The 96,893-nt window shown below is 72.1% G+C and carries 95 protein-coding genes and 2 pseudogenes; 59 read left to right on the top strand and 38 right to left on the bottom strand.

The genetic code is table 11. From position 1 onward, the window contains the following. Window positions 1–147: 147 nt before the first annotated feature. The 6 genes from JJV70_RS11020 (at window position 148) to JJV70_RS11045 (ending at window position 5,352) form a co-directional block, all read left to right on the top strand. A complete protein-coding gene (locus JJV70_RS11020; RefSeq protein ID WP_219047661.1) occupies window positions 148–1,320 on the top strand; it encodes an acetoin utilization protein AcuC in 1,173 nt (390 codons plus the stop codon). A 105-nt stretch (window positions 1,321–1,425) separates the two neighbouring features. Continuing rightward, window positions 1,426–2,274: a phosphatase gene (locus JJV70_RS11025; protein WP_219047662.1), complete on the top strand. Its 849-nt coding sequence runs from the start codon at window positions 1,426–1,428 to the stop codon at window positions 2,272–2,274. A 127-nt stretch (window positions 2,275–2,401) separates the two neighbouring features. Next, window positions 2,402–2,611 carry a helix-turn-helix domain-containing protein gene (locus tag JJV70_RS11030; RefSeq protein ID WP_219047663.1) on the top strand — a complete coding sequence of 70 codons (210 nt, stop codon included), beginning with the start codon at window positions 2,402–2,404 and terminating at the stop codon, window positions 2,609–2,611. Between the two features lie 120 nt (window positions 2,612–2,731). After that, window positions 2,732–2,830 carry a 30S ribosomal protein bS22 gene (locus tag JJV70_RS11035; RefSeq protein WP_003948845.1) on the top strand — a complete coding sequence of 33 codons (99 nt, stop codon included), beginning with the start codon at window positions 2,732–2,734 and terminating at the stop codon, window positions 2,828–2,830. A 313-nt stretch (window positions 2,831–3,143) separates the two neighbouring features. Then, window positions 3,144–4,181 (top strand): NAD-dependent epimerase/dehydratase family protein, encoded by a 1,038-nt coding sequence (locus JJV70_RS11040; RefSeq protein ID WP_219047664.1) that lies wholly within the window; start codon window positions 3,144–3,146, stop codon window positions 4,179–4,181. Further along, window positions 4,174–5,352: a lysophospholipid acyltransferase family protein gene (locus tag JJV70_RS11045; RefSeq protein ID WP_219047665.1), complete on the top strand. Its 1,179-nt coding sequence runs from the start codon at window positions 4,174–4,176 to the stop codon at window positions 5,350–5,352. Before JJV70_RS11040 ends, JJV70_RS11045 begins: the two co-directional genes overlap by 8 nt. A 315-nt stretch (window positions 5,353–5,667) precedes the next feature. Here the strand turns inward: JJV70_RS11045 and JJV70_RS11050 are convergent, their stop codons facing one another. From JJV70_RS11050 to JJV70_RS11060, 3 genes are all read right to left on the bottom strand, one after another. Continuing rightward, window positions 5,668–6,948: a DUF5667 domain-containing protein gene (locus tag JJV70_RS11050; RefSeq protein WP_219047666.1), complete on the bottom strand. Its 1,281-nt coding sequence runs from the start codon at window positions 6,946–6,948 to the stop codon at window positions 5,668–5,670. 253 nt (window positions 6,949–7,201) lie between these two features. Further along, on the bottom strand, window positions 7,202–8,005 hold the full coding sequence (locus tag JJV70_RS11055) for an ECF subfamily RNA polymerase sigma factor, BldN family (protein ID WP_219047667.1): 804 nt from the start codon (window positions 8,003–8,005) through the stop codon (window positions 7,202–7,204). Between the two features lie 302 nt (window positions 8,006–8,307). Then, entirely contained in the window at window positions 8,308–9,204 is an 897-nt protein-coding gene (locus JJV70_RS11060) for an HAD family phosphatase (RefSeq protein ID WP_219047668.1), read from the bottom strand. A gap of 72 nt (window positions 9,205–9,276) precedes the next feature. Between JJV70_RS11060 and JJV70_RS11065 the strand changes: the two genes are divergently transcribed. The 6 genes from JJV70_RS11065 to hemB all read left to right on the top strand — a co-directional run bounded on the left by JJV70_RS11065 (window position 9,277) and on the right by hemB (window position 16,121). Beyond that, complete coding sequence (locus JJV70_RS11065) at window positions 9,277–9,624, top strand: glutaredoxin family protein (protein WP_374227278.1); 348 nt, start codon at window positions 9,277–9,279, stop codon at window positions 9,622–9,624. A gap of 274 nt (window positions 9,625–9,898) precedes the next feature. Continuing rightward, window positions 9,899–10,747, top strand: coding sequence for a redox-sensing transcriptional repressor Rex (locus tag JJV70_RS11070; protein ID WP_219047670.1), 849 nt, complete (start codon window positions 9,899–9,901; stop codon window positions 10,745–10,747). Then, entirely contained in the window at window positions 10,744–12,081 is a 1,338-nt protein-coding gene (locus JJV70_RS11075) for a glutamyl-tRNA reductase (RefSeq protein ID WP_219047671.1), read from the top strand. The genes JJV70_RS11070 and JJV70_RS11075 overlap by 4 nt, the downstream gene beginning before the upstream one ends. Then, window positions 12,062–13,117: a hydroxymethylbilane synthase gene (gene hemC / locus JJV70_RS11080; RefSeq protein WP_219047672.1), complete on the top strand. Its 1,056-nt coding sequence runs from the start codon at window positions 12,062–12,064 to the stop codon at window positions 13,115–13,117. The genes JJV70_RS11075 and hemC overlap by 20 nt, the downstream gene beginning before the upstream one ends. Window positions 13,118–13,425: 308 nt before the next feature. Further along, window positions 13,426–15,048, top strand: a complete 1,623-nt coding sequence (locus JJV70_RS11085) for a uroporphyrinogen-III synthase (RefSeq protein WP_219047744.1) — start codon at window positions 13,426–13,428, stop codon at window positions 15,046–15,048. Continuing rightward, a complete protein-coding gene (gene hemB, locus JJV70_RS11090; protein WP_219047673.1) occupies window positions 15,045–16,121 on the top strand; it encodes a porphobilinogen synthase in 1,077 nt (358 codons plus the stop codon). The genes JJV70_RS11085 and hemB overlap by 4 nt, the downstream gene beginning before the upstream one ends. A gap of 74 nt (window positions 16,122–16,195) precedes the next feature. Here hemB and argS read toward each other — a convergent pair whose 3' ends face one another. Further along, a complete protein-coding gene (argS, locus tag JJV70_RS11095) occupies window positions 16,196–17,986 on the bottom strand; it encodes an arginine--tRNA ligase (RefSeq protein WP_219047674.1) in 1,791 nt (596 codons plus the stop codon). Between the two features lie 376 nt (window positions 17,987–18,362). On the opposite strand from argS, the gene lysS reads away from it, so the two are divergent. Beyond that, window positions 18,363–20,087 (top strand): lysine--tRNA ligase, encoded by a 1,725-nt coding sequence (gene lysS, locus JJV70_RS11100; protein ID WP_219047675.1) that lies wholly within the window; start codon window positions 18,363–18,365, stop codon window positions 20,085–20,087. 85 nt (window positions 20,088–20,172) lie between these two features. Here the strand turns inward: lysS and rox are convergent, their stop codons facing one another. The 5 genes from rox to JJV70_RS11125 all read right to left on the bottom strand — a co-directional run bounded on the left by rox (window position 20,173) and on the right by JJV70_RS11125 (window position 26,790). Further along, a complete protein-coding gene (gene rox / locus JJV70_RS11105; protein WP_219047676.1) occupies window positions 20,173–21,615 on the bottom strand; it encodes a rifampin monooxygenase in 1,443 nt (480 codons plus the stop codon). A gap of 405 nt (window positions 21,616–22,020) precedes the next feature. Continuing rightward, window positions 22,021–23,688, bottom strand: coding sequence for a glycosyltransferase (locus JJV70_RS11110; RefSeq protein WP_219047677.1), 1,668 nt, complete (start codon window positions 23,686–23,688; stop codon window positions 22,021–22,023). A 285-nt stretch (window positions 23,689–23,973) separates the two neighbouring features. Further along, window positions 23,974–24,690: a DUF3558 domain-containing protein gene (locus JJV70_RS11115; protein ID WP_257573768.1), complete on the bottom strand. Its 717-nt coding sequence runs from the start codon at window positions 24,688–24,690 to the stop codon at window positions 23,974–23,976. Between the two features lie 77 nt (window positions 24,691–24,767). After that, window positions 24,768–25,859, bottom strand: coding sequence for a hypothetical protein (locus JJV70_RS11120; protein WP_219047678.1), 1,092 nt, complete (start codon window positions 25,857–25,859; stop codon window positions 24,768–24,770). A 172-nt stretch (window positions 25,860–26,031) separates the two neighbouring features. Continuing rightward, window positions 26,032–26,790: an SDR family NAD(P)-dependent oxidoreductase gene (locus tag JJV70_RS11125; protein ID WP_219047679.1), complete on the bottom strand. Its 759-nt coding sequence runs from the start codon at window positions 26,788–26,790 to the stop codon at window positions 26,032–26,034. A 145-nt stretch (window positions 26,791–26,935) separates the two neighbouring features. Between JJV70_RS11125 and JJV70_RS11130 the strand changes: the two genes are divergently transcribed. From JJV70_RS11130 to JJV70_RS11150, 5 genes are all read left to right on the top strand, one after another. Beyond that, a complete protein-coding gene (locus JJV70_RS11130; RefSeq protein ID WP_219047680.1) occupies window positions 26,936–27,634 on the top strand; it encodes an ABC transporter ATP-binding protein in 699 nt (232 codons plus the stop codon). A gap of 136 nt (window positions 27,635–27,770) precedes the next feature. Beyond that, window positions 27,771–29,480, top strand: a complete 1,710-nt coding sequence (locus JJV70_RS11135) for a DUF6297 family protein (RefSeq protein ID WP_219047681.1) — start codon at window positions 27,771–27,773, stop codon at window positions 29,478–29,480. A 254-nt stretch (window positions 29,481–29,734) separates the two neighbouring features. Then, window positions 29,735–30,376 carry an ABC transporter ATP-binding protein gene (locus tag JJV70_RS11140; RefSeq protein ID WP_219047682.1) on the top strand — a complete coding sequence of 214 codons (642 nt, stop codon included), beginning with the start codon at window positions 29,735–29,737 and terminating at the stop codon, window positions 30,374–30,376. Further along, a complete protein-coding gene (locus JJV70_RS11145) occupies window positions 30,373–31,242 on the top strand; it encodes a metal ABC transporter permease (protein ID WP_219047683.1) in 870 nt (289 codons plus the stop codon). Before JJV70_RS11140 ends, JJV70_RS11145 begins: the two co-directional genes overlap by 4 nt. Further along, window positions 31,200–32,039: a metal ABC transporter substrate-binding protein gene (locus tag JJV70_RS11150; protein WP_219047684.1), complete on the top strand. Its 840-nt coding sequence runs from the start codon at window positions 31,200–31,202 to the stop codon at window positions 32,037–32,039. The genes JJV70_RS11145 and JJV70_RS11150 overlap by 43 nt, the downstream gene beginning before the upstream one ends. A 161-nt stretch (window positions 32,040–32,200) precedes the next feature. Here the strand turns inward: JJV70_RS11150 and JJV70_RS11155 are convergent, their stop codons facing one another. Both JJV70_RS11155 and JJV70_RS11160 read right to left on the bottom strand, forming a co-directional pair. Further along, window positions 32,201–33,883: a class I adenylate-forming enzyme family protein gene (locus JJV70_RS11155; protein ID WP_219047685.1), complete on the bottom strand. Its 1,683-nt coding sequence runs from the start codon at window positions 33,881–33,883 to the stop codon at window positions 32,201–32,203. Next, window positions 33,880–35,622 carry a CoA transferase gene (locus JJV70_RS11160; protein WP_219047686.1) on the bottom strand — a complete coding sequence of 581 codons (1,743 nt, stop codon included), beginning with the start codon at window positions 35,620–35,622 and terminating at the stop codon, window positions 33,880–33,882. The genes JJV70_RS11155 and JJV70_RS11160 overlap by 4 nt, the downstream gene beginning before the upstream one ends. Before the next feature lie 109 nt (window positions 35,623–35,731). Here JJV70_RS11160 and JJV70_RS11165 point away from each other — a divergent pair, with 109 nt between their 5' ends. Beyond that, on the top strand, window positions 35,732–36,910 hold the full coding sequence (locus JJV70_RS11165; RefSeq protein ID WP_374227279.1) for an acyl-CoA dehydrogenase family protein: 1,179 nt from the start codon (window positions 35,732–35,734) through the stop codon (window positions 36,908–36,910). A 39-nt stretch (window positions 36,911–36,949) separates the two neighbouring features. Here the strand turns inward: JJV70_RS11165 and JJV70_RS11170 are convergent, their stop codons facing one another. Together JJV70_RS11170 and JJV70_RS11175 are read right to left on the bottom strand one after the other, a co-directional pair. Continuing rightward, window positions 36,950–38,008: a sugar ABC transporter permease gene (locus JJV70_RS11170; protein WP_219047687.1), complete on the bottom strand. Its 1,059-nt coding sequence runs from the start codon at window positions 38,006–38,008 to the stop codon at window positions 36,950–36,952. Continuing rightward, window positions 38,005–39,258, bottom strand: a complete 1,254-nt coding sequence (locus JJV70_RS11175; protein ID WP_308294775.1) for an MFS transporter — start codon at window positions 39,256–39,258, stop codon at window positions 38,005–38,007. The genes JJV70_RS11170 and JJV70_RS11175 overlap by 4 nt, the downstream gene beginning before the upstream one ends. 151 nt (window positions 39,259–39,409) lie before the next feature. On the opposite strand from JJV70_RS11175, the gene JJV70_RS11180 reads away from it, so the two are divergent. The 3 genes from JJV70_RS11180 to JJV70_RS11190 all read left to right on the top strand — a co-directional run bounded on the left by JJV70_RS11180 (window position 39,410) and on the right by JJV70_RS11190 (window position 41,516). Then, on the top strand, window positions 39,410–40,180 hold the full coding sequence (locus JJV70_RS11180) for a hypothetical protein (protein WP_219047688.1): 771 nt from the start codon (window positions 39,410–39,412) through the stop codon (window positions 40,178–40,180). 150 nt (window positions 40,181–40,330) lie between these two features. Beyond that, window positions 40,331–40,927 (top strand): sigma-70 family RNA polymerase sigma factor, encoded by a 597-nt coding sequence (locus JJV70_RS11185; RefSeq protein WP_219047689.1) that lies wholly within the window; start codon window positions 40,331–40,333, stop codon window positions 40,925–40,927. Between the two features lie 211 nt (window positions 40,928–41,138). After that, window positions 41,139–41,516 carry a hypothetical protein gene (locus tag JJV70_RS11190; protein WP_219047690.1) on the top strand — a complete coding sequence of 126 codons (378 nt, stop codon included), beginning with the start codon at window positions 41,139–41,141 and terminating at the stop codon, window positions 41,514–41,516. A gap of 9 nt (window positions 41,517–41,525) precedes the next feature. Here the strand turns inward: JJV70_RS11190 and JJV70_RS11195 are convergent, their stop codons facing one another. Together JJV70_RS11195 and JJV70_RS11200 are read right to left on the bottom strand one after the other, a co-directional pair. Next, window positions 41,526–41,867 (bottom strand): hypothetical protein, encoded by a 342-nt coding sequence (locus JJV70_RS11195; RefSeq protein ID WP_219047691.1) that lies wholly within the window; start codon window positions 41,865–41,867, stop codon window positions 41,526–41,528. Between the two features lie 31 nt (window positions 41,868–41,898). Next, window positions 41,899–42,447: a hypothetical protein gene (locus tag JJV70_RS11200; protein ID WP_257573771.1), complete on the bottom strand. Its 549-nt coding sequence runs from the start codon at window positions 42,445–42,447 to the stop codon at window positions 41,899–41,901. 118 nt (window positions 42,448–42,565) lie between these two features. Here JJV70_RS11200 and hemL point away from each other — a divergent pair, with 118 nt between their 5' ends. From hemL to ccsB, 6 genes are all read left to right on the top strand, one after another. Beyond that, complete coding sequence (gene hemL, locus JJV70_RS11205) at window positions 42,566–43,885, top strand: glutamate-1-semialdehyde 2,1-aminomutase (RefSeq protein WP_219047693.1); 1,320 nt, start codon at window positions 42,566–42,568, stop codon at window positions 43,883–43,885. Next, window positions 43,882–44,565 (top strand): histidine phosphatase family protein, encoded by a 684-nt coding sequence (locus JJV70_RS11210; RefSeq protein ID WP_219047694.1) that lies wholly within the window; start codon window positions 43,882–43,884, stop codon window positions 44,563–44,565. Before hemL ends, JJV70_RS11210 begins: the two co-directional genes overlap by 4 nt. Before the next feature lie 257 nt (window positions 44,566–44,822). Continuing rightward, complete coding sequence (locus tag JJV70_RS11215; protein WP_219047695.1) at window positions 44,823–45,437, top strand: TlpA disulfide reductase family protein; 615 nt, start codon at window positions 44,823–44,825, stop codon at window positions 45,435–45,437. Between the two features lie 13 nt (window positions 45,438–45,450). Then, a complete protein-coding gene (locus JJV70_RS11220; protein WP_219047696.1) occupies window positions 45,451–46,251 on the top strand; it encodes a cytochrome c biogenesis CcdA family protein in 801 nt (266 codons plus the stop codon). A gap of 3 nt (window positions 46,252–46,254) precedes the next feature. Continuing rightward, complete coding sequence (locus tag JJV70_RS11225; protein WP_219047697.1) at window positions 46,255–48,180, top strand: cytochrome c biogenesis protein ResB; 1,926 nt, start codon at window positions 46,255–46,257, stop codon at window positions 48,178–48,180. Continuing rightward, the gene (ccsB, locus tag JJV70_RS11230) at window positions 48,177–49,280 is read left to right on the top strand and encodes a c-type cytochrome biogenesis protein CcsB (protein WP_219047698.1); all 1,104 of its coding nucleotides are present in this window, start codon (window positions 48,177–48,179) and stop codon (window positions 49,278–49,280) included. The genes JJV70_RS11225 and ccsB overlap by 4 nt, the downstream gene beginning before the upstream one ends. Before the next feature lie 10 nt (window positions 49,281–49,290). Here the strand turns inward: ccsB and JJV70_RS11235 are convergent, their stop codons facing one another. The 5 genes from JJV70_RS11235 to JJV70_RS11255 form a co-directional block, all read right to left on the bottom strand. Continuing rightward, window positions 49,291–49,614 carry a helix-turn-helix domain-containing protein gene (locus JJV70_RS11235; protein ID WP_219047699.1) on the bottom strand — a complete coding sequence of 108 codons (324 nt, stop codon included), beginning with the start codon at window positions 49,612–49,614 and terminating at the stop codon, window positions 49,291–49,293. Continuing rightward, window positions 49,614–49,982, bottom strand: coding sequence for a type II toxin-antitoxin system RelE/ParE family toxin (locus tag JJV70_RS11240; RefSeq protein WP_219047700.1), 369 nt, complete (start codon window positions 49,980–49,982; stop codon window positions 49,614–49,616). The genes JJV70_RS11235 and JJV70_RS11240 overlap by 1 nt, the downstream gene beginning before the upstream one ends. Before the next feature lie 249 nt (window positions 49,983–50,231). Next, window positions 50,232–50,432, bottom strand: coding sequence for a hypothetical protein (locus JJV70_RS11245; RefSeq protein WP_219047701.1), 201 nt, complete (start codon window positions 50,430–50,432; stop codon window positions 50,232–50,234). Continuing rightward, window positions 50,429–51,655, bottom strand: coding sequence for a hypothetical protein (locus tag JJV70_RS11250; protein ID WP_219047702.1), 1,227 nt, complete (start codon window positions 51,653–51,655; stop codon window positions 50,429–50,431). The genes JJV70_RS11245 and JJV70_RS11250 overlap by 4 nt, the downstream gene beginning before the upstream one ends. A 161-nt stretch (window positions 51,656–51,816) precedes the next feature. Beyond that, the gene (locus tag JJV70_RS11255) at window positions 51,817–52,737 is read right to left on the bottom strand and encodes a LysR family transcriptional regulator (protein WP_219047748.1); all 921 of its coding nucleotides are present in this window, start codon (window positions 52,735–52,737) and stop codon (window positions 51,817–51,819) included. Between the two features lie 80 nt (window positions 52,738–52,817). Between JJV70_RS11255 and JJV70_RS11260 the strand changes: the two genes are divergently transcribed. Further along, window positions 52,818–54,203 carry an MFS transporter gene (locus tag JJV70_RS11260; RefSeq protein WP_257573772.1) on the top strand — a complete coding sequence of 462 codons (1,386 nt, stop codon included), beginning with the start codon at window positions 52,818–52,820 and terminating at the stop codon, window positions 54,201–54,203. On the opposite strand, the gene JJV70_RS11265 is transcribed toward JJV70_RS11260, so the two are convergent. Together JJV70_RS11265 and JJV70_RS11270 are read right to left on the bottom strand one after the other, a co-directional pair. Then, window positions 54,200–54,409 carry a DUF397 domain-containing protein gene (locus JJV70_RS11265; RefSeq protein WP_219047703.1) on the bottom strand — a complete coding sequence of 70 codons (210 nt, stop codon included), beginning with the start codon at window positions 54,407–54,409 and terminating at the stop codon, window positions 54,200–54,202. The two genes, JJV70_RS11260 and JJV70_RS11265, sit on opposite strands and share 4 nt — an antisense overlap. Next, complete coding sequence (locus tag JJV70_RS11270) at window positions 54,342–55,244, bottom strand: helix-turn-helix transcriptional regulator (RefSeq protein ID WP_219047704.1); 903 nt, start codon at window positions 55,242–55,244, stop codon at window positions 54,342–54,344. The genes JJV70_RS11265 and JJV70_RS11270 overlap by 68 nt, the downstream gene beginning before the upstream one ends. A gap of 125 nt (window positions 55,245–55,369) precedes the next feature. Between JJV70_RS11270 and JJV70_RS11275 the strand changes: the two genes are divergently transcribed. The 3 genes from JJV70_RS11275 to tgmC all read left to right on the top strand — a co-directional run bounded on the left by JJV70_RS11275 (window position 55,370) and on the right by tgmC (window position 57,452). Beyond that, window positions 55,370–55,594, top strand: a complete 225-nt coding sequence (locus tag JJV70_RS11275; protein ID WP_219047705.1) for a hypothetical protein — start codon at window positions 55,370–55,372, stop codon at window positions 55,592–55,594. Then, entirely contained in the window at window positions 55,591–56,199 is a 609-nt protein-coding gene (locus tag JJV70_RS11280; RefSeq protein WP_219047706.1) for a hypothetical protein, read from the top strand. Before JJV70_RS11275 ends, JJV70_RS11280 begins: the two co-directional genes overlap by 4 nt. A gap of 110 nt (window positions 56,200–56,309) precedes the next feature. Continuing rightward, a complete protein-coding gene (gene tgmC / locus JJV70_RS11285) occupies window positions 56,310–57,452 on the top strand; it encodes an ATP-grasp peptide maturase system methyltransferase (RefSeq protein ID WP_219047707.1) in 1,143 nt (380 codons plus the stop codon). A gap of 57 nt (window positions 57,453–57,509) precedes the next feature. On the opposite strand, the gene JJV70_RS11290 is transcribed toward tgmC, so the two are convergent. Further along, window positions 57,510–57,881 (bottom strand): PLD nuclease N-terminal domain-containing protein, encoded by a 372-nt coding sequence (locus JJV70_RS11290; protein WP_219047708.1) that lies wholly within the window; start codon window positions 57,879–57,881, stop codon window positions 57,510–57,512. Window positions 57,882–58,018: 137 nt separating this feature from the next. Between JJV70_RS11290 and JJV70_RS11295 the strand changes: the two genes are divergently transcribed. Further along, window positions 58,019–59,464 carry a menaquinone biosynthesis decarboxylase gene (locus JJV70_RS11295; protein WP_219047709.1) on the top strand — a complete coding sequence of 482 codons (1,446 nt, stop codon included), beginning with the start codon at window positions 58,019–58,021 and terminating at the stop codon, window positions 59,462–59,464. Then, complete coding sequence (mqnP, locus tag JJV70_RS11300; RefSeq protein WP_219047710.1) at window positions 59,461–60,381, top strand: menaquinone biosynthesis prenyltransferase MqnP; 921 nt, start codon at window positions 59,461–59,463, stop codon at window positions 60,379–60,381. The genes JJV70_RS11295 and mqnP overlap by 4 nt, the downstream gene beginning before the upstream one ends. Before the next feature lie 126 nt (window positions 60,382–60,507). Here the strand turns inward: mqnP and JJV70_RS11305 are convergent, their stop codons facing one another. Then, a complete protein-coding gene (locus tag JJV70_RS11305) occupies window positions 60,508–61,023 on the bottom strand; it encodes a MarR family transcriptional regulator (protein WP_308294776.1) in 516 nt (171 codons plus the stop codon). Window positions 61,024–61,126: 103 nt separating this feature from the next. Between JJV70_RS11305 and JJV70_RS11310 the strand changes: the two genes are divergently transcribed. From JJV70_RS11310 to JJV70_RS11355, 10 genes are all read left to right on the top strand, one after another. After that, on the top strand, window positions 61,127–61,753 hold the full coding sequence (locus JJV70_RS11310; RefSeq protein WP_308294777.1) for a nitroreductase family protein: 627 nt from the start codon (window positions 61,127–61,129) through the stop codon (window positions 61,751–61,753). Window positions 61,754–61,900: 147 nt separating this feature from the next. Further along, entirely contained in the window at window positions 61,901–62,584 is a 684-nt protein-coding gene (locus tag JJV70_RS11315) for a phosphoribosylanthranilate isomerase (RefSeq protein ID WP_219047713.1), read from the top strand. Between the two features lie 128 nt (window positions 62,585–62,712). Then, on the top strand, window positions 62,713–63,378 hold the full coding sequence (upp, locus tag JJV70_RS11320; protein ID WP_219047714.1) for a uracil phosphoribosyltransferase: 666 nt from the start codon (window positions 62,713–62,715) through the stop codon (window positions 63,376–63,378). Further along, window positions 63,375–64,277 carry an EamA family transporter gene (locus JJV70_RS11325; RefSeq protein WP_308294778.1) on the top strand — a complete coding sequence of 301 codons (903 nt, stop codon included), beginning with the start codon at window positions 63,375–63,377 and terminating at the stop codon, window positions 64,275–64,277. Before upp ends, JJV70_RS11325 begins: the two co-directional genes overlap by 4 nt. A 263-nt stretch (window positions 64,278–64,540) precedes the next feature. Further along, window positions 64,541–68,404: an amino acid adenylation domain-containing protein gene (locus JJV70_RS11330; RefSeq protein ID WP_219047715.1), complete on the top strand. Its 3,864-nt coding sequence runs from the start codon at window positions 64,541–64,543 to the stop codon at window positions 68,402–68,404. A 90-nt stretch (window positions 68,405–68,494) separates the two neighbouring features. Then, on the top strand, window positions 68,495–68,761 hold the full coding sequence (locus JJV70_RS23230; protein ID WP_219047716.1) for a tautomerase family protein: 267 nt from the start codon (window positions 68,495–68,497) through the stop codon (window positions 68,759–68,761). After that, window positions 68,758–69,690 carry a pseudouridine-5'-phosphate glycosidase gene (locus JJV70_RS11340; RefSeq protein ID WP_219047717.1) on the top strand — a complete coding sequence of 311 codons (933 nt, stop codon included), beginning with the start codon at window positions 68,758–68,760 and terminating at the stop codon, window positions 69,688–69,690. Before JJV70_RS23230 ends, JJV70_RS11340 begins: the two co-directional genes overlap by 4 nt. Before the next feature lie 49 nt (window positions 69,691–69,739). Next, a complete protein-coding gene (locus tag JJV70_RS11345) occupies window positions 69,740–70,810 on the top strand; it encodes an alkene reductase (RefSeq protein ID WP_219047718.1) in 1,071 nt (356 codons plus the stop codon). Continuing rightward, window positions 70,807–71,778, top strand: a complete 972-nt coding sequence (locus JJV70_RS11350) for a ribose-phosphate diphosphokinase (RefSeq protein ID WP_219047719.1) — start codon at window positions 70,807–70,809, stop codon at window positions 71,776–71,778. The genes JJV70_RS11345 and JJV70_RS11350 overlap by 4 nt, the downstream gene beginning before the upstream one ends. Before the next feature lie 298 nt (window positions 71,779–72,076). Further along, complete coding sequence (locus JJV70_RS11355; RefSeq protein WP_219047720.1) at window positions 72,077–72,646, top strand: Uma2 family endonuclease; 570 nt, start codon at window positions 72,077–72,079, stop codon at window positions 72,644–72,646. Here the strand turns inward: JJV70_RS11355 and JJV70_RS11360 are convergent. Together JJV70_RS11360 and JJV70_RS11365 are read right to left on the bottom strand one after the other, a co-directional pair. After that, window positions 72,643–73,278: a rhomboid family intramembrane serine protease gene (locus JJV70_RS11360; RefSeq protein WP_219047721.1), complete on the bottom strand. Its 636-nt coding sequence runs from the start codon at window positions 73,276–73,278 to the stop codon at window positions 72,643–72,645. The genes JJV70_RS11355 and JJV70_RS11360 overlap by 4 nt on opposite strands. A gap of 30 nt (window positions 73,279–73,308) precedes the next feature. Next, window positions 73,309–74,427 carry a hypothetical protein gene (locus tag JJV70_RS11365; protein WP_219047722.1) on the bottom strand — a complete coding sequence of 373 codons (1,119 nt, stop codon included), beginning with the start codon at window positions 74,425–74,427 and terminating at the stop codon, window positions 73,309–73,311. A 257-nt stretch (window positions 74,428–74,684) separates the two neighbouring features. Between JJV70_RS11365 and JJV70_RS11370 the strand changes: the two genes are divergently transcribed. From JJV70_RS11370 to JJV70_RS11400, 8 genes are all read left to right on the top strand, one after another. After that, entirely contained in the window at window positions 74,685–75,362 is a 678-nt protein-coding gene (locus JJV70_RS11370; protein ID WP_219047723.1) for a UbiX family flavin prenyltransferase, read from the top strand. A 208-nt stretch (window positions 75,363–75,570) separates the two neighbouring features. Further along, window positions 75,571–76,035 (top strand): Lrp/AsnC family transcriptional regulator, encoded by a 465-nt coding sequence (locus JJV70_RS11375; protein WP_219047751.1) that lies wholly within the window; start codon window positions 75,571–75,573, stop codon window positions 76,033–76,035. 188 nt (window positions 76,036–76,223) lie between these two features. Continuing rightward, complete coding sequence (gene mqnE, locus JJV70_RS11380) at window positions 76,224–77,390, top strand: aminofutalosine synthase MqnE (protein ID WP_219047724.1); 1,167 nt, start codon at window positions 76,224–76,226, stop codon at window positions 77,388–77,390. 119 nt (window positions 77,391–77,509) lie between these two features. Beyond that, on the top strand, window positions 77,510–78,061 hold the full coding sequence (locus JJV70_RS23400; protein WP_308294779.1) for a DUF4229 domain-containing protein: 552 nt from the start codon (window positions 77,510–77,512) through the stop codon (window positions 78,059–78,061). A 198-nt stretch (window positions 78,062–78,259) separates the two neighbouring features. Beyond that, window positions 78,260–78,388 carry a hypothetical protein gene (locus tag JJV70_RS22675; protein ID WP_257573773.1) on the top strand — a complete coding sequence of 43 codons (129 nt, stop codon included), beginning with the start codon at window positions 78,260–78,262 and terminating at the stop codon, window positions 78,386–78,388. Between the two features lie 131 nt (window positions 78,389–78,519). Then, window positions 78,520–79,896, top strand: a complete 1,377-nt coding sequence (locus tag JJV70_RS11390) for a dicarboxylate/amino acid:cation symporter (RefSeq protein WP_374227280.1) — start codon at window positions 78,520–78,522, stop codon at window positions 79,894–79,896. A 319-nt stretch (window positions 79,897–80,215) separates the two neighbouring features. Beyond that, window positions 80,216–82,198: an AMP-dependent synthetase/ligase gene (locus JJV70_RS11395; protein ID WP_219047726.1), complete on the top strand. Its 1,983-nt coding sequence runs from the start codon at window positions 80,216–80,218 to the stop codon at window positions 82,196–82,198. Between the two features lie 177 nt (window positions 82,199–82,375). Next, window positions 82,376–82,675: a hypothetical protein gene (locus JJV70_RS11400; RefSeq protein ID WP_219047727.1), complete on the top strand. Its 300-nt coding sequence runs from the start codon at window positions 82,376–82,378 to the stop codon at window positions 82,673–82,675. Between the two features lie 116 nt (window positions 82,676–82,791). On the opposite strand, the gene JJV70_RS11405 is transcribed toward JJV70_RS11400, so the two are convergent. Further along, on the bottom strand, window positions 82,792–84,003 hold the full coding sequence (locus JJV70_RS11405) for a lipase family protein (RefSeq protein ID WP_219047728.1): 1,212 nt from the start codon (window positions 84,001–84,003) through the stop codon (window positions 82,792–82,794). 323 nt (window positions 84,004–84,326) lie between these two features. Between JJV70_RS11405 and JJV70_RS11410 the strand changes: the two genes are divergently transcribed. Further along, window positions 84,327–85,409 (top strand): glutamate--cysteine ligase, encoded by a 1,083-nt coding sequence (locus tag JJV70_RS11410; protein ID WP_219047729.1) that lies wholly within the window; start codon window positions 84,327–84,329, stop codon window positions 85,407–85,409. Between the two features lie 60 nt (window positions 85,410–85,469). On the opposite strand, the gene JJV70_RS11415 is transcribed toward JJV70_RS11410, so the two are convergent. Further along, complete coding sequence (locus tag JJV70_RS11415) at window positions 85,470–85,796, bottom strand: VOC family protein (protein WP_219047730.1); 327 nt, start codon at window positions 85,794–85,796, stop codon at window positions 85,470–85,472. Between the two features lie 358 nt (window positions 85,797–86,154). On the opposite strand from JJV70_RS11415, the gene JJV70_RS11420 reads away from it, so the two are divergent. Beyond that, on the top strand, window positions 86,155–86,877 hold the full coding sequence (locus JJV70_RS11420; RefSeq protein ID WP_219047731.1) for an N-acetylmuramoyl-L-alanine amidase: 723 nt from the start codon (window positions 86,155–86,157) through the stop codon (window positions 86,875–86,877). A gap of 42 nt (window positions 86,878–86,919) precedes the next feature. Here the strand turns inward: JJV70_RS11420 and JJV70_RS11425 are convergent, their stop codons facing one another. Then, window positions 86,920–87,414 carry a hypothetical protein gene (locus tag JJV70_RS11425; protein ID WP_219047732.1) on the bottom strand — a complete coding sequence of 165 codons (495 nt, stop codon included), beginning with the start codon at window positions 87,412–87,414 and terminating at the stop codon, window positions 86,920–86,922. Between the two features lie 57 nt (window positions 87,415–87,471). After that, window positions 87,472–88,464 carry a mechanosensitive ion channel family protein gene (locus tag JJV70_RS11430; protein ID WP_308294780.1) on the bottom strand — a complete coding sequence of 331 codons (993 nt, stop codon included), beginning with the start codon at window positions 88,462–88,464 and terminating at the stop codon, window positions 87,472–87,474. Window positions 88,465–88,669: 205 nt separating this feature from the next. On the opposite strand from JJV70_RS11430, the gene JJV70_RS11435 reads away from it, so the two are divergent. Next, on the top strand, window positions 88,670–89,278 hold the full coding sequence (locus tag JJV70_RS11435) for a Uma2 family endonuclease (RefSeq protein ID WP_308294781.1): 609 nt from the start codon (window positions 88,670–88,672) through the stop codon (window positions 89,276–89,278). A 90-nt stretch (window positions 89,279–89,368) separates the two neighbouring features. Here JJV70_RS11435 and JJV70_RS11440 read toward each other — a convergent pair whose 3' ends face one another. Continuing rightward, complete coding sequence (locus JJV70_RS11440; protein WP_219047735.1) at window positions 89,369–89,902, bottom strand: ArsI/CadI family heavy metal resistance metalloenzyme; 534 nt, start codon at window positions 89,900–89,902, stop codon at window positions 89,369–89,371. A gap of 77 nt (window positions 89,903–89,979) precedes the next feature. Between JJV70_RS11440 and JJV70_RS11445 the strand changes: the two genes are divergently transcribed. The 3 genes and pseudogenes from JJV70_RS11445 (at window position 89,980) to JJV70_RS11455 (ending at window position 91,970) form a co-directional block, all read left to right on the top strand. Next, window positions 89,980–90,384, top strand: a complete 405-nt coding sequence (locus JJV70_RS11445; RefSeq protein WP_219047736.1) for a helix-turn-helix transcriptional regulator — start codon at window positions 89,980–89,982, stop codon at window positions 90,382–90,384. Next, window positions 90,381–91,555 (top strand): annotated as a pseudogene (gene arsB, locus JJV70_RS11450) (ACR3 family arsenite efflux transporter). Before JJV70_RS11445 ends, arsB begins: the two are co-directional and overlap by 4 nt. Next, on the top strand, window positions 91,548–91,970 hold the full coding sequence (locus JJV70_RS11455; protein ID WP_219047737.1) for an arsenate reductase ArsC: 423 nt from the start codon (window positions 91,548–91,550) through the stop codon (window positions 91,968–91,970). Before arsB ends, JJV70_RS11455 begins: the two are co-directional and overlap by 8 nt. Window positions 91,971–92,024: 54 nt before the next feature. Here JJV70_RS11455 and JJV70_RS11460 read toward each other — a convergent pair whose 3' ends face one another. From JJV70_RS11460 to JJV70_RS11470, 3 genes are read right to left on the bottom strand one after another with little or no spacing between them, the layout of a single operon-like run. Further along, complete coding sequence (locus JJV70_RS11460) at window positions 92,025–92,264, bottom strand: DUF397 domain-containing protein (protein WP_374227281.1); 240 nt, start codon at window positions 92,262–92,264, stop codon at window positions 92,025–92,027. Beyond that, on the bottom strand, window positions 92,219–92,431 hold the full coding sequence (locus tag JJV70_RS11465; RefSeq protein WP_219047739.1) for a DUF397 domain-containing protein: 213 nt from the start codon (window positions 92,429–92,431) through the stop codon (window positions 92,219–92,221). Before JJV70_RS11465 ends, JJV70_RS11460 begins: the two co-directional genes overlap by 46 nt. Further along, window positions 92,415–93,242 carry a helix-turn-helix transcriptional regulator gene (locus JJV70_RS11470; protein WP_219047740.1) on the bottom strand — a complete coding sequence of 276 codons (828 nt, stop codon included), beginning with the start codon at window positions 93,240–93,242 and terminating at the stop codon, window positions 92,415–92,417. Before JJV70_RS11470 ends, JJV70_RS11465 begins: the two co-directional genes overlap by 17 nt. A gap of 276 nt (window positions 93,243–93,518) precedes the next feature. Between JJV70_RS11470 and JJV70_RS22680 the strand changes: the two genes are divergently transcribed. Continuing rightward, complete coding sequence (locus JJV70_RS22680) at window positions 93,519–93,920, top strand: hypothetical protein (protein WP_257573774.1); 402 nt, start codon at window positions 93,519–93,521, stop codon at window positions 93,918–93,920. A 75-nt stretch (window positions 93,921–93,995) separates the two neighbouring features. On the opposite strand, the gene JJV70_RS11480 is transcribed toward JJV70_RS22680, so the two are convergent. The 4 genes and pseudogenes from JJV70_RS11480 to JJV70_RS11495 form a co-directional block, all read right to left on the bottom strand. Further along, window positions 93,996–94,430: a hypothetical protein gene (locus tag JJV70_RS11480; protein ID WP_219047741.1), complete on the bottom strand. Its 435-nt coding sequence runs from the start codon at window positions 94,428–94,430 to the stop codon at window positions 93,996–93,998. A gap of 83 nt (window positions 94,431–94,513) precedes the next feature. Next, window positions 94,514–94,780, bottom strand: coding sequence for a helix-turn-helix transcriptional regulator (locus tag JJV70_RS11485; protein WP_219047742.1), 267 nt, complete (start codon window positions 94,778–94,780; stop codon window positions 94,514–94,516). Further along, window positions 94,764–95,294, bottom strand: coding sequence for a DUF6879 family protein (locus JJV70_RS11490; protein ID WP_219047743.1), 531 nt, complete (start codon window positions 95,292–95,294; stop codon window positions 94,764–94,766). Before JJV70_RS11490 ends, JJV70_RS11485 begins: the two co-directional genes overlap by 17 nt. Before the next feature lie 385 nt (window positions 95,295–95,679). Then, window positions 95,680–96,524, bottom strand: a pseudogene (locus tag JJV70_RS11495) (aminoacyl--tRNA ligase-related protein). Window positions 96,525–96,893 lie beyond the last annotated feature (369 nt).

Genomic DNA, 96,893 nt, shown 5'->3' on the forward strand with positions numbered 1-96,893 from the left:
TAAGCCTTTCAGCGCCGATGGTACTGCATGCGGGAGCGTGTGGGAGAGTAGGACACCGCCGAACAAATAGTAAGAGCTGTGTCCCATGCCTCTGTGGTATGGGACACAGCTCTTTTTTGTTGTTCCCGTGGTCGATACGGTGGCCGCATGAGCGGCGCAGCACGTGTGATGTGGGACAACGCGGTGACCGGATACAACTTCGGCGCCCACCACCCGATGGACCCGGTACGGCTGGACCTGACCATGCGGCTGGTGCGGGCCTTCGGCCTGGACCGCCGGGCCGAGGTGGTGGCGGCCCACGCGGCGGGCCTGTCCACGCTGGGGCTCGTCCACCGTGCCGACTACCTCGACGCCGTGCGCAAGGTCTCCGCCGATCCAGCGCTCGCCGACGGCTCCTACGGCCTCGGAACCGAGGACGACCCCGCCTTCGCCGGGATGCACGAGGTCTCCGCCCTCATCGCCGGGCAGTCGCTCGGGGCGGCCGAGGCGATCTGGCGTGGCGAGGCGCTGCACGCGGTCAACTTCGCGGGCGGCCTGCACCATGCGAAGCCCGGTTCGGCCGCGGGTTTCTGCATCTACAACGACGCCGCGCTCGCCATCGCGCGGCTGTTGGAGCTGGGCGCCGAACGCGTCGCGTACGTGGACATCGACGTGCACCACGGGGATGGGGTGGAGGCGGCGTTCTGGGACGACCCGAGGGTGCTCACGATCTCGCTGCACGAGCACCCCCGGGTGCTGTTCCCCGGAACCGGGTGGCCGGAGGAGACCGGGGGGGCGAACGCGGAGGGGCGCGCGGTGAACGTCGCACTCCCGCCGGGGACCACCGACGGCGGCTGGCTACGAGCACTGCACGCGGTCGTGCCACAGTTGCTGGAGGCGTTCCGTCCCACCGTGCTCGTCACCCAGCACGGCGCTGACACGCATCTGGAGGACCCGCTCGCGCACTTGGCGGTCACCGTGGACGCGCAGCGGGCGGCGGCCATCGCGCTGCACGAGTGGGCGCACGCCTACGCCGGTGGACGCTGGCTGGCGCTGGGCGGTGGCGGGTACGCGATCGTCGATGTCGTACCGCGAACGTGGACGCACCTGGTGGCCATCGCCGCCGGTGCGCCGATCGCGCCGGAGACGGAACTGCCCGAGCAGTGGCGGCAGGCGGTGTACGCGGCGACGCGGCAGGAGGCGCCACGCCGGATGACCGACGGCCGCGAACCGTCGTGGCGCGACTGGGACGCCACCGGCTACGACCCGGCCGACGCGCTCGACCAGTCCGTGCTCGCCGCTCGCCGGGCCGTCTTCCCCGCGCACGGCCTGCTGCCCTGACGCGCGGCGTCGGCACCCGGGCTCGCACGTCCACCCCACCCCCGTATCGGGTGACGCTGGCGCATTCCCGCTTTTGACGCCGAGTCAACCGGCACCATACGCAGAGTGTTGAGCAGTGACGCTTTGCGGGCGTATCTCGCCTCGGCTGACGACGCCAGCGCGCGCCCCGAGCACGACGCGGCGCGGACCGAGCGGGCCGGTGGCCTCGACCGCTACCGGTTGTTCGCCGCCCGCGACCCGCGCGCCCTGCTGGGGCTCGAACCGCGCCGCCGGTGGAGCGTCGAGCAGCTGACCGCCCTCGTGGCCGACCGGTGCGGCGCGACACCGACACCGCTACCGCCGCCACCGGGTCTGGGCGAGGCGGGGTGGCGGATCGACCCGGGCCGGACCGTCGCCGCGCTCGCCGCGTTCGCCGACGTGCTGGCCTCAGCCGTGCGGCGGCGCGCGCCCGTGCTCCTCGGCACCGGGCGGCCGCACGCGCTGCTCGGGTTCTACGGCATGCTCGCGTCGGCGCTCGCGGGGGCCGGGTGCCGGGTGCTGACGCCCCGTGAGGGACGCGGGGTGGAGGTGCCGGGCGCCGGGGGCAAGCGCCCGTTCGCCCTGTCCTCGGTGCGAGGTGTCGCACTGGTGCACGAGATCGGGCTTCCGTGCGCCCCCGGTGCGCCGGGCGCCCCCTGCCGGTCGCCGCTGCCGCTGCGGGTCACCCTCGCCGACCTCGCGGCCCGGGGCGAGGGCCTGCCGGAACTGGTGATCGGCGACCACGGCTGGCTCTGCGGCGCAGGTCAGCTGGGTCTGGACGCCGTCGGCCCGGCCGGTGTGAGCGATCCGGCGCCGTTCGTCGCGGAGGCCGAGGGCACGGTCGGCGTCGTCATTCCGCTCCATGACACTGTGGCGCGATCCCACTACCTGCCGCTCACGCGCTATGTACTCAATCAAGCCCGTCTGTCACAGTAGGAGACCGATCGCTACTCCTCTTCCCCACTTGCATCACCCGCCCCTAATCTGGGGAGGAACGCGCATGCGATGAGGTGCGTCGGAGGGGAAGCCGGTGCCCGACATGTGCGAAAGGTTCAGGTGTGCCATGGCTGCTGGCGAGAAGCCTCTCAGCGAGGTCAACTTTCTGACCGTGGCGGAAGTCGCCGCGGTGATGCGGGTATCGAAGATGACCGTGTACCGCTTGGTGCACAGCGGTCATCTGCCGGCCGTGCGCGTGGGCCGGTCCTTCCGCGTTCCCGAGAACGCTGTCCACGATTACCTCCAACAGTCGTATGTGGGGTGGGAAAGCGCCTGAGCGCCGCTGCCCCTTTCCCCTCGGTTCACGACCAGTCCGCCGCTCCGGGTAGGCTGGGCCAATGTAGGTCGTGTGGGCTCGGACGCCCCGCACCGAGTGATCAAGTGAGCGAGGGTAGTCGTGGGCTCTGTTATCAAGAAGCGGCGTAAGCGGATGGCCAAGAAGAAGCACCGCAAGCTGCTCAAGCGCACGCGTGTGCAGCGCCGCAACAAGAAGTGAGCGGACGCCGCGTACGCCGGTCGTAAGGCCGAACCCTCCGTGGCCCTCCCCGTCGCGCTCGTCGCGACCCGGGAGGGCCGCGGCGTTTGGGTACGACGCCGGTGACGGATGGGCCGGGGCGGTTGACGGGTTCCGTGCCCCGCGCGCTGCCTGCCCGGCTCCCGCGCGCGGCTGCCCCGGCTCGTCGCGCACGGGCTCCGGGCCTGCCCGGGTGCGGCGCGCCCGCGTTCGGCTCAGTGGGCCGCGACAAGCCGAACGTTCAGCCGATACGGTGGCCGGGGCGTCGCGCCGTCCCCGGGACGCGGGAGGGAAAGTGGGCAGGGTCGTTCTCGTCACCGGAGCCGCACGGCAGCTGGCGGGGAGGTTCGTGCGCCGCGTGCAGCGGGAGCCGGACGTCGATCTGGTGCTCGCCGTCGATGCCGTGCCACCCGCCCATCCGCTCGGGACCGCCGAGTTCGTGCGGGCCGACCTCCAGCACCCCGCAGTGGGCAAACTGCTGGTCGAGCGCTCCGTGGACACGGTCGTCCATCTCGATGTGCACGCTGCCCCGGCCGGGCGGCGCGGCGGTCGTGCGGCCGTCAAGGAAGCCAACGTCATCGGCACCATGCAGCTGCTCGGCGCGTGCCAGAAGGCGCCCGCGGTGCGGCGGTTGGTGGTGAAGTCCAGCACCCACGTCTACGGCGGCGCGCCGCGCGACCCGGCGGTGTGCCGGGAGACGACCGTGCCCAAGGGGCCGCCCGGCGGCGGTTTCGCCAAGGACCTGGTGGAGGTCGAGGGCTACGCGCGCGGGTTCGCCCGGCGGCGTCCCGACATCGCTGTCACCGTGCTGCGCTTCGCTGACGTCCTGGGCCCGCGCCCCGTCGGCTCGCCGCTCGCGGACTACCTCACCCTGCCGGTGCTGCCCACCGTCTTCGGCTACGATCCCCGGCTGCAGTTCGTGCACGAGGACGACGCCCTCGCGGTGCTGTCGCTGGCCGCCGGGGAGCCCAGGCGCGGCAGCTACAGCGCGGGCACGTTCAACATCGCTGGGGACGGCGTGGTGTTGCTCTCCCAGTGTGCGCGACGCCTGGGCCGTCCCACGCTGCCGCTGCTGCTGCCCGCTCTCACCTGGGCGGGCACGGCCCTGCGCGCCGTGGGGGTGCGGGACATCTCGCCCGAGCAGGTGCGGCTGCTGACCCACGGGCGGGTCGTGGACACCGCGATGATGCGCCACTCCCTGGGCTTCGAGCCCGCGTACACCACCGCCGACACGCTCGCCGACTTCGTCAGCGCCCACGGCCCCGGGCCGCTGCCGCCGGACCGGGTGGGCCGCGCCGTTGACCGACTCCAGGAGGCCGTCCGTCATGCCTGACGCCAAGGTCATTCCCTTCGACGACGACCGGGCGCGCGGTGCCCGGCGGGTGCGGCGCGGGGCGCTGGCGTCGGTGCCGGGGCAGGCACCGCCGGACACGGGCGCGAGGGGCGCGGCGAGCGGGGGTACCCCGGCGGTCGCGGAGGCCGAGACGACGGGCGCTGCGTCCGCCAGCGCGGTGTCCGGCCCCGCCCCGTCCGACGACTTGGCGGGGGAGGCTGGCGCGGCCTCGGCGGGAAGCGCGGCGTCGCCCGGAAGTACGGCCTCGGCCGGAAGTGCGGCGTCGGCGGGCGGGCTGGCTGAACCGGGGCTGCTGGAGCGGCTGCTCGGGCGTGAGGGGGACCGGCGTGCCGCGCGCGGCCTGGCCTTCCTGCGCCGCCGCCTCACCGGCGACTACCCGGTGGACGACTTCGGCTACGACGCCGAGCTGACCGACCAGGTGCTCATGTCGCTCCTGCGGCCCGTCTACGACCGGTATTTCCGCGTCGAGGTACGCGGCATCGAGAACGTGCCCGCGGACGGCGGTGCCCTCATCGTCGCCAACCACTCGGGCACGCTGCCCTGGGACGGGCTGATGCTCCAGGTCGCCGTGCACGACCACCACCCGGCCGGGCGCAGGCTGCGTCTGCTCGCCGCCGACCTGGTGTTCCTGCTGCCGGTGGTGGGGGAGTTGGCGCGCAAGGCCGGTCACACGCTCGCCTGCGTGGAGGACGCCGGGCGGCTGCTGGAGCGCGGCGAGATCGTCGGCGTCATGCCGGAGGGCTTCAAGGGCGTCGGCAAGCCGTTCGCGGACCGGTACAAGCTCCAGCGCTTCGGGCGCGGGGGATTCGTGTCCACCGCGCTGCGGGCCGGGACGCCGATCGTGCCGTGCTCCATCGTGGGCGCGGAGGAGATCTACCCCATGCTGGGCAACGCCCGCACTCTGGCGCGCCTGCTCGGCCTCCCCTACTTCCCGCTCACGCCGACGTTCCCGTGGCTCGGGCCGCTGGGCGCGGTGCCGCTGCCGACCAAGTGGACGATCCAGTTCGGCGAGCCGATCCCGACGGACGGGTACGCGGCGGAGGCGGCGGATGATCCGCTGCTGATGTTCCACCTCACCGACCAGGTGCGCGAGAAGATCCAGCACACCCTGTACCAGCTGCTCGTCCAGCGCCGCTCGGTGTTCTTCTAGGGCGTGTTTCGAAAGTAGCGTCGTTCGCCCGGAGGGCGGGGCTGGGGGCGGCTGGTGCGTGCNCTGGTGCGTGCGATCGCAAGGCGGAGGGAGGAAAGCGCAGCGGGCTGCGCTGACGACCGACAACGCGGCGAGCGTGCGTGCCAGGCGTCCCCAGCCAGACGGGACTTTCGAAACACGCCCTAGCGCGGGTTCCCGCCGCGTGCGGGGTTCGCTGCCGCGCCAGCTGGGCCGACGCCAACGGGCCGCCGTGGCACCTCGCGGCGGGGCGGGGGTGCCACAGCGGCCCGGGGAGACGGTCAGCGTGCCGTGGGGTCAGTCGTCGCCGACGTCGAGGCCGAGGCCGGGGAGGCCGCCGGGGAGCAGGGGCGGAATGGTGATGTCGGGTGCCGGGAGGCCGGGCTCCTCGGAGCGGGGCCCCTCGCCCTCGGTGTCCTTGCGCGGGGGGTCGAGGAGACCGGGGTTGCCGAGGAGGCCGCCACCGCCGTCGTCCGGCTGGCGCCCGTCCTGGCCGGTCTCCGAGGGGGACGGCGCCTCGCGGCCGTCGGGCGTGCCGTCTGCCGGGGGCCGCTCGGCCGTGCCCGGCTCGGTACCGGGGGCGGTGGCCTCCTCGCGCGGGCCCTCGCCGGTGCCGCCGCCCGCACCGTCCGGGTTCTGGGAGTGCGGTGGCGTGGTGCGCGGTTCGGTGGACGGCAGCAGGCCCTCGATCGGTTCGACGTCATCGCTTATGGCGTCGAACACCGACGTGACCTCTTTGCCGACGTCGTGCAGCTGGGCCGGGAGCCGGTCGCGCAGGTGCGCCCACGTCGCGCGGTGGGACTCGGCGAAGGCGGACAGCGAGCGCATCGGCCCGAGGCTGCCCTCCCGCTCGTAGACGCCGCTGAGCAGGCGGTGGCCCTCGGCGGCGTTGACGCCCATCGCGGTGAGCGCGCCGCGCACCTCGGTGAGTGACTCGTGGTCGAGGTCCCCGGCCCGACCGCGTTCCATCAGGCGGCGGGCCTCGTTCAGCCGGGTGGAGGCGTGGTCGAGGTGGAGGACGCCGCGCTCGGCGTCGTCCCCCGCCATGTCGAGCTTCAGGTCCTCCATGCCGCGCTTGAGGCCGTACAGGGTGTCGCCGGGCAGCGCGTCCGTGCTGGCCGCCGCGACGCCGCTGAAGGCCCCGGCGGCGACACCGACCGTCAGCCCGCCGGCCGCGAGCCCCTTGCTGAGGCGGCTGCGCGGCCGGATGCGGCCGAGTGGCGCGGTGGCGCGGTGGGCGCCCTTGCGGGACCGGGCGCGCTGTTCGGGGACGGGTGCGCCGTGCTCCGCGAACTGGTTCTCCATCGCGGCGATGAGCTGGGCCCGCTGGACCGCCTTCACCTCCGGGTCCAGCTCCGGGGCGGGCAGGGCGCCCAGGCCCTCGGTGAGGCTGAGCAGGACCCCCTGTTCAGCCTCCTCCGCCGCCTCGCCTGGGCCGGGCGCGCGGTGCGCACCGTGCGCCGGGGCGGAGTGAGGCGTGGCCTCGTCGGCGGTGTCGCCCGCCGCCGCCCTCGCGCGCTCGTCGAGGGCCTGGGCGAAGGCGTGGGCCCGCCGGTTCGTCGATACGGAGCCGATCACGGGCGGCACCTCCTTACGTCAGCACGGTTGACTCCGGGCACCGTACGGCAGGTTGCACGGCCCGTGCCGAACCACTCGAACGAGTGACGCGGGGTGGACTGCGCAGGACCGCGGGGAGTCTGCACAGCCCTCAACGAGCGGCGGCACACCCGGGTTACGGAGGCGTGGCGATGTGGCGGGAAACATGACGGAGGGGTCATTAGTCGCGGCCCTGAGTGGGTGGGTCGGGGGCGGGGGCGGCCCGGGGGCTGGTTCAGCGGACGTCGTCCGGCAGGAGGCGGGCCAGGGTGCGCACGGCGCGATACTGGAGCGTCTTGATCGCACCCTCGTTCTTGTCCATGATCCGTGCCGTCTCGGCGACGGACAGGCCCTGCAGGAAGCGCAGCGTCACACACTCCTGCTGCTGCGGGTTCAGCCGCCGGACGGCGGCGAGCAGGGCGTCCTTGGACAGCGTCTCCAGTACCGAGTCCTCGGGGCTGCGCTCCACCTCGTTGGCGTCCAGCATCTCACCGGTGGTGACCTCCAGGCGGAACCGGCTGGACTTGAAGTGGTCGGCTACCAGGTTCCGGGCGATCGTCACCAGCCAGGCGCCGAAGTCGCGGCCCTGCCAGGTGAAGGTGCCGATGCGGCGCAGGGCGCGCAGGAAGGTCTCGCTGGTCAGGTCCTCCGCTGTGGCCCGGCCGCCGACACGGTAGTAGATGTACCGGTAGACGGTGTCGGAGTACTGGTCGTAGAGCTGGCCGAACGCGTCGGTGTCGCCCCCCTGGGCGCGTTCCACCAGGTCCATCATGCGGCGGCTGTCGCCCTCCGCGGGCCGCCGCGCGGTGGAGGTGCCCGCGGCCCCGGTGCGGCTTCGTCTGCCCAGCGAGGTGGCGGGCACCGCGCTGACGATGCCGTCGGCGAGGGCGAAGGCGGGTCGTGCGGGGGTGGGGACGGTTCCGGCGAAGGCCGGGACGGCGCTGGCGGCGGGGACGGGGACGAGTGCGCGCAGCTGGTGGGCGACCGCCGCGCGCAGCCTGGCCAGGCCCGAGGCGTCAACCCCGACGTGTGGGTACACGGGACTCCCAGAGGCAGAGCTTCCATCACGTGCAGTGCGGGACCGACCGTCCGATGGAGGGACGTCTGGCACCGGATTGCGTCTGAGGAGAATAACCCTTCGTACTGGCCGTGCTACCCCTAGTTGTCTAAATCATCGATTCGGTTTGGTCTGTCGCGGTTTGCCGTTCGCTTGTTTATCGAACGTGGGGCACAAATTGATTGTTTGCGGATAAGGTGCGGTCGATTTCCGTCCGGTTCCGGCGACGCGGCGACCTTGTGGCGTACCCTCCGCGCGCGGACAGCCCGGCGCGCCCGGCCGGTTCAGCGGCGGCGGCGGATCGCGACGGCCGCGGCCGCGCCGCCCGCGACGGCGCCGACGCCCGCCGCGGCGGGCAGGCCGACGCGGGCGGCCTTGCGTCCCGTGCGGTAGTCGCGCAGCCGCCACCCGTGGTCGCGGGCGTGGCCACGGAGCCGGCTGTCGGGGTTGATGGCGTAGGGGTAGCCGACGAGCGAGAGCATCGGGATGTCGTTGGCCGAGTCGCTGTACGCGGCGCAGCGCGCGAGGTCGAGGTGTTCGGCCGCCGCGAGCGCCCGGACCGCCTCCGCCTTGGCGGGGCCGTGCAGGGGTTCGCCGACCAGCCGGCCGGTGTAGACGCCGTCGATGGACTCGGCGACGGTGCCGAGCGCGCCGGTGAGGCCGAGCCGGGCGGCGATGATCGTCGCCGTCTCCACCGGTGCGGCGGTCACCAGCCACACCTTCTGGCCCGCGTCCAGGTGGGCCTGGGCGAGGGAGCGGGTGCCGGGCCAGATGCGGCCGGCCATGTACTCGTCGTAGATCTCCTCGCCGATGGCCATCAGCTCGTCCACGCGGTGGCCCTGGACGATGGACAGCGCGCTGGTGCGCACGTCCGCCATGTGCCCGGCGTGCTCGGCACCGGCGACGCGGAAGTAGGTCTGCTGCCAGGCGAAGCGGGCCAGCTCGCGGGTGTCGAAGAACTTGCGCTTGTACAGGCCGCGGCCGAAGTGGAACAGGGCCGCGCCCTGCATGACGGTGTTGTCGAGGTCGAAGAAGGCCGCCGCCCGGGTGTCACCGACGACCGGGAACTCGGGCTCGGTCAGCTCTGTCTTGCGGGCGGCTTCGGCCGAAGCCTCGCCCGCCAGGACGCTCGCCTCGGTCGCCGCACGCCTGCGGGAGGTGAGCCATGCCAGTGCGCCCATGCCGACGAGGATAGCCAGTGCGCCGGGTCGTTCCGGTTACGGCGGGGTGGACCGCCCCGGACGCGCGGGACAATGGTCGGCATGCATACCCCCGACGCCCCCGGCCGCCGCCCCGGCGCGGCCCCCGCCGGTCCTTCCCCCAGCACCCCCGCCGGTACTCCCGCCAGCACCCCCGGCGCGACGGCCAGGACCGTGACGCTGATCGGCAAGCCCGGCTGCCACCTGTGCGACGACGCCCGCGCCGTGATCGAGCGCGTGTGCGCGCAGACGGGCGCGGCCTGGGAGGAGAAAGACATCAGCCAGGACGCGGAACTGCACCGCCGGTACTGGGAGCAGATCCCGGTGGTGCTGATCGACGGCGCGCAGCACGACTTCTGGCGGGTGGACCCGGTGCGGCTGCGCACCGCGCTGGGCGGCTGAGGCGGGCGTCGCGGGCGGCCCCGCCGCCGAGAGCGGACGGTTTCGGCCAGCGTCGTCTACCATCGAACGTCGTTTTGCCGCCGGGGGGCGTATACGTGAGGAGAGTGCCCGGGTGTCCTCATTGACGCGTGTGGCGCCTGTCACTTCCCAGGGACAAAACGGACATCATCTTTGTGCACGCTTTCACAAAGGCATAGCCTGTCAGGGACGGGGCGGTACCGGCGTGCCCAGAGCACCTGGCCGCTCACCGCTTCGCGCAATGAGCAGGAGCACCGTGGCAACTGGCCGAAACCACCGACCGGCGACCCGCAGCCGAGGGATTCCCGAGGCTACCGTCGCCCGGCTTCCGCTGTACCTGCGGGCGCTCACCGCGCTGTCGGAGCGCTCGGTGCCCACGGTCTCCTCGGAAGAGCTGGCCACCGCGGCTGGCGTCAACTCGGCCAAGCTGCGCAAGGACTTCTCCTACCTCGGCTCCTACGGCACGCGTGGCGTGGGCTACGACGTCGAGTACCTCGTCTACCAGATCTCCCGCGAGCTGGGGCTGACCCAGGACTGGCCGGTCGTCATCGTCGGTATCGGTAACCTCGGCGCCGCCCTGGCCAACTACGGCGGGTTCGCCTCCCGTGGCTTCCGCGTCGCGTCCCTGATCGACGCCGACCCCGCGATGACGGGCAAGCCCGTCGCGGGCATCGAGGTGGAGCACGCCGACGAGCTGGAGCGCATCGTCGATGACAACGGGGTGTCCATCGGCGTCATCGCCACCCCGGCCGGTGCCGCCCAGCAGGTGTGCGACCGGCTCGTGGCCGCTGGCGTCACCTCGATCCTGAACTTCGCGCCCACCGTGCTGTCCGTGCCCGAGGGCGTGGACGTGCGCAAGGTGGACCTGTCCATTGAGCTGCAGATCCTCGCCTTCCACGAGCAGCGCAAGGCCGGGGAGCTGGAGGGCGTGGACACCGAGCCGCCGGGCGCCGACACCGGCACGCCGGTCGCCCCGCCCGCCGCGTCCGTGACGCGGCGCGCACCGGGAGGCGAGCCCGGAGCCGGTACCCCGGGGGGTGCCGGGAAGAACGGCGGCACCGAGGCAGGGCCTGACGGGGACGTCCCCGCCGTGATGCCGGCATGAGTCTGCTCGTCGTCGGCCTGAGCCACCGCAGCGCCCCGGTCAGCGTGCTGGAGCGGGCCGCGCTCGCCCCGCAGGCGCGCGGCCCGCTGCTCGCGGACGTCGTCGCGGCGGAGCCCGCTACCGAGGCCGCGGTGCTCTCCACCTGCAACCGCATCGAGCTGTACGCGGACGTGGACAAGTTCCACGCCGGGGTCGCCGAGCTGTCCACGCTGCTCGCGCACCACAGCGGCGTCGTCCTGGAGGAGCTGACGCCCTACCTGTACGTGCACTACGAGGACCGGGCCGTGCACCACCTGTTCTCGGTGGCCTGCGGCCTGGACTCGATGGTCGTCGGCGAGGGCCAGATCCTCGGCCAGATCAAGGACGCGCTCGCGGTCGGCCAGGAGCAGCACAGCACCGGGCGGCTGCTGAACGACCTGTTCCAGCAGGCGCTGCGGGTCGGCAAGCGCGCACACAGCGAGACGGGGATCGACCAGGCCGGTCAGTCGCTGGTCACCTTCGGTCTTCAGCAGCTCACCGCCGCGCACCCCGGCGAGGCGCTGGACGTCGAACGCTGGGCGAAGAACAAGCGCGCGCTGGTCATCGGCGCCGGTTCCATGTCCGCGCTGGCCGCCACGACGCTCGCGCGGGCCGGTGTGACCGAACTGGTGATCGCCAACAGGACGCAGGAGCGTGCCCAGCGCCTGGCCGCCTCGCTCGGCGGCCGCACGGTGCCGATGACGGAGGTGCCCGCCGAGCTGGCCGTGGCCGACGTCGTCGTCTCCTGCACCGGCGCCACCGGCCTGGTCCTCTCCCGCGCGATCGTGGAGGCCGCCGCGGAGGAACGGCACGCCCCGCTGGCCCTGCTCGACCTGGCCATGCCGCGCGACATCGACGCCGCCGTGCACCGCGTCGAGGGCACCACCCTGGTGGACATCGAGTCCCTGGCCGAGGCCGCCGCCGACGCGCCGATGGCCGCCGACGTGGACGCCGTGCGCGGCCTCGTCGCCGAGGAGGTGGCCGCCTTCGGCGCCGCCCAGCGGGCCGCGACGATCACCCCGACCGTCGTCGCGCTGCGCACCATGGCCTCCGACGTCGTCGCCACCGAGATGGCCCGGCTGGACGGACGCCTGCCCGGCCTGGACGAACGTGAGCGCGCGGAGATCACGCAGACCGTGCGCCGCGTCGTGGACAAGCTGCTGCACGCGCCGACCGTGCGCGTCAAACAGCTCGCCGGAGAACCCGGCGGCGCGGGCTACGCGGACGCCCTGCGCGAACTCTTCGACCTCGACCCCCAGACGGTCGCCGCTGTCAGCAAGCCGAACAGGAGCGGCCATGAGCCCCACCCCCACTGACCCCCCTCCGGGCACCCCGCCCGGCCAGGGGCCACCAGCTGACCCCGCTGGCCCCGCGCCGCTGCGCCTGGGCACCCGGCGCAGCCAGCTCGCCATGGCGCAGTCCGGGCAGGTCGCCGAACAGGTCACCCGGCTCACCGGGCGGCCCGTGGAACTGGTGGAGATCACCACCTACGGCGACGTCTCACGCGAGCAGCTGGCGCAGATCGGCGGCACCGGCGTGTTCGTCTCCGCGCTGCGCGAGGCGCTGCTCGCCGGGGAGATCGACCTGGCCGTGCACTCGCTGAAGGACCTGCCCACCGCGCAGCCCGCCGAGCTGACCATCGCCGCCGTCCCGCCCCGCGAAGACGTGCGCGACGCGCTGGTGGCCCGGGACGGACTGGGCTTCGAGCAGCTGGCCGCGCGGGGGACGCCCCGTGCGCCCGTCCGCGTCGGCACCGGCTCGCCGCGCCGCATGGCGCAGCTGCACGCCTGGGCCCGGGCCCTGGGCGCGCACGTGGAGGCCGTGCCCATACGCGGTAACGTCGGCACCCGGATCGGCTTCGTCCGCTCCGGCGAACTCGACGCCGTCGTCCTCGCCGCCGCCGGACTGTCCCGCCTCGGGCAGCTGGGAGAGGCGAGTGAACTGCTGAACCCCGACGCCGTACTGCCCGCACCCGGGCAGGGGGCACTGGCGGTGGAGTGCGCGACGTCCAGCGCGCACCTCGCCACCGCGCTCGGCGGCCTCGACGACCCGCGCACGCGGGCCGCCGTGACCGCCGAGCGCACCCTGCTCGCCGCCCTGGAGGCCGGTTGCAGCGCACCCGTAGGGGCGCTGGCCGACGTCACGGGCGACGGGCGGGACCTCACCGAAATGCGCCTGCGCGGCGTCGTCGGCACGCTCGACGGCACGACGCTGGTGCAGCTGTCCGCCACCGGTCCCGTACCGGCATCCGCCGCCGAGCAGCTGACCTGGGCCGAGCGCCTGGGCCGTGAGCTCGCCGACGCGATGCTCGCCAAGGGTGCGGCCGGTCTGATGGGGGAGCGAGCACATTGAGCCCCACCACCGTCCACACCGCCACCGCGACCGACGCGCAGGCTGCTGAGTCCGGGCAGCCGACGTCCCCGGCCCGGTCTGCGGCCAGGAGCGCCAAGAACGCCGGGAGCGCCGGGAGCGCCAAGAACGCCAAGAACGACGCCGCCGCCCAGGGTGCGCCCGCCGGTCCGGACGCCGTCGCCACCCAGGAGCCGCCCCCCGCCGGGGCGGTGCCCGAGGCGCCGCCCCGCCAGGCCGCCGCCCACCGTGCGGCGTCCCCGCCCGGCGCGCGCGGCGGCACCGCGCCCGCCACCGCGCCGACGCGGCACCTGTACGGCGCTGCGGGACACGTCACCTTCCTCGGCGCCGGGCCCGGCGATCCGGGCTTGCTGACGCTCCGCGCCGTCGAAGCCCTCGCCCAGGCCGACGTCCTCGTCGCCGACCCCCAGGTCCACGACGTGGTCCGGCCCCACGCGCGGGCAGGCGTGGACACACCCTTGCGGGCAGCGGCGGACGACCCGGCCGAGACTTCCGCCACATCTGCCGTTGCGGCAGATCTTGTCATGGCGGCCGCGCGCTCCGGCAGGCGGGTGGTGCGCGCGGTGCTCGGCGACCCCGGCCTGGACGCCGACGCCGCCGCCGAGATGCTCGGCTGCGCCGCCGCGGGCATCACCTTCGAGGTGGTCCCCGGCATCGCCACCGCCGTCGGCGTCCCCGCCTACGCCGGGGTGCCGCTGCGGGACGCGCACGGCATCGACGTGCGCTTCGTGGACGCCCGTACCGCCGACGCGCGCTGCTGGACGGAGGTGGGCGCCTCCGACGCGACGGTGGTGCTGTCCACCACGCTGGACGCGGTGACGGCCGCCGCCGCCGAACTCGTGTCGGCCGGACGCAAGCCCGACACCCCGCTCACCGTCACCCTCGCGGGCACCACCACCCGGCAGCGCACCTGGAGCGCCACGCTCGGCTCGCTCGCGCAGACGCTCAAGCAGGCCAAGGTGCTGCCCGCGCCGGACGGCGGCCAGAGCGTGATAGCGGTCGTCGGCGAACGCAGCGCCCCCGCCCAGCGCGACCAGCTGGCCTGGTTCGAGTCCAAGCCGCTGTTCGGCTGGAACGTGCTGGTACCGCGCACCCGGGAGCAGGCGGCGTCCCTGTCGGACCAGCTGCGCTCCTACGGCGCCGTCCCGGCCGAGGTGCCGACGATCGCCGTCGAACCGCCGCGCACCCCGCAGCAGATGGAGCGGGCCGTCAAGGGCCTGGTCACCGGGCGCTACGAGTGGATCGCGTTCACCTCCGTCAACGCGGTGAAGGCGGTGCGCGAGAAGTTCGAGGAGTACGGACTGGACGCGCGCGCTTTCGCGGGCATCAAGGTCGCCGCCGTCGGCGACCAGACGGCCGCCGCGCTGGTGGACTTCGGCGTCAAGCCCGACCTCGTCCCCTCCGGCGAGCAGTCCGCGGCCGGGTTGCTGGAGGACTGGCCGCCCTACGACCCGGTGTTCGACCCGATCGACCGCGTCTTCCTGCCGCGCGCCGACATCGCCACCGAGACGCTGGTGGCCGGGCTCATCGAGCTGGGCTGGGAGGTGGACGACGTCACCGCCTACCGCACCGTGCGCGCCTCGCCGCCCCCGGCCGAGACCCGCGAGATGATCAAGGGCGGCGGGTTCGACGCCGTGCTGTTCACCTCCTCCAGCACCGTGCGCAACCTCGTCGGTATCGCCGGGAAGCCGCACAACGTCACGGTCATCGCCTGCATCGGCCCGGCCACGGCCAAGACCGCCGAGGAGCACGGCCTGCGGGTGGACGTGCTCGCGCCCGAGCCGTCGGTGCACAAGCTGGCCGAGGCGCTCTCGGAGTTCGGCGCGCGGCGCCGGGCGGCGGCCGTCGAGGCGGGCGAGCCCGTCAAGCGGCCGAGTGAGAAGCGGCCGGCGAGAAGGAGAGCACGCTCGTGACCGGCACCCACGCCACCCCCGCTTCCGGTAGCCCCGGCCACGGGGACCCCGCCTGGGGGCACGCGGCGCCGGGAGGCTCGCGCTACGGCGCCTTCCCGGCGGCGCGGCCCCGGCGGCTGCGCTCGACGGCGGCCCTGCGGCGCATGGTCACCGAACACCGCACCCACCCCTCGGACCTGATCCTCCCGGCGTTCGTCCGCGAGGGCATCACCGAGCCGGTGCCGGTGTCGTCCATGCCCGGCGTCCTCCAGCACACCCGCGACACCCTGCGCAAGGCCGCCGCCGACGCGGTGGCGGCGGGCGTGGGCGGGATCATGCTGTTCGGCGTGCCCGAGCACAAGGACGCCACCGGCTCCCAGGGCACCGACCCCGAGGGCATCCTCCAGCGCGCGCTGCGCGACGTGCGCGCCGAGGTCGGCGACGACCTGGTGGTCATGTCCGACCTGTGCCTGGACGAGTTCACCGACCACGGCCACTGCGGCGTCCTGGACGCGCACGGCCGGGTGGACAACGACGCCACGCTGGAGCGGTACGCCGAGATGGCCCTCCGCCAGGCCGAGGCCGGGGCGCACGTGCTCGGGCCCAGCGGCATGATGGACGGCCAGGTCGGGTACGTACGCCGGGCGCTGGACGCGGCCGGGCACACCGATGTGGCGATGTTCGCCTACACCGTGAAGTACGCCTCCGCGTTCTACGGCCCGTTCCGCGAGGCGGTCAACTCCTCGCTGACGGGCGACCGCAAGACCTACCAGCAGGACCCGGCGGGCGGCCGGGGCGAGGCGCTGCGCGAACTGGCCCTCGACCTCGCCGAGGGCGCCGACATGGTGATGGTCAAACCCGGCCTGCCCTACCTGGACGTGCTGCGCGACATCGCCCGCGCGGCGGACGTGCCCGTCGGCGTCTACCAGATCTCCGGCGAGTACGCCATGGTCGAGGCGGCGGCCCAGAAGGGCTGGATCGAGCGCGAGCGGGCCATCCTGGAAACGCTGACGAGCTTCACCCGCGCGGGCGCCTCGCTGATCCTCACCTACTGGGCGACCGAAGCGGCCCGCTGGCTCCACCCGTCCCGCTGACTCCGCACCGCCGCCGGGGGGTTACCGCAGCAGCACGCTGAAGCGGAAACCCCCCGGCGGCGGTGCGCGCGGCGCTACAGGCGGGAGGGGGTGCGGATGCCGAGGAGGGCCATGCCCTGGTGCAGCGTCCGCGCGGTGAGGTCGCACAGGAACAGGCGGTTCTCGGACGTCGCCGGTTCCACGCCCTCCTTCACCACCGGGCAGTGCTCGTAGAACGTCGTCAGGTGCGAGGCCAGCCCGTACAGGTAGGCGGCCAGCTTGTGCGGCTCGTAGCTCTCGGCCACGGCCGCCACCGTCGCGGCGAACTCGTCCAGGTGCAGGCCCAGTGCCCGCTCCGCGCCGGCGAGCGGCAGGTGCGGATGCGCGAGTGGCCGTACGTCACCGGCCGCCGCGCGGCGCAGGATCGACTGGATGCGCGCGTAGGCGTACTGGAGGTACACGCTGGTGTCGCCGGTGAGCGAGACCATGCGGTCCAGGTCGAAGACGTAGTCGCGGGACATGGAAGTGGACAGGTCGGCGTACTTCACCGCGCCGATGCCCACCTGCGCCGCGAGCGCGGCGATCTCGTCCTCGCTGAGGTCCTGCGCCTTCTCCCGGACGACGACGGCGGCGCGCTCCACGGCCGCGTCCAGCAGGTCCACCAGCCGCGCGCTCTCGCCCTCCCGGCTCTTGAACGGCCTGCCGTCCTTGCCCAGCACGGTGCCGAACGCCAGCTGCCGGGCCTGCGTGCCCTGGGGCAGCCAGCCCGCGCGGCGGGCGGTCTCGAAGACCATCCGGAAGTGCAGCGACTGCCGGGCGTCCACCACGTAGAGCAGCGTGTCCGCGCTCAGCTTGCCCACCCGGTCGCGGATGGCGGCCAGGTCGGTGGCGGCGTAGCCGAAGCCGCCGTTGGACTTCTGCACGATCAGCGGGGTGGGCGTGCCGTCGGGGCCCTTGACGTCGTCGAAGAAGACGCATAGCGCGCCGTCGGAGCGCACGGCCACGCCGGAGGACTCCAGGTCCTTCACCACGTCCTGGAGCGCGTCGTTGTAGGCGCTCTCGCCCACCACGTCCGCGTCGCGGATCTCGACGTCCAGCTGGTCGTAGGTGGCCTGGAAGTAGATCTTCGACTCGTCCACGATCTTGTGCCAGAGCGCCAGCGTCTCCTCATCGCCGCTCTGGAGCTTGACCACCCGGTCCCGGGCGCGGGTCTTGAACTCCTCGTCGGACTCGAAGCGGCTGCGCGAGACCCGGTAGAGCCGGTTCAGCCGCGCGATCGCCGCCTCGCCGCCCTCGGTGCCGCCCTCGGTGTCGGAGGCGTGGTCCAGCTCGTGCGGGTGCTCGATCAGGTACTGCGTGAGCATGCCGAACTGCGTGCCCCAGTCGCCGATGTGGTGGCGCCGGATCACGTGCTCGCCCTGGTGCTCCAGGATGCGCGTGATCGCGTCGCCGATGACCGTCGAACGCAGGTGGCCGACGTGCATCTCCTTGGCGACGTTGGGCTGTGAGTAGTCGATGACGGTGGTGCCCGGCCGCTCCGCTCGCGGGACGCCCAGGCGCTCGTCGGCGTAGCGGGCGGCGAGCGTGCGCACGATCGCCTCGTCGGTGACGGAGATGTTCAGGAAGCCGGGCCCGGAGACCTCGATGCCCGCGATCACCTCGTCATCCTGGTCATCCTGCGGCAGCCGCTCCACGACCTGCCCGGCCAGCTCGCGCGGGTTGCCCTTCACCCGCTTGGCCAGGGCCAGCATGCCGTTGGCCTGGAAGTCGGCCCGGTCGCTTCGGCGCAGCAGCGGGTCCGCTCCGGCGGCCTCCGGCAGGGCTGCCGAGAGGGCGTTCGCGACGCGCTGGTGGACCGTTGCGGCGAGTGAGGGGACCGAAGCCATGGATGCTGAACCGTTCCGATCGGCGGGTGTGTACAGGTACGCGCAGTATTCCACGCGGGCCGCCGCGCACCTACGGCGTTTCGCCCGCCGGACGGGGCGGGCGCGGCCGGTGGGAGGTCGGGGTACCGGGGCGGCGGCCACCGGGGGTGAGCCGGTCGGACGCCGGTCGCCGGGTCGCCCGGACGCCGGGTCGCCCGGACGCCCGGACGCCGGGAGGCCCGGATGCCCGGACGCTGGGCGGCAGCTGGCCGCCCGGACGGCAGTGGGGCCGCCGCTGGCCGGGGGAGGCCCGGTCGTCTGGGACAATGGCCGCACGGACGACAGGCCGTACCAGCAGCGCGAACGACAGCCGGAACCAGCAGAGCGAAAGAAGGACGTGCCGACCGTGGCTCCACGCACCGAGACCGACTGGGTCTCCCGATTCGCGGACGAGGTCATCGCCGAGGCGGAGCGCCACGCGCCCGGCAAACCCATCGTCTGCGCCTCGGGCCTCAGCCCCTCGGGGCCGATCCACCTGGGCAACCTGCGCGAGGTGATGACGCCGCACCTAGTGGCCGACGAGATCCGGCGCCGGGGCCACGAGTGCGTCCACCTCATCTCCTGGGACGACTACGACCGCTTCCGCAAGGTCCCCGCCGGCATCGACCCGTCCTGGTCCGAGCACATCGGCAAGCCGCTCACCTCCGTGCCCGCGCCGCCCGGCAGCGAGCACCCCAACTGGGCCGAGCACTTCAAGGCCGAGCTGATCACCGCGCTCGCCGAGCTGGGCGTGGAGTACCGGGGCGTCAGCCAGACCCAGCAGTACACCTCCGGCGCCTACCGGGAACAGATCCTGCTGGCCATGCGGGAGCGCAAGGCGATTGACGCCGTGCTCGACCGCTACCGCACCAAGCAGAAGCCCGCCGCCCCGAAGAAGCAGCAAAAGCCGGTGGACGCCGAGGAGCTGGCCGCCGCCGAGGGCTCCGGCGCGGCGGCCGAGGACGACGGCAGCGGCACCGGCGGCGCCTACTACCCGTACAAGCCGTACTGCGGGAGGTGCGAGAAGGACCTCACCACCGTCACCGCCTACGACGACGCCACCACGGAGCTGACCTACACCTGCGCCTGCGGGCACACCGAGACGGTGCTGCTGCGCGAGTACGACCGGGGCAAGCTGGTGTGGAAGGTTGACTGGCCGATGCGCTGGGCGTACGAGGGCGTCACCTTCGAGCCGTCCGGCGTGGACCACTCCTCGCCGGGCTCCTCCTTCGTCGTCGGCGGGCAGATCGTGCGCGAGGTGTTCGGCGGGCGGCAGCCGATCGGGCCGATGTACGCGTTCGTCGGCATCAGCGGCATGGCGAAGATGTCCAGCTCGCGCGGCGGTGTCCCCACCCCGGCCGACGCGCTGGAGATCATGGAGGCGCCGCTGCTGCGCTGGCTGTACACGCGCCGCAAGCCGAACCAGTCGTTCAAGGTCGCCTTCGACCAGGAGATCCAGCGCACCTACGACGAGTGGGACGCGCTGGAGCGCCGCATCGCCGACGGCACCGCCCAGCCCGCCGACGTCGCCGCCTACGACCGCTCGGTGCGCACCGCCGCCGGGGAGCTGCCGCGCACCCCGCGCCCGCTGCCCTACCGCACCCTGGCCTCCGTCGTGGACGTCACCCAGGGCTCGCCCGAGCAGACCCTGCGCATCCTCAGCGAGCTGGACCCCGAGCGCCCGGTCACCGCGCTCGACCAGACCCGCCCGCGCCTGAACCGCGCCGCCCACTGGGTCTCCACCCAGGTCCCGGCCGACCAGCGCACCCGGGTGCGCACCTCCCCGGACACCGAACTGCTCGCGTCCCTGGACGAGGGCGAGCGCGAGGCCCTGCGCCTGCTGCTGGACGGACTGGACACCCACTGGTCGCTGGACGGGCTGACGACGCTGGTCTACGGCGTCCCCAAGGTGCGGGCCGGGCTGGCGCCGGACGCCAAGCCCACCCCGGAGCTGAAGGCCGCCCAGCGCGCGTTCTTCGCCCTGCTGTACCGCCTCCTGGTCGGCCGCGACACCGGCCCCCGGCTGCCCACCCTGCTGCTGGCCGTCGGCGCCGACCGCGTCCGCAAGCTGCTGTCCGCGTAGGCGGCCAGCAGCCGGGGCGCTGCGCGGCGTGCGTTCACGCCCGCGCGCTGGTCACGCCCGCGCGCTGGTCACGCCCGCGTGGTGGTCACGCCAGTGGGGCGGTGGCGCCGGGGGCGCCGAACCACGTGGGGAGCTGGCCGGTCAGCTCCCGCTGGTCCGCACCGGCCCACGCGACGTGGCCGTCCGGCCGCAGCAGCACCCCGGGCACGTCCAGCTCCTCGCTGACGTCCACGACGTGGTCCACCCGGTCCTCCCAGCCCGCCACCGACAGCCGCCCGGTCTGGTCCAGCAGCAGGCCGCGCCCGGAGTGCGTCAACGCGTACAGCCGCCCCCGCGTCAACCGCACGTCCCGCATCCGCCGCCCGAGCAGCGGGTGCCCCGCGCCGAAGTCGTAGCGGACGCCGAGCGCGGTGACCTTCTCCACGAGGTACCGGTTCACCTCCTCGAAGTCCATCAGCTCCGACACCAGTTGGCGCACGGCGCGTGGACCCGGGTCGGTGGACAGCAGCTGCATCTGGGCGCGGGTGTTGCTCAGCACGTCGGCGGCCACCGGGTGGCGTTCGGCGTGGTAGCTGTCCAGCAGCCCCTCCGGCGCCCAGCCGCGTGTCTGTGCGGCCAGCTTCCAGCCCAGGTTGAACGCGTCCTGCAGGCCGAGGTTCAACCCCTGCCCGCCGACCGGTGGGTGGACGTGGGCCGCGTCCCCGGCCAGCAGCACCCGGCCGGTCCGGTAGCGCTCGGCCAGCCGGGTGGCGTCGCCGAAACGGGACAGCCAGCGCGGTGCGTGCACGCCGAAATCGGTACCGGCGACCGCCCGCAGCTGCCGCTGGAACTCCTCGATCGTCGGCGGGGCCGACCGGTCCCCGGCCACCCCTTCGGCGGGTACGACGACGCGGCACACCCCTTCCCCGACCGGGCCGATACCGAACCGCTTCTCCCTCGTGCGGACGTCAGCTGTCGCGGCCGCCAACTGCTCCGGCGACGCCGTCACCGCCATCTCGCCCAACAGGGTGTCCACCGTGCTGGGCTCGCCCGGGAAGCCGACGCCCAGCAGCTTGCGCACCGTGCTGCGGCCCCCGTCGCAGCCGACGAGATAGCGCGAGCGCAGCCGCGTGCCGTCGGCCAGCTCGACGCTCACCCCCTGGTCGTCCTGGCTCAGCCCGACCACCTCGGCGCCCCGCCGGATCTCGGCGCCCACCTCGGCGGCGTGCTCGGCCAGCAGGCGGTCGGTGGTGGGCTGCGGGATGCCCAGCACGTACCCGTGCGCGGTATCCAGCTGATCCGGCGCGGGCTTGTCGATCCCGGCGAAGAAGCCGCCCACCGGGTACCGCTGGCCGAGCGCGAGGAACCGCTCCAGCAGACCCCGCTGGTCCAGCACCTCGATGCTGCGCACGTGCAGCCCGAGCGCGCGGACCACCTTGGTCGGCTCCGCCTCCCGCTCCAGCACCACCACCCGCACGCCGTGCAGCCGCAGCTCACCGGCCAGCATCAGCCCCGTCGGCCCACCGCCGACCACGATCACGTCCACCATGAAAACCCCCAGTGTTGAGCCGGGGCGCGGTACTCACCTGTGCTGACACCAGCCCACACACCGCGCAAACCTCCGATTTCGGCAGGTTCTGCCCCGGGCCGACGATTCTGCACCCTCACCGGGCCCTTGCCGCAAGGCCCCCCATGCGCTATAGGTTGAGAGTGGCAAGGAGCGGGTTTCCCTCCTTGCCTTTCTTGTTGCCCAGCGGGGTCCGCGACGGGGGACGACGCCCGCGACGGGTCAGTTCACCCGCTGAGGCCCCTGGGTGGGGCGTTCCCGGTGTGGCGGTTGAGCCGCCGAGACGCGCGGACGCCTTTCCGGCAGCGCGCGGCGCCGTGTTCGGCACCTGGTCTGGAGCACACGGTCACGGGTGCGCCAGGCAGGCCCGGGAGCGCCCGAGCTGGGTCAGGGAGCGGGCTCGCCCGGGGAGGGAGGGCGGGGGCCGGGCAGGAGCGTGGTGACGGTGGCGGTGCCCAGGGGGCCGGTAGCGGGGAAGGAGCGGACGTCGGTGCGGTGGCCGCGGGTGAGGGCGGTCAGCCCGGCGGCGTCCGGCTGGAGCCTGCCGCGTGCGAAGGTGACCAGGTGGACCGTGGTCGCGGGCGGTGGCGGGTTCATGGCGCGGTACTGGCGGTAGGTGACGGCGTCGCAGCCCGAATACCAGCCCATCTCCGGTTCGTATCCGGTGACCAGCAGGCAGGGGCGGCCGTCGGCGGCCAGGGCGCGGGCCACCGGGACCGTGGAGGCGGCCTGCCGGGTGGGGCCGGGCATCGCGCCGTGGGCGACGGCTTGCGCGGTGGCCGGTACGGTGACGAGCGCGAGCCCGGCGAGCGCGCCGAGCAGAGCCGGGCGGTGGCGGCCAGCCCGCTCGGCGAGCGTCCGCACCCCGAGCACGGTGAGCAGGATGACGGGCAGGTAGACGAACCGGGGTTCCCCGTCGGTGGCGAGCCCCAGCACGACGAACGTGAGCAGCGCCGTGGCCGCCAGGAAGGCCGGGCGCCGGTCCCTCGCGGTGCCGCCGCGCCGGCGGACGGCCCGGGCGGCAGCCACCGCGCCGGCCAGCCCGGCTGTCATCACCACCGCGCCCAGGTCCCCGGCCAGCCGGTACGGGAAGATCAGCAGGTAGTAGAGCAGGCCGTCGCCGACGAAGATCCGGTTGGCCTGCTCGGTCGCCGAGAGGATCAGGCCCAGGGGTCGTCCGGTGAGCTGCACGGCGTAGACGAAGTGTGGCAGCAGGCCCGCGAGGAGCAGGCTCAGCGCCACCGCGAGCGTCCGGGCGTGGGCCAGCCAGACCCGCGGCCCGTAGACGAGGAGGGCGGCCAGCACGATCGCCAGCAGGTTCCCGGTGACGCCGTAGCGGAGGTAGAAGGCGGCCAGGATGACGCCGGGCAGGGTCAGCAGGGCGATCCGGGCCGCCCGGTCGTCGCCGTCCCGTTCCTGCACGCGGGTCAGCAGGAATACGACGATCAGGAGGAGTCCGGTGGCGGCGATGTCGTTGAGGAATTCCGGCATGCGGCGCAGGAACCCCAGGCCGCTCAGCAGCAGGAGCATGACCACGACAGCCTGCCGAGGGGTCGTCCAGCGGGCGGCGACCAGGTACGTGACGGTCAGGGTCAGCAGCGTCAGCAGCAGCGCGACGAGACGCAGCATCCCGGCACTGGGGTGCACGTGCAGCGCTATCCAGCCGAGCGCGGGCAGGCCGGGCGGCCGGTAGATACCCCAGCCCGCGTCGGGCGTGCCGTCCAGCCAGAAGCGGGCCTTGTTCGCGTAGACGGCCTCCTCGTGCCCGAGGTACGGCTCGTAGTCCTGAAGCGCCGCCCAGACGACGGCGGTCAGGGCGAGGACCCCGCACAGCAGCACCCACGGAGGAACGCGGAGCAGCCACCGGGGCGGTGCCCACGTGCGTGCGGGCAGCGGACGTCCGGCCAGCAGCCACAGCGGCACGGCCGCCAGCAGGTACGGCCACGGCTGCCAGCCCGGCAGCCAGCCTCCCCGGCCGACAGCGATCATCACCTGCTGGGCGACGGCGGCCACGGCCAGCAAGGCCGCGCAGCCGAGCGCGATGCGGCGTACCACGGCGACGCTCCCCGTTTCTCCCCGCGACCTGGTCGGCCCGGGAAGCGTCCCGGCGGTCGCCACGGGTCCCGTTCGGTGGCCCGCGCATCACCAGACCGCCGCACCGGGGAGCGCGGTTGCGCGCTGTGACCCACCCCACCTCTACCCGCGCCCCAGCGCCCGGCCGGCGGTGGCGCGGGAAGGTGCCCGGGCAGGTGTGCTGCGCACGTCTGTCCGGGGTCGGTGCGGAGGCGTGCTGGGGAGGGGCGAGGCGCTCGGGTGCTGCTGGCCCCGGTGGGTGGGGCGTTACTTCACGGTGGAGACGGCGGACTTGGCGGCTTTTTCGGCGCCTTCGCGGATGGTGTCGGCGCTCGGGGTCTTGGCGTCCTCGAAGCCGGTGCCGGAGTAGTCGACGGTGATGACGACGTTCGCGGTGCGGGTGACGATCACCTGGTTGCGGTACTCGCCTGCGGCGTCGCTGTCCTTGACCTCGGTGTCGAAGCCGATGCTGGTCGCGCTGTCGCCCACGTCCTTCAGTGCGGCCTCCTTCACCGACTTGTGGCTCTTGTCGCCGGTGGCCTTCGCCACCTGCTCCTCGGCGTACTTCGCGGCGCGCTCGTCGCCGGTGCCGAGGCTGAGGTCGGACTCGTAGCGGCGCAGGGAGACGGTCAGCGAGCGGTAGTCGTACTCGTCCAGCCCCGTCCACAGGCAGCTGGTGTAGCTGTCGGTGTCCTTGGAGCGCAGGGCCTTGCCCTTCTCGTCCTTCACCCCGGGCACGACGTCCTTGACCGTGTCCTTGGGCAGCGCCTTGCAGGCGTCCGGCAGTTCGGCGAACTTCACCGGTGCTGGCTTCGGCGGCGCGCTGGACGCGCTGGGGGACGGCTTGTCCGCCTCGCCCTTGGCGTCGTCCGAGCCGCCGGAGCAGCTGGCGACCAGCAGCACCGGCACGGCGGTCAGGGCGAGCGCGCGGCCCAGCCGGGTGGCGCCGGTCCGGCGGGTGGAGGTGGCGGTCTGTCGGAGCATGGTGTGTTCGCTTTCCCGGTGTCGGTGTCCAGTCTCGGTGGCCGGTGTGGGTGGCCTTCTCGGTGCCCGGTCTCCGGTCAGCCGTCCAGCCGCTCGGCGAGCTGCTGGGCCAGGCGCCGGGCCTGCTCCTGCAACTCCTCGCTGTCGGGCAGGCGGCGCTTGTCGGTGGACCACTGGTCGTACTCGACGGTGACGATGACGTTGCCGGTGCGGAAGACCAGCGTGATGTCGCGGTGGACCCCGGCGTCTGCGGTGGCCAGCTCGTCGTCGAGGTAGGCGGCTTCGGCGAGACCGTCCAGGGGGCGGGGGGCGAGCGCCGGATCGGGGGCGGTGGCGCCGGAGGCAGTGGCGGTGGCGCCGGGTGCGGTGCCGTCGGCGGGGGTGCGGGTGGCGCGGGGATCGGCGTCGGTGTCGGCGTCGGTCGCGTCAGGCGCTTCGGCTTCGGCTTCGGAGCCGGGTTCCGCCTCCGCTTCCGTGGTCGCGTCGGGTTCGGGTGCCGCGTCGGGGGACGCCGGGCCGGGGGACGCGTTGGAGCTCTGGGGGTCGGCGGTGGGCTGGCCCGTGGACTCGTCGGCGGACTGATCGGCGGAGGGCTCCGCGTCGGCCGGCGGTTCCGTGGGCGGGGCCGCGTCCGGGATGTCCGCCTTCTCGGCGCGCTCCTCGTACAGCTCCGCCGCGCGGTCGTTGTCGCTGACGGCGGGGTCGTAGGAGACGACGCGTTCGAGATCCACGGTGAGGTGGCGGCTGCCGCGCGCGGTGGTGCTCTGCCAGGAGCAGCCGACGCGCCGGTCGGTGTCGTAGGTGACGGCGGCCGTGCCCTCCAGCGCGGCCGTCACCGCCTCCGGGCCGGTGGCGTCGGCCTCCTGGCCGGGGTAGAGGGCCGCGCGCAGGGTGTCCTGATTCAGCGCGCCGCAGGGTTCGGGCAGGGTGCGGTAGCGGCCCGGTGGCACGGTCGGCCTGGCCTTGCCGGCCGCGTCGGAGGTGCCCTCGCGCGTTTGGCCGCCGTTCGCGGAGCCGCTGGTGCAGCCGGTCACGACCGCGGCCAGCGTCGCGAGCACCGCGACGCCGCCCAGGTACGTCCTGCGCTGCACGGTGGCCTCCCCGGTGCTCGTACGGTCGAACGTCACCCGCCTGCGGCGGTGCGCCGTGTGGGTGACGGCAGAACCCATGTCTACCGCAACCGCCCCACAGGCGTCCGGCGCGCCAGCGTATATGGGGCGCTATGTCTGGCTTGTGTGGGGGTTGAGAAACGTCACGGTGGGCGGGCGCCGGTTCCCGGGCGCCCGCCCGTACTCTGCCCCGCGACGTCGCGCCGCCGCCCGGGGCGCGGCGCCCGCCGCCTCACCCCTGTGCGCGGTGCACCTTGCGGTTGGACGCCTGGGCGCGGGGGCGGACGACCAGCAGGTCCACGTTGACGTGGGCGGGGCGGGTGACGGCCCAGGCGATCGTCTCGGCGACGTCGTCGGCGCTCAGCGGATTCGGCACGCCCGCGTAGACGGCGGCGGCCTGGTCCGCGTCGCCCCGGAAGCGGGTGAGGGCGAACTCCTCGGTGTGCACCATGCCCGGGGCGATCTCGATGACGCGCACCGGCTCGCCGCACAGCTCCAGCCGCAGCGTCTCCGTCAGCGCGTGGGCGCCGTACTTGGCGGCGGCGTACCCGCCTCCGCCCTCGTAGACGGCGAACCCGGCAGTGGAGGAGACGACGACCACCGTGCCGTCGCCGGAGGCGGTCAGCGCGGGCAGCAGCGCCTGCGTCATGTGCAGCACGCCGAGGACGTTGACCTCGTACATGCTGCGCCAGTCGGCCGGGTCGCCGGTGGCCACCGGCTCGGTGCCGAGGGCGCCGCCCGCGTTGTTGACGAGCACCTCGACCGAGCCGAGCCCGGCGGCGAAGGCGTCCACGGCCGCGCGGTCGGTCACGTCCAGCGGCCGGGCCTCGGCGGCGTGTCCGGCGGCCGTCAGCTCCTTGGCCAGCGCCTCGATGCGCTCCGCGCGGCGGGCGGTGAGCACGACGCGGTACCCGGCGGCGGCCAGCTGCCGCGCGGTCGCCGCGCCGATCCCGCTGCTGGCTCCGGTGACGACGGCGGTCCGGCTGCTCATGCGATGCCCTCCTGGTGGCGTACGGCGGTGTGCTGCCGACGACGTCGGCCCGCGCCCGCAGGCTACCGGTGCGGCACTATGGACGAGCAGACGTGATCACGGGGGAGACGTGTGATCACGGGGGGCTACGGGGGAGGGGACGACTATGGGCGAACCGGAGCGCTCCGCGCGGGCGCTGCTGCGGGTGGCGGATGTGACGCACGCGTACGGGGACCGGGCGGTGTTGCACGGCGTCTCGCTGGCCGTCGTGCCGGGGGAGTGCGTGGCGCTGGTCGGGCCCAACGGCTGCGGCAAGTCCACGCTGCTGCGCCTGGCCGCCGGGCGCGAGCAACCCACCACGGGTCGCGTGGAGTTCGGGGGAGCCGTGCTGGACGAGGACGATCCGGCCACCCGCGCCCGTATCGCCACCGTGCTGGACGCGGCGGTGTTTTACCCTGACCTCACCGTCCGCGAACACCTGCTGTTCGTCGCGCTCGCCCACGGCCTGGGCGCCGGTGCCGACGCCGCCGTGGACCACGTGCTGGACCAACACCACCTCACCGAACACGCCGACGCGCTGCCCGGCACCCTGTCCTCCGGCCAGACCCAGGCCCTGCTGCTGGCCAGCGCGTTCGTCCGGCCGCACGAGCTGCTTGTGCTCGACGAGCCGGAACAGCGCCTCGACTCCCGGGCCCGCGCCGAGCTAGCCGACCGCCTCCGCGCCCACACCGCACGCGGCGTCGCCGTCCTCCTGGCCACCCACGACCCCCACCTCGCCCACCACGCCGCTGACCGCACCCTCGCCCTGGAATCGGGCCACCTGGCCCCCACGCCCCCGGAGCGTCTGGCCCAGCCCCGTGCCTGACCCGAACCCACCGGAGCCACGCGTGCCGCAGCGGGACGAACGGGGTTGGCATGGAGCGGAGTTGGGTGGGTCGGAGCGGGGCGTACCGGAGCCCCGCGTGCCGCAGCCGGGCGAACCGGAGCGGCGAGGGCCGGAGTTGAGCGAACCGGAGCCGCCCGCGCCGGAGCCGCCCGCGCCGGAGTCGGAGGCGTGCTCACCGCTGGCGGGGTCGTGCCCCGGGGTGGGAAGCGCGCGCGGGCGGGACGCCGCTGGACGGGAGGCGCTTGCCTACCTGCGCGCGGCGGGGCAGGAGGGGCGGCGCGCGCGTCGGCGCGGGGCCGCGACCACGCTGTACGGGCTGCTCGTCGTCACGGTGATGCTGGGCGGCCCCTATCTGCTGACCGCCGCCGACGGGTCCTGGTGGGCCGGTGTCGGCGGTCTCACCCGGGTGCGGGACGGGCTCGCCGGCACGCTCCCGGCGCTGTGGGCGGTCGCCGTGCTGCTCGCCGCGCGGCACGCGGCCTGGCACGGCCCGGTCGGCGTCAGCCTGCCCGGTGCCGGGTGGGCGCTGCCGCAACCCCTGTCGCGGCGCCGCCTGTTACTGCCCCGGCTGGCGGCGGTCACCGGAGGTGGCGTGGCCGTCGGTGCGGTGGCCGGTGCGGTGGCCGGGTTCGTTCTCGGCACGCTGCCCGGCGGCTCGGCCAGCGGTGGCGCGGGAGCGGGGGCGTGGGCGGGCGCGACGCTGGCGGGAGCGTGCGTGGCCGTCGGCGTGCTGGTCGAGCGGTACGACCGTGCCGTGCTCCGGCTCGGACCCCGCCTGTTCGCGCCCGGGTGGGCGGTCGTTGGCGTTCTGCTGACGCTGGCGGTGTGGGCGCAGGCCGGGGGCGTGCCGCACGGGGTGGGGCGGGTGCTGCTGTGGTCGGGCCCCTGGGGGTGGGCGGTGCAACCCCTGCTGGCGGCGGCGGGTGGGCAGGCGCCGGTGTGGCCGGTGGCGAGCGGCGCCCTCCTCGCTCTGCTTGCCGCCGTCGCGGTGTGGTGCTCGCACGCGGCCCCCCGGGTTCCGGGAGACGCCCTGCGCCGCCGCGCGCGCACCCTCGGTGAGGTGACGGCGTCGCTGTACTCGCTTCAGTTCCGCCAGGCCAGGCGCACCGTGCTGGCTCCGCACCGGCGCGCCGGACGCGCCCGGCTGCGGCTGCCCGTACCCCGGCACCCCTGGCTGCTCGTCCCCTGGCGCGATGCCACCGGGCTGCTGCGGGCCCCGGCCCGGCTGGCGTGGGCCGCCACCGCGCTGGCCGTCGCCCTCACCGCTTCGGCCGCCGCAGCGGGCGGGGCGCCGCCGCACCGGGTGCTGCTGTCCCTCCTGGCGCTCGCGGCCCTGTACGCCGCCGCCGCGCAGCTGGCCGAGCCCGCCCGGGTGGACGGCGACGACCCCCGGCGCGCCGGGACGCTCCCGTACGCCCGCGGCACCCTCGCCCTGTGGCACGCCGTCATACCGGCCGCCGCCCTGCTGTCGGCCCTCGCGCTCGCCCTGGGCGCCGCCGCCCTCACCGGCGCGGGGCACCCCGGCTGGCCGGTGCTGTTCCTGGCCGCGCCGACCATGGTGGGTGCGGCCCTGGTCAGCGCCTACCGGGGCAGCATGCCCGCGCACGTCGCCCTCGGCGTGGAGACCCCGTTCGGCAACACGGCCCCGTTCCAGATGGCCGTCTGGTACCTTCGCGGCCCCCTCGCCGCCCTGCTCCTCACCGCCCCACCCCTCCTCGTCGCCGCCCCCACCGGCCTCCTCGCCATGCCGTGGACCCCGGGGCTCCTGGGCGCCGCCGTCCTCCACCTCCTCTGGGCGCACCACACCGCGCGTCGCGGCGACTGAGGCCACGCATCCTCACCCCGCCACGCGCGTGACCCCTTCCGCGCCTCCCGAAACCGCGTCACCGCGCGCTCCCGGGAGGCGCGGCGTAGGGCCGGGACCCTGCCGGGTGGGCCGGAGGACGTGTGTTCCACGTCGGGCGTCCGCGTTGGTGACGGCAGCGGCAGGGCCGTTACCGGCCCGGTTCCGGATTCTTCGGCACCGCGGGAACTGACCGCCTCTCCTGCCCGACTGCTGTGAGGAGCCGGGGAGGTGGCATGGAAGGGTTGGAAGTCCGGATGTCCGGCGTCGTGTGCCGGCATGGCCGGGTCGAGGCCGTGCGCGAGGTGGAGCTCGACATCGGGCGCGGCCAGCGTGTTGCGCTGACCGGTACCAACGGGTCGGGCAAGACCACGCTGCTGCGCGCCGTGCTGGGGCTGCACCGGCAGGTCGCTGGCCGGATTCTGGTGGGCGGCCGGGACACCCGGGGCGCGGCCGAGTGGGCGTGGCGGAGACGCGCGTGCGCGTGGATTCCGCAGAAGCCGGCGGCTGGCCGGTTTCCGCTGCTGGGGGGCGAGTTGCTGGCGAGCGCGGGCGCGGGCGCGGCCACGGAGGCGGTGGCAGCGGCGGACAAGCTAGGGGTCGGGCAGCTGGCCGACCGCCCGTTGCACACGTTGTCCGGTGGACAGCTCCAGCGCATGTACCTGGCGCGGGCGGTCGGCTGTGTCGCGGCCGGGGCGGGCGTCCTCCTCGCCGACGAGCCCACGGCCGCTCTCGACTTCTCCGGTCAGGAGGAGGCGGCCGACGTGCTGCTCTCCCTGCCGGTGACCGTCGTGGTCGTCACCCATGACCGGGCGCTGGCCGAGCGCTGCGACCGGGTGCTGGAGATGGCCGCGGGGCGGCTGCGGGAGGTCCGGTGAGTGCTCTGGTCGCGGCTGACGTCGGTCAGCTCCTCCAGCTCGTGCCCGTCCAGCGGGCCGGTATCGCCCTGCTGGTGGCGGCGGTCGGACTGCCGGTGATCGGTGTCGTCATCGTGGGTCTCGACATCATGCCGGTGCGGTTCGCGATGATGCACGTCGCGCTCCTGGGCATCGCTGTCGGGCTGCTGACCGGGCTCGATCCCATGCTGTGCGCGCTGGTGGCCTGTGCCCTCGCCGGTGCCGGAGTCGCTCCGCTGGCCCGGACTCCGGACGGCCTGTCGGGCGCCATGGGCCTGCTGATGAGCCTGGCGATCGCCGCCGCCCTGCTCGTGCTGGCCGTCTCCGGCGTCAACGCGGCGGGTGCTTTCGCCCTGCTCTGGGGTTCCATACTCTCGGTCGGTACCGCCGACCTGTGGCTGCTCGTGGCGCTGGCCGTCGTCGTACCGGCCCTGTTCTGGTGGCGTCGCGCAGACATCGCGCTCCTGCTCCATGACCGCGAACTCGCCCTCTCCTCGGGCGTGCGGGTGGAGCGGCTCACCCTCGTGCTGCTGGTCCTGGTGGCGGTGTCCGTCGCCGGAGCCATCAAGCTCACCGGCGCCCTTCTCGTTGACGCGTTGACGCTCCTTCCGGCTCTCGCCGCCCGGCGGCTGGGGAGTTCCCTGCTGTCCGTCACCGCCTGGGCCGTGGGCATCGGCGTCGTCGTCAACCTGACCGGGTTTCTGGTCGCGCTCCGTTTCGACTGGCCGCCCGGCCCCGTCCTGGTCCTCACCGCTGGCGTGGTTGTCCTCGCCGTCCACCTCCTACCCGAACGGAGAATCAGCTCATGGCGCGCACCCGCCTCCGCATCACTCCCCTCCTCGCACTGAGCTTCAGCGCGGTCTTCCTGACGGCGGCCACCGGCTGTGGTGGGGGAGGCGACACCTCTTCGCCCGCGTCCGGCGCGTCCGGCGCGTCCAGTGCGGACGCTGCGGGGAAGGACACCGGCCCGGTCGTGGTCGCCACGACCAGTTGGGAAGGAGCGTTCGCCAAAGCCGCGGGCGCCGAGGACCTCACGGTCATCGTGCCGGAGGCGGTGCAGCACGCTCCCGACTACGATCCGAAGCCCTCCGACCTCGCGGCCGTGGCGGACGCTGACTTCGTGCTGTACGCGCCCTTCGAGCCGTACGCCGAGAAGTTCAAGGAGGCCGCCGGAGGCGAGGCCGAACTGGTCGAGGTCAACCTCGACAACGACGCGGACCAGGCCAAGGCCGAGGTGACGCGGCTGGGCAAGATGTTCGGCACCGAGGCGGCCGCCGCCACGTGGATCACCTCGTTCGACACCGAGTACGCCACGCTGCGGGAGGACCTCAAGCGTGCCTGGCCGGACGGCGAGGCCCCCACCGCCGTCGCCCAGGTGTTCTCCGCCTGGTCGGCGAAGCTGGCCGGAGCCGAGGTGGTCGGTACGTACGGCCCGGAGGCGGTGACGGCCCAGCAGCTGTCCGACCTGTCCGGGAAGAAGCCGCAACTGGTGCTCGACAACGCGCACATGTCCACCGGCACCGTGCTGCCCGATTCGGGTGCGCGCCAGGTAGCGATCGTCAACTACCCGGGCAAGGACCTGGACCTGTTGACCGTCTACCAGAACGCGGCGACGACGCTGGAGAAGGCGTTGAACGCCTCCTGAGGTACGCCGCCGTGCGGGCTGCGGGCCGCACGGCGGCGTACCGGCGGGTCCGCGCGTCGATCGGGAAGTCGGGCACCGAGGTCGGGCACCGAGGTCGGGCACGGAAGTCGAGCACGGAAGGGGCCGCTCGGAAGACCGGGCGGCCCTCGTCGTCCGGCGGATCACCCGGCCGAGGCCAGGGGCCGCTGCCGCTCCGCCTCGGGCGCACACCGCTCCCGCAGGTCCGCCCGGTCCGGCTTGCCGGCCGGAGTCAGGGGCAGTTCACGCAACACCAACAGGCGCTCGGGATGCTTGCGCCGCTCCAGACCTCGCGTGTCCAGATGGGCGCACAGCTCTTCCAGCGTGGGCGCCGCCGCCTCCCTGGGCACGACGCAGGCCGCGAGCCGCTCGCCCATCAGCGGGTCGGGCACGCCGACGCAGACCACGTCCCGGACCGAGGGGTGCCCGGCCAGTTCGACCTCGACCTCGGCCGGGCTGATGTTCGCCCCGCCACGGATCACGACGTCCTTCAGCCGTCCGACGACCCGGAGTGTGCCGTCTTCGTCAATGAGGCCGAGGTCTCCGGTGCGCACCCAGCCGTCCTCGGTGCGGTAGCGGGTGTTGAGGCCGGGAGCGGCGACGTAGCACAGGGGGGTCATCGGACCCCGGGCGACGATCTCCCCCACCGTGCCCGCGCTGACCTCCCGCACCTCACGGGTGCCGGGGACGGCGATCCGGATGTCGGCGACCCGGGGGTCTGGTTGTCCGGCGGCGATGCCGGGGCGCCCGTCGCGGCCGGGGGAGCCGTGCCCCAGCCCGGTGTGACAGTTGACGCCGTCGGCGGAGCCGTAGAGGTTGACGACCGGGCAGCCGAAGACCGAGCGGGCCTCGGCCGCGGTGGCCTCGTCCAGGGGCGAGCCGCCGACGACCACGGCCGTGGGCGGAGTGAACGTCCGGTGCGCACCCTCGGTGAGCCGGTCCAGCATCATGCGGAACATGGTCGGCACACCCAGCACATGGGTGGGTTCGTGTTCCGCCAGCGCCTGAAGCGCGGCGTCCGGGGTGAAGTGGTCGAGCAGGACCAGGGTTCCGCCGTGCCGGGCGAGGGTGACCGGGGTGCCGTTGCTGCCGAACGCGGACGCCAGCGGGACCAGGAAGAGGCAGCGCGGCGGGCGCCCGTCCGGGATGAGGGAGCCGAGGAAGTTGCCCCGGCCTCCGGCCAGGGCGTTGTGCGAGTAGGCCACCATCTTCGGCTCGGACTCCGACCCGGAGGACACGAGGATGCGGGCGGCGGAGTCGGGGTCGGGGCGGGCCGGCAGGAACGTCTTCGGGTCCGTGCGCATCAGGGTCGGCATCGGGATGGCTCCCTGCGGTGCGGTGCCCGCTGGCCCCACGGCGACGACCGTGCGCAGGGCGGGCAGCTCATCCGTCAGTTCCATCAGGTCGGCCGCGTGGCGGCTGCCCCGGTGCTCGGCCGCCGCGATCACCGCGACCGCCTCCGATCTGCGCAGCAGCGAGGCCGCCTCGCGTCCGCCCCGGCCGACCGGGAAGGGCAGGGCCACCGCGCCCAGAGCGGCGAGAGCGAGGTCCGCGATGACGGCGTCGCGGCCGTTGGGTAGCTGGACGCCGACGATGTCACCGGCTCGTATGCCAAGGCCGAAGAGCCCGGCGGCCAGGCAGCGGGCTTTACGGTCCAGCGCGGTGTAACAGAGTTTCCCCTTGGCGTCGAGGACGGCCGTCCGGTGCGGGTCGGCGCTCTGGCGGGCGCGGTAGAGGCTGTAGAGGTCCAGGTCGGGGCAGGTGCCTTCCACGGCCCAGGTACGGCGCAGCGTGGCGGGCAGCAGGTCGGGCAGGGCGACGGTCATGCGAACCTCCAGGGGGCGGGCACGGCGGGCGAGCCATGGGCGTCGCGGCTGATCGGGCCGCAGGAGAGCAGAGCGGCGAGGTCGGTGACGACCGGGACGGCGGCCGTGCCGCGCGCGTGCAGCCGCTCCAGCGCCTGGGCTGTGGGGAGGCGGCGCACGTCGTGGGGGACAGCGGCGTGGTCGGGAAGGGCGATCCAGCCGTCGGCCGTGGGCACGGGGCGGCGGAACCCGGCCGGGCGGCGCGGGTCGAGGCCCTGGACGGCGCGGCTTCGCGCCGGCGCGGTCAGCACGTCGGCCGCTCCGAGCAGGGACGAGTCCACCCGCACGCCCGCTCCCGTGCGCTGGCGCAGCAGCAGACCCGCGAGGACGGCCTCGGCCCCGAGGAGTCCTCCGAGCACGTCGAGCAGCGTCATCAGGGACGGCACGGGCTGCTCGTCCACGGGCCGCACCGCTTCCCCCACGGCGGTGCGGGCCTGCACCATGAAGTCGGTTCCCATCGGCGCCCCGGTCAGCCGGTCCGCCCAGCCGCTGGTGTACGCGTAGACGAGAGCGGGGTGGGCGGCAGCCAGGTCCTCGTGGTCCAGCCCGAGCGCGGCGGCCTTGCCGGGCGCCCAGTTGTGCAGGAACACGTCGGCGTCCGCCGCCATCGCGCGCAGCCGCTCGCGGTCGGCGGCGGACTTGATGTCCACCTCGACGGCCTTCTTTCCCCGGTTGAGCGCGAGCCAGCGGGCCGAGACGCCCGAGCAGGCCGGTGGCATGCCGCGCAGCGGATCACCGCCCGGCGGCTCGACGCGCACCACGTCGGCGCCGAGCAGGCCCAGCAGATGCGCGGTGAGCGGCGCCTGGATGCGGCGGCCCGCCTCCAGCACGGTCAGCCCGGCCAGCGGGGCGTCCACGGGCGGTGGTGGGCCGGACCCGTCGTACGACGCGGCGTGGGCCGTCAGTTTCCAGGGTGGGGCACCGTCGTACTCGCTGGCCCGCTCGGTGAGGGTGCGCAGGGCGCACACCTCGGTTCCGGAGGACCGGGCCGCTTCCCGTACGCGCTCCCAGCGGTGGTCGCGGGCCGAGTCGTGCAGCGCCTGCGGAAGGGGCGCGCAGGCGGTGGCGTACCGGAACTGGAAGGGGTGCCAGCCGCGTCGTACCGCGTCCGGCGGGGCGCCGAGGGTGCGCCAGAAGGCGGCCCACGCACCCGCGTCGAGTGTTTCCAGCTCGAACACGATCCCGTCAGAGGTGGTGAACGGCGGACCACCCGGTGCGATCTCGGCGGCCTCGGCCTCCTCGGCACCGGCGGCGGCGAGATACTGCGAGACGGCGAGCAGACCGGCCCGTTCGACGCTGACCTCGGCGCTCTCCACCCGGGTGCCGCGCGCCTGGGCGAGGAGCCCGGCCAGCAGCCCCTGCACGGCCAGCACGCCCGCGGCGGTGGCGGCGTAGTCGGCGGCGAGCCCCCGGGGTGATCCGTCCCGGCGGCCGTGCACGGCCATGATGCCGGTCGCCGCCTGCGCGGTCGCCTCGTCGAGGGCTTGCTCGCCCCAGGTCACGTGGGCGGTGAGCTGGCCGTGTCCGGGGCCGGTGAGGGAGATGTGCTCGCCGGACGGTCCGGTCCCCTCCGCGCCGAGCAGCCGCAGGTGTTCCGCGATGAGCGCGTGCGCCGGTCCCGGGTGGCCCGGGGCGTGCAGGCGCAGTCCGTCGAGGGGCCGGGACGTCTGCGCGATGGCGGGTGTGGCTGGTGGTGTCATGCCTCTCCTTCCTGCCGCGCGGGAACCCGGAGGCGATCACCCCCGACTGGTTCCACGGACAGACAGTCGGGCCGGTGGGAGCCCAAGTTCCCTGAAAGGTGGGGGAGACGTGCTGGACGAGATGCTCGGTGACCCGCAGTGTCCGCCTGAGGTGCGGGAGTTGAGGGATCGGGTGACGGACTTCGTCGGCTCCCGCGTCGTGCCCTGCGAACGCGTCCTGGACGGCGGTGGCCCCGAAGCGGCCCGGACGCTGCGCCGACTGCGCCAGGAGGCGGAAGAGCGGGGCCTGTGGGCGCTGCCCCTGCCCGCCGAACTGGGTGGCCAGGGGCTCGGGCTGCGGGCGTACGCCCATGTCGCGGAGGCGGAGGGCGCCAGCGATCACGGACCGGCGGCCCTGGGATCGGCATCCCTGCTGGACGCGCTCATGCTGGGGCGGCACGGCAGCCCACGGGTGCGCGAGCGCTACCTCGCACCGCTGGTCGCCGGGGAGCTGCGGGCCGCCTACGCGATGACCGAGCCGGACGTGCCCGGTACCGACCCGTTCCTCACCGCCACCCGCGCCGTGGACACCGGGGGCGGCTGGCGGCTGACGGGGGGCAAGTGGTTCGTCAGTGGGGGCGAGACCGCCGACGTCGTCACGGTGCTGGCGCGCACGGACAAGCGGCCCGCGGACCGGGACGGACTGTCCCTGGTGCTGGTGCCGACCGCCGCCCGAGGTTTCCGGGTGGTGCGCGAGCTGCCCGTGTTCGGTGCTTCGGGGCAGGCGGAGATCGCTCTCGACGGCGTCGCGGTGGACGCCGACCACCTGATCGGCGCACGCGGCCAGGCACTCGCCGTCGCCGCCGAACGGCTCCAGCTCGGCCGTACCCTGCGCTGCCTGCGCTGGCTCGGCCAGGCCCGCCGTGCCTTCGACCTCATGCGGGAGCGCGCCGTCACCCGCTCGCGTTCGCGTGGACCGCTCGGTGACCTGCAACTCGTCCAGCGCCACGTCTTCGAGTCACTGCTGTCCCTGCGCACGACCCGGCCCCTGATCCACGAGGCCGTCTCCCGCATCGACGCGGGCGTCGATGCCCACGTGGAGGTGGGACTGGCCAAGGTCGCGGCGGCCCGCACCCTCCACCTGGTGGCCGACGCCGCGATCCAGGTCCACGGCGCGGCGGGGCTCGGCCCGGACACCGCGCTCCCCGCCCTGTTCCGCACGGGCCGCGCGGCCCGCATCCTCGACGGCCCCGACGAACTGCACATCACCTCTGTGGCACGGCGCGTGCTGCGGGCGGAGCAGGGCTAAGGGCTGGCAGGGAAACGGCACGTGATTCCCCGCCAGCCCCTAACCGGTGCCCCCGGGTGCCCGGCCGGTGAGTTCGGCGAGGGCGTAGGCCAGGAAGAAGTCGCCCCAGATCAGCTCGTGACGGACGGCTGTGGTGGCCGTGCGGTCGTAACAGCCGTCCAGCAGACGGCCGTCGGTGGTCAGGTGCCGGTGGACCAGCACGTCAAGGATCTCGACGGCCCGGTCCCGGCGCCCCAGCCGCAGCAGTGCCAGCGCGGTGATGGCGGCGGCGGAGGTGTCGAGGGGGCCGTGGGGGTGAGCGGTGTCGGCGAGCGGGACGCCAGAGGCTGGCGTCACGGTGTCGGCGAGGGCGGCGAACGAGTCGCCGCCGGGCAGGCACGCGCCTTCGGCCAGGGCGAGCAGCAGCCACGCCGGACCACGGCTCCAGCCCGGTGGCGGGTCGGCACCGGCGGTCCAGCCGGCCTCTTCGGTGTGCAGCCAGGACCAGGAGAACGGCCGGGTCCTCGTGAACAGGTCCAGATGCCGGCGCAGATGCGAGGTGGCGGCCTCCGCGTCCACCGTGGCCAGCAGCGGCACCATGCCGGGTACGCCGTCCACCCGGGCCATGCGCCGTGGCCCTCCGAACGCCGACCCCCACGGCACCAGGCCCAGTTCCGTGTCGAAGGCGTCCCGGCAGGCCCGCGCGCCCTGGCTGCGGACGCGGTCCTCGGTATCGTCATCGTCATCGGCGAAGAGCGTGCCGTACCAGAAGATCAGGCCACGGGTGGAGGTGTCCGCCCCGGCCCAGTCGGCCAGGCGGGACGTACCCGCCCGTGCGGCCTCCCGGTCCGGGGGGAGGCCGGTGTGGCGGGCCAGCAGCCACAGCAGCCCGGCCCAGAAACCACCGGTCCAGGAGCCCCGGGCGGTGGTCTTCCACCTGCCGGAGTCCGGGTCCGCGTAGAGCGGGAACCGTGCGCCGACCTCGGCGCGGGTGACGGTGACGCGGGCGAGTACGGCGTCGAGCGCCGAGTCCGCCCAGCCGGGTGCGCCGGCTGGTTTCCCGCGCCCCGCTGGCCGATCCTGGTCGGGGGGAGCGGCCCGGCCCGCGCGGACGCTCATGACCGCACCGCCGACCGGCGTTCCCGCGTGGACCACAGCAGTGCCACCACCGCCGCCCCCGCGAACTCCCCGGCCACCAGGAGCCACCCGCCGTGGTACCGGCCCGCCTCGGCCAGCACCCCGAACAGCGGGGGTCCCACCGCGAACCCGGCGAAGAAGCCCGCCGAGACCAGCGCGGAGTCCTGTCCGGCCCGGCCCGCTGCCGCGCGCTGCATGACGAGGACCATCGACACCGCGTTGGCCGCCACGGCGAACACCCCGATGGCGAGGGCGCCCACCCACACCAGGGGCATGGCCGACGTCGAGCCCGCCAGCAGCAGGGCCGCCACCACCGCTCCCCCCGCCAGCGAACCCGGCAGCCAGACCGCCCGGTCAGGCCGCCCCGCCAGCTTCGACCAGCCCAGGCGGCCCACGATCCCGGAGACGCCGAGGACGGCCACCAGCGCACCCGCCGCAGTGGCACCGAGTCCCAGCCGCTCGGTGCCGTACAGCGCCACATAGGTGTTGACCGAAGCGATGCCGCAGCCGAGCAGCAGCGAGAAGACCATCAGCCACGCGACCATCCCGCGCGGTACCCAGACCGCCGGGGTGGACTTCGGCGGCGGGTCGGCGGGCAGGGCGCGGGCCGCCCAGACGGCGGCCACCACGGCGGCGCCCGCAGCGGTCCACACGGCGCCCCGCCACCCGGTGAGACCGGCCAGCGCCGCGAGCGGCAGCCCGGCCGCGAACGCCCCCAACTGCACCCCCGACTGCTTCATTCCGGTCACCGAGCCGCGCCGGGCGGGCGGTACGGCGGCGAGGATCGCCTTGTTCGTGGCCGGGTTGGCCAGCGCCTGGGGCAGTCCGCCGAGCGCGACGGCGGCCAGCAGGAAACCGGAGCCGGGAGCCAGGCCGATCAGCGCCAGCGCGACCGCCGCCACGGCGAGCAGCGCCACCAGGCAGCGCCGTGGCCCCACCCGGTCCACGACCCGCCCGCCGAGCGGGGAGAGTACGGCCGCCGTGGCGAACCCGACCGTGGTGGTCAGTCCGAGCACCGCCGGTGACACACCCAAGTCCGCCACGAGCCGTGGCCCGAGCGCCCCGAGCAGGAACAGCTGCATCATCGAGAAGGCCATGGCACAGGTCAGCAGCGTGGTCAGACTCCTCGCCGCGCCCCTCCCGGCCGCCGGGCTCACCCCGCCCGGCCCGGGCTGGTCCGTCTGCCCCGCCTGGTTTGTCTGCCCGGCCTGGTCTGCCTGTCCGGTCGTCACGACGCACCTCCTTGGGGGTAGTCGGTTGGGACGCTCCCGAAGTTCCGGCGCATGAGGTGACATGGATCACCTCATGCGGGTTGAGTCACTGGCCGGGGAACTCCGCGTACTCCCTCCTGACGGGGCGCCGAGACTGCGAGGATGAGTCGCCATGAGTGCTGGGAGGGGTATCCGCACGACCCGGGCCGTGGTGTTCGCGGCCGTCTGCGTGGTACTCGCCGCTCTCGGGCACGTGTTGATGTCGGGGGAGGAGCTGCCCTGGTGGGTGCTCCTCTCCGGCGTCTCGGCCGTCGGGGCCGTCGGCTGGGCCTTCGGGGCTCGCGAACGGTGCCGCCGGGCGGTGGCCGGTCTGACCGTCGCCGTGCAGACCTGCCTGCACCTCGCCTTCACGCTCGCGCAGTCCGGCGGCAGGGTGGCTGCGGCACCGGGCGGTACGGGGTCCCTGGGGCAGTGGGCCGACCGGTTTCTCTGCGGTCCGGCCCCGGCCCCCGCGCAGGCTGCCCGCGCCTATGACGTGGCGACGGCCGCGGGGTTGCACCATCGTGAGCACCCCAGCACCCACGAGGCCGACAGCATGGCGCCGATGGGTCACGGCATGGATTCCCTGGCCGGTACGGGCGGCCTGCATGACATGACGCATCTGGCCGGTATGTCTTCCTGGGGCATGCTGGCCGCCCACGTGCTGGCCGCCGCGCTGTGCGGGCTCTGGCTGGCCCAGGGCGAGAGGGCGCTCTTCGCGACGGTCCGCGCCAGCGCGGACCGCGCGTTCGTGCCGTTGCGGCTGGTTCTGGCCGTGCTCTGCCCGCCTCCCGCGCCGCCCTCTCTCCGGCCCGCTCCCCGTCCGGGCCGGCGGCTGCGGCGGCTCCTGCTCGTCCATGTCCGCGCCACCCGGGGTCCACCCGGGGAGACCGCTGTCGCCTGACAGCCGGATCACCGCCACCGCCCTCCGCGCGGCGGCGGTCTCCCGTCCGCGTCACCGCGTGACGGGATCTCCCTCACCCGTGCCTCCGCCAACGAGCACCGTGCCGTGCCCGGTCGGGGTGCGCGGGACTCCGGAAGGACCAACGGGACCATGACCCCTGCCCTGACCACCGTGACCGACGAGACGGTCACCGCCTGGGCGCTCGCCGCCGCCGCAGGCGACCCCGAGGCGGTCGAACGCTTCGTCCGGGCGCTGCAACGCGACGTGCGCCGCTACGTGGCGTACCTCGCCGACGACGTGCAGGCGGCGGACGACCTGACCCAGGAAACGTTTCTGCGCGCCCTCACGGCGCTGCCCCGGTTCGAGGGGCGTTCCTCGGCGCGCGTCTGGCTGCTGTCCATCGCCCGCCGAGCCGTCATCGACAGCCTGCGCCGCGCCGCGTGCCGACCCCGGACGGCCCGCACCGACGACTGGGAGGCCGCTGCCGAACGCGCCCAGCCGACGGGACTTCCCGGCTTCGACGAGGGCGTCGCCCTGTGGGAGCTGGTGGACTCCCTGCCCGAGGAGCGCCGGGAGGCATTCGTCCTGACCCAGCTCCTGGGGCTGCCGTACGCCGAGGCCGCCGAAATGAGCCGGTGTCCGGTGGGCACGGTGCGCTCCCGGGTGTCCCGTGCCCGGTCCGCCCTGGCCGAGTGGGCCGGGGGCGAGCCCGTCGCCCGGAATCCTCTGGAGCATGCCGTGGCCTGACGGTCCGCCCAGGCACACTCCGGCCGGTGCCCGCCGTGCGCGCGACGGGTACCGGCCGGAACTCCCGGCCGGTGACCGGCTGTGGCTCCGGGGCGCCGCCCCCACCTCCTCTGGCGCACCACACCGCGCGTCGCGGCCACTGAGCGCCCTCACCCACCCGCCGGGGACGCCTCGCCGCGCGGCTCCGGCGGGCGCGGCGTACGGTCGATCCATGACGGATGTGCCTGAGGACGTGTTCCACGTCGGCGTCCACGTCAGCGGCTGTAGCCGGGAGGCGGCGGGCACGGTGTTCGGTGCCCTGGAGAGCGCCTTCCCCACCGGGCTGCTGCCCGCGGGCCGACAGGTGATGACCGAGGGCGCGGACGGCGGCGGACACATGGTGTGGTCGGTGGAGGTCGATACCCGGCGCGGCGGCTCCGGCACGGTGAGCGCTCCGGCGGCGCTGCCCGAGCCCGTGGTGGTGGATCTCGACGGCCCCGCGCACCCGGTGGGGCTGGTCAAGAAGGTGCTGACGGCCGCGTTCGACACCGAGGACCACGGCACCGCGCCCGGCGAGCACGAGATCGAGGTCCGGCTCCGGCTGCTGTAGCCACCCGGGCTACGGGGTAACCGGGATCTCCGTGACGCGGACCCACTCGCCTTCCAGGCACGCGTACACCGAGCCGGAGGGCAGCCGCACGGAGTGGCCCTCGGGGGTCGGGCACGGGTCGTTCAGGTCGAGCCCGGTCGGGGCGGGCACGGGGTCGAAGCTGTGCGCGGTCAAGGTCACCGTCGGCGCACCTTCCCCGGCGGACTCCCCGTGCTCCGGCGCCTCGGGCGGGATCACCGGCTGACGTGTCGGCTCCGGTGCCGCCGTCTCCAGCGGGATCGTCGCGCAGCCCGTGGCTGTCAGCGCGGTCACCGTCAGCAGGGCGGCGGCGGCCCGCCGGTGGCCGGTCACGCGCACCGCGTCCACGGCTGCCCCGGACCGGTCAAGGCCACACCAGGCAGTACGCCTCGTGGCCTGCCTCGTGCAGGCGGTGGGAGAAGTCCTGCCACTCGTGCAGCAGGCGGTAGACGGCGAAGGCGTCGCGGGGGCCACTGCGGTCGGGGACGGTGGACCAGATGAAGGCGGCGGCGCCGACGGATTCCTCACCGACACCGCGCAGCGGGTCAACGACCGTCATCGGCAGCTTGACCACCGCGTAGTCCGGGTGCAGGACGACCAGTTCGAGCGGGGGGACGCGGTGCAGGGGTATGCCCTCGATGCCGGTGAGGACCATCGCGGCCATCGTCTCCGGCTTGATCCGCGTGAACATGCCGTGGCCCAGTTCGTCGCCGCCCAGCTCCTCGGGCCGCATCGACAGGGGTACCCGGGCCGCCGTGGCGCCGTCCGGCGCGCCGAAGTACTTGTACGTCACCTCCATGCGGCCGCCACCCCTGCTGCCCTCGCTCTCCGCCGCCTCGCCGCGGTGCCGGCCGCGGGGAACGCGTTCCGGTTCGAGGTCCCCAGCGTCGCCAGGTCCGCCTCCGCGCTGCATGTCACCACCCGACTGTGCGCGGCCCCTCGCCGCGCTGACCCGATCATCGTCTCAGAGACCTCCCCCACGTGCCGCCGGTGAAACGCCCGGCCGCACACGCGAGCGAAGCTCTGTCACCATGGCTTGCGTGAGCTATCCGTACGAAGCCCCAGTATCGCAGTCCCTCTTCGACCGTGCGGCGGTTGTGACACCGGGGGGAGTGAACTCCCCGGTGCGCGCCTTCGGCGCCGTGGGGGGGACGCCCCGGTTCATGGCCTCCGGTTCCGGTCCGTACCTGACGGACGTGGACGGCCGCGAGTACGTCGATCTCGTCTGCTCCTGGGGCCCGATGATCCTCGGGCACCGGCACCCGGCGGTCATGGACGCCGTGCGGGAGGCCGCCGAGCGCGGCACGTCGTTCGGCACGCCGGGCGAGGGCGAGGTGGAGCTGGCGGAGGAGATCGTCGCCCGCGTCGCGCCGGTGGAGCAGGTGCGACTGGTGTCCTCGGGCACCGAGGCCACGATGTCCGCGATCCGGCTCGCCCGTGGCTTCACCGGCCGGGCGAAGGTGATCAAGTTCGCTGGCTGTTACCACGGTCACGTGGACGCGCTGCTGGCCGCCGCGGGTTCCGGCGTCGCCACCTTCGCGCTGCCCGACACCCCGGGCGTCACCGGCGCGCAGACCGGGGACACGCTGGTGCTGCCGTACAACGACCTGGAGGCGGTGCGGGCCGCGTTCGCCGCGCACCCGGACCAGATCGCCTGCGTCATCACCGAGGCGTCCCCGGGCAACATGGGTGTCGTCCCGCCGGGTGAGGGCTTCAACGCGGGGCTGGCGCGGCTGTGCCGGGACCACGGCGCGCTCTACCTCTCCGACGAGGTGATGACCGGCTTCCGCGTCACCCGCTCCGGCTGGTTCGGCGTGGACGGCGTCACCCCGGACCTGATGACGTTCGGCAAGGTCATGGGCGGCGGCTTCCCGGCGGCGGCGTTCGGCGGCCGGGCGGACGTGATGGCCGCGCTCGCCCCGGCCGGGCCCGTCTACCAGGCGGGCACGCTGTCCGGAAACCCGGTGGCCACCGCAGCGGGCGTCGCGCAGCTGCGGCAGCTGGACGACGCCGCCTACGCGCGGCTGGACGAGACGGCCGCCACCCTGCGCGGGCTGGTCACCGAGGCGCTGGCCACGGAGGGTGTCGCCCACCAGGTGCAGCGCGCGGGGAACATGTTCTCGGTGTTCTTCACCGACGAGCTGGTCACCGACTACGACCGGGCCCGCACCCAGGACACCTTCCGCTACACCGCGTTCTTCCACGCGATGCTCGCCGCCGGGGTCTATCTGCCGCCGTCGGCGTTCGAGTCCTGGTTCGTCTCCACCGCGCACGACGAACAGGCCATCGCGCGCGTCGCCGACGCGCTGCCCGCCGCCGCCCGCGCCGCCGCCCAGGCGGTCGCGTCATGAGCCAGGCGAACCGGGACAAGACGGTCACCATCGTCCACCTGATGCGGCACGGCGAGGTGGAGAACCCCGAGGGCATCCTCTACGGCCGCCTGCCCGGCTACCACCTGTCCGAGCTGGGGCGGCAGATGGCCGACCGGGTCGCGGACACGCTCGCCGGGCACGACATCGCGCACGTCGCCGCCTCCCCGCTGGAGCGCGCGCAGGAGACGGCGCAGCCGGTCGCCAAGGGGCACAGCCTGGACGTCGTCACCGACGAGCGGCTGATCGAGGCGGGCAACTCCTTCCAGGGCAAGACGTTCGGCGTCGGCGACGGCGCCCTGCGCCGCCCGGGGAACTGGCGCCACCTGCGCAACCCGTTCAAGCCGTCGTGGGGCGAGCCGTACATCGAGCAGGTGGTGCGGATGTCCGCCGCGCTGGACGCCGCGAAGGACGCGGCGCGCGGCCGGGAGGCCGTCTGCGTCAGCCACCAGCTGCCGATCTGGTCGGTGCGCAGCTTCGTCGAGCGGCGCCGCCTGTGGCACGACCCGCGCCAGCGCGAGTGCACGCTCGCCTCGCTGACCAGCTTCACCTACGTCGGCGACAGCATCGTCTCCGTCTCCTACAGCGAGCCCGCGCTGGACCTGGTGCCGCCGCACCTGCGGGCCGGGGCCGCCCGGCGGCGCCCGCCGCGCAAGGGGTGAGGGAGAGCCGGTACGGGGGCGCCCTCGCGCGGGGTCCGGGTGCCCTCGGGGCGTCCGCGTGCGGGGTCCGGGTGTCCTCGGGGGCGTCCGCGTGCGGGGTGCCCGAGCCGGTACGGGTGCCCGGGCCGGTGCTGGCGCCCGTGCCCCGGCGGGGCGCAAGCTGTGGCGAACCGGGGGAAGACCGGCCTGAACAGGGCGGACGTTCGGGACAAGGGGGGCGCGAAAGATCCCTCGGACGCGCATGCGAAACTTTTCACATGAGCATCCGCCGCGCCCCCCGGCGTCGCCCCTCCCGCCGCTCTGCCGCCCTGGTGGCCGCTGCCGCGACCGGGGCGCTCATGCTGACCGCCTGCGGCTCCGGCACGGACGTCGCCTCCGGCAACAACACCCAGTTCGTCCAGGGCACCGGGCAGATCACCACCGTCCCGGAGAAGGAGCGGCCGCAGGCCCCCGACCTGGTGGGTGAGGACCTGGAGGGGGAGGAACTGCGGCTGTCGGACTTCCGTGGCGAGGCCGTCGTGCTGAACGTGTGGGGCTCGTGGTGCGCCCCCTGCCGCGCCGAGGCCCCGCACTTCGCCGAGGTGTCCGAGGAGACCGCCGGGAAGGGCGTGACGTTCCTCGGCATCAACACCCGCGACCTCGACGTGGCCAATGCCCAGTCGTTCGACCGCAACTTCGACATCACCTACCCGAGCTTCTACGACCCCAGCGGCAAGCTCATCGCCCAGTTCCCCAAGGGCCAGCTCAACCCCAAGGGCATCCCCTCCACCCTGGTGATCGACGCCGAGGGCCGGATCGCCGTCCGCGCGCTGAAACCGCTGTCGGAGGACGAGCTGCGGGAGATCGTCGAGCCCTTCCTCACGGAGAAGTGACGGCCGCCACGCCATGTCCCCCACCCCGTCCCAGCTCCTCGCCGCCCCGCAGGCCCAACTCCTCGCCGCGCCCGACGTGACCAGCACCGTCGTCTCCGGAGCGCTGCTGCTCGCGGTGCCGATCGCGCTCTTCGCCGGACTGGTCTCCTTCTTCTCCCCGTGCGTGCTGCCGCTCGTCCCCGGCTACCTGTCCTACGTCACCGGCATCGGCGGCTCGGACCTGGCCGAGGCGCGGCGCGGGCGCATGCTCGGCGGCGCGCTGCTGTTCGTGCTCGGCTTCACCGCCGTCTTCGTCTCCACCGGCGCGCTGTTCGGCTACTTCGGCGCCACCCTCACCGAGTACCAGGAACCGATCACCCGGGTGCTGGGTGCCCTCGTCATCGTGCTGGGGCTGTCCTTCATGGGCGCGCTGCCCTGGCTGCCGCAGCGCGAGTTCCGCATCCACCGCAAGCCGACCGTCGGCCTGGTGGGCGCACCGGTGCTCGGCGTGCTGTTCGGTCTCGGCTGGACGCCGTGCTTCGGGCCGACGCTCGGGGCCGTCAACTCCCTGGCGTACAACGAGGCCAGCGCGGGGCGCGGCGCGCTGCTCATGCTGGTGTTCTGCCTGGGCCTGGGCCTGCCGTTCATCGCCGCCGCGCTCGCCTTCCGCAAGGCGCTGGGCGCCTTCGACCGGGTCAAGCGGCACTACGTGTGGGTGATGCGGGTCGGCGGCGGCATGCTGGTGGCCGTCGGCGTGCTGCTGGTCACGGGGATCTGGAACGAGATCGTTTACGAGCTACAGGTGTGGTCGTCCGGCTTCACCGTGGGGATCTGAGGCATGGGTCACGTGGACAGCACCGGCGTTGACGCGACGGGCACGACGGACGCGGGCGCGGCGGACGCGGGCGCGGGTACGGCGGACGTGGTTTCGGCGGGTGCCGACGCGCGGGCCGACGCCGATGAGCGGGCGGCGGACGCCGACGAGCGGGCGGCCGGGGCGCAGCTGACGACCGCGCCCGCCGAGGAGCGCCCGGACGCCGGGAGCGGCGACGGCCCCGTGGGCATCGGCGTCCTCGGCTGGGCCCGCTGGTTCTGGCGCCAGCTGACCTCCATGCGCATCGCGCTGATCCTGCTCCTGCTGCTGTCCCTGGGCGCCGTGCCCGGATCGCTCATCCCGCAGAACAGCGTGGACGAGTTCAAGGTCGCCCGGTTCAAGGCCGACTACCCCACCCTCTCCGACGTCTACGACGCGCTCCAGCTGTTCGACGTCTACAGCTCGGTGTGGTTCTCGGCGATCTACCTGCTGCTGTTCGTCTCGCTCATCGGCTGCATCGTCCCGCGCAGCTGGCAGTTCGTGGGCCAGCTGCGCGCCCGCCCACCGCGTGCGCCGCGCCGTCTGGACCGGATGCCCGCCTACGCCACCTGGCACACTGACGCCGCGCCCGAGCAGGTGCTGGGTGCCGCGCGCACGCTGCTGCGCGGCAAGCGGTTCCGCGTCGCGGGCGCGGGTGTCGCGGGCGCGGGCGGCCCGGGCGGTCCCGGGGCCGAGGGGCGGGCCGCCGCCGGGGACTTTGTCGCGGCGGAGAAGGGGTACCTGCGCGAGGTGGGCAACCTCGCCTTCCACCTGGCGCTCATCGTCATGCTGGTGGCCTTCGCCGTCGGCCAGCTGCGGTACGTCGAGGGCGGCAAGCTGGTCGTCAAGGGCGACTCGTTCGCCAACACGCTCACCCAGTACGACGACATCCGCTCCGGCGCCTTCTACGACTACGCCGACCTCGGCGACTTCGGCTTCACCCTGGAGGAGTTCCACGCCTCCTGGGAGCCGTCCGGGCCGCAGAAGGGCACCCCGCGCGAGTTCCGGGCCGACGTGAGCTACTGGGAGCAGCCCGGCGGCCCCGAGCGACAGGCGTCGATCGAGGTCAACGAGCCGCTGGAGCTGGACGGCTCCAAGGTCTACCTGCTCAACTACGGCTACGCCCCCTCCGTCACCGTGCGCGACGGCCAGGGGAACATCGCCTACCGGGGCCCCGTGCCGTTCCTGCCGCAGGACGACAACCGCACCTCGCAGGGCGTCGTGAAGGTCACCGACTACCGCGACGCCGGGGGCGAGCGGGACCAGCTCGGCTTCGTCGGCCTGTTCACGCCCACGTTCGCCATCGACGACCAGCGCGGACCGCACTCCACGTTCCCCGCCCTGCTGGACCCCATGCTCTCGCTGTCCGCCTACCACGGCGACCTCGGCGTGGACTCCGGCATCCCGCAGAGCGTCTACCAGCTCGACGACACCAACATGGAGCCGTTCACCGGGGAGAACGGCGACATCTTCCGCAAGGCGCTCAAGCCCGGCGAGTCGCTGGAGCTGCCGGACGACGCGGGCACGCTGACCTTCGACAGCGTCGAGGTGTGGGCGTCCTTCCAGGTCTCCCAGAAACCCGCGAGCGGCTGGGCGCTGGCCGGGGCCCTCATGGCCATCGCCGGACTGGCCGGGTCGCTGTTCATCCAGCGCCGCCGCGTGTGGGTCCGCGCCCGCGCCGGGGCCGACGGCCGTACCGTGGTGGAGCTGGCGGGGCTCGGCCGCAGCGAGTCCGCCCGCGTCCCGGAGGAACTGGCCACCCTCGCCGACCACCTGGCCACCCACGCGGCCCCGCTGACCCCCGCCACGGACGGCGGCCCGGACGCCGCCGCCCCGCCCCGGGACGGCACCGGCACCCCGGCCGACGACCCCGCCCAGCCCGCCGAAGAGCGCCCTAGGAGCGAACCGTGAACCTCGCCGCGGCGAACAACCAGGCCCTGGCCGACTTCAGCACCGTGCTGATCTACTCGGCCATGGCGGTCTACGTCCTCGCCTTCCTCGCTCACATCGCCGAGTGGGTCTTCGGCTCCCGCAGCAAGGTGGCCCAGACGGCGTCCGCGCTCAGCCCCGGCCGCCGCAGCGTCGTCGCGCCCGAGGTGCAGGCGGCCCGCGCGGCTGCGGCGGCCAAGGAGGAGGGGGGCGGCACCGCCGTGCTGGAGCGGCCCCGGGTCATCACCCGCTCCGGCAGCGCCCGTACCGCCCTCCCCGACGGCCCCGGCGCGGCGGCCGGGGACGCCCAGGGCGACCTCTACGGCACCGTCGCCTTCGCCCTCACCGTGCTGGCGTTCGTCATCCACGCCGCCGGTGTCGTCACCCGTGGCCTGTCGGTGCAGCGCGTGCCGTGGGCGAACATGTACGAGTTCTCCACCACGTTCTCCATGGCTGCCGTCGGTGCCTACCTGGGCTTCGTCGTGGCGAAGAAGAACGTGCGCTGGATCGGCCTGCCGCTGGTCACCACCGTCCTGCTGGACCTGGGCCTGGCGACGACCGTCCTGTACACCGAGAGCGACCAGCTGCCGCCCGCGCTGGACTCCGCCTGGCTCGTCATCCACGTCGCCCTGGCCATCACCTGCGGCGCGCTGTTCTACCTCGGCGCCGTCGCCACCGTGCTCTACCTCTTCCGCGACCACTACGAGGTGAAGCTGGAGCGCGGCGGCCAGCCGGGCACGTTCGCCACCTCGGTGCTCGAACGCCTGCCGTCGGCGGCCTCGCTGGACAAGTTCGCCTACCGCGTCAACGCCGCCGTCTTCCCGTTCTGGACGTTCACCATCGTCGCCGGCGCGATCTGGGCCGAGGCGGCGTGGGGCCGGTACTGGGGCTGGGACCCCAAGGAGGTGTGGTCCTTCATCACCTGGGCCGCCTACGCCTGCTACCTCCACGCCCGCGCCACCGTCGGCTGGAAGGGCCGCAAGGCCGCCTACCTCGCCCTCGCCGCCTTCGCCTGCTGGCTGTTCAACTACTACGGCGTCAACCTCTTCGTCACCGGCCTCCACAGCTACTCGGGCGTTTGACGGTTCGGCCTCAGGCAGCGTGCGGGGTGAAGGTGACGCGCGAGTCGCCCTCGTCGATCGCCAGGTTCAGGGTGCCGTCCAGGGCTTTGGCCAGCCGTCGCAGCAGCGGAAGGGTCGGCACGGTGTCACCCCCCTCCATCCGGGACACCTGAGGCTGCGTCATCCCGGCCCGTTCGGCCAGTTCAGCCTGGGACAGGCCGAGCTCGACGCGCCGGTCGTAGACCGCCTGCCCGAGGTCACCGGCCAGCCGCGCGTCCACGTATTCCTGGTCGTACTCCACCGTCTCACCCGCCAGCTGCCGGGCCCGGCGCGTCCTCCACGTGCTGTGGTTCATCAGCTCTCCTTGCGCCGCTCGTAGGTGTGCCGGGCGTGACCGTGCTCCGCCTCGCAGACCTTCTGGGCCTGGTGCGCACGCTCGACTTCGGCTGTTTCACGCATCCTTGTCTTGCGGAAGACCGTCAGCAGAACGATTCGCTGCCCGGGAGCGAGCCAGTACGAGATGCGCACGGCTTCGCCGTCCAGCACGAAGCGCAGCTCACGAAGCTTGCCGCCCAAGTGCCGCGAGTACGGCTCACCGAGCGACGTCGGCTCCTCCAGCAGACGGTCCGTCTTGTCCTCGACCCGGCGGTAGAGGCGGAACGGAAGCAGCTCCAGCCAATCCCGTACCTCGGGTTCGATCTCGATCTCCCACCACACCGCCATGCAATCAACGGTATATGCATCTGATGGTATAACGCAAGCTTGGCGGACTATGCCTCCCCTTGGCCACAGTCTGGAACCGCGACACGAAGTGCGGACCGTAGCGGTTGGGCTGCTGGCCGGAGCGGAGTCGGGTCAGCACGGGCTCGGGCTGGGCGCCCAGCCCGTATCAACGGGTACCGGCCCCCCGCGTGAAGGTGCGGGGCCGGTACGGTGGCGGTGAGGTCCGGGGCACCTGTTTTGCCCCGGACCTCACCGCTCGCGGTGTTGCAGGAGAGCCTTGATCTCCGCGATCCCGGACTCCAGCCCGGCAACAGTGGTCTTCAGCTCCCTGACGTCGCTCTTCAGCCCGCCAACGTCCTCGGAGAGCTTTTCCAGGATGCGAGTATGGCTGGCCAGAACCGCGCCGTGCGCGTGCTGCACCGCGACGATCTCATCCAGTTTCGTGTTCATGCTAGGTAATTCTTCCACCCACCCGTGGGCTGCTGGCCTACGCCGAGGGCGCGGAGTTTGGTCAGCACGGGCTCGGGCTGGGCGTCCAGCCAGTCGCACAGCTGGCGGAAGGAGACCATGCGCACGTCGCGGTGTCCCGCCTCGGCGATGTGCTGGATGGTCTGCTCGACGGCGTCCATGTAGATGCCGCCGTTCCACTCCTCGAAGTGGTTGCCGATGAACAGCGGGGCCCGGTTCGTCTCGTACGCCCGCTGGAAGCCCTGGGTGAACGCCCCCACCGCTTCCTCCCGCCACCCGGGGCGGTCCGCGACGGGGCCCCGGGTGGTGTTCCCGGACTGGTTGGCGAGGAGGTTGTAGTCCATCGACAACACCTCGAACGAGCGGCCGGGGAACGGTATGGACTGCAACGGCAGATCCCACACCCCCTGTTTCTTCGCGGGCCACACCTGAAGGCCCCCCGGCGAGCTGGCGTCGTACCGCCAGCCCAGCTCGGCGGCGGCTGGCAGCAGGTTTTCCTGTCCCAGCAGGCAGGGCGTGCGGGCGCCTATGAGCTCCGTGCCGTAGTCGAACGGCAGCGGCTCGACGTCGGTGAAGCCGGTGTTCGTCCGCCACCGCGTCACGAACGCCGACGCCTGCTCGATCTCCGAGCGCCACTGCCGGGGCGTCCAGTGCGCCACGGAGCCGCTGCCACCGCAGAAGTGGCCGTTGAAGTGCGTGCCGATCTCGTGGCCCTCCAGCCACGCCGCGCGCAGGTTCTCCAGCGTCAGCCGTATGTTGGCGTCCTTGAGGTACCCGATGTCCGACGCCCCGCGCGGGTTGCCCGGCGGCCGGTACAGGTTCCGCTTGCTCTCCGGCAGCAGATACAGCCCGGACAGGAAGAACGTCATCGCCGCCCCGTGCTCGCGCGCGACCTTCCGGAACCGTGGGAACAGGCCGTTGCCGACTTCCCCGGCGCCGTCCCACGAGAACACGACGAACTGCGGTGGCCGCTCCCCGGGCTCCAGCGGGCGCGGGGCGGGCGGCTGGTTCGGCTGCGGCCCGGTGTCGGCGGTGGACCCGTCCCCGAGCGGCGTCACGGCCGGGCTGGGACTCGGCTCCGGGGGCGTCGCCCCGTTCTTGCCGGGCGGCCCTTCGCCGTCTGCCTGCCGTGTGCAGCCGGTGGCCCCGAGTGCCGTCGCGGCGGCACCCCATGCGAGCAGCTTCCGGCGGCTGACCCCGTCCATGCGTTCCCCTTCGGCCGCGTGTCCGTGCACTGCGGAAGAGGTCTATCCCGGGGGACCCGGTTCCGGAAGCCCTTCGGGGAAAAGTGTCCCTTCGTGCTGACGGCCGGGGTATGACGCGTTCCCGGCAGGCTGCGCGGAGCAACGGGGCGCGGGCCGCCGCGTCAGCCGGGTTCGGACGGGGTGGCGTCCGGGGGCGGTGCGATGGTGTCGGGCACCAGCGTCCGCAGGAAGGCGGCAGCCGCCGGGGAGAGCCGATCAGGGCTCCACACCAGGCGTTCTTCGCGGACCGGGGCGTCCCGCAGCGCCAGAACCCGGACGCCGGCCAGCCGGGGGACGAACGCGGCGGGCAGGGTGGCGACGCCCAGGCCGTTGCGGACGAGCGCGGCCAGCGTGTCCACCGAGGTCACCTCGCAGGCCACCTCCCGGCGCAGCCCCGCCCGGGTGAACGCCCCGTCGCTCTGGTCGCGGGCGGCGGTGCCGGTGGGAAAGTCAACGAACACCTCCTGCGCCAGCCGCCGCAGCCCCACGGGCGTGCCCGCCTCGACCCCGGCCAGTGGATGGTCCGGCGCGACGACGGCGACGTGCTCATCTCGCAGCAGCGTGCGACTGGCCACGCCCCTGGCCACGAACTCCGGTGGCACCCCGAGGAACGCCAGGTCCAGCGCGCCTTCGCGTACCTCTGTGGCCAGCACCTCGCTGCCCCAGGTCACCAGGCTCACCCGCACCTGCGGGTGCTCGGTGCGGTACACGCCCAGCAGGCTCGGAAGGTCCACGACGGTGACCGTGCTGATGGTGCCGATCGACAGGCGGCCCCGGATCTGCCCGAGGGCCGCCGCGACCTCGGCGCGCGCCCGCTCCGCGGCCTCCAGCGCCTGCCGGGCGGCGGGCAACACCGCCTCCCCGGCCGCCGTCAGCCGCACGCGCCGACTGGTGCGCTCGAACAGTCGCGCTCCCAACTCCCGTTCCAGCTTGGCGATCTGGTGGCTCAGCGCGGACTGGACCACGTGACAGCGCTCGGCCGCCCGGGTGAACCCACCCGTCTCCGCGACCGCGACCACGTAGCGCAGCTGTTGCAACTCCATCCAGCGATCGTGAATCACGATCATTGCGATGACAAGCATGTGTTGGACTCATGGATACGGGCGGCCTCAGCCTGGGAGGCATGACCGACCCCGCGCTGCGCGACGAACCCCCGGCCCCTGCCCTCGCCCCTGCCCCCGCGGCCCTCGCCCCTGCCCCGCTGCCCGAGGACACGCCTGCCGGGCACGCGCCTGCCGACGTCGCCCCTGCCAGGCACACGTCCGCCGACGTCGCCCCCGCTGGCGACCGGCCGAGCGACGTCCCGCCCGTCGGGCCGGACACCGCCCCGCTCGGGCGGGGACTGCTGCTGCTCATGGCCGTGGCCACCGGACTCTCCTGCGCGGGCAACTACTTCGCCCAACCCCTGCTCGACCTGATCCGCAGCGAACTGAACGTGAGCACGGCCGTCGCCGGACTCGTCGTGACCGCCGGACAGGCCGGGTACGCGCTCGGGCTGCTCGCCCTCATCCCGCTCGGCGACGTGCTGGACCGCCGCCGCCTGGCGGTGACCCTGTTCAGCGCCACCGCTGGTTTCCTCGCGCTGACGGCGCTGGCCACCTCCGGCGCCCTGCTGCTGGCGGGCACCGTGCTCACCGCCCTCACCTCCGTCGGCGCGCAAGTGGTCGTCGCGCACGCGGCCGCGCTCGCCACCCCCGCCGACCGGGGCCGGGTCGTCGCCACCGTCATGTCCGGCCTCCTCCTGGGCGGCCTCCTCGCGCGCACCGCCGCCGGGGGCCTGGCCGAACTCGGCGGCTGGCAGACGGTGTACTGGGTCAACGCCGTCCTCATGGCGGGCATGGCGGCCCTGCTGCACCGCCACCTGCCCCGGCTGCGCCCCACGGCCGCGCTCGGCTACCCCGCCCTGCTGCGCTCGACGTTCACCCTGCTGCGCCAAGAGCGGCTGCTGCGCTGGCGGACGGCGGTGGGCGCCTGCTCCATGGCCTCCTACAGCGTGCAGCTGACCGCCGTGACGTTCGTCCTCGCCGGCCCCGGCTACGCGTGGTCCGAGGCCACGATCGGACTGTTCGGCCTCGTCGGAGTGGTGGGCGTCCTCACCATGAAACTCGCGGGCCGCCTGGGGGACACCGGCTCCGTACACCAGGTCACGGGCGTGGCCCTCGTCCTTCTCGTCGCCGCCTGGCTCACGCTGCTGCCCGGCGCGGGCTCACTGGGGTGGCTGGTGGTGGGCATCGTCGCCCTGAACGTGGCGCAACAGGCGGTACTCAACAGCAGCCAGACCATCCTCTACGCGCTGCGCCCCGAGGCCCGCAACCGCATCAACTCGGCCTTCATGACGGGCTACTTCGTCGGAGGCGCGGCGGGCTCGGCCCTCGCGTCGGTGGTGTGGGTCCACGCCGGATGGCGCGGCGCGTGCACCCTGGGCGCGACGCTGGCCGCCGCGTCCACCCTGCTATGGCTAGCCGAACGCCTCGGCCCCCGCGCCCCGAAGCTCCCCTCCGGTGCTTAGCCGTGGTGGGCCGTGGCGTAGCCGACGAACGCGTGCCAGGCGTCGTTCCCGACGACGAGCGTGGGACCGCCGGGGTTCTTGCTGTCCCGGACGGGCACGACGCCGATGTAGCCGTCGGCTACCTCGACGCAGGCGCTGTCATTGTTTGGGCTGTAGCTGGACTTGCGCCAAGGTGCCTGGCTCAGGTCGAAGTGCGATGTGTCCATAGCTCCTGTACTCCTTGGCCACTGTCTCCATCAGGTGCAGGGACCGTCCGAGCGACAGTGCGGCACCTCGCGTTTGATCGTACATAGCCCGGTGCTGCTCCACCATTTCGGAATCGCACATGAGGTGGCCGGTGTTGACGGCCTCCGCGTATGCAACGGGCGGTCCGTCGTCGAAGTACATGAGACTCACCAGACTGCCCATCACTCCGTGTGCACCTTCGGAGAACGGCACAACCTGCACCTTGACGCGCTCTTGCTTCACCAAACCGATCGCGTGGTCGATCTGATCGGCCATGACGGTGGGGCCGCCCACCCAGTAGCGCAGGACCGCCTCAGCCACGATGAACGACACGGTCACGCGGGATTCAGTGAGGATGCGTGCCCTGCGCAACCTGTTGACAACGCGGCGGTCAAGTTCCTCCGGCGTCTGGTATTCGTGGTTCGTCCGGAACAGCGCACGGGCGTACGCCTCGGTTTGCAGAAGGCCCGGCATGTACACCGGGGTGTACTCCTCGATGCGGATCGCCTTGCGTTCGGCGTGGGCGGCGCGGTCGAAGTGGCCTGCGTACGGGTCGCGTTCCAGGAAGCGTTCGAAAACACCGCCGGTGTTGAGCACTTGATCGAGTAGCCTCGCGTCCTCAAGGGTCGGCTTGCGGCGGCCTGACTCCCAGTGGCTGATCAGTGAAGGGCTGCGACACACCAGCTTCGCCAGTTCCTCTTGCGTCAGGTTGGCTCTCTCCCGCCGCAGCCGCAGCTCGACCTGATAGGGCTCGGGTGGGAATTCGTCCGCCGGATCGTCGTAACTGCCGTAGAAGCTAATCACTTTTGCCGCCACGTGGCGCTCCTCGTACAGATCGTTTGTAGAGCTGTGACGGCTACCACGTTACGCCTCACTCCCCCACGCTGTAACCAGTTCGCCACAGAGCGCGAGCCAGGGGAAAGCGAAGGGAAGCGCACGTCATGACCGAGCAGGCAGAAGTACCCGCCGTGGGGGACACGGTGTTCGACACGCGGCAGGAGCGGGTTGGGGTCTACCAGGCCAACGTGGACGGCGAGTTGTGGTTGCGGCCGATCGGCGGGGGACGCGAGTGGACGGCCGACCCCGGGCACGTCCGCAGGCCCACCGACCGTGAGCTGATCAGCGAGCGCGTGCGCATCGCCAACCGCGAGAGCCGCACGCGGTGACCGTCGGCAGCGTCGGCCCCGGCGGCGTCGGCCCGCCCAACGGCGTCGTGGTCAGCGGTTACCGGTGTGAGGCGACCGCCGTTGCCGCCGACCGGAGTGCCGCGTGGCCGCTCGGCGAGGTGCGCGAGCGTGACCCGCGCCTCGCGGTGCGGTGGATGCGCGGCCGGGCGCTGCTCATCGCGAACGCACTCGACCCGCTGCCCGGAGCCTGTGGCCCACTTCCCGCCGCATGCCTGCGCGAAGTCGTCGGCGACGGCCCGAACCCGGGCGCGCTGCTGCGCCGTTGGGCCGACGACGCGTCCGCCCAGGCCGCCGCCCTCACCCGGCTCCGCACGGGCACCCCCATATCCGTCCACGCGGCCGACGACGCGACCCAGTACGTCATCTCCGCCTACCCCCTCACCAAGGGGGTACCGGACGGCCCGTCCCGTCGGTTGGGCACTGCGACCCCAGGGAGACGGACAGCATCGCTACCCTCGCCACAGCGGCCGCATCCGCTGAGACCACCAGGAGCGCCCATGAACCGCGCAGCAGCACGTGATCGCGTGGGCGGCTCACCTCAAGGCCGCGTCCCATCACCTGACCGCGCAGGCCACCCCGAGTGAGGCCAGGGGTGCGCCGCGGTCGGCCCGCTGTACCAAAACCGTCTCGCTGAGCTACGCGCACAGGCGACCCCGGTGCGCCTGAAGACCGGGGCAACCTCGAAGGAAACAAGGTGAACAAGGCGACTCAGCTCCGCGCCGCACTCGCGGCCAGCCTCACGGAGGACGGCACCCTCACGAAACCCGAGTGGAGCAGCGCGGCCAGGGCGGTGCCCCGCGAGTTGTTCACGGGGTCCTACTTCCGGGCCGTGGCGGGCAGCGTTCCGACTACCTACCGCCCCGTCCGTGAGGGCGAGCCCGGATGGCTGGAGGGGGTCTACTCCGACGAAACGCTGATCACACAACTCGACGGCCGGACCAGGCCCGACGATGTGGCCGGGGGAGCCGTGCCCGGCTCCCCCTCGTCCTCGTCCACCCTGCCGTCGCTGGTGTTGCGTATGTGGCAGCAGCTCGGGGCCAAAACCGGACACCGGGTGCTGGAGATCGGCACGGGCACGGGCTACTCGACCGCCCTCGGCGCGCATCGTCTCGGGGACGCCAACCTCACCAGCATCGAGTACGACCCGGTGGTGGGCGGTGCTGCGGCCGCCGCGCTCAAGATGGCCGGTTTCGCGCCCCGGCTGATCATCGGTGACGGCCTGCGCGGCGACCCGGACGGTGGACCGTATGACCGACTCATCGCCACCTGTTCGGTCCGGTACCTCCCGCTCCCGTGGCTGCACCAGGTCAGGCCGGGCGGAAAGATTCTGGTCACCCTGTCCGGATGGGGCTACGCCAGCGCCCTCGCGCTGCTCGATGTCACCGGCCCCGGGCAGGCCATGGGCCGGTTCCTGCCCGGGTACACCAGCTTCATGATCGCCCGACCACACGACCGCCCGCCCCGCCCGTCCCTGGCCCTGCTGCCCGGCGAGGAGCGCCCGAGCCAGATCGATCCCGCCAAGCTCGACGACTGGACCGGTGGCTGGGTCGCACAGCTCGCGGCACCCTCGGCCGAGCGCATGGGGGCAGGAGCGGAGCAGATCCTCTGGGACGTGTCCACCGGTTCGCAGGCCCGGACGGCGCCAGACGCGGGCGGGGGGTGGAACGTCGTGCAGCGCGGGCCTGTGCGCCTATGGGATCGGGTCGAGCGGGCGGTGCGGCGTTGGCAGGCCGCTGGCGAACCCCACCAGGAGGAATTCGGCATCACGGTCTCGGCCGCCGGTCAGCGGGTGTGGCTCGGTACCGAGGACGGTCCCGGCTGGGACCTGCCGATCTGACCCCCAGCAGCCCCGGCCAAGGGGCGCGGGCGTGGGGCGGCCGACGGCCCGGGGCCGTCAGCGGCTCTTCGGCGGGTCGTCTGGACCCGTGTCGCGGGGGTCGCGGTCACCGGAGGCGGGCGGGGGCTCGTCGGCGTCGGCGGGGCGCTGGTCCTGGCCGCCGAGGGACTTCAGGAAGTTCGGGTTGTCGTCCGGGGCGACCCAGCGGCGCTCGTCGGCGCGGACGGCGCCGTAGGGCGCGTTGCGGCGCGGGCGTCCGGCGATGAACCAGGCGATCGGCCCCACCAGCACCTGGCCGAACAGCAGGACGATGAAGACCCACGCCAGTTTCGGCAGCTTGCGCACCTCGTCCTCGCGGGTGTTCAGCACGTCGATGAAGGCGTAGAGCCACACGGCCAGGATCAGCAGGAACGGCAGATACCTCAGCATGCGGTCAGCCCCCAGGTGCGTGCGAGAACGGGATGGCGGTACCGCCAGCGTAAACCCCGGCCGCAGCGGCGCCCCGGGCCGCGCCCGAAGCGGAGCCCCGCCGAAGCCGGAAGCGGGCGTACCGGATACTGGCACGTATGGCATACGACGATCTCCGCTCGCTGCTGCGGGCGCTGGAGCGCGACGGCGACCTGAAGCGGATCACGGCCGAGGTGGACCCCTACCTGGAGGTCGGTGAGATCACCGACCGGGTCAACAAGGCCGGGGGCCCGGCGCTGCTGTTCGAGAACGTCAAGGGGTCGGCGATGCCGCTGGCCATGAACGTCTACGGCACCGACCGGCGCTTGCTGAAGTCGCTGGGGCTGCGCGATTACGACGAGATCAGCCAGCGTATCGGCGGCCTGCTGAAGCCGGAGCTGCCGCAGGGGTTCGTCGGTTTCCGGGAGGCGTTCGGCAAGCTCGCGGGCATGACGCACGTCCCGCCGAAGAAGGTGAAGGACGCGCCCGTGCAGGACGTCGTGCTCACCGGCGACGAGGTGGACCTGGACGCGCTGCCTGCCCTGTTCACCTGGCCCCAGGACGGCGGCAGCTTCTTCAACCTGGGCCTCACCCACACGAAGGACCCGGAGACCGGCGTCCGCAACCTCGGCCTGTACCGGCTCCAGCGGCACGACCGGCGCACGATCGGCATGCACTGGCAGATCCACAAGGACAGCCGCAACCACTACCAGGTCGCCGCGCGGCGCGGGGAGCGGCTGCCGGTCGCGATCGCCTTCGGCTGTCCGCCCGCCGTCACCTACGCCTCCACCGCGCCGCTGCCCGGCGACATCGACGAGTACCTGTTCGCCGGGTTCCTCCAGGGCAAGCGGGTGGAGATGGTGGACTGCAAGACGGTGCCGCTCCAGGTGCCCGCGCAGGCCGAGGTCGTCATCGAGGGCTGGCTGGAGCCGGGGAAGATGCTGCCGGAGGGCCCCTTCGGCGACCACACCGGCTTCTACACGCCGCAGGAGGACTTCCCCGCGCTGACGATCGACTGCGTGACGATGCGCAGGCGTCCGCTGCTGCAGTCCATCGTCGTCGGACGGCCGCCGACCGAGGACGGGCCGCTGGGCCGCGCTACCGAGCGGTTCTTCCTGCCCCTGCTGAAGATCATCATCCCGGACATCGTGGACTACCACCTGCCCGAGGCGGGCGGCTTCCACAACTGCGCGATCCTGTCGATCGACAAGAAGTACCCCAAGCACGCGCAGAAGGTGATGCACGCGGTGTGGGGCGCGCACATGATGTCGCTGACGAAGCTGATCGTGGTGGTGGACTCCGACTGCGACGTGCACGACCTGCACGAGGTCGCCTGGCGCGCGCTGGGCAACACCGACTACGCCCGCGACCTGTCCGTCGTCGAAGGCCCCGTCGATCACCTCGACCACGCCTCCTACCAGCAGTTCTGGGGCGGCAAGGCGGGCATCGACGCGACCCGGAAGGGGCCGGAGGAGGGCTACACGCGCGGCTGGCCGGAGATGGTCGTCTCCGACCCGGACACCGCCGTCATGGTGGACCGGCGCTGGCGGGAGTACGGGCTGTGAGCACCGAGGCCGAGGTCACGCCGTCCCCGGGCAGCCCGCAGCCCCCCGGCAGGGTGCGGGCCTTTCTGCGCCTGGTGCTGATCGAGCACTCCGTCTTCGCGCTGCCCTTCGCCTACATCGCCACGCTGACGGCGATGTTCCTGCACGGCGGCTCGGTGCGGTGGTGGACGCTGGTGCTGGTCACCGTGGCGATGGTGTCGCTGCGCACGTTCGCGATGGCGGCCAACCGGATCATCGACCGCGAGATCGACGCCCGCAACCCGCGCACCGCCCAGCGCGAGCTGGTCACCGGCGCGGTGTCGGTGCGCACGGCGTGGACGGGCGCGGCCGTCGCCCTGGCCGTCTTCCTCGCCTCGGCCGCGCTGCTCAACCCGCTGTGCCTGGTGCTGGCGCCGCTGGCGGTCGTGCCGATGGTGGTCTACCCGTACGGCAAACGCTTCACGAACGTCCCGCACGCCATCCTCGGGCTGGCGCAGGCGATCGGGCCGGTGGGTGCCTGGCTGGCCGTCACCGGGGCCTGGTCCTGGGACGCGGTGATCCTGGGCCTGGCCGTCGGCGTCTGGATCGGCGGCTTCGACCTGATCTTCGCCTGCCAGGACGTGGCCGCCGACCGGGCGCACGGCGTGAAATCGGTGCCCGCCCGCTTCGGCGTCGCCGCCGCCCTGTACGCCGCGCGCGCCAGCCACGCCGTCACCCTCGGCCTGCTGGCCTGGTACGCGCTGGCCACGGACGCGGGCGGGTTCTTCTGGGCGGGCCTGGCGATCGTCGCCGCCGCCTTCGTCTACGAGCACAGCCTCGTTGGGCCGGACGACCTCTCCCGCCTGAACCGCGCGTTCTTCACCGTCAACGGCTTCATCGGCATCGCCCTGTTCACCTGCGCCCTGGCCGACCTGGCGGTACGCGGCCTGAGGGGGTGAGGCGGGTCCCGCCGCGACGTACGCCGGGCTGGTCCTCCGCCGCACCCGCCACGGAGCCCGTGGCCGAGCCGCACCCATCCGGCAGGCTCGCGGTAGGCACCGGTGGTGGGTGACGCCTCCCCCCGACTACGGCGTGTCACCCAGCGACAGCAGCAGCGTGCGCAGGAGGTGGTCGAGCTCGCGATGGCTCTCCTGGTCGAGCCCGGACAACAGCTTGCGCTGGTTCTGCACGTGGCCTTCGATCACCGCGTCAACCTGGTCGCGGCCGGCCTCGGTGAGGACGATGTGCAGGCTGCGACGGTTGCCGGGTACGGCCTCGCGTCTCACGAACTCGCGGGCGACGAGGCGGTCCACGCGGTTCGTCAGGGCCGCGGAGCCGATCATGACGCTGGCCGCCAGCTCCTTAGCAGTCAACGGTCGGTCGGTGCGCCGCAGGGTCGCGAGGACATCGAATTCCCAGGTCTCCATGCCGTGTTCGGCGAAGTAGTCCTTGAGGCCGGAGCCGACGAACCGGGAGAGACGCATGAGGCGCCCGACGGTGCCCATGGCGTCGAGGTCCAGATCAGTGCGCAGGGCGGCCCACTGACCGAGGAACTCGTCCACGGAGTCGCGCATGCCGTCACCTCGCTTTCGTTGTTCCACGGCAGAACGTTGACAGGCTTCCACGGTATCCCTTATCTTCTCGATGTCAGAAGGTTCGATGTCGAAAGGTTCGAGAGTGGCTCCGGAAGTAGATCATTCCACGGTGGCACGGGTCATTCGTGCACGTCGGAGTGTCCGTCACTACCGGCCCGACCCGGTCCCGGCACCGCTGCTGCGCGAACTGACCGACCTGGCTCTGGAGGCTCCGTCCAGCTTCAACCTCCAGGCCCGAGCCGTCGTGGTCGTGACCGAGCAGGAGGGGCGCGAGGCCCTTGCCCGGGCCACCGGCGGGCAGCCTCATCCGCAGGAAGCACCGGTCATGCTGGTCTTCGTCGCTGAGTCCGGTGCCTGGCGCGAGGACCGGGGTGATATCTGGTCAGCAGCCCGTGATCAGGGCGCATGGTCCTCAGCGTTCGCCGAAGCCACGCCCGCGATGATCCGGCAGTTTCACGAAGCTCCGGCCAGACGCGGCCTGGAGCGGGAGTACGCCGTCAAGGACGCGATGATCGCGGCTTCGTTCCTGATGATCGCCGCCCAGGCGGCGGGTCTGGCCACCAGCCCTATGAACGGCTGGGACGAAGATGAGGTCAAGAAGGCCATCGGCGTCGACGAACGCGATGACGTGCACGTCGCCCTGCTGATGCCCTTGGGCTATCCCGCCGAAACCCGGCTCCACCCGGGCCGTCGGGACCGTGCACTAACCTGCTTCAGCGAGACTTACGGAGGCTGAGGCAGTCGGAGCAGATCCGACGGCGGTCCGGGGGGACCGAGGGGTGGATTCCACCACCTGCTGCAACAAGCTCGTCGTTCAATCAAACCGAGAACCGGCCGGCGTAAGCCCGGTTGTCGGCTTTCATAAGAGGGGGAAGGTCATCACATGACCGCTGTGCATCATCTCGTGCAGGTCGCCGGCATCATCGACGGTGACGAGGCTGACATGGTCATCGGCGAGGGTGCCGACTGGCTCGGGTTCGCTCTGCGTCTGCCATCTGGCAAGGACGACATCGCCGAGCAGGACGCCGCCACGATCATCAAGGGTCTAGAGCCCCCGCATGCGGGCGTCCTCATCAGTTACCTGACCGACGCGCAGGAAATCAGTGACTTCTGCAGCGAGCTCGGTGTCGCTGCCGTTCAATTGCACGGTGACGTCGCCACCGAACAGCTCCGCCGACTCCAGGAGATCCGTTCCGACCTGTTCGTCCTGAAGTCGCTTGTGGTCAAGCAGGGAAACGCCGGGGAACTGCTGAAGCTCGTCGACGAGACTCATCCGTATGTCGATATGTACATCACCGACACGTTCGACCCGAAGACAGGGGCCAAGGGCGCGACAGGCCTGACCCACGACTGGGACGTCTCCGCCGAGTTGGTCCGGCGTTCCCCCAAGCCTCTCATGATGGCGGGTGGCCTGAACCCGAACAACGTTGGTGACGCCATCCGTGCCGTACGGCCCGCTGCCGTGGACGCTCACACCGGCCTGGAAGGCCCGGGCGGACGTAAGGACCGCGACAAGGTAGCGAAGTTCATCGCTGAAGCCCGCCGGGCCTTCGAAGAGATCGGCTGATCAGCCGGACGAGGCGGTCGGTGCCCGCACCTGCCCGGCCGCCCGCTCCTTATACGCCCCTGTCGGGGCGGAACTCCCATGCCAGGAACGGCCTACCGCAGCAATCGCGGTACCGAGGAGACCACGCTGTGACCATCGGCCATAACGTCCAGTTGCTTCCCCAGACCGATCAACTCCGCGCCATGCATACCGTCGTCCGCGACCGCGACTGCACCCGCGAAGACTTCACCTTCTACTCCCGTCGCATCATCCGCCTTCTGCTGGAGGCCGCAAGTGGCCTGCTGCCCTTCACCGAGAAGGAGGTCACCACCCCGGTCGGCGTCACCTATCAGGGGTTGGAGTGCGCCGTCCAGCCGTGCGCTGTCTCCGTGATCCGCGCCGGCGAGGCGATCGAGGGCGAGTTGCGCGATGTCCTGCCCGGCGTCCGCATCGGAAAGATTCTCATTCAGCGGGACAAGCACACCAAGTTGCCCCGCCTCTACTACCAGCACTTGCCTGCCGACATCGCCGACCGGCACGTCTTGCTTCTGGAACCAATGCTCGCTACGGCCGGGTCCGCGCTCGCCGCAATCGATGTGCTCCTGAGCGCCGGCGTGGGCGAAGACCACATCGTCATGGTCAATGTTCTGTCGTCACCTGAAGGGCTGCGCCGTCTGGCCACCGAGCGGCCGGCCGTACGAGTTGTCACGAGCGCTGTCGAAGAACGGCTCAACGAACACGCTTTCATGATTCCCGGCATCGGGGACTTCGGTGATCGTTTCTTCGGCACGGTGGACAGCGGAGTCGTCAAGTGAGCACCCACCGGATCGCCTCCACCTCCGCGATGACCGCGTTGGCGCCCGCCGTATGGGGCTCCACATACCTCGTCACCACTGAGTTCCTTCCGCCAGACCGGCCCCTTCTGGCCTCTACTCTCCGGGCGCTGCCCGCTGGGTTGCTCCTGCTGCTGTTCACCCGCGTATTGCCTCGCGGCGTGTGGTGGTGGCGTGCTGTGGTTCTGGGCGTGCTGAACATCGGAGCCTTCTTCTACTTCCTGTTTCTGGCCGCCTACCACCTTCCCGGAGGAGTCGCCGCGCTGGTCATGTCCGTCCAACCCATGATCGTGCTGCTGCTGGGCGCACCGCTGCTGGGTGACCGGGTTCAGCCTGTGCACATCGTCTCCTGCCTGGTCGGCGCGACCGGCGTTGGCCTGCTCGTGCTGCAACCAGGTGCCGGATTGGACGGCATCGGTGTTGTGGCCGGCCTGCTCGGTGCGCTGTGCATGGCCAGTGGGATCGTGCTGACCAAGCGCTGGGGGCGTCCTGAGGGCGTCAGCTTGCTGACGTTTACCGGTTGGCAGCTCACCGTCGGCGGGCTGTTTCTGCTGCCGATCACCCTCGTCGGTGAATCGCTGCCGGAGCGCCTCACGTGGGGTAACATCGGCGGCTTCGCCTATCTCTGCTTCATCGGCGCCCTTGTCGCTTACGTCGTGTGGTTCCACGGCCTTGCCCGCCTACCCGCACTCGCGGCCTCCTTCCTGTCGTTCGCCTCGCCGCTGTGTGCCACGGTTCTCGGGTACCTCTTCCTGGGACAGAGACTGGGCACGCTGCAGCTCCTCGGCGCCGCAGCTGTCGTCGGTGCCGTCGTGCTGGCCCAGCCCCGCGTCAAGAAGCCTGCTCCGGAGCCTGCCGAGCGCGCGGTGAGCCGCGTCTGACCCAGACCCTTGCACGGGCTGTCGGGCCTGTGCTCCGAGCGGTGTGCGGCCGGCACACAACGAGAGGGTCGTGCCACGGCCGCCCACCCTTAATCCGAATGCACTCCGTACCGATGAGCTCCTGCGATGTCGTCTCGGAGTCACAGGTTCGCCACAGCCCAAGGGGACGGCAGCGAGATCGTGAGATCTCAGCAACGGCATTGCCGTCGCTATTAGTTAATCAACGCGTTGCTCGCAACGTACTTTCAACCGGGGGAATGACTATGAGCACTCGTGCGCCAAATTCCGGTGTGTTCCACAAGGGTGTCTCCTTGACCGATCTGCTTGCCCGACAGGCACGCCTCCGTCCGGACGAGGTCGCTGTCACGGTGCCCGGGTCAGAAGGCGAGAAAAGCCGTCAGTTGACTTTCCGCAGTCTCCATACCGAGGCCCGACGCATTGGCGCCTACCTGGTTCGGCTAGGTGTCGAGCCGGACACCTGCGTCGGCCTGTTCGCGGAACCTTCCGCCGAGCTGATGACAGGCGTGTGGGGCATTCTGGCGTCCGGGGCAGCCTATCTGCCGCTCTCGCCGGAGTACCCGGAGGAACGGCTCAGGTTCATAATCGAAGACTCGGCCGCCCCGGTCATCGTCGTACAGGAGCACTTGCGCGACCGGGCGCGGGAACTGGCTCCGGAGGGCGTCCGCGTCGTCACAACCGCGGACATCACTGATCAACCAGCGGTGTCGTTGCCGGAGACGCGTGGCGATCACCTCGCGTACGTGATCTATACCTCGGGGAGCACCGGCCGGCCCAAGGGAGTCATGATCGAACAGCGCGGCATCGTCTCCCAGATGCAGTGGCTGGCCAGTTTCGGGCATCTGGGCACCGAGGTGTCGATCCTGCAGAAGACCCCCATGAGCTTTGACGCTGCCCAGTGGGAGATCCTTGCCCCGGTAACCGGTGCCCGGACGGTCATGGGCCTCCCCGGGATTTTTCGGGAACCCGAGGCCATCATCACCATGATCCGCGAGCACCGGGTGACTGCCTTGCAAGGGGTGCCCACCCTTTTGCAGGCCCTACTGGATACCGAGCAGTTCGACGCCTGCCGCTCACTCACCCGGATCTTCTCCGGCGGCGAGACGCTGACCCGCACGCTGGCCGCGGACCTGTTCGCGGCCCTGCCCGGGGTGTCGGTCGTCAATCTGTACGGGCCGACCGAAACGACGATCAACGCCACATCACACTGGATCGACCCTGCCGCTCTTGCCGACATTCCAGTCGGCTCCTCAGGGACGGCGACTGTGCCGATCGGCACTCCTGCCGACAACGTCACGTGCTATATCCTCGACGAGAATCGGCAGCCGGTCGACTTCAGCGAGAGCGGCGAACTGTTTATCGGTGGGAAGCAGGTCGCGCGCGGATACATCGGGCTGCCAGAACAGACCGCGCAGCGGTTCGTGGATTCCCCGTTCCATCCCACCGAGCGGCTCTACCGCACGGGAGACCTGTGCCAATGGAACCCCGACGGCACTCTTCATTTTCTGGGCCGCACCGACAATCAGGTCAAACTTCGGGGTTATCGGGTGGAATTGGAGGAGGTGGCGTCCCGCATCGAGGAGCACCCCTGGGTCCGCCGTGCCGCGGCCATCATCACGGATGATCCACGTACCGGCTCCAAGGCACTCGTCGCCGCGGTCGAGCTGAACGAGCGTAACGCCGCCGTCATGGACCAAGGGCGGGATGACGCCGCTCACCACCAGTCAAAGGCCTCCAAGGTGCAGGTGAAGGCACAACTGTCCAGCCCCGGCCTGCGCACACCCGGGGAGTTGGCGGGACGCCGGGTCGTGGAATTGCCCGGCAAAAAGGCCACCGTACGCCAGCGGCGGGAGGCGTTCGCCCGCAAGACTTACCGCTTCTACGACGGGGGCCCGGTGTCTGAGGCCGATGTTCTCCGTCTGCTCGCACCGCGACCCGGTCCGTCGTCATCGCGCCCACTGGAGGACCTGACATGGGACGCACTCGGTGAGATTTTCCGCTGGTTCGGGCCGTTCCGCAGTGAGGAACGGCTGCTGCCGAAGTATGCCTACGCCTCTCCTGGGGCCTTGTACGCCGCACAAATGTACTTGGAGGTCAGTGGCCTAACCGGCGTGGCTCCCGGGCTGTACTACCATCATCCGATAGACCACGCCTTGGTTCGCATCGGCGACGTAGCCCATGACTTTCCCGCACAGGGTTTCAGAATTCACTTCCTAGGCAAGGTTCGGGCTATCGAGCCTGTCTATAAGAACAACATCGCCGAGGTGTTGGAGTTCGAGGCTGGCCACATGGTCGGTGTTTTCGAAGAGATCCTTCCCGGTCACGGTCTCACCATCACACCCCACGGCTTCGATCCGCGAGTCAAGAACCGGCTCGATGTCCCAGAAGAGGACCTTTACCTGGGGACCTTCGATATCTCCGAAAACCACAGCAGGCCGTTGCGGGCACCGGTCGATCTCTATGTGCAAGCACATGAAGATCGGGTGGCCGGTTTGGTGGCGGGCTTGTATCGCTACCGGGGCGGCCGCCTGGAACGCACGAGCTCCGAGGTCGTGGAGCGGCGTCACGTCATCGCGATCAACCAGGGTGTGTACGAGCGAGCCGCGTTCGGTATCAGTGCTGTTTCCCGGACTGATGCCGACTGGTTGCGCTATCTCGTGCTCGGAACAGCGCTGCACCACCTCCAGCGCGTCCCTGGCATGGGCCTGATGTCCTCCGGCTACTCCTCGAAGTCCGGCCACCCGCTGCCTGCCTCCCGCCGCCTTGATGACGTGCTCGCAGCCGCGGGAGAACCGGCCGCTGCCGCCTCCTACTTTTTCGTCGGCGGCCGCATCAGCGCCCAGCAGGCTATGCACGACGGCATGAACGAAGACGCGGTTCACACCAAGGGGCCTGCGGAAATGATTCGTGACGATCTCGGGCGGTTTCTGCCGGATTACATGATGCCCGCGCGGGTGGCAGTACTGAACGAGTTGCCCCTGACGGCCAACGGTAAGATCGATTGCAATGCCACCGCGCGGCTGCCGCAAGTCGCCCAAACTCGTACCTCCGCTGAATATGTCGCGCCCGCGACCGCGACGGAGCGCTGGCTGGCTGCGGAGTGGGGCCGGACGTTGAAGTACGAGGACGTTTCCTCGCAGGATGAGTTCTTCGCCTCCGGCGGCAACTCGCTGCACGCAGTGGCCCTAATGAACCGGATCAACGGAGAGTTCGGTGTCAATCTGCCGTTGCAGGTGATCTTCGAGTCGCCGCGGTTGTCCCATCTCGCCAGCCGCATCGACGAGGGCACACCGCACCGCCTCTCCCGCCTCGTCCCGTTGCATGACGGCCCTGCGGACCGGCCGGTGTTCTGCTGGCCGGGGCTCGGCGGCTACCCCATGAACCTGAGGTTGCTGGCCCGTGAGGCGGCTGGGAGCCGAGCCTTCTACGGAGTTCAGGCTCACGGCATCAACCCTGGTGAGGTGCCGCACAGCACCATTCGCGAGATGGCGATGGCTGACGTATCGGAGATCCGTCGCGTTCAGCCGTCGGGGCCGTACACGTTGTGGGGTTACTCCTTCGGAGCACGGGTGGCTTTCGAGACGGCCTGGCAACTGGAGCAGTTCGGCGAAAAGGTCGATCAACTGCTGCTGATTTGTCCCGGTAATCCCCGGGTGCGTACCGCGGCCAGCGGCCGTCCGGCTCGCTCGGCGTCCTACACTGACCCGGTCTACCTCACCATCTTGTTTTCCGTCTTCACGGGAACAATTCAGGGGCAGCAACTGGAGGAATGTCTGCGTCGGGTAACCGACGAACAGTCCTTCCTCTCTTACATGAGCGGAATACTGCCCCAACTCGACCGGGAAACCATACGTCGCATCACCCGGATCGTAGGAGAGACGTACGCGTTCGAATACAGCTTCCGGGAACTGCGTGAGCGCCACATCAACGCACCCGTGACAATCTTCAAGGCTCGAGGTGACGACTACTCGTTTGTGGAGAGCAGCGCCAGTTACTCGGCTGAGCCGCCGACGGTCGTCGATTTGGTCGGGGGCCACTACAGCGTGCTGAAGGAACACGGGGTCGCCGAACTCGCCACCGCTATCGCGACAAAGGCTCACCGCCCGTAGCAATGGGCGGAAAGTGCCACATGAGTCCCTCGCCCCCTGAATCCCTTCGCTGGGGGCGAGGCACCTTCCTCATCTGAAAGGAGCTCTACGGTGCCTCACGTCAGCATCAAACACTGGCCTCGCCCGTTTACCGCCGCTGCCCAGGCCGAGTTGGTTGGGTCCCTGACCGAGACGATCACGCGGACCTTCGGCTGCGAGCCGGATTCTGTTTCGATCGCGGTGGAGAGCGTCGAGCCGTCCCGCTGGCGGGACGAGGTTCAGCTACCCGAACTGGAGCAGCGCGCTCACCTGCTGTGGAAGCAGCCAAAGCACACCCAGCCCCTCTCGGCCGCCCGGACCGCGGAAGGGACCCGATGAACCCGCTCATCCCGCTCGTCTACACCGAAGAAATCCGCGAGGCTGTACACGAGGGCCGCCCGGTCGTCGCGTTGGAGTCCAATGTCATCACGCACGGCCTGAAGTACCCGCACAACGCCGAGACAGCCCATCAGGTAGAGGAGGCCGTTCGTAAGGGAGGCTCGGTCCCGGCGACCATCTGTGTCGAGGACGGAGCCCTCAAGATTGGCATGACCGAGCGCGACATCGAACGGTTCGCCGGCGAACCGGGCATCCCCAAGGTGTCCAGTCGCGATCTGCCCGTCGTCCTGGCCCGTGGCGGGCGCGGTGCTACCACCGTGGCCTCATCGCTCGTGGCAGCGGAACTCGCCGGGATTCCGTTCTTCTCCTCCGCGGGGCTTGGCGGCGTGCATCGCGGAGCCCAGACCACCATGGACGTCTCCTCGGACCTGATCCAGCTCACCCGCTCCAAGGTTGCTGTGGTGTGTGCCGGCGCTAAGATGATTCTCGATCTGAAGCTGACCATGGAGTACCTGGAGACGCAGTGTGTCCCGGTGATCGCGCACGGCTCCGACGACTTCCCGGCCTTCTACTGTTCCTCCAGCGGAGTGAGATCCCCGCACCGAATCGATGACGAAGATCTGATCGCCAGGACCGTGGCCCTGCACTGGGCCGCCGGCCACCCCGGTGGTGTAGTGATCACTACGCCGCCCCGGGCAGAGGACGCCGTGGACCCCGCCGAGGCGGATGCCGCCATCGAGGCCGCGCTCGCCCGCGCCGAGCGGGATGGCGTGGGCGGCCAGGACCTCACCAAGTACCTGATGCACGCGGTCGACCAGGCCACCGGTGGTCGGACCGCGCAGGCGAACATGGCCGTCCTCATCTCCACGGCCGAGACGGGCGGGCGCATGGCCGCTGCCTTCGCACGGACGTCTACCGCCCGGCGCTGACTACTCACACCCGTTCCGCACCCGTTCATACTTCGAGGAGAAACCCCGTATGACCTCACTGTTCGACCCCGTTACCTTCGGCAAGATCCCCCTGGCCAATCGGCTCGTGATGGCCCCGATGACACGCAACCGGGCCAAGCCCTGCGGTGGTGCCACCGCCCTGATGGCCGAGTACTACACCCAACGTGCCTCCGCCGGACTCATCATCACCGAGGGGGTGCAGCCCTCTGCTGTGGGTCAGGGGTTCCTCAACACCCCTGGGCTACACCATCCCGAGCAGGTGGCCTCCTGGCGCTCGGTAACCGAGGCAGTGCACAGTGCCGGTGGGCGGATCGTAGTTCAGCTCATGCACTCGGGCAGGATCGGCCACCCCTCCTTGTACCCCGACGCACACCAGTCGGTCGCGCCTTCGCCGGTCGCCGCAGCAGGCCAGTGCTTCACACCGGACGGCCCCCAGGACTACCAAGTCCCGCACGAACTGACGGGCGACGACATAGCCAGCACTGTCCAGGATTTTGCCAATGCCGCACGCAATGCGATCGAGGCGGGATTCGACGGCGTCCAGATCCACGCGGGAAACGGCTTCCTGCTGCACCAGTTCCTCGCCGAGAACACCAACCGACGCACCGATGGTTACGGCGGTTCCGTGGCGAACCGCATCCGGCTCACCGTCGAGGTCACCGAGGCCGTCGCCGAGGCGATCGGCAACGAGCGCACCGCTGTCCGCGTCTCGCCCGGCAATCCGTACAACGACATTGTGGAGGGGGACTCTGAGGCGCTCTACTCCGCGCTGCTCCCGACCCTGCCCGAACTGGCATTCCTGGAAGTGTGCGAGATCGTCACTCGGTCGGTGACGCACCAGGTGCGGGACCTGTGGAGCGGCAATCTGGTGGTGAACCCGCATCCCACGCCGGACTCCTTCCCCGCATCGGAACAGACCGCGAAGGACGTGCTGGACGCGGGTCTGGCAGATGCCGTGTCCCTGGGTACCCTGTTCCTCGCCAACCCCGACCTGCCTGCCCGGCTCTCGGCTCAGGGGCCGTTCAACGTGCCCGACGAGGCGACGTACTACGGGGGCGATCACCGCGGCTACACCACCTACCCAGTGCTCGACCGGTGATTTCCACGCGGAAAGAGGAACGGTCGCTGCTGCTTTTTTCCGGCCGGGCTCACCCCGCCCTGGCCGAGAGGGTCGCACGGCATCTGCGAGTTCCTCTGGTGCCCATGAAGGCCCGTGCCTTCTCCAACGGAGAACTGTACGTGCGCTACGAGAAGTCGGTGCGCGGGGCGGATTGCTTCGTGATGCAAGCGCACACCGCGCCCATCAACACGTGGATCATGGAACAGCTGATCATGATCGACGCACTGAAGCGCGCGTCCGCCCGGACCGTCACCGTGGTCGCCCCCTTCTACGGCTACTCGAGGCAGGATAAGAAGCACAAGGGCCGCGAGCCGATCTCAGCTCGGATGCTAGCGGACCTGTTCACCTCCGCAGGAGCGGACCGGATCATCACAGTGGACCTGCATACCGATCAAATCGCAGGCTTCTTCAATGGTCCGATGGATCATCTGTTCGCTCTACCGACGCTCGCGGACCACATCGCTGCGCTCACCGACCCCACCCGGCTCACCGTGGTCTCACCGGACGCGGGCCGGGTACGAGTGGCTGACCGATGGTGCGACCGGCTCGGTACCCCACTGGCGATCGTCCACAAGAAGCGAGACAAGGACGTGGCCCACCGGGTCAGCGTCCATGAGGTGGTGGGCGAGGTCGATGGACGGGTGTGTGTGCTCGTCGACGACATGGTCGACACGGGCGGCACGATCTGTGCCGCTGCTGACGCCCTGTATGACAATGGCGCCGAAGACGTGATGGTGGCGGCCACGCACGGCATCTTGTCTGGACCTGCGGCCGACCGTATGAAGAACTCACGGGTCAGCCGTTTCCTCTTCACCGACACGCTGCCGACGGCCGCCGCCACCGGCTTGGACAAGGTGGAGGTTTTGTCCATCGCTCCCATGCTCGCCCAGGCGATCCACGAGATCTTCGTGGACGGTTCGGTGACGGCCCTCCTTGAGGACTTGTGAGCAGCTTTGGGCCGGTTGGGCCGTGGCGTCCGCGTCTCGCGGACGCCACGGCCGAGGAGCGTCGCTCACTCCGCCTGACTGAGCCGGGCCGCTCGCGTTCCACCCCAACCGCGGGCTCGGGTAGCTATTGCCTGCCGAAGGCCCGTCCCCGTGCGTAGGGGGATGTACCCGTGATGTGGGCGTGGGCTGCCCGGGTGGCGTCCCCCATTCGGGGGGAGAGCGGCCGTTGTCGGCTTGGTTGGGGGCGGCGCGGGGTTGGGTGGCGCTCGTACGATGAGTGCAGGAGAGGGAGGCCGATGTGACCATCTCGGATCTGGACCGCCTGCACTCGCAGCTCAGCCGCCTGGAGGACCAGTTCCCGGGCTATACGACAGAGATCGTTGAGGGCAACATCGTGATGAGTCCGGTCCGGCCGTATCACCTGGAGACCATCGTGGCGCTCTGGACCGGCCTTAGGGCGCAGCTGGCCGAGGAGTGGGCGCTGATCGGCGACGTCAGCGTGCCGATCAGTGAGGAGTTTGAGTTCTGTCCTGACCTCGCTGTCATTCCCGCGGTGGAGAAGGACAAGAATCTGACCCAGTACGCACCCTCGCTGGTGGAACTCGCGGTGGAGGTCGTCTCCCCGACGAGCGTCCGTAACGACTACGTCGTCAAGGACGAGCAGTACGCGAAGGCGGGCATTCCGGTGTACGTGATCTTCGACCCGTACCAGGCGCAGTGCGTCACGATGTGGAACCCCGGCCCTGACGGCTACCGGGGGCGCGACACGTTCCCCTACGGCGAGACCGTGTCGGTGAAGACGCCGCTGGGGGAGCTGAGCTTCGACACCGCCGAGCTGCCCGTCGATCCTGGGGAGCGGAAGGACTAGCTGTACGGGCTGGGGCCGATGCCCGCGCGGGGGGCGCGCCGGGGTGGGGTGCGGCGGAGCCAGAAGGCGGCGAGGACGCCGCCGATGAGGCCGAAGAGGTGGCCCTGCCAGGAGACACCGGAGTTCGTCGGCAGCACGCCCCACAGGATCGAGCCGTACAGCAGCAGCACGGTGATGCCGACGGTGATGTCCAGCGCGTCGCGTTCGACGAATCCGCGCACCAGCAGGTAGCCGAACAGGCCGAAGACGACGCCGGACGCGCCCGCGGTGTTGGTGCCGTCCGGGGCGGTGAGCCACACGCCCAGGCCGCTGACGACGATGATGACGAGCACGACGCCGATGAAGCGGCCCAGCCCGCGTACGGCCGCGAGGAAGCCGAAGATGACCAGCGGCACGGTGTTGGCGGCCACGTGGTCCCAGCCGAAGTGCAAGAACGCGGCCGGGAAGATGTCGGCCAGCTCGTCGGTCTGCCGGGGTTCGATGCCGTACTCGCCGACGATCGTGCCGCTGCCGGTGTCGAGGGCGGCGAGCAGCCACAGCAGGACGGCCCAGGAGAGCATGAACGTCGCCGCTGTCACTGCCCGGGAGCGGCGCGACGCGGGTGCGTTCGTGCCGCTCGGTCCGTACACCATGCCAACCCCCAGCAAACCGCCCGCCGACTGCTACAGCTCCAGCGTACGCAAGGTGTGCAGCAGCGAGGAGAGCTCCGGCTCGCGGAGGGTGGCGTAGGTGAGGGCGGCGAGCAGGTCCTGCGGGTGCAGCTGCTCGGCCCCGCCGGGAGCGGCGACGCGGACGACCTGGCCGGGGGCGAACTCCAGCCGCAGCGGCAGCGGGCCCGCGCCGGCGGGGGCCCGGGGGTCGAGGCGGGCGAGGTCCACGGTGAGGGCGGACAGGGCGCCGTGCCGGATGGCGAGGTCCAGGTGGACGGGATGGTCGGGGACGCGCGCGAGCTGGGTCAGGTCCGGGTCGCCGAGCTGGTGGCTGACCGGGCGCAGGGCGGCGGCGAGGCCGTGGGCGGCGTCGCGGGCGGGCAGGGTGACGGTGACGTGCTCGGCGCCGTCGCGGGTACCGGCGTCGCGCACGGAGGCGTGCTCGGTGAGCGTGGTGCGCACGGCGTCCACGAGGTGTTGCTGCACCTCGGCGGTGGTCAGCACGGACGTGGAGCGGGTCAGCCGCTCGGCGGGCGCGCCGGACTCGCCGCCGAGCACGTCCGCGAACTCGCCGAACGCCTCCGGGTCCACCCGTACCCACTCGCCGCGCAACGCCTGCTGGGCGACGTGCAGCGAGGACGGCAGATCGCCGGTCAGCTCTTCCAGCTCCGGCGTGTGCCGCAGCACCGGCCCGCGGTACCCGACGTCGGCGGCCAGCGCTCCCAGCCCGACGCGCACGTACAGCTGGTGGTTCACCGACGTCACGCCCAGTACGTCCGCGCCGCCGAAGCTGATCGCGGCGGCGGTGTCCACCCGTTCGGCGTGTGACAGCTCGTTCAGCGGCTTGCTGGCGCGGACGGCGGCGGCGAACTCCAGGTCCGCGAGCAGCCGCGCCTGTTCGCGCAGCCGCCACGGTTCGGCGCCGGGCCCGGCGCGGTGGGTCAGGTACTCCTCGATGCGCCGTGGCGAGGCGTCCAGGCGGCCGGTGACGGACACCGAGCCGTGCTCGCCGAGCTCTCCGACGGCGGCGGCCACCCGCAGGGCCGTCGTCAGTCGCTCCGTCGTACGGGAGGCCACGGTGACGACGGCGAGCAGTGCGACGCAGGTCAGGGCGGCGACGACGGCGGTCACCAGACGGCCGGTGCGCGGGCGGCGCGGCGGCGGCGGACTGGTGCGCGGGGCGGTGTCGATGGCGTTACTCCCTGACGTCGGTGGCCGTCGGTGCCGGGGCGGGGCGGGGGTCGGGCCGGGCCGGGCGGCTTGGTGGTCGGTCCGGGCCGGGGCGGGGCAGTCACGACCGGACGGGGCGTCCACTGCCGAGCCCCCGCGCCCCGTGCGGCCCTGGGGCCACGCTAGCGTCCGGCCGCGCGGGCCGTAGGCTCGGCGGGGTGACTGACGCTGAGCGCCGCCCGTGGATCGTCGGCGTCTCCGGAGCTTCCGGGACGCCCTACGCCGCCGCTGTGCTGCGCGCGCTGCTCGCGGCCGGGGAGCCGGTGGACCTGGTGGTCAGCCGCGCCGCCCGGCTCACCGTGCTGGACGAGACCGGGCACCCCTTCCGCGACGCCCACTGGGCCGACGACCTGCGCCGCTGGCTCGCGCGCGGCGCCGACGGCACGCCCGACGCGTTCGGTGACGTCCCGGTGGACGGCGTGCGCCACTGGGCCGCCGGTGACCTCGCGGCCGGGCCGTCGTCCGGCTCGTACCCGGCGCGCGGGATGCTGATCGTCCCGGCGTCCACGGCGTGCGTGGCCGGGGTGGCGCTCGGGCTGTCCAAGGATCTGCTGCAACGTGCGGCGAGCGTCACGCTCAAGGAGCGGCGGCCGCTGGTGGTGGCGGTGCGGGAAACGCCGCTGAACGGGTCCACGCTGCGGCACCTGGTCACCCTGGACGACGTGGGGGCGGTCGTGCTGCCCGCCTCGCCCGCGTTCTACGCCGGGGCGCGGCACATCCAGGACGCGGTGGACTTCGTCGCCGGGCGGGCGCTGGACGCGGTGGGGGTGCGGCACGGGCTGTACCGGCGGTGGGGCGGCGAGCTGGGCGCGGCGCGGGCTGACGCGGCGGAGTAGCCCCCGCCCCGGCTTCCGTCCCGTCCCGCCCCGGCTCCGTCCCGTCCCGCCTCGGCCCGGCTCCGTCCCTCCCCGCTTCCGTCCCTCCCCACTTCCGGTCTTCCGGCCCCGGCCCCAGCGGGAACACCTCGCAGGCGAGGGCGAGCGCATAGCTTAGATTCGGGTGTGCAGGGTACGTACAGGCGGCACAGTGGAAGGCAGCAGACGCATGGACGCGGTGGACAGACAGCTCATCCAGGCGCTGCGCGAGAACGGCAGGGCCTCCTACGCGGAGCTGGGCCGACTGGTCGGGCTGTCCGGACCGAGCGTCACCGACCGGATCAACCGGCTGGAGGCGGCCGGGGTCATCACCGGCTACCGCGCCACCGTGGACGCGCCGAGCCTCGGCCTGGGCGTCACCGCGCTGATCGGGATCTCGCTGTCCGACGCGACGGACCACGAGGACGTCGCCGGGCGGCTGCGCGAGCTGGTGGAGATCGAGGACTGCTGGTTCATCGCGGGCGACGACTCCTACATGCTCAAGGTCCGCGCCACCGACGTGGACGGGCTGGAGCGCACGATCCGCCGCCTGTCCGGCACCAAGGGCGTCTCGCGCACCCGGACGACGATCGTGCTGTCCACCAAGTGGGAGAACCGGGTCGGCGAGCTGCCGGACGCCGAGGACGCCGCCTGACGGCCGCCCCCAGCCCGGGCGGCTGACGCCGGGGGCGCCCCGACTTGTCCCGAATGGCGTGGCGTACGCTCGACTGCGGCGCGAGCGGGCGCGGGCGCGCGGCGCCGCCGGGAAGACACCGGGACGGCCGCCGCAGGGCGACGGGACCGACGCCGCACGGGCGCCGGGACGACAGGGAGGCGCGAGGTATGGACGCTGGGCTCAAGCGGGAGCTGGAGGCGAAGGTCCGCTCCGGCGAGCGGCTGACCCGGGAGGACGGCCTCGCCCTGTACGCGTCCGACGACCTGGCCTGGCTCGGCGACCTCGCCCACGAGGTGCGCACCCGCAAGAACGGTGACGCCGTCTACTTCAACGTCAACCGTCACCTGAACATGACCAACGTGTGCACCGCGTCGTGCGCCTACTGCTCCTTCCAGCGCAAGCCGGGGGAGAAGGACGCGTACACGATGCGCATCGAGGAGGCGGTGCGGCTCGCTCAGGAGATGGAGGGCGAGAACCTCACCGAGCTGCACATCGTCAACGGGCTGCACCCGACGCTGCCGTGGCGGTACTACCCGCGTTCGCTGCGCGCGCTGAAGGAGGCGCTGCCCGCCGATGTCTCGCTCAAGGCGTTCACCGCCACCGAGATCCACCACTTCGAGACGATCTCCGGCAGGGACGCGAGCGAGATCCTGGACGAGCTGATCGACGCGGGCCTGGAGTCGCTGACCGGTGGGGGCGCGGAGATCTTCGACTGGGAGGTCCGCCAGCACATCGTGGACCACGCCACCCACTGGGAGGACTGGTCGCGCATTCACCGCCTCGCGCACAGCAAGGGCCTGAAGACGCCGTGCACGATGCTCTACGGCCACATCGAGGAGCCGCGCCACCGCGTGGACCACGTACTGCGGCTGCGGGAACTCCAGGACGAGACGGGCGGGTTCCACGTCTTCATCCCGCTGCGCTACCAGCACGACTTCGTGGACATGAAGGACGGCAAGATCCGCAACCGGCTCCAGGCCCGCACCACGATGGCCACCGGCGCTCAGGCGCTGAAGACGTTCGCCGTCTCCCGGCTGCTGTTCGACAACGTGCCGCACGTGAAGGTCTTCTGGGTCATGCACGGCGTCCAGACGGCGCAGCTCGCGCTCCAGCACGGCGCGGACGACATGGACGGCTCGGTCGTCGAGTACAAGATCACCCACGACGCCGACGACTACGGCACCCCGGACAAGCTCACCCGCGAGGACCTGCTGGAACTCATCCGCGACGCCGGTTTCCGCCCCGTCGAGCGCAACACCCGCTACGAGACGGTGCGCGAGTACCCCGGCCCGGACCCGGACCGGCGCGAGTCGCCGCAGCCGATGCGGGTGTGAGCCACCGTCCTCACGGGGGCCGCCGCTGACCTGACGACGTAACCAGCCCGCCCGGCCCGCCAGGCGCACACCCACCCCACCAGAGCCAGCAGGACCGCCAGGAGAAGGAAGACACCGCTGTGACCAGCAGCCCGAGCCCCGACCCCACGGGAACCAGCCCCGCCGGAACCGGCACCACCGAGACCGGGACCGCAGCAACGGGCACCACCGGAACCGAGACCGCCGCGAGGGGCGCCACCGGAACCGAGACCGCCGCGAGGGGCGCCACCGGAACCGGAGCCGGGGCCACCGGAACCGGGACCGGCGCCACCGGAGCCGGGGCCGCCACCGCCACCCCCCGCGCCGGAGCCGACGCCCCGGGCGGCGCCGCGCGGCAGCCCGCCCGGCACGCCACCCTGCGCTACACACTGATGCGGATCGGCCTGTTCGCCGCCAGCTTCCTGGTGCTGTCGGTGCTGGCCTGGTTCGGGATCATCCCCGAGGGCATCGGGAAGTCGAACCCGCTGTGGCTGCTGGCGCTGGCCATCCTCGTCTCCGCCCCGCTCAGCCTGGTGCTGCTGCGCACCCAGCGCGAGGCGATGGCCCAGCAGATCGGGCCGCGCATGGACCGCGTCTCGGGCTCGGTCAAGAGCCGTATCGCCGCCCAGCGCGACCACGAGGACGGCGTCTGACGCGCGGGCTCACCGCCCACGGCGTCTGCGCGCGGGGCCGCCGCCACGGCGTCCCAGCCGCCGGTGTAACGCCCCTCACACCCCCTCACTCACCCCACCGGGAATCCACCTTCCCCGGCGGGGTGTTGTGCTCTCACGTACCCGGCACCCAAAGGCAAGCTTTGGGTGCCTCAAAGACCGAGTGTTAGCGTGAGGCCCATGACGACCACAGCCCCGCCCGGTGCCGCCCTGCGCGGCGCGCTGCTGGTGGCGCGGCTGCACGTCGATCTCTGCCGCTGTCGCACCATGGCCTGTCCCCCGGGCACGGCCTGCCCTCCCGCAGGCTGACCACCCCGCGCCCCCTGGCGGCGCCCCGGCGGCCGGACGACAATCTCCGGCGATCGCCCCCGCGTGTCCTGCTTCCCGCACAGCTCTCCTCGTTCCCGCACAGCTTTCCTCGCCAGCTTCCGCACCGGAGTGTGTCCGTGTCCCCCACCCCACCCCAGTCCACGGCGCCCGCCACCCCGGCGGGCGCCGACCGTCCCGCCCGCGAACGCCGCTTCCCCCGCATACCGTTCTGGGCGCAGATCCTCGCCGGTCTCGTCCTCGGCGTGCTGCTCGGCTGGCTCGCCCGCAGCGCCGACCTCGCCTGGCTCGGCTCCGGCCTGGACCGGATCGGTGGCCTGTTCGTCCAACTGCTGAAGCTGGCCGTCGCGCCCCTGGTGTTCTTCGCGATCGCCCTGTCCATCACCAAGCTCCGCGACGTCTCCAACGCCGCCCGGCTGGCCAGCCGCACCCTGCTGTGGTTCCTGGCCACCTCGCTGATCGCCGTGGCGATCGGCCTGACGATCGGCCTGCTCACCAACCCGGGCGCCGGTACCGGTCTCACCCCCGAGGACGGGGCGCGGCCGGAGAGCTCCGGCTCCTGGCTGGACTTCCTCACCGGCATCGTCCCCACCGACGTCATCACGCCGTTCACCGAACTCCAGGTGCTCCAGATCGTCTTCATGGCCGCCGTCACCGGCGTCGCCGCGCTGAAGCTGGGGGAGAAGGCGGAACCGCTGCTGCGGGTCGGCGAGTCGGTGCTGGCGCTGCTCCAGAAGGCGCTGTGGTGGGTCATCCGCCTGGCCCCGATCGGCACGCTGGGCCTGATCGGCCGCGCCATCAACGAGTACGGCTGGGACCTGCTGGGCCAGTACGCCACGTTCACCGCCGACATCTACGTCGGCTGCCTGCTGGTGATGTTCGGCGTCTACCCGCTGCTGCTCGCGCTCGTCGGCCGGGTCAGCCCGGTGCAGTTCTTCCGGGGCGCCTGGCCCGCGATCCAGCTGGCGTTCGTCTCCCGTTCCTCGGTGGGCACCATGCCGGTGACGCAGAAGGTCGTCGAGCGGCTGGGCGTGCCGAAGGAGTACGCGAGCTTCAGCGTCCCGTTCGGGGCGACGACCAAGATGGACGGCTGCGCCGCGATCTACCCGGCGCTCGCGGCGATCTTCGTCGCGGAGATCTTCGGCGTCACCCTGGGCGTGCAGGACTACCTGCTCATCGCCTTCGTCTCCGTCATCGGCTCCGCCGCGACGGCCGGTCTCACCGGCGCGACCGTCATGACCACCCTGACCCTCTCCACGCTCGGGCTCCCGCTGGAGGGCGTCGGCCTGCTGCTGGCGATCGACCCGATCCTGGACATGATCCGCACGGCGACGAACGTCACCGGCCAGGCGGTGGTCCCGGTGCTGGTCTCGGCGCGCGAACGCATCCTGGACACGGACGCGTTCGCCACCGCGAAGTCCTTCGACCTCAACGAGGACCCCGCGCCACAGCGCGACCAGCGCGCGGAGCCCGCCCCGGCCCCCGCCTGACCCCCTCCCTGCCCTCAGCCGCGTGGGCGGCGTCCCACAGCCGGGGCGCCGCCCACGGCCGCCCACCCGCCCCGCCCGCCGCTGGCAACGGCAGCCTCACCCCCCGGCACGTTGCCGGAGCCCGGGCCGCGCGCCGGGCGGGTAGCCGCTTGTCCGCCGGGTGGGGCGCGGTCGTCTCGCGCGCCGGGGTGGTCGTGAAAAGGGTGTGGGGATTCGGCGGTGGGGGGTGGTGGGGACGGGCGGGATGCGGCACCCTGCGGGTCCGTACGTTTCGTCGCACTGCTGTCCACAGCGGCCGGGCACGGAGGGGACGCCACGCATGACCACACCGCCGCGCGGGTCCGCGCAGCACCGTGCGCCACGGCGTGGTGCCGCCCGCGCCACCCTGCCCCCGGTCGGCGGCGGCACCCGGCCCGCGCAGCTCGTGCCCCCGCTGCTGCGCCGCGCCCGGGACGGCACCGTGCGCCAGGCCGAGATGCTGCCGCTGGTGCCCCCGGTCACGCACGGCTCGCTCGCGGACATCCCGTTCACCAACGCCGCCGAGGCGCCGGACGCCGTCGTGCTCGCCCGGCGGCGTCCGGACGGCGGCTGGGAGGACGTCACCTGCGCCTCCTTCGCCGGGCAGGTGATGGCCCTCGCGCGCGGTCTGCTCGCCTCCGGCATGCTGCCCGGCGACCGGCTGGCCATCATGGCGCCCACCAGCTACGCCTGGACGCTGCTGGACTTCGCCGCCTGGGCCTGCGGCCTGATCACCGTGCCGGTCTACCCCACCTCGTCGGCCGCGCAGGCCCGCTGGATACTCCAGGACGCGGGCGTCACCGCCATCGCGGTACACGACGTGCAGGGGGCGCGGCTGATCAGCGGCATCCGGGGCGCGCTGCCGTGGCTGCGGCACCTGTGGCAGCTGGACAACGGCGTCATCGAGCAGCTGGCGGCGGCCGGGCGGGGCATACCGGACGCGCTGGTCACCGAGCGGCGCGCCTGCCTGACACCGGACAACGTGGCCACGCTCATCTACACCTCCGGCACCACCGGGCGGCCCAAGGGCTGCATGCTCACCCACGGCAACTTCCTCGCCGAGGTGGACAACGCCGTCGAGCTGCTGCACCCGGTGTTCCGGACCCTCAGCGACGAGCCCGCCTCCACGGTGCTGTTCCTGCCGCTCGCCCACGTCTTCGGCCGCATGGTGGCGATCGGCTGCCTGCGCGCCCGGGTCCGGCTCGGCCACGCCCCCAGCACCGACACCGACGAGCTGATCTCCGCTTTCGGCACCTTCCGGCCGACGTTCCTGCTGGCGATCCCCTACGTGCTGGAGAAGGTCTACAACCGGGCCCGCGCGACGGCCGAGGAGATGCGCCGCGCGTCGTCGTTCGAGCGCGCCGCGAAGGTCGCCGTCCGGTTCGGGGAGGCCACCACGGCCGCCACCGCCGAGGGCGGCCGGGGGCCCGGCGTCGCCCTGCGCGCGGCGCGCGGGCTGTATGACGCGCTGGTGTACCGGCGGATCAGGACGGCGCTCGGCGGCCACGTGCGCCACGTCATCTCCGGCGGCTCGCCGCTGGGGCGGCGGCTGACGGCGTTCTTCGCGGGCGCGGGGATCGAGGTCTACGAGGGGTACGGGCTGACCGAGACGACGGCCGCCGCCACCTGCACGCCGCCGCTGCGGCGCAAGCTGGGCACGGTCGGCTGGCCGATGCCCGGCACGGCGGTACGCATCGCGGCCGACGGCGAGGTGCTGCTGAAGGGCGCGACGGTCTTCGGCGGCTACTGGGACGCGCAGCGGCAGGCCGTCGTCCCGGAGACCGACGCCCAGGGCTGGCTGCCCACCGGCGACATCGGCTCACTGGACGACGAGGGCTACCTGACGATCACCGGGCGCAAGAAGGATCTGATCATCACCTCGGGCGGCAAGAACATCGCGCCCGCACCGCTGGAGGACTGGCTGCGCGCCCACCCACTCGTCGGCCAGTGTCTCGTCGTCGGCGACAACCGTACCCACCTCGCCGCGCTGATCACCCTGGACCCGGACGGGCTCGCCCACTGGTGCCGCATGCACGGCAAGGAAGCAGGCGAAGCGATGCCGATCCGCGAGCTGGCCGGGGATGCCGACCTGCGCCATAACATCCAGCAGGCGGTCACCGAGGCTAACCAGCTCGTCTCCCACGCCGAGGCGATCCGCCGCTTCACCGTGCTGCCGATCGTCTTCAGCGAACGCACCGGCCACGTGACGCCGTCCCTGAAACTCCGCCGCGACCGGATCGTCCGCGACTTCGCCCGCGAGATCGACGCGATGTACCGGGATTGACGTAGCCGGGGGCTGAAACGGGTGCGTATGCGGACGTAAGCCGTGTTTCGTTACCCTGGACGTAAGCCCGGAACGTCGGCCCGCTGGCCAGCTTCCGCGCGATGTCGTGCGCAAGCTGGCGAGAAGCGAAGACGGGCGCGTCGCGTTCGCGGGACCTCCGACGCACAGAGGTGCGAGATGACCACGGCAGCCCACCCCCAGCACACCGGCCACGACCACGAGCACGGGCCGGCGTGCGACCACCAGAGCATCGAGCACGGCGACCACGTGGACTACGTGCACGACGGCCACCTCCACCGCGCGCACGACGGGCACTGGGACGAGTGCGAGCCCACCGGGCACGTCGAGCACCCGGGGCACGACCACCAGCACGGCGAGGACTGCGGCCACGAGGCGGTGCCGCACGGCGACCACGTGGACTACCTCCACGACGGCCACCGCCACGCCGCCCACGACGGCCACTGGGACGACCACTGAGGGCTTGCCGGGAAGCAACACCTTGATTCCCCGCGAGCTCTTAGCCCACCGCGCTCCGGCGGCCGTGGGCTGTCCGGGCCACGCGAACGCGGTGGCCCGCGCCCAGACGGCGCGCCCTACCCGGTCAGCCGCTGGTCCAGCCAGGACACCGCGCCGGGGAACCCGACGGTCGCGCCGGTGACGTGGCCCAGCGGCAGCGCGGTGAAGGTGACATCCGCGCCCCGGGTGCGCCACATGTCGCGCAGCTCGGTCCCGGCCCGGTAGGGGATCAGCGTGTCCAGCGCCCCGTGATACAGGTACACCGGCGCGGCCGGGGCCGTCCGGCCCAGCTCGGACTGCCCGAGCCTGCGCCGCCAGTCCGGTTCCTGAAGCGGGTTGGTCGTCGTCACGTCGTCGATCCGGCCGAAGGGGAACGTGGCCGTGTTCACCTCGACGCAGTGGCTTTTCGCGAGGCGCACCTGCTCGCGCCCGCGCTCGTTGAGGTAGCGGTCCAGCTCCAGTTCGGGGAACGCGGCGTCATGGCCGACGGCGGCCATCACGATCAGCCCCGCGCCCGCGCGCCCGTCGTTGAACTCGGCGACCTCCAGCAGATCGCGCGGCACCCCGCCGGTGGTGACACCGCGCACGTCCAGCTCGGGCGCGTACGCCGCGTGCAGCTGCGCCGCCCAGCTCGACGCCTGCCCGCCCTGCGAGTAGCCCATGAGGCCGACGGGGGCGTCGTCCGCGAGACCGGCCTGCGGCAGCCGGAACGCCGCGCGGACCACGTCGAGCAGGGCGTGCCCGGCGCTGCGCCCGACGGTGTAGGTGTGCACGCCCGGGGTGCCCAGGCCCTCGTAGTCGGTGACGGCGACGGCCCAGCCCTGGTCCAGCGCCTGCTGGATCAGTGTGCCCTCCTTCGTCAGCCCGTCCGGGAAGGTGCGCGAGGGCGCGCAGTGGTCGGCCAGGCCCACGGTGCCCACGGCGTACCCGACGACCGGACGCGGGCCGGTGCGCCCGTCGGAGGGGACGATCACGGTGCCGGAGACGGTGGTGGGCGCGCCGTCGGCCGTCGTGGAGCGGTAGTGCACCTTCCACGAGCGCGCGTCGGAGGGCGTGACCGGGTTCGGCTTGAAGGGCTGCGGCTCGGCCCGCAGGACGTCGCCGGGACGTGCGGCGTGCGGCTCCGCTTCCGGCCCGGCCGCCCCGAGGGGAGACGCGGGTGCGGCCGGAGCTGGCGGCGGGGCCGGGGCCGCGCTGGCCGCCGGTGCTCCGGCCGCCGTGGCGGCGGTGAGGGCGAGCGCGGCGCCCGCGATGAGCAACGCGTCGCGCAGCCGGTGGGGTGGACGCATACGGGGTCTCCCAACAGGTGGGGGTTGCCGGGGGTCTTGGGGACCGTACAGGGCACGCGGCGCGGTCGCTGACCCGGCGGCTCAGGTCGGTTGACCGCACGTCCCCGTCACCGTAGGCCGCGCCCCTGCGCCCCGCCCGCCCGGTGTCCGCCGACCGGAGCACCGGAGCACCGGAGCACCGGAGCACCTGCGGCCAGCGCCTTCCGCTCCCGTCCCGGCGGAGCGCGCCACCGCAGGACAGCGTGCGCACCGACCGGTGTTCGAATAACTCGGCGCAGGGCGGGCATGCGGCTGGTCGCGGAGTCGAGCGAAGGGTTGGGCGGATGGGCATACGCAGTGTGGGCGTGGAGGAAGAGTTGCTCCTGGTGGACCCGGCCAGCGGGGAGCCGCGGGCGGTCGCCGGGGCGGCGCTGGCCTACGCGGACGACGACACGCGGCTGGAGAGCGAGTTGCAGCGCGAGCAGCTGGAGACCGGCACCCGCCCGATGACCACCATGAGCGAGCTGGCCGCTGAGGTACGCCGCTGGCGCCAGGAGGCGTCCCGGCACGCCCGCCGGGCTGGCGCGGAGGTCGCGGCCCTGGGCACCTCACCCCTGGCCGTGGAGCCGTCGGTGAGCATCGGTGAGCGCTACCAGCGGCTCCAGGAAGAATTCCGGATGACCGCCGAGGAGCAGCTGACCTGCGGCTGCCACGTCCACGTGAGCGTGGACTCAGAGGAGGAGGGCGTCGCCGTCCTCGACCGGATCAGGCCGTGGCTCGCCCCGCTTCTCGCCCTCAGTGCCAACTCCCCGTACTGGCAGGGACGCGACAGCGGCCACGAGAGCTACCGCACCCAGGTCTGGGGACGCTGGCCCTCGGCCGGACCGGTGGAACCGTTCGGCACGCCCGAGCGCTACCACGAGACGATCAAGGCCCTGCTCGACACCGGCACCCTGCTCGACACCGGCATGGTCTACTTCGACGCCCGGCTCTCGCAGCGCTACCCCACGGTGGAGATCCGCGTCGCCGACGTCTGCCTCGACCCCTCCGACACCGTGCTCATCGCCGCCCTGGCGCGCGGCCTGGTGGAGACGGCGTCCCGCCAGTGGCAGGCGGGCGAGCCGCCCGCCCCGGTGACGGCCGGGCTGCTGCGCCTGGCGAGCTGGCGCGCGGCCCGCTCCGGCCTGACCGACGCCCTGGTCCACCCCCTGACCTGGACCCCGGCCCCGGCGGAGACCGTGGTGCGCGCCCTGGTGGACCACGTCAGGGACGCCCTGTCCGACACGGGCGACCTGGAACTGGTCAAGGACGGCCTCGCCACCCTCCTCCAGCGCGGCACCGGCGCCCACCGCCAGCGCACCACCCACACCCGCTCCGGCGACCTGCACACCGTGGTCACCGACGCGGTGACCGTCACCCTCTCCTGACGAGCACCGGTCCTGCGGAGCACGGGGCTCCTGAGAGCCGTGCGCGCCCCTGCCAGCGCGTTACGCCTGCTGGACGAGGGTCAGGGTATTGCCGTCGGGGTCGGGGAGGGTGGTGAGCCGGAAGCCCGCTGAGGTGTTCTGCGGGGCGGGGGCATCGTGGGTGCGGGCCAGGGCGTCCACATCCTCGACGGCCAGGGTGACGGCGGCGGAGCCCGCGTGGGTCGGATCGTGGAAGACCTGGATCGCCCCGCCACCGGGGGCGTGCCATTCGGCGAGCCCGGACATGGGCTCGCGGTCGGCGGGGCGGCCCCACAGGCGTGAGTACCAGGAGCAGGCGGCGGAGTGGTCGGCCACGGGGATGACCGCGTGAACCTTGGTGATAGCCATACGGCGCAGGGTAGGACCCCGCGTGCGGAACCGCTTCTGCGCGCGCTCACCCCGGGCCTGCCCGCACCCCGGGCCAGCGCTCACCCAGGCGGGCGCACACCGCAGGCCAACGCCCGGCTCCGTCAGGCGGTCGAGCCGTTCGTCTCTGCACTGCGCCGCGAGGACGCCACCCCGGCGGCCACCGGCTCGCTCACCGTCCGTGCCGAGACGGACGACGGCCACCGTCTTGCTGTACCGCCCGGTAGCCCCGCGCGGCCCACCCCGGTCTGGACAGGACCGCAGGTCAGCGCGGGCGCGTTCACTCCAATGGGCGACGCCCATGCGGTGTGGTGCGCGGCGGCGGCGCACCGTGGAGGGCATGAGGCCGCGCAAGGTCGCGTCGGCGGTGGCGCTGCTGCCGCTGGCGGTGCTCGTGACCTGGAGCGTTCCGGAGCGGATGGCGGCGCCGGACCGGGAGGGGACGCGGGCCGCGCCCGCCGCGCCCCGGCCGCCGATCGTCGCCCGGCTGAGCTGGCACGCGGACGAGGACGCGGTACGCGAGGAGCCCGCGTACTCCGGGCCGGTGGAGGGCGTCGTCATCCACCACACGAACCACCCGAACGGGTACGACTGCGAGCGGGACGTGCCGGGGCTGCTGCGCGCGATGCAGGACGCGCACATCGAGGGCAAGGGGTGGGACGACCTGGGCTACAACTTCGTGGTGGACAAGTGCGGCAACGTCTACGAGGGGCGCGCGGGCGGCGTGCACCGGCCGGTGCTCGGAGCGCACACCAAGGGATTCAACACCCACACCGTGGGCATCGCGGCGCTGGGACGGTTCGAGGAGGGCGAGGAGGTGCCGCGCGCGATGCTGGACGCCATCGCGGCGGTGGCCGCCTGGAAGCTGCGCCCCGGGGTGGACCCGCGCGGGAGCGTGCGGCTCGTCTCCACCAACGACGCCAGCCGCTACCCGGAGGGAACGGCGGTGAAACTGGACGTCATCACCGGCCACCGGGACGCCTACGACACCGACTGCCCCGGCCAGGCGCTGTACGACGCCCTCCCCTGGCTGCGCACCCACACCGCCCGCCTGCGGGAGTAACACCCCGGCGGGCCGGGACGGGCGGCCGGGTGGCCGGGGCGGCTACGCGCGCGGGAAGCGGGCCTGGAGGTCCCAGATTGCCGGGTTGTCGGCGAGGTCGTCGTGCAGGTCGGTGAGGTCGGCGAGGAGGTCGTGCAGGAAGTCGCGGGCCTCGCGGCGCAGCTCGCTGTGCAGGACGGTGAGCGGCGGCTCGTCGGGCGTCCAGTCTGCGCTGATCCGCACCGTGCCGAAGCGGCGGGTGAAGCGCAGGCGGTCGGTGGACTCGGTGAAGTCCAGCTCCGCGCGCTGCGGGCGGGCGGCGCGGCTGCCCAGCGGGTCCCGGTCCAGCCGCTCGACGACGTCGCACAGGGCCCACGCGAAGTCCAGCACCGGCACCCAGCCCCACGCGGTGGCCAGCTCCCGGTCGGTGTCCACGTCGGCGAGGTAGACATCACCGCAGAACAGGTCGTGCCGCAGCGCGCGGACGTCGGCGTCCCGGTACCGCGTCTGCGGCGGGTCCGGGAACCGCCGCGAGAGCGCGTAGCCGATATCGATCACCGCCCGATGCTCCCACGCCCGGCCGCGCCCCCGGCACCCGGCCGGGGGCGGTTGGCGTCAGCGCTTGACGGGTGTGGCGTGGGAGGCGTCGCCGCGCGGCGAGGGCACCGCGCCGTCGGCCCCCTCGCGCAGCCACACCGTGCGCTGCGGGAACGGCAGCTCGACCCCGGCGGCGTCCAGCCCCTCCTTCACCCGGCGCCGCAGCTCGCGCGTGACGGCCCACTGTTTGAGCGGCTGCGTCTTGGCCGCCATGCGGACGACGACGCCGTCCGCGTCCAGCGACTGCACGCCCCACACCGACGGGTCCTCCAGCAGCACGTCCGCGAACTCCGGGTCGTTGCGCAGGGCCAACCCCGTCTCCTCCAGCACGCGGTAGACGGTGTCGAGGTTGGAGTCGTAGGCGACGGAGACGTCCAGCACCGCGCGCGCCCAGTCCTGGCTGTCGTTGCGCACGCGCATGATCTCGCCGTTGCGGATGTGCCACAGGCCGCCGTTGAGGTCGCGCACCTGCGTCAGCCGCAGCCCGACGTTCTCCACCTCGCCCACGGCTTCGCCCAGGTCCACGATGTCCCCGACGCCGTACTGGTCCTCCGCCATGATCAGCAGGCCGGACAGGTAGTCCGCGACCAGGCTTTGCGCGCCGAAGCCGATGGCCAGGCCCACCACACCGGCGCTCGCCAGCAGCGGGCCGAGCGCGATCCCGAGCTCGCCCAGCACCATCGCCAGGCCCATGACCGCGATGACGACGGTGACGATGCTGGTGAGCACCGCGCCGATGGTCCTGGCCCGCTGCTCGCGGCGCTCGCGCGCGCGGCTGGGGTCGCGCTGGAGCACGGCCGGGCCGCGTCCGCGCCGGGGCGTGTCACCGTTCGACGGCTGGAGGATGCGCTGCACCACCCGGCTGATCGCCCGCTTGGCCAGCGCCCGCACGACCCACGCGGCGATGACGATCAGCAGGATGCGCAGCACGCCGACCGCCAGGCCCTCGCCGTTGTCCTGAAACCACTCCGTCACGTCGGCCGCCTGCATGCTCAGCTCCGTTGGGTGCACGGGGAAACTCCGCCCTTCAGCTCGTCACGCCTCGTTCGCTCATCGGGGGAACGTACGCGGGCTCCGGCGACGGGGTCAAAGCCCGGCCGGTGGTCCCGCACGGTGCGGGAACGTCACCTGATCACCCGATGGGATGGTTCAGGCCCGGACGCGTCCGACGACGCCCGCCTACCCTGGGAGCATCGCTCCGCACGAAGGAGGCTCTGTGGCACTGGCAGCACCCGAGCGGGAACCCAGCGCGGCCGCCGAGGAGCGGCACGCGGCGGTGGAGGACGCCTTCGAAGCGTTGAGCGCGGCAGCCCCGGAGGGATGGCGCGTGGAACTGGTCGAAGGAGAGATCCACGTGGTACCACCCGCGAACGGGGATCACGAAGAGGTCGTGTCGGAGCTGTCCGGGCAGGTGCGGGACCACCGCAAGGACCTGGGCCGGTACACGAACCTGGGTCTGCGCCTGCCCGGTACCGCCGCTGGGGGCCAGGTCCCGGGGAAGGTGATTCCCGACCTGGTGCTGGCGCCGAAGGGGAGCTTCAGCGGCTCCGGGGAGTACCACGACCCGGACCCGGTGTTGCTGGTCGCCGAGGTCACGTCCGCGTCCACCGGGGGCAACGACCGCATGAAGAAGCTGCGGGCCTACGCCCGGGCGGGCATCCCGCACTACCTCCTCATCGACCGCGAAGCCGGACGGGTCACCTTGTACTCGGACCCCAGGAGCGAGCACTACGCCCGCAGCTCCTCGGCCGACATCTCTGCCAAGATCAGCCTGCCGGACCCGCTCGGCTTCGACCTCGACACCGGCCAGTTCCCCCTCGCCTGACCGCCCCGGCGCCAGCTCCCCGGGCCGCGTGCGGGGAGCTGGCGCGTCCGCACGGGGTGCGGGGCGGCCTGCTGGGAGCGGCCGACGGCGTTAGCGGGTGCCCGGGGCGCAGCAGGCGTCGGGCGCGGCACCGGCGCTCGCGGGGGCGGCGTTCGCGGGGGCGGCGGGCGCGGCACCGGTGGGCGCGGTGTCGGCGCTCGCGGGGGCGGCGGGCGCGGCACCGGTGGGCGCGGTGTCGGCGCTCGTGCCGAAGGCGTCGGCGTCGGCCTTGACGACGTAGACCTCCCACGGCTCCGCGCCCGGCGCGGTCACCCACACCTTGTCCTGGAGCGCGTAGCAGCAGGTGGTGTCCGCCTCCTCGAAGGTGACCAGCCCGGCGTCCTTCAGCCGCTGCGTGGCGGCGTCCACGGCTTCGGTGGACTCCACCTCGACGCCGAGATGGTCCAGCCGGGTTTCGGTGTCCGCGTCGCCCTCGATGAGGACGAGCTTGAGCGGCGGCTCGGTGAGCGCGAAGTTGGCGTAGCCCTCGCGGCGCTTGGCGGGCTCGGCGCCGAACAGCTTGCTGTAGAAGGCGACCGACTGCTCCAGGTCGGGAACGCGCAGGGCCAGCTGAGCTCGGGACATGGCTGTCTCCCAGAGGTTGTATTGATGTCCTTCGATGCAAGCTTGCGTCATGGATCGAAGAACGTCAACATAGAGCCATGTCGAAACAAGAGCTTCCCGTGGTGGAGCCGGACGCCGACGGGGTGACAGCGGGCTGCTGCCCGGGCCTGCTCAGCGCACCGCTGGACCAGGAGCAGGCCGTCGAACTGGCCCGCGTCTTCAAGGCGCTGGGCGACCCGGTGCGGCTGCGGCTGCTGTCGATCATCGCCTCGCGGGCGGGCGGCGAGGTGTGCGTCTGCGACCTGACGCCCGCGTTCGACCTCTCCCAGCCGACGATCTCCCACCACCTCAAACTCCTGCGCGAGGCCGGGCTGATCGACTCCGAACGCCGGGGCACCTGGGTGTACTACCGCCTGCTGCCGGAGATGACCGACCGCCTGGCGGGCATCCTCACCCGCCCCGCCGGTCAGCCGCTGCCCACCCGCCCGGGAACCGCCGCATGAGCGCCCCCGCCCCGCCGCCCGCGAAACTCTCCTTCATTGACCGCTACCTCGCGGTGTGGATTCTCGCCGCGATGGCCGCCGGGCTCGGTCTCGGCCGCCTCGTCCCCGGCCTCGGTGACGCCCTTGCCCGGGTGACCATCTCCGGCGTCTCCCTGCCGATCGCGCTCGGCCTGCTGGTGATGATGTACCCGGTACTCGCCAAGGTGCGCTACGACCGGCTGGAGACCGTCACCCGCGACCGCCGCCTCCTCCTCACGTCCCTGGTGCTCAACTGGGTGCTCGGCCCCGCGCTGATGTTCGCGCTCGCCTGGCTGTTCCTCCCGACCTCCCCGACTACCGCACCGGGCTGATCATCGTCGGCCTGGCCCGCTGCATCGCCATGGTCATCATCTGGAACGACCTCGCCTGCGGCCACCGTGAGGCCGCCGCCGTGCTCGTCGCGCTGAACTCCGTCTTCCAGGTCCTCGCCTTCGCCGCGCTCGGCTGGTTCTACCTCTCCGTGCTGCCCGGCTGGCTCGGACTGGAACAGATCTCGCTGGACGTGTCGGTGTGGGGGATCGCCGCCAGCGTGCTCGTCTTCCTCGGCATCCCGCTCGCCGCCGGATACCTGACCCGCCGCCTGGGCGAGCGTACCCGGGGCCGCGCCTGGTACGAGGGCCAACTGCTGCCCCGCCTCGGCCCCTTCGCCCTCTACGGCCTGCTGTTCACCATCGTCATCCTGTTCGCGCTCCAGGGCGAGGCCATCACCTCCCACCCCTGGGACGTCGCCCGCATCGCGCTGCCCCTGCTGGTCTACTTCACCGTGATGTGGGCCGGTTCGCTGGCCCTGGCCCGCGCGGTGCGCCTGGACTACCCGCGCGCTACGACCCTGGCCTTCACCGCCGCCGGCAACAACTTCGAGCTGGCCATCGCCGTCGCCATCGCCACCTTCGGCCCCACCTCCGGGCAAGCGCTCGCCGGGGTCGTCGGTCCGCTGATCGAGGTGCCGGTGCTCGTCGGCCTGGTGTACGTCGCCCTCCGCCTGCGCCGCCACTTCCCGGCCGCTCCCGGCGACCCCGCCGACCCCGGCGCCTCCGGCGTGCCCGGCGGCCCCGCCGTCTCAGCCGACCCCGCCGCACCCCTTCCGGCCGCGACCCCGGCCGCCGTCACCGAGGACTCCGCCCGTGCCTGACTCCCGCTCCCGCCCGACCGTGCTTTTCGTCTGCGTCCACAACGCCGGACGCTCCCAGATGGCCGCCGCCTACCTCACCCACCTCGCGGGCGACGCCGTAGACGTCCGCTCCGCGGGCTCCGCCCCGGCCGACGCCGTCAACCCGGCGGTGGTGGAAGCGATGTCCGAGGTCGGCATCGACATCTCCGCACGCACGCCGAAGCTGCTCACCCCGGACGCGGTACAGGCGTCCGACGTCGTGATCACCATGGGCTGCGGCGACGCCTGCCCCGTCTACCCCGGCAAGCGCTACCTCGACTGGCAGCTCGCGGACCCGGCTGGTCAGGGCGTAGCCGCCGTCCGCCCGATCCGCGACGAGATCGCCACCCGCGTGCGCGGCCTGCTCACCGAACTGGGCGTCACCCCACCCCACTGAGCACGACGGCCGCCCCGGCCTACTGCACCGGGGCGGCCTGGTGTTCCCGTGGCGTCAGCCGCCGAACCGGCCCGCCTTCACCTCACCCAGAAACGCGACCCACTGCGCGGTCGGCATCGCCAACGCCCGCCCACGCGGACGCTTGCTATCCCGCACAGGCACCACCCCGGTGTGCGCCAGGCCCGGCGCACACTCGACGCACTCGCCACCGTTTCCGCCGCTGTAACTCGACTTGACCCACGGCGGGTTCACGCGAGGCTTCCGTCCCTGACGCCCGTGACGAAGGCGGACCACTGGTCAGTGGGGAAGGCGAGCGCCTGACGAGGAGCCTTGCTGTCCCGCACTGGGACGACGCCCTCGGCGGCGAAGCTGGGGGCGTATTCGACGCACTCGCCACCGTTTCCGCCGCTGTGGCTCGACTTGACCCAGTGAGCCTGAGAGAGGTCAGGAATGTGCTTCATGGCTGTACGCCTCCATCGCTTCACGAATCATCGCCAGCGAGTCTTCTGGTGACCGCGCGGCGGCTCGGAGGCAATCGTACGTGGCCTGGGCCTCCTCGACTGCGGAGGCAGACTCGTCAACGTGGCCACGGATCGAGGTTTCGGTGTACACGACCGGGAGTCCATCTTGCTGCGTTAGCACGATGAACTGCGAGTGAGCTGCGGGGGCTCCGGCGCTGAACGGCAACACTTGGACTGTGACGTGCGGCGCCTCGGCTTGCTCCAGCAAGTAACTCATCTGCTCCGCCATGACACCTGGCCCGCCTACCTTGATCCGCAAGCAGGCTTCATGAAGGATGGCCCACAGCAGTGGGGGATTTTCCCGGCGCATGACTTCACGACGCCGCACTCGTGCAGCCACCCTGTCGCTGATCTCAGCCGCACTCTCCCGGGGATGTGCTGAGCGGTACACGGCAGTGGCGTACGCCTCGGTTTGGAGCATCCCCATGATCATGGAGTTTGAGTAGTTGCAGATGCTTGCCGCGCTCTGCTCCAGCTTCACGTACGGCACGAACCACGATGGGTGACTGCGCTCGACGATCTGTTGCCGGAGTCGGGTGAAGTACCCACTGGTGTTGAAGAAGCGGTCGCAGGCAGCGACGAACTGTTCGCTGGCCAGCAGGGTGCCGTTCTCCACCTTGGAGATGTACGGCGCCTTGTAGTGCGTGGCAATGGCCAGTTCCCTTTGCGTCACGCCCGCGTGCATGCGGGCGTAGAAGACCTCGCGCCCCAGGTAGGCGGCCCCGTCCAGTGGTTCCTGCTTGAGCATCATCCGCAGAACTCCCCGAGTTTCCCGATGGCTTGGAAATCGAACAACCCTGTTCAGCGCAGGGCTGGCCGGTGATGGTTGGAGCACGCACAGTCATCGCGTACGTACAACGAAACCCCCTCATCGGCACAAAGGCAACCCCATGGTGACAATCCATCAGAAAATTCTCGTACCGCTCCCACCGCTCCCGGCCTGCCGGAGTCTGAGCGACGACGAGTTGCGCCGCCTGCTCGCGGCCCTGCGGAAGTGGGGAACCAAGTGATCGCGGAAGGACGGCGCGTGGACGCCGAAGACGCGGCCGAGGAACTGCGTGCCGCGCTCACCGACGCGGGGTTCCACCTGCCGGGAGTCGGCGTGGACCCCCGGGTGTGGGACGCCCCGACGATCGGCATCGTGCGGCTGGTGGAACTGGGCAGCGCACTCCCGGACGTGGCCCACCGGCTGGCCGCCACCGTCCGCAAGGGCGCGGCCCGGGTGCCGGAAGTCGTCGTCCGGGACCGCGCGTCGGACCGGATCGGCGTCGTGATGGGCAACGTCGGCCCGTACGTACAGCTCCGCCCGCTCTCCGGTGGCCGCGAGTGGGACGTGCACCCGGACGACGTGCGGGAACTCACCGCGCCCGAGGTGCTGAGCGCCCGCGTCGCCGAGGCCAACCGCATCAGCGCCCGGAGGCACCCGTGACCACCGACTGCCCCGAGTGCGCCCGCCTCCACGACGACATGGACCAGGCCCAGGCCACCGGCGACTGGTCCCGCGTCACCGACTGCCGCGTCCTCCTCCGCCGCCACCCCCAACACCACCCGGACGCCGCTCCGCCTGCGGATGCCGATGGTCCTGAGCCAGGGGGCACGGCAGGTGTGGCGCCGCCCGGTTCGGGGAGCACGTCACCACGGAGACGCTGAGGAACAGCGGTTGCCGCAGGTAGACGGCCACCACCACATCCCCGCCCCAGTCAAGCCGCTCCCGCGCCACCGAGGCGTGCTGCTTCAGCCGCACGGGATCGCGCTCCGACGCCGAGAAGAAGCGCGGCGCGTGTTCTCGCAGCCGTTCTCCCAGCCAGACCACCGCCTGTTCGGAACTGGGCCACGTGCCGCGCACCAGCCGCGCGGGTTTCAGCAACCACAACGCTGTTTCGGCGGGCGGCACGTCGCTCCCGGAAAACTCGGCCACCGCCCGCCGGCGCCGCTCCACCACATCAGGAGGTGCATGGCAGCCAGTTCCCCTGGCGACTGCCTCAAACGCTCCGGCTCGAACGTCACTCGCCTTGACGCCATTCAGGAAATCCTGTCACTCGGTGAGCGGGCCAGTGCCGTCAGCTCAGAAACGACGTGTGCAGCAGCGGCGAGGGCTCGCAGCAGAAGTTCCACGTCGAGAAGGCTGGGAGCGGATCGCCCGTTTTCGATGTGGCTGAGCTTCGTCTGCGACATGTTCGAGCGCCGCGCGAGCCGCACCTGTGAGAGGCCAGCGTCCTTTCGTAGTTGCTGGAGAGCCGCTGCCAAGTCAGCCTTCGACTCACCGAGCCGGTCAGGTTCGAAGGTCAAGATCCTTGATGTACTCCTTGAAGGGGACGGCGTGTTTCAGTGCCGTCTCTTTCCAGCGCAAGTAGGGCTCGGGGTTGCCGGTGTGGGTTTCCCGGTTGATCTGGGTGCCGTCGGGGCGGTAGTTGAGGTGGACGATGCGGGTGTCGTCGAACATCCACCAGTCCTGGCCCGTGAGCGGCAGTCCGTAGTCCTCGTCGGTGACGTCCAGGACGCGAATGTCCTCGCCTGCTTCGATGTTGCCCGGTATGCCCCAGGAGAACTGGTAGCGCTGGTAGTCGGTGAGGGGGCGGCGCACGATGCGCACGCGGCGGACGCGACGCCCTGACGCCATGTACTGCCGCACCCGCTCATGCCAGCGGGCGTTGTGGTCCGGGGGCTTGGCCTCGCCCCTCAGGAACCGGGCGAAGTTCGCCCGCTCCTTCGGCATGGTGTAGGTGGGCTGGGCCTCGAACCGCCAGGCTTCCCGCTCGAAGGCGTCGAAGTACGCGCGCCAGTCGTCACCATCCAAGAGCACGGACAGCCTCCCGGAGAACGGACGCGGGAATCCTGACCAGAACCTCGCCCTCGGGCGGCTGGAAGACCCCGCAGCGCTCACCCTGAATGACAATCTCGTCTTGGACGTGGTCCAGGTACACGTTGGGACAGTCGTCGTCTTCGCACTCGGGTCCGCCCACGGTGCCGGTCAGGCGATGCAAGTCAGTTCGTGTCAAGGTGACCCCTTCCCTGAGGGTTGTTCCCAGCGAACGGTCCGACAGTAGGGGTCTGCCACCACCCAAGTCCACGGCACCTCGACGGTATTCGCGTTCCCGCATAAACCCGGCTTCGACGTGCGGAGTTTGGGCCTCCGACCGGCTGAGGGGCAGGCGTAGCTTCGCGGGAAGCACAGATGCCGACGAGCACTATGCCTCCAGCATTCCGGCTGGCGAGAGCCTGCGGGAGCCGAGGTAGGGGATGAGCGCTTCGGGAAGCGCGACCGAGCCGTCCTGCTGCTGCCCCTGTTCGAGCAGCGCGGCCAGCGTGCGGCCCACCGGGAGCCCCGATCCGTTGAGAGTGGCCACCAGTTTGGGCTTACCCTGCGGGCCGCGCGTGCGGATGTTCGCCCGCCGCGCCTGAAAGGTCCCGAAGTGGGACACCGACGAGACTTCGCGGTACGTGTGCTGGCTCGGGAACCCACTTCCAGGTCGTAGGTGAGTTGGGCTGCGAAGCCCGTGTCACCCGCCGCGAGGATGACGACGCGATAGGCGAGTCCGAGTTCCTTGAGACACGCCTCGGCATGCCCCAGCATCTTCCCCAGTTCGGCGTCGGCGTCCTCGGGATCGCAGATGCGTACCATTTCGACCTTGCCGAACTGATGCTGCCGAATCAGGCCACGCTCCCGACTCGGCGGACCTCGACGGCGCTTGCTTCGGAGTCGCCATCCGGAGCGCGGTCGTCCGGCAGGTTCGGGATGCTGAGGAGAAGGTCACGGAGCTGCTGTTGCACCTGCTTCGATCCTTCGGATCTCTTCCTTGATCTCCCGGGCGCGCTCCTTCGGCTTCGAGAGGTCCCCGCCCCGTTTGGCCGCCTGCTGCACCTCGCTGGCCACGCGCTTGGACTCCGCCCGCAGTTCGTCCACCGAGCGGATGTTCTGGTTCCGCTGGTACTGGAGGCTTGTCAGCGCGGAGAGGTCCAGTGAGTAACCCCGGCGGGCGAGGCGGCGAACGGCTTCCTCGCCCATGTCGATCAGGGCTCGGGCGTCATGCATCAGGCGGTACCTTCTCCTCGGGCAGCTCGGATGACATGGCCGAAGCTAGCAACTGGTGAACGGTCCGACACACGAAAGCGCGAACCTTCCGGCGTACGTCAGGTAGCGCTCGTCCCTCACCCGCTCGTGCGGCTTCGCCCGTTGAGGGAAACGGCGTTGCTCCACCACCGCGTTGCCCTGTTCACTGAAAGCCAGCACGCCCGCAGCCGTAGCACGCCAGAGCAGGGGAGTAACGCCAGTATGGGGCAGGCCGCGAAGGCTCCGTCGGGGACCAGGGACCTCCTGGCCGATGAGGTACGTCGTCGGAAGGCAGCGTTTGACACGCTGTCCCGGATCTTCGACAGCTTTGGGTTCGACCCGCTGGAGACA

The sequence above is a fragment of the Streptomyces sp. JJ66 genome (assembly GCF_019303495.1).
Classification (GTDB): Bacteria; Actinomycetota; Actinomycetes; order Streptomycetales; family Streptomycetaceae; genus Streptomyces.

What these genes read in the sequence shown, in the direction of transcription:
- JJV70_RS11275 (WP_219047705.1), top strand. Translation starts at nt 55,370, where the DNA reads ATGACCGAGCAGGCAGAAGTACCCGCCGTGGGGGACACGGTGTTCGAC.
- JJV70_RS11260 (WP_257573772.1), top strand. Translation starts at nt 52,818, where the DNA reads ATGACCGACCCCGCGCTGCGCGACGAACCCCCGGCCCCTGCCCTCGCC.
- JJV70_RS11235 (WP_219047699.1), bottom strand. Translation starts at nt 49,614, where the DNA reads ATGAACCACAGCACGTGGAGGACGCGCCGGGCCCGGCAGCTGGCGGGT.
- JJV70_RS11405 (WP_219047728.1), bottom strand. Translation starts at nt 84,003, where the DNA reads ATGCGTCCACCCCACCGGCTGCGCGACGCGTTGCTCATCGCGGGCGCC.
- JJV70_RS11155 (WP_219047685.1), bottom strand. Translation starts at nt 33,883, where the DNA reads ATGACCGTCGCCCTGCCCGACCTGCTGCCCGCCACGCTGCGCCGTACC.
- JJV70_RS11440 (WP_219047735.1), bottom strand. Translation starts at nt 89,902, where the DNA reads ATGTCCCGAGCTCAGCTGGCCCTGCGCGTTCCCGACCTGGAGCAGTCG.
- JJV70_RS11200 (WP_257573771.1), bottom strand. Translation starts at nt 42,447, where the DNA reads ATGCAGCGCGGAGGCGGACCTGGCGACGCTGGGGACCTCGAACCGGAA.
- JJV70_RS11420 (WP_219047731.1), top strand. Translation starts at nt 86,155, where the DNA reads ATGAGGCCGCGCAAGGTCGCGTCGGCGGTGGCGCTGCTGCCGCTGGCG.
- mqnE (WP_219047724.1), top strand. Translation starts at nt 76,224, where the DNA reads ATGGACGCTGGGCTCAAGCGGGAGCTGGAGGCGAAGGTCCGCTCCGGC.
- JJV70_RS11045 (WP_219047665.1), top strand. Translation starts at nt 4,174, where the DNA reads ATGCCTGACGCCAAGGTCATTCCCTTCGACGACGACCGGGCGCGCGGT.
- JJV70_RS11215 (WP_219047695.1), top strand. Translation starts at nt 44,823, where the DNA reads ATGAGCATCCGCCGCGCCCCCCGGCGTCGCCCCTCCCGCCGCTCTGCC.
- JJV70_RS11140 (WP_219047682.1), top strand. Translation starts at nt 29,735, where the DNA reads ATGGAAGGGTTGGAAGTCCGGATGTCCGGCGTCGTGTGCCGGCATGGC.
- JJV70_RS11160 (WP_219047686.1), bottom strand. Translation starts at nt 35,622, where the DNA reads ATGACACCACCAGCCACACCCGCCATCGCGCAGACGTCCCGGCCCCTC.
- JJV70_RS11265 (WP_219047703.1), bottom strand. Translation starts at nt 54,409, where the DNA reads ATGGACACATCGCACTTCGACCTGAGCCAGGCACCTTGGCGCAAGTCC.
- JJV70_RS11115 (WP_257573768.1), bottom strand. Translation starts at nt 24,690, where the DNA reads ATGCTCCGACAGACCGCCACCTCCACCCGCCGGACCGGCGCCACCCGG.
- JJV70_RS11225 (WP_219047697.1), top strand. Translation starts at nt 46,255, where the DNA reads ATGGGTCACGTGGACAGCACCGGCGTTGACGCGACGGGCACGACGGAC.
- JJV70_RS11130 (WP_219047680.1), top strand. Translation starts at nt 26,936, where the DNA reads ATGGGCGAACCGGAGCGCTCCGCGCGGGCGCTGCTGCGGGTGGCGGAT.
- hemC (WP_219047672.1), top strand. Translation starts at nt 12,062, where the DNA reads ATGAGCCCCACCCCCACTGACCCCCCTCCGGGCACCCCGCCCGGCCAG.
- JJV70_RS11345 (WP_219047718.1), top strand. Translation starts at nt 69,740, where the DNA reads ATGACCTCACTGTTCGACCCCGTTACCTTCGGCAAGATCCCCCTGGCC.
- JJV70_RS11445 (WP_219047736.1), top strand. Translation starts at nt 89,980, where the DNA reads ATGTCGAAACAAGAGCTTCCCGTGGTGGAGCCGGACGCCGACGGGGTG.
- JJV70_RS11030 (WP_219047663.1), top strand. Translation starts at nt 2,402, where the DNA reads ATGGCTGCTGGCGAGAAGCCTCTCAGCGAGGTCAACTTTCTGACCGTG.
- JJV70_RS11060 (WP_219047668.1), bottom strand. Translation starts at nt 9,204, where the DNA reads ATGGGCGCACTGGCATGGCTCACCTCCCGCAGGCGTGCGGCGACCGAG.
- JJV70_RS11190 (WP_219047690.1), top strand. Translation starts at nt 41,139, where the DNA reads ATGACGGATGTGCCTGAGGACGTGTTCCACGTCGGCGTCCACGTCAGC.
- JJV70_RS11075 (WP_219047671.1), top strand. Translation starts at nt 10,744, where the DNA reads ATGAGTCTGCTCGTCGTCGGCCTGAGCCACCGCAGCGCCCCGGTCAGC.
- argS (WP_219047674.1), bottom strand. Translation starts at nt 17,986, where the DNA reads ATGGCTTCGGTCCCCTCACTCGCCGCAACGGTCCACCAGCGCGTCGCG.
- JJV70_RS11375 (WP_219047751.1), top strand. Translation starts at nt 75,571, where the DNA reads ATGGACGCGGTGGACAGACAGCTCATCCAGGCGCTGCGCGAGAACGGC.
- JJV70_RS22675 (WP_257573773.1), top strand. Translation starts at nt 78,260, where the DNA reads ATGACGACCACAGCCCCGCCCGGTGCCGCCCTGCGCGGCGCGCTGCTG.
- JJV70_RS11170 (WP_219047687.1), bottom strand. Translation starts at nt 38,008, where the DNA reads ATGAGCGTCCGCGCGGGCCGGGCCGCTCCCCCCGACCAGGATCGGCCA.
- JJV70_RS11400 (WP_219047727.1), top strand. Translation starts at nt 82,376, where the DNA reads ATGACCACGGCAGCCCACCCCCAGCACACCGGCCACGACCACGAGCAC.
- JJV70_RS11250 (WP_219047702.1), bottom strand. Translation starts at nt 51,655, where the DNA reads ATGGACGGGGTCAGCCGCCGGAAGCTGCTCGCATGGGGTGCCGCCGCG.
- JJV70_RS11340 (WP_219047717.1), top strand. Translation starts at nt 68,758, where the DNA reads ATGAACCCGCTCATCCCGCTCGTCTACACCGAAGAAATCCGCGAGGCT.
- JJV70_RS11330 (WP_219047715.1), top strand. Translation starts at nt 64,541, where the DNA reads ATGAGCACTCGTGCGCCAAATTCCGGTGTGTTCCACAAGGGTGTCTCC.
- JJV70_RS11295 (WP_219047709.1), top strand. Translation starts at nt 58,019, where the DNA reads ATGGCATACGACGATCTCCGCTCGCTGCTGCGGGCGCTGGAGCGCGAC.
- JJV70_RS11245 (WP_219047701.1), bottom strand. Translation starts at nt 50,432, where the DNA reads ATGAACACGAAACTGGATGAGATCGTCGCGGTGCAGCACGCGCACGGC.
- hemL (WP_219047693.1), top strand. Translation starts at nt 42,566, where the DNA reads ATGGCTTGCGTGAGCTATCCGTACGAAGCCCCAGTATCGCAGTCCCTC.
- JJV70_RS11020 (WP_219047661.1), top strand. Translation starts at nt 148, where the DNA reads ATGAGCGGCGCAGCACGTGTGATGTGGGACAACGCGGTGACCGGATAC.
- JJV70_RS11240 (WP_219047700.1), bottom strand. Translation starts at nt 49,982, where the DNA reads ATGGCGGTGTGGTGGGAGATCGAGATCGAACCCGAGGTACGGGATTGG.
- JJV70_RS11185 (WP_219047689.1), top strand. Translation starts at nt 40,331, where the DNA reads ATGACCCCTGCCCTGACCACCGTGACCGACGAGACGGTCACCGCCTGG.
- JJV70_RS11470 (WP_219047740.1), bottom strand. Translation starts at nt 93,242, where the DNA reads ATGATGCTCAAGCAGGAACCACTGGACGGGGCCGCCTACCTGGGGCGC.
- JJV70_RS11290 (WP_219047708.1), bottom strand. Translation starts at nt 57,881, where the DNA reads ATGCTGAGGTATCTGCCGTTCCTGCTGATCCTGGCCGTGTGGCTCTAC.
- JJV70_RS11410 (WP_219047729.1), top strand. Translation starts at nt 84,327, where the DNA reads ATGGGCATACGCAGTGTGGGCGTGGAGGAAGAGTTGCTCCTGGTGGAC.
- JJV70_RS11465 (WP_219047739.1), bottom strand. Translation starts at nt 92,431, where the DNA reads ATGAAGCACATTCCTGACCTCTCTCAGGCTCACTGGGTCAAGTCGAGC.
- JJV70_RS11125 (WP_219047679.1), bottom strand. Translation starts at nt 26,790, where the DNA reads ATGAGCAGCCGGACCGCCGTCGTCACCGGAGCCAGCAGCGGGATCGGC.
- rox (WP_219047676.1), bottom strand. Translation starts at nt 21,615, where the DNA reads ATGGTGGACGTGATCGTGGTCGGCGGTGGGCCGACGGGGCTGATGCTG.
- JJV70_RS11150 (WP_219047684.1), top strand. Translation starts at nt 31,200, where the DNA reads ATGGCGCGCACCCGCCTCCGCATCACTCCCCTCCTCGCACTGAGCTTC.
- JJV70_RS11120 (WP_219047678.1), bottom strand. Translation starts at nt 25,859, where the DNA reads ATGGGTTCTGCCGTCACCCACACGGCGCACCGCCGCAGGCGGGTGACG.
- JJV70_RS11360 (WP_219047721.1), bottom strand. Translation starts at nt 73,278, where the DNA reads ATGGTGTACGGACCGAGCGGCACGAACGCACCCGCGTCGCGCCGCTCC.
- JJV70_RS11180 (WP_219047688.1), top strand. Translation starts at nt 39,410, where the DNA reads ATGAGTGCTGGGAGGGGTATCCGCACGACCCGGGCCGTGGTGTTCGCG.
- JJV70_RS11395 (WP_219047726.1), top strand. Translation starts at nt 80,216, where the DNA reads ATGACCACACCGCCGCGCGGGTCCGCGCAGCACCGTGCGCCACGGCGT.
- JJV70_RS11315 (WP_219047713.1), top strand. Translation starts at nt 61,901, where the DNA reads ATGACCGCTGTGCATCATCTCGTGCAGGTCGCCGGCATCATCGACGGT.
- JJV70_RS11210 (WP_219047694.1), top strand. Translation starts at nt 43,882, where the DNA reads ATGAGCCAGGCGAACCGGGACAAGACGGTCACCATCGTCCACCTGATG.
- JJV70_RS11065 (WP_374227278.1), top strand. Translation starts at nt 9,277, where the DNA reads ATGGTCGGCATGCATACCCCCGACGCCCCCGGCCGCCGCCCCGGCGCG.
- JJV70_RS11220 (WP_219047696.1), top strand. Translation starts at nt 45,451, where the DNA reads ATGTCCCCCACCCCGTCCCAGCTCCTCGCCGCCCCGCAGGCCCAACTC.
- JJV70_RS11415 (WP_219047730.1), bottom strand. Translation starts at nt 85,796, where the DNA reads ATGGCTATCACCAAGGTTCACGCGGTCATCCCCGTGGCCGACCACTCC.
- JJV70_RS11255 (WP_219047748.1), bottom strand. Translation starts at nt 52,737, where the DNA reads ATGGAGTTGCAACAGCTGCGCTACGTGGTCGCGGTCGCGGAGACGGGT.